At 47.2% G+C, this 112,789-nt stretch carries 115 protein-coding genes, 2 tRNA genes, 1 other RNA gene and 1 pseudogene (2 of these 119 cut by a window edge); 66 read left to right on the plus strand and 53 right to left on the minus strand.

Going from position 1 to position 112,789, the window contains the following annotated elements:
* Positions 1–485, plus strand: the 3' end of a protein-coding gene (locus tag ACMUEV_RS17800; RefSeq protein WP_190649963.1) for a glycosyl transferase. 598 nt of this gene lie to the left of the window's left edge; only the last 485 of its 1,083 coding nucleotides appear in the window; its start codon lies beyond the left edge, outside the window; the stop codon is at positions 483–485.
* A 161-nt stretch (positions 486–646) separates the two neighbouring features.
* Here the strand turns inward: ACMUEV_RS17800 and ACMUEV_RS17805 are convergent, their stop codons facing one another.
* Genes ACMUEV_RS17805 through ACMUEV_RS17820 form a run of 4 tightly spaced genes read right to left on the minus strand, consistent with a single transcriptional unit; the run spans position 647 to position 3,213 of the window.
* Complete coding sequence (locus ACMUEV_RS17805) at positions 647–1,540, minus strand: hypothetical protein (RefSeq protein WP_190649965.1); 894 nt, start codon at positions 1,538–1,540, stop codon at positions 647–649.
* Positions 1,537–2,019 (minus strand): hypothetical protein, encoded by a 483-nt coding sequence (locus ACMUEV_RS17810; RefSeq protein WP_026148575.1) that lies wholly within the window; start codon positions 2,017–2,019, stop codon positions 1,537–1,539. The genes ACMUEV_RS17805 and ACMUEV_RS17810 overlap by 4 nt, the downstream gene beginning before the upstream one ends.
* Complete coding sequence (locus ACMUEV_RS17815) at positions 1,976–2,371, minus strand: hypothetical protein (protein WP_017287743.1); 396 nt, start codon at positions 2,369–2,371, stop codon at positions 1,976–1,978. The genes ACMUEV_RS17810 and ACMUEV_RS17815 overlap by 44 nt, the downstream gene beginning before the upstream one ends.
* The gene (locus ACMUEV_RS17820) at positions 2,368–3,213 is read right to left on the minus strand and encodes a hypothetical protein (RefSeq protein ID WP_190649967.1); all 846 of its coding nucleotides are present in this window, start codon (positions 3,211–3,213) and stop codon (positions 2,368–2,370) included. The genes ACMUEV_RS17815 and ACMUEV_RS17820 overlap by 4 nt, the downstream gene beginning before the upstream one ends.
* 227 nt (positions 3,214–3,440) lie before the next feature.
* On the opposite strand from ACMUEV_RS17820, the gene ACMUEV_RS17825 reads away from it, so the two are divergent.
* Together ACMUEV_RS17825 and ACMUEV_RS17830 are read left to right on the plus strand one after the other, a co-directional pair.
* Positions 3,441–3,878 (plus strand): dTDP-4-dehydrorhamnose 3,5-epimerase, encoded by a 438-nt coding sequence (locus ACMUEV_RS17825; protein WP_190649969.1) that lies wholly within the window; start codon positions 3,441–3,443, stop codon positions 3,876–3,878.
* 66 nt (positions 3,879–3,944) lie between these two features.
* A complete protein-coding gene (locus ACMUEV_RS17830) occupies positions 3,945–4,592 on the plus strand; it encodes a response regulator transcription factor (RefSeq protein WP_190649970.1) in 648 nt (215 codons plus the stop codon).
* A gap of 253 nt (positions 4,593–4,845) precedes the next feature.
* On the opposite strand, the gene ACMUEV_RS17835 is transcribed toward ACMUEV_RS17830, so the two are convergent.
* Both ACMUEV_RS17835 and ctpA read right to left on the minus strand, forming a co-directional pair.
* Complete coding sequence (locus ACMUEV_RS17835) at positions 4,846–6,108, minus strand: HD domain-containing protein (protein WP_017287739.1); 1,263 nt, start codon at positions 6,106–6,108, stop codon at positions 4,846–4,848.
* Between the two features lie 24 nt (positions 6,109–6,132).
* Positions 6,133–7,371 carry a carboxyl-terminal processing protease CtpA gene (gene ctpA / locus ACMUEV_RS17840; protein WP_190649971.1) on the minus strand — a complete coding sequence of 413 codons (1,239 nt, stop codon included), beginning with the start codon at positions 7,369–7,371 and terminating at the stop codon, positions 6,133–6,135.
* 254 nt (positions 7,372–7,625) lie between these two features.
* Between ctpA and petB the strand changes: the two genes are divergently transcribed.
* The 4 genes from petB to ACMUEV_RS17860 all read left to right on the plus strand — a co-directional run bounded on the left by petB (position 7,626) and on the right by ACMUEV_RS17860 (position 10,598).
* Positions 7,626–8,273 (plus strand): cytochrome b6, encoded by a 648-nt coding sequence (gene petB, locus ACMUEV_RS17845; RefSeq protein ID WP_017287737.1) that lies wholly within the window; start codon positions 7,626–7,628, stop codon positions 8,271–8,273.
* 98 nt (positions 8,274–8,371) lie between these two features.
* The gene (gene petD / locus ACMUEV_RS17850) at positions 8,372–8,854 is read left to right on the plus strand and encodes a cytochrome b6-f complex subunit IV (RefSeq protein WP_017287736.1); all 483 of its coding nucleotides are present in this window, start codon (positions 8,372–8,374) and stop codon (positions 8,852–8,854) included.
* Between the two features lie 116 nt (positions 8,855–8,970).
* Complete coding sequence (locus tag ACMUEV_RS17855; protein WP_017287735.1) at positions 8,971–9,570, plus strand: Uma2 family endonuclease; 600 nt, start codon at positions 8,971–8,973, stop codon at positions 9,568–9,570.
* A gap of 35 nt (positions 9,571–9,605) precedes the next feature.
* Complete coding sequence (locus ACMUEV_RS17860; protein WP_190649972.1) at positions 9,606–10,598, plus strand: ABC transporter permease; 993 nt, start codon at positions 9,606–9,608, stop codon at positions 10,596–10,598.
* Positions 10,599–10,695: 97 nt separating this feature from the next.
* Here the strand turns inward: ACMUEV_RS17860 and ACMUEV_RS17865 are convergent, their stop codons facing one another.
* Positions 10,696–11,880, minus strand: a complete 1,185-nt coding sequence (locus tag ACMUEV_RS17865; protein WP_190649973.1) for a methyltransferase domain-containing protein — start codon at positions 11,878–11,880, stop codon at positions 10,696–10,698.
* 361 nt (positions 11,881–12,241) lie between these two features.
* Positions 12,242–12,658: a hypothetical protein gene (locus ACMUEV_RS17870; protein WP_190649974.1), complete on the minus strand. Its 417-nt coding sequence runs from the start codon at positions 12,656–12,658 to the stop codon at positions 12,242–12,244.
* Between the two features lie 119 nt (positions 12,659–12,777).
* Here ACMUEV_RS17870 and ACMUEV_RS17875 point away from each other — a divergent pair, with 119 nt between their 5' ends.
* Both ACMUEV_RS17875 and ACMUEV_RS17880 read left to right on the plus strand, forming a co-directional pair.
* On the plus strand, positions 12,778–14,610 hold the full coding sequence (locus tag ACMUEV_RS17875) for a DUF5942 domain-containing protein (RefSeq protein ID WP_190649975.1): 1,833 nt from the start codon (positions 12,778–12,780) through the stop codon (positions 14,608–14,610).
* The gene (locus ACMUEV_RS17880; protein WP_026148574.1) at positions 14,601–14,822 is read left to right on the plus strand and encodes a hypothetical protein; all 222 of its coding nucleotides are present in this window, start codon (positions 14,601–14,603) and stop codon (positions 14,820–14,822) included. The genes ACMUEV_RS17875 and ACMUEV_RS17880 overlap by 10 nt, the downstream gene beginning before the upstream one ends.
* Positions 14,823–15,136: 314 nt before the next feature.
* Here the strand turns inward: ACMUEV_RS17880 and ACMUEV_RS17885 are convergent, their stop codons facing one another.
* Complete coding sequence (locus tag ACMUEV_RS17885; RefSeq protein WP_026148573.1) at positions 15,137–15,451, minus strand: hypothetical protein; 315 nt, start codon at positions 15,449–15,451, stop codon at positions 15,137–15,139.
* Positions 15,452–15,618: 167 nt separating this feature from the next.
* On the opposite strand from ACMUEV_RS17885, the gene ACMUEV_RS17890 reads away from it, so the two are divergent.
* On the plus strand, positions 15,619–16,194 hold the full coding sequence (locus ACMUEV_RS17890; protein ID WP_017287728.1) for a DUF2854 domain-containing protein: 576 nt from the start codon (positions 15,619–15,621) through the stop codon (positions 16,192–16,194).
* 72 nt (positions 16,195–16,266) lie between these two features.
* Here the strand turns inward: ACMUEV_RS17890 and rpmA are convergent, their stop codons facing one another.
* Positions 16,267–16,527, minus strand: a complete 261-nt coding sequence (rpmA, locus tag ACMUEV_RS17895) for a 50S ribosomal protein L27 (RefSeq protein ID WP_017287727.1) — start codon at positions 16,525–16,527, stop codon at positions 16,267–16,269.
* 35 nt (positions 16,528–16,562) lie between these two features.
* Positions 16,563–16,973 carry a 50S ribosomal protein L21 gene (gene rplU / locus ACMUEV_RS17900; protein WP_017287726.1) on the minus strand — a complete coding sequence of 137 codons (411 nt, stop codon included), beginning with the start codon at positions 16,971–16,973 and terminating at the stop codon, positions 16,563–16,565.
* A 124-nt stretch (positions 16,974–17,097) separates the two neighbouring features.
* Here rplU and ACMUEV_RS17905 point away from each other — a divergent pair, with 124 nt between their 5' ends.
* Entirely contained in the window at positions 17,098–17,964 is an 867-nt protein-coding gene (locus tag ACMUEV_RS17905; protein WP_190649976.1) for a PRC-barrel domain-containing protein, read from the plus strand.
* A gap of 265 nt (positions 17,965–18,229) precedes the next feature.
* A complete protein-coding gene (gene coaBC, locus ACMUEV_RS17910; protein WP_190649977.1) occupies positions 18,230–19,483 on the plus strand; it encodes a bifunctional phosphopantothenoylcysteine decarboxylase/phosphopantothenate--cysteine ligase CoaBC in 1,254 nt (417 codons plus the stop codon).
* On the opposite strand, the gene ACMUEV_RS17915 is transcribed toward coaBC, so the two are convergent.
* Both ACMUEV_RS17915 and ACMUEV_RS17920 read right to left on the minus strand, forming a co-directional pair.
* Positions 19,432–19,713, minus strand: a complete 282-nt coding sequence (locus ACMUEV_RS17915) for a hypothetical protein (protein ID WP_197693272.1) — start codon at positions 19,711–19,713, stop codon at positions 19,432–19,434. The genes coaBC and ACMUEV_RS17915 overlap by 52 nt on opposite strands.
* Before the next feature lie 108 nt (positions 19,714–19,821).
* Positions 19,822–21,810, minus strand: a complete 1,989-nt coding sequence (locus tag ACMUEV_RS17920; RefSeq protein ID WP_190649978.1) for a serine/threonine-protein kinase — start codon at positions 21,808–21,810, stop codon at positions 19,822–19,824.
* A gap of 82 nt (positions 21,811–21,892) precedes the next feature.
* Here ACMUEV_RS17920 and ACMUEV_RS17925 point away from each other — a divergent pair, with 82 nt between their 5' ends.
* The 6 genes from ACMUEV_RS17925 to ACMUEV_RS17950 all read left to right on the plus strand — a co-directional run bounded on the left by ACMUEV_RS17925 (position 21,893) and on the right by ACMUEV_RS17950 (position 27,916).
* Positions 21,893–22,150: a MoaD/ThiS family protein gene (locus tag ACMUEV_RS17925; protein WP_190649979.1), complete on the plus strand. Its 258-nt coding sequence runs from the start codon at positions 21,893–21,895 to the stop codon at positions 22,148–22,150.
* A 115-nt stretch (positions 22,151–22,265) separates the two neighbouring features.
* The gene (gene thrC, locus ACMUEV_RS17930; RefSeq protein ID WP_017287721.1) at positions 22,266–23,567 is read left to right on the plus strand and encodes a threonine synthase; all 1,302 of its coding nucleotides are present in this window, start codon (positions 22,266–22,268) and stop codon (positions 23,565–23,567) included.
* A gap of 34 nt (positions 23,568–23,601) precedes the next feature.
* Positions 23,602–23,877, plus strand: a complete 276-nt coding sequence (locus ACMUEV_RS17935; protein WP_190649980.1) for a MoaD/ThiS family protein — start codon at positions 23,602–23,604, stop codon at positions 23,875–23,877.
* 157 nt (positions 23,878–24,034) lie between these two features.
* The gene (locus tag ACMUEV_RS17940; RefSeq protein WP_190649981.1) at positions 24,035–25,636 is read left to right on the plus strand and encodes an iron uptake porin; all 1,602 of its coding nucleotides are present in this window, start codon (positions 24,035–24,037) and stop codon (positions 25,634–25,636) included.
* A gap of 96 nt (positions 25,637–25,732) precedes the next feature.
* Positions 25,733–25,993, plus strand: a complete 261-nt coding sequence (locus ACMUEV_RS17945) for a hypothetical protein (protein ID WP_190649982.1) — start codon at positions 25,733–25,735, stop codon at positions 25,991–25,993.
* A 147-nt stretch (positions 25,994–26,140) separates the two neighbouring features.
* Positions 26,141–27,916 carry an ABC transporter ATP-binding protein gene (locus ACMUEV_RS17950; protein ID WP_190649983.1) on the plus strand — a complete coding sequence of 592 codons (1,776 nt, stop codon included), beginning with the start codon at positions 26,141–26,143 and terminating at the stop codon, positions 27,914–27,916.
* Here the strand turns inward: ACMUEV_RS17950 and ACMUEV_RS17955 are convergent.
* Positions 27,895–28,500, minus strand: a complete 606-nt coding sequence (locus ACMUEV_RS17955) for an NYN domain-containing protein (RefSeq protein WP_190649984.1) — start codon at positions 28,498–28,500, stop codon at positions 27,895–27,897. The genes ACMUEV_RS17950 and ACMUEV_RS17955 overlap by 22 nt on opposite strands.
* 282 nt (positions 28,501–28,782) lie before the next feature.
* On the opposite strand from ACMUEV_RS17955, the gene msrA reads away from it, so the two are divergent.
* Positions 28,783–29,427 carry a peptide-methionine (S)-S-oxide reductase MsrA gene (msrA, locus tag ACMUEV_RS17960; protein WP_017287715.1) on the plus strand — a complete coding sequence of 215 codons (645 nt, stop codon included), beginning with the start codon at positions 28,783–28,785 and terminating at the stop codon, positions 29,425–29,427.
* On the opposite strand, the gene ACMUEV_RS17965 is transcribed toward msrA, so the two are convergent.
* The 3 genes from ACMUEV_RS17965 to ACMUEV_RS17975 all read right to left on the minus strand — a co-directional run bounded on the left by ACMUEV_RS17965 (position 29,412) and on the right by ACMUEV_RS17975 (position 31,901).
* Positions 29,412–31,055 carry an MBL fold metallo-hydrolase gene (locus ACMUEV_RS17965; RefSeq protein WP_017287714.1) on the minus strand — a complete coding sequence of 548 codons (1,644 nt, stop codon included), beginning with the start codon at positions 31,053–31,055 and terminating at the stop codon, positions 29,412–29,414. The two genes, msrA and ACMUEV_RS17965, sit on opposite strands and share 16 nt — an antisense overlap.
* 90 nt (positions 31,056–31,145) lie before the next feature.
* Positions 31,146–31,268 carry a hypothetical protein gene (locus tag ACMUEV_RS17970; protein ID WP_036044547.1) on the minus strand — a complete coding sequence of 41 codons (123 nt, stop codon included), beginning with the start codon at positions 31,266–31,268 and terminating at the stop codon, positions 31,146–31,148.
* Between the two features lie 147 nt (positions 31,269–31,415).
* On the minus strand, positions 31,416–31,901 hold the full coding sequence (locus ACMUEV_RS17975; protein WP_190649985.1) for a GerMN domain-containing protein: 486 nt from the start codon (positions 31,899–31,901) through the stop codon (positions 31,416–31,418).
* Positions 31,902–32,203: 302 nt separating this feature from the next.
* On the opposite strand from ACMUEV_RS17975, the gene mgtE reads away from it, so the two are divergent.
* Entirely contained in the window at positions 32,204–33,556 is a 1,353-nt protein-coding gene (mgtE, locus tag ACMUEV_RS17980; protein WP_190649987.1) for a magnesium transporter, read from the plus strand.
* A gap of 42 nt (positions 33,557–33,598) precedes the next feature.
* Here the strand turns inward: mgtE and ACMUEV_RS17985 are convergent, their stop codons facing one another.
* Complete coding sequence (locus ACMUEV_RS17985; protein WP_415354614.1) at positions 33,599–34,390, minus strand: IS5 family transposase; 792 nt, start codon at positions 34,388–34,390, stop codon at positions 33,599–33,601.
* A gap of 342 nt (positions 34,391–34,732) precedes the next feature.
* Between ACMUEV_RS17985 and ACMUEV_RS17990 the strand changes: the two genes are divergently transcribed.
* Positions 34,733–35,728, plus strand: coding sequence for an aspartate carbamoyltransferase catalytic subunit (locus tag ACMUEV_RS17990; RefSeq protein WP_199329673.1), 996 nt, complete (start codon positions 34,733–34,735; stop codon positions 35,726–35,728).
* A gap of 122 nt (positions 35,729–35,850) precedes the next feature.
* A complete protein-coding gene (gene crtH / locus ACMUEV_RS17995) occupies positions 35,851–37,353 on the plus strand; it encodes a carotenoid isomerase (RefSeq protein ID WP_190652839.1) in 1,503 nt (500 codons plus the stop codon).
* Here the strand turns inward: crtH and ACMUEV_RS18000 are convergent.
* Positions 37,350–38,417, minus strand: a complete 1,068-nt coding sequence (locus ACMUEV_RS18000; RefSeq protein WP_017287707.1) for a potassium channel family protein — start codon at positions 38,415–38,417, stop codon at positions 37,350–37,352. The two genes, crtH and ACMUEV_RS18000, sit on opposite strands and share 4 nt — an antisense overlap.
* Before the next feature lie 62 nt (positions 38,418–38,479).
* Positions 38,480–41,344 (minus strand): methyl-accepting chemotaxis protein, encoded by a 2,865-nt coding sequence (locus ACMUEV_RS18005; protein WP_190652840.1) that lies wholly within the window; start codon positions 41,342–41,344, stop codon positions 38,480–38,482.
* Positions 41,345–41,497: 153 nt separating this feature from the next.
* On the opposite strand from ACMUEV_RS18005, the gene ACMUEV_RS18010 reads away from it, so the two are divergent.
* Together ACMUEV_RS18010 and ACMUEV_RS18015 are read left to right on the plus strand one after the other, a co-directional pair.
* Positions 41,498–42,067 (plus strand): hypothetical protein, encoded by a 570-nt coding sequence (locus ACMUEV_RS18010; protein WP_144056187.1) that lies wholly within the window; start codon positions 41,498–41,500, stop codon positions 42,065–42,067.
* 3 nt (positions 42,068–42,070) lie between these two features.
* Positions 42,071–43,027, plus strand: a complete 957-nt coding sequence (locus ACMUEV_RS18015; RefSeq protein ID WP_190652841.1) for an XdhC family protein — start codon at positions 42,071–42,073, stop codon at positions 43,025–43,027.
* Between the two features lie 66 nt (positions 43,028–43,093).
* On the opposite strand, the gene ACMUEV_RS18020 is transcribed toward ACMUEV_RS18015, so the two are convergent.
* Entirely contained in the window at positions 43,094–43,351 is a 258-nt protein-coding gene (locus ACMUEV_RS18020) for a BrnA antitoxin family protein (RefSeq protein WP_017287702.1), read from the minus strand.
* Between the two features lie 2 nt (positions 43,352–43,353).
* Positions 43,354–43,620, minus strand: coding sequence for a BrnT family toxin (locus ACMUEV_RS18025; protein WP_190652842.1), 267 nt, complete (start codon positions 43,618–43,620; stop codon positions 43,354–43,356).
* A gap of 170 nt (positions 43,621–43,790) precedes the next feature.
* Between ACMUEV_RS18025 and ACMUEV_RS18030 the strand changes: the two genes are divergently transcribed.
* From ACMUEV_RS18030 to cobT, 5 genes are all read left to right on the plus strand, one after another.
* The gene (locus tag ACMUEV_RS18030; protein ID WP_190652843.1) at positions 43,791–44,369 is read left to right on the plus strand and encodes an L-threonylcarbamoyladenylate synthase; all 579 of its coding nucleotides are present in this window, start codon (positions 43,791–43,793) and stop codon (positions 44,367–44,369) included.
* Between the two features lie 180 nt (positions 44,370–44,549).
* A complete protein-coding gene (locus ACMUEV_RS18035; RefSeq protein ID WP_017287699.1) occupies positions 44,550–44,903 on the plus strand; it encodes a hypothetical protein in 354 nt (117 codons plus the stop codon).
* Between the two features lie 51 nt (positions 44,904–44,954).
* Positions 44,955–45,368 carry a hypothetical protein gene (locus ACMUEV_RS18040; protein ID WP_017287698.1) on the plus strand — a complete coding sequence of 138 codons (414 nt, stop codon included), beginning with the start codon at positions 44,955–44,957 and terminating at the stop codon, positions 45,366–45,368.
* On the plus strand, positions 45,361–46,098 hold the full coding sequence (locus ACMUEV_RS18045) for a DUF2232 domain-containing protein (RefSeq protein ID WP_017287697.1): 738 nt from the start codon (positions 45,361–45,363) through the stop codon (positions 46,096–46,098). The genes ACMUEV_RS18040 and ACMUEV_RS18045 overlap by 8 nt, the downstream gene beginning before the upstream one ends.
* Complete coding sequence (gene cobT, locus ACMUEV_RS18050) at positions 46,091–47,194, plus strand: nicotinate mononucleotide-dependent phosphoribosyltransferase CobT (RefSeq protein WP_190652844.1); 1,104 nt, start codon at positions 46,091–46,093, stop codon at positions 47,192–47,194. Before ACMUEV_RS18045 ends, cobT begins: the two co-directional genes overlap by 8 nt.
* Before the next feature lie 61 nt (positions 47,195–47,255).
* Here the strand turns inward: cobT and ACMUEV_RS18055 are convergent, their stop codons facing one another.
* The 5 genes from ACMUEV_RS18055 to ACMUEV_RS18075 all read right to left on the minus strand — a co-directional run bounded on the left by ACMUEV_RS18055 (position 47,256) and on the right by ACMUEV_RS18075 (position 51,637).
* Positions 47,256–47,630 carry a hypothetical protein gene (locus ACMUEV_RS18055; RefSeq protein ID WP_017287695.1) on the minus strand — a complete coding sequence of 125 codons (375 nt, stop codon included), beginning with the start codon at positions 47,628–47,630 and terminating at the stop codon, positions 47,256–47,258.
* 311 nt (positions 47,631–47,941) lie between these two features.
* Positions 47,942–49,255: a guanitoxin biosynthesis MATE family efflux transporter GntT gene (gene gntT, locus ACMUEV_RS18060; protein WP_415354615.1), complete on the minus strand. Its 1,314-nt coding sequence runs from the start codon at positions 49,253–49,255 to the stop codon at positions 47,942–47,944.
* A gap of 181 nt (positions 49,256–49,436) precedes the next feature.
* Complete coding sequence (gene dcd / locus ACMUEV_RS18065; RefSeq protein ID WP_017287693.1) at positions 49,437–50,018, minus strand: dCTP deaminase; 582 nt, start codon at positions 50,016–50,018, stop codon at positions 49,437–49,439.
* A gap of 65 nt (positions 50,019–50,083) precedes the next feature.
* Complete coding sequence (locus ACMUEV_RS18070; RefSeq protein ID WP_017287692.1) at positions 50,084–50,620, minus strand: P-loop NTPase family protein; 537 nt, start codon at positions 50,618–50,620, stop codon at positions 50,084–50,086.
* A gap of 213 nt (positions 50,621–50,833) precedes the next feature.
* Positions 50,834–51,637, minus strand: coding sequence for an MlaE family lipid ABC transporter permease subunit (locus ACMUEV_RS18075; RefSeq protein ID WP_017287691.1), 804 nt, complete (start codon positions 51,635–51,637; stop codon positions 50,834–50,836).
* Between the two features lie 108 nt (positions 51,638–51,745).
* Between ACMUEV_RS18075 and corA the strand changes: the two genes are divergently transcribed.
* Complete coding sequence (gene corA / locus ACMUEV_RS18080; protein WP_017287690.1) at positions 51,746–52,906, plus strand: magnesium/cobalt transporter CorA; 1,161 nt, start codon at positions 51,746–51,748, stop codon at positions 52,904–52,906.
* 131 nt (positions 52,907–53,037) lie between these two features.
* On the opposite strand, the gene ACMUEV_RS18085 is transcribed toward corA, so the two are convergent.
* The 3 genes from ACMUEV_RS18085 to ACMUEV_RS18095 form a co-directional block, all read right to left on the minus strand.
* Entirely contained in the window at positions 53,038–53,409 is a 372-nt protein-coding gene (locus ACMUEV_RS18085; protein WP_017287689.1) for a phasin family protein, read from the minus strand.
* Positions 53,410–53,521: 112 nt separating this feature from the next.
* Positions 53,522–53,618: signal recognition particle sRNA small type (ffs, locus tag ACMUEV_RS18090), an RNA gene on the minus strand.
* Positions 53,619–53,667: 49 nt separating this feature from the next.
* A complete protein-coding gene (locus ACMUEV_RS18095; protein WP_017287688.1) occupies positions 53,668–53,934 on the minus strand; it encodes a YciI family protein in 267 nt (88 codons plus the stop codon).
* A gap of 130 nt (positions 53,935–54,064) precedes the next feature.
* Here ACMUEV_RS18095 and ACMUEV_RS18100 point away from each other — a divergent pair, with 130 nt between their 5' ends.
* From ACMUEV_RS18100 to ACMUEV_RS18110, 3 genes are read left to right on the plus strand one after another with little or no spacing between them, the layout of a single operon-like run.
* Positions 54,065–54,622, plus strand: a complete 558-nt coding sequence (locus ACMUEV_RS18100; RefSeq protein WP_190652846.1) for a 2'-5' RNA ligase family protein — start codon at positions 54,065–54,067, stop codon at positions 54,620–54,622.
* Positions 54,619–55,503: an alpha/beta fold hydrolase gene (locus ACMUEV_RS18105; protein WP_190652847.1), complete on the plus strand. Its 885-nt coding sequence runs from the start codon at positions 54,619–54,621 to the stop codon at positions 55,501–55,503. Before ACMUEV_RS18100 ends, ACMUEV_RS18105 begins: the two co-directional genes overlap by 4 nt.
* A 30-nt stretch (positions 55,504–55,533) precedes the next feature.
* The gene (locus ACMUEV_RS18110; protein ID WP_190652848.1) at positions 55,534–55,989 is read left to right on the plus strand and encodes a DUF29 domain-containing protein; all 456 of its coding nucleotides are present in this window, start codon (positions 55,534–55,536) and stop codon (positions 55,987–55,989) included.
* Between the two features lie 55 nt (positions 55,990–56,044).
* Here the strand turns inward: ACMUEV_RS18110 and ACMUEV_RS18115 are convergent, their stop codons facing one another.
* The 4 genes from ACMUEV_RS18115 to ACMUEV_RS18130 all read right to left on the minus strand — a co-directional run bounded on the left by ACMUEV_RS18115 (position 56,045) and on the right by ACMUEV_RS18130 (position 59,185).
* Positions 56,045–57,280: an AAA family ATPase gene (locus ACMUEV_RS18115; protein ID WP_190652849.1), complete on the minus strand. Its 1,236-nt coding sequence runs from the start codon at positions 57,278–57,280 to the stop codon at positions 56,045–56,047.
* An 80-nt stretch (positions 57,281–57,360) separates the two neighbouring features.
* Positions 57,361–57,681, minus strand: coding sequence for a hypothetical protein (locus ACMUEV_RS18120; protein WP_017287683.1), 321 nt, complete (start codon positions 57,679–57,681; stop codon positions 57,361–57,363).
* 139 nt (positions 57,682–57,820) lie between these two features.
* On the minus strand, positions 57,821–58,591 hold the full coding sequence (gene hisF / locus ACMUEV_RS18125; protein ID WP_017287682.1) for an imidazole glycerol phosphate synthase subunit HisF: 771 nt from the start codon (positions 58,589–58,591) through the stop codon (positions 57,821–57,823).
* A 108-nt stretch (positions 58,592–58,699) separates the two neighbouring features.
* Positions 58,700–59,185: a hypothetical protein gene (locus ACMUEV_RS18130; RefSeq protein ID WP_199329674.1), complete on the minus strand. Its 486-nt coding sequence runs from the start codon at positions 59,183–59,185 to the stop codon at positions 58,700–58,702.
* Between the two features lie 109 nt (positions 59,186–59,294).
* Here ACMUEV_RS18130 and ACMUEV_RS18135 point away from each other — a divergent pair, with 109 nt between their 5' ends.
* The 3 genes from ACMUEV_RS18135 (at position 59,295) to ACMUEV_RS18145 (ending at position 61,722) form a co-directional block, all read left to right on the plus strand.
* Positions 59,295–59,624: a hypothetical protein gene (locus ACMUEV_RS18135; protein ID WP_017287680.1), complete on the plus strand. Its 330-nt coding sequence runs from the start codon at positions 59,295–59,297 to the stop codon at positions 59,622–59,624.
* Positions 59,625–59,689: 65 nt separating this feature from the next.
* Positions 59,690–61,198 carry an AAA family ATPase gene (locus tag ACMUEV_RS18140; protein WP_017287679.1) on the plus strand — a complete coding sequence of 503 codons (1,509 nt, stop codon included), beginning with the start codon at positions 59,690–59,692 and terminating at the stop codon, positions 61,196–61,198.
* A 170-nt stretch (positions 61,199–61,368) separates the two neighbouring features.
* On the plus strand, positions 61,369–61,722 hold the full coding sequence (locus ACMUEV_RS18145) for a DUF1257 domain-containing protein (RefSeq protein ID WP_017287678.1): 354 nt from the start codon (positions 61,369–61,371) through the stop codon (positions 61,720–61,722).
* Between the two features lie 146 nt (positions 61,723–61,868).
* On the opposite strand, the gene ACMUEV_RS18150 is transcribed toward ACMUEV_RS18145, so the two are convergent.
* Positions 61,869–62,156: a YkvA family protein gene (locus ACMUEV_RS18150; RefSeq protein WP_017287677.1), complete on the minus strand. Its 288-nt coding sequence runs from the start codon at positions 62,154–62,156 to the stop codon at positions 61,869–61,871.
* Between the two features lie 100 nt (positions 62,157–62,256).
* On the opposite strand from ACMUEV_RS18150, the gene ACMUEV_RS18155 reads away from it, so the two are divergent.
* The 8 genes from ACMUEV_RS18155 to ACMUEV_RS18190 all read left to right on the plus strand — a co-directional run bounded on the left by ACMUEV_RS18155 (position 62,257) and on the right by ACMUEV_RS18190 (position 68,490).
* A complete protein-coding gene (locus tag ACMUEV_RS18155; protein ID WP_415354791.1) occupies positions 62,257–63,432 on the plus strand; it encodes an anion transporter in 1,176 nt (391 codons plus the stop codon).
* Positions 63,433–63,466: 34 nt separating this feature from the next.
* Positions 63,467–64,030 (plus strand): hypothetical protein, encoded by a 564-nt coding sequence (locus ACMUEV_RS18160; protein WP_190652850.1) that lies wholly within the window; start codon positions 63,467–63,469, stop codon positions 64,028–64,030.
* The gene (locus tag ACMUEV_RS18165; RefSeq protein WP_190652851.1) at positions 64,030–64,413 is read left to right on the plus strand and encodes a hypothetical protein; all 384 of its coding nucleotides are present in this window, start codon (positions 64,030–64,032) and stop codon (positions 64,411–64,413) included. The genes ACMUEV_RS18160 and ACMUEV_RS18165 overlap by 1 nt, the downstream gene beginning before the upstream one ends.
* Positions 64,410–64,862: an HNH endonuclease gene (locus ACMUEV_RS18170; protein WP_190652852.1), complete on the plus strand. Its 453-nt coding sequence runs from the start codon at positions 64,410–64,412 to the stop codon at positions 64,860–64,862. Before ACMUEV_RS18165 ends, ACMUEV_RS18170 begins: the two co-directional genes overlap by 4 nt.
* Positions 64,863–65,199: 337 nt before the next feature.
* Complete coding sequence (locus ACMUEV_RS18175) at positions 65,200–65,841, plus strand: CHRD domain-containing protein (protein ID WP_190652853.1); 642 nt, start codon at positions 65,200–65,202, stop codon at positions 65,839–65,841.
* 255 nt (positions 65,842–66,096) lie between these two features.
* A complete protein-coding gene (locus ACMUEV_RS18180; protein ID WP_190652854.1) occupies positions 66,097–66,684 on the plus strand; it encodes a sigma-70 family RNA polymerase sigma factor in 588 nt (195 codons plus the stop codon).
* Between the two features lie 19 nt (positions 66,685–66,703).
* Positions 66,704–67,450: an anti-sigma factor domain-containing protein gene (locus ACMUEV_RS18185; RefSeq protein WP_242044707.1), complete on the plus strand. Its 747-nt coding sequence runs from the start codon at positions 66,704–66,706 to the stop codon at positions 67,448–67,450.
* Between the two features lie 551 nt (positions 67,451–68,001).
* A complete protein-coding gene (locus ACMUEV_RS18190; protein WP_190652856.1) occupies positions 68,002–68,490 on the plus strand; it encodes an AAC(3)-I family aminoglycoside N-acetyltransferase in 489 nt (162 codons plus the stop codon).
* A gap of 169 nt (positions 68,491–68,659) precedes the next feature.
* On the opposite strand, the gene ACMUEV_RS18195 is transcribed toward ACMUEV_RS18190, so the two are convergent.
* Entirely contained in the window at positions 68,660–69,559 is a 900-nt protein-coding gene (locus ACMUEV_RS18195; protein WP_415354616.1) for a transposase, read from the minus strand.
* A 211-nt stretch (positions 69,560–69,770) separates the two neighbouring features.
* Entirely contained in the window at positions 69,771–70,922 is a 1,152-nt protein-coding gene (locus ACMUEV_RS18200) for an acyl-CoA dehydrogenase family protein (protein ID WP_051077790.1), read from the minus strand.
* Positions 70,923–71,003: 81 nt separating this feature from the next.
* On the opposite strand from ACMUEV_RS18200, the gene ACMUEV_RS18205 reads away from it, so the two are divergent.
* The 4 genes from ACMUEV_RS18205 (at position 71,004) to ACMUEV_RS18220 (ending at position 72,568) form a co-directional block, all read left to right on the plus strand.
* Positions 71,004–71,798: a winged helix-turn-helix transcriptional regulator gene (locus tag ACMUEV_RS18205; protein ID WP_199329602.1), complete on the plus strand. Its 795-nt coding sequence runs from the start codon at positions 71,004–71,006 to the stop codon at positions 71,796–71,798.
* Between the two features lie 205 nt (positions 71,799–72,003).
* Positions 72,004–72,234: a DUF433 domain-containing protein gene (locus ACMUEV_RS18210; protein ID WP_190652211.1), complete on the plus strand. Its 231-nt coding sequence runs from the start codon at positions 72,004–72,006 to the stop codon at positions 72,232–72,234.
* A complete protein-coding gene (locus ACMUEV_RS18215; protein ID WP_415354617.1) occupies positions 72,231–72,374 on the plus strand; it encodes a DUF5615 family PIN-like protein in 144 nt (47 codons plus the stop codon). Before ACMUEV_RS18210 ends, ACMUEV_RS18215 begins: the two co-directional genes overlap by 4 nt.
* 32 nt (positions 72,375–72,406) lie before the next feature.
* Complete coding sequence (locus ACMUEV_RS18220; RefSeq protein ID WP_277880411.1) at positions 72,407–72,568, plus strand: DUF5615 family PIN-like protein; 162 nt, start codon at positions 72,407–72,409, stop codon at positions 72,566–72,568.
* A gap of 23 nt (positions 72,569–72,591) precedes the next feature.
* Here the strand turns inward: ACMUEV_RS18220 and ACMUEV_RS18225 are convergent, their stop codons facing one another.
* Positions 72,592–73,791 (minus strand): glutathione S-transferase family protein, encoded by a 1,200-nt coding sequence (locus ACMUEV_RS18225; protein WP_190652210.1) that lies wholly within the window; start codon positions 73,789–73,791, stop codon positions 72,592–72,594.
* A gap of 2 nt (positions 73,792–73,793) precedes the next feature.
* Positions 73,794–74,831 carry an anthranilate phosphoribosyltransferase gene (trpD, locus tag ACMUEV_RS18230; protein WP_190652209.1) on the minus strand — a complete coding sequence of 346 codons (1,038 nt, stop codon included), beginning with the start codon at positions 74,829–74,831 and terminating at the stop codon, positions 73,794–73,796.
* Positions 74,832–75,090: 259 nt separating this feature from the next.
* Between trpD and ACMUEV_RS18235 the strand changes: the two genes are divergently transcribed.
* On the plus strand, positions 75,091–76,146 hold the full coding sequence (locus ACMUEV_RS18235) for an EAL domain-containing protein (protein WP_190652208.1): 1,056 nt from the start codon (positions 75,091–75,093) through the stop codon (positions 76,144–76,146).
* A 94-nt stretch (positions 76,147–76,240) separates the two neighbouring features.
* On the opposite strand, the gene ACMUEV_RS18240 is transcribed toward ACMUEV_RS18235, so the two are convergent.
* The 3 genes from ACMUEV_RS18240 to ACMUEV_RS18250 all read right to left on the minus strand — a co-directional run bounded on the left by ACMUEV_RS18240 (position 76,241) and on the right by ACMUEV_RS18250 (position 79,173).
* Positions 76,241–76,888: a Uma2 family endonuclease gene (locus ACMUEV_RS18240; protein ID WP_190652207.1), complete on the minus strand. Its 648-nt coding sequence runs from the start codon at positions 76,886–76,888 to the stop codon at positions 76,241–76,243.
* A gap of 383 nt (positions 76,889–77,271) precedes the next feature.
* Complete coding sequence (locus ACMUEV_RS18245; protein ID WP_190652206.1) at positions 77,272–78,147, minus strand: ABC transporter permease; 876 nt, start codon at positions 78,145–78,147, stop codon at positions 77,272–77,274.
* Positions 78,148–78,153: 6 nt separating this feature from the next.
* Positions 78,154–79,173: an ATP-binding cassette domain-containing protein gene (locus ACMUEV_RS18250; protein WP_190652205.1), complete on the minus strand. Its 1,020-nt coding sequence runs from the start codon at positions 79,171–79,173 to the stop codon at positions 78,154–78,156.
* Positions 79,174–79,429: 256 nt separating this feature from the next.
* On the opposite strand from ACMUEV_RS18250, the gene ACMUEV_RS18255 reads away from it, so the two are divergent.
* The 7 genes from ACMUEV_RS18255 (at position 79,430) to ACMUEV_RS18285 (ending at position 86,460) form a co-directional block, all read left to right on the plus strand.
* Positions 79,430–80,389, plus strand: a complete 960-nt coding sequence (locus ACMUEV_RS18255; protein ID WP_017287658.1) for an orange carotenoid-binding protein — start codon at positions 79,430–79,432, stop codon at positions 80,387–80,389.
* A 104-nt stretch (positions 80,390–80,493) separates the two neighbouring features.
* Positions 80,494–80,817, plus strand: coding sequence for a hypothetical protein (locus tag ACMUEV_RS18260; protein WP_017287657.1), 324 nt, complete (start codon positions 80,494–80,496; stop codon positions 80,815–80,817).
* A gap of 107 nt (positions 80,818–80,924) precedes the next feature.
* Positions 80,925–81,770, plus strand: coding sequence for an Npun_R2479 family HD domain-containing metalloprotein (locus ACMUEV_RS18265; protein WP_017287656.1), 846 nt, complete (start codon positions 80,925–80,927; stop codon positions 81,768–81,770).
* Between the two features lie 95 nt (positions 81,771–81,865).
* Positions 81,866–83,011: an AI-2E family transporter gene (locus tag ACMUEV_RS18270; protein ID WP_190652204.1), complete on the plus strand. Its 1,146-nt coding sequence runs from the start codon at positions 81,866–81,868 to the stop codon at positions 83,009–83,011.
* Between the two features lie 20 nt (positions 83,012–83,031).
* Entirely contained in the window at positions 83,032–84,198 is a 1,167-nt protein-coding gene (locus ACMUEV_RS18275) for an ABC transporter permease (protein ID WP_017287654.1), read from the plus strand.
* A gap of 63 nt (positions 84,199–84,261) precedes the next feature.
* Positions 84,262–84,690: an FKBP-type peptidyl-prolyl cis-trans isomerase gene (locus ACMUEV_RS18280; protein WP_017287653.1), complete on the plus strand. Its 429-nt coding sequence runs from the start codon at positions 84,262–84,264 to the stop codon at positions 84,688–84,690.
* 378 nt (positions 84,691–85,068) lie between these two features.
* The gene (locus tag ACMUEV_RS18285) at positions 85,069–86,460 is read left to right on the plus strand and encodes a glycosyltransferase (protein WP_190652203.1); all 1,392 of its coding nucleotides are present in this window, start codon (positions 85,069–85,071) and stop codon (positions 86,458–86,460) included.
* A 108-nt stretch (positions 86,461–86,568) separates the two neighbouring features.
* Here the strand turns inward: ACMUEV_RS18285 and ACMUEV_RS18290 are convergent, their stop codons facing one another.
* The gene (locus tag ACMUEV_RS18290) at positions 86,569–88,221 is read right to left on the minus strand and encodes an ABC transporter permease (RefSeq protein WP_017287650.1); all 1,653 of its coding nucleotides are present in this window, start codon (positions 88,219–88,221) and stop codon (positions 86,569–86,571) included.
* Positions 88,222–88,312: 91 nt separating this feature from the next.
* On the opposite strand from ACMUEV_RS18290, the gene ACMUEV_RS18295 reads away from it, so the two are divergent.
* Positions 88,313–89,407 (plus strand): ABC transporter ATP-binding protein, encoded by a 1,095-nt coding sequence (locus tag ACMUEV_RS18295; RefSeq protein ID WP_190652202.1) that lies wholly within the window; start codon positions 88,313–88,315, stop codon positions 89,405–89,407.
* Here ACMUEV_RS18295 and ACMUEV_RS18300 read toward each other — a convergent pair.
* The 3 genes from ACMUEV_RS18300 to ACMUEV_RS18310 form a co-directional block, all read right to left on the minus strand.
* Complete coding sequence (locus tag ACMUEV_RS18300) at positions 89,373–90,050, minus strand: hypothetical protein (protein ID WP_026148563.1); 678 nt, start codon at positions 90,048–90,050, stop codon at positions 89,373–89,375. The two genes, ACMUEV_RS18295 and ACMUEV_RS18300, sit on opposite strands and share 35 nt — an antisense overlap.
* Before the next feature lie 88 nt (positions 90,051–90,138).
* On the minus strand, positions 90,139–90,870 hold the full coding sequence (locus ACMUEV_RS18305) for an SDR family NAD(P)-dependent oxidoreductase (RefSeq protein WP_190652201.1): 732 nt from the start codon (positions 90,868–90,870) through the stop codon (positions 90,139–90,141).
* Between the two features lie 42 nt (positions 90,871–90,912).
* The gene (locus tag ACMUEV_RS18310; RefSeq protein WP_026148562.1) at positions 90,913–91,191 is read right to left on the minus strand and encodes an NIL domain-containing protein; all 279 of its coding nucleotides are present in this window, start codon (positions 91,189–91,191) and stop codon (positions 90,913–90,915) included.
* A 373-nt stretch (positions 91,192–91,564) separates the two neighbouring features.
* Here ACMUEV_RS18310 and gltB point away from each other — a divergent pair, with 373 nt between their 5' ends.
* Both gltB and gltD read left to right on the plus strand, forming a co-directional pair.
* A complete protein-coding gene (gltB, locus tag ACMUEV_RS18315) occupies positions 91,565–96,151 on the plus strand; it encodes a glutamate synthase large subunit (protein WP_190652200.1) in 4,587 nt (1,528 codons plus the stop codon).
* A gap of 54 nt (positions 96,152–96,205) precedes the next feature.
* Positions 96,206–97,684, plus strand: coding sequence for a glutamate synthase small subunit (gltD, locus tag ACMUEV_RS18320; RefSeq protein WP_190652199.1), 1,479 nt, complete (start codon positions 96,206–96,208; stop codon positions 97,682–97,684).
* A 55-nt stretch (positions 97,685–97,739) separates the two neighbouring features.
* Here gltD and ACMUEV_RS18325 read toward each other — a convergent pair whose 3' ends face one another.
* The 3 genes from ACMUEV_RS18325 to ACMUEV_RS18335 all read right to left on the minus strand — a co-directional run bounded on the left by ACMUEV_RS18325 (position 97,740) and on the right by ACMUEV_RS18335 (position 103,148).
* Positions 97,740–99,872, minus strand: coding sequence for a TonB-dependent receptor plug domain-containing protein (locus ACMUEV_RS18325; protein ID WP_190652198.1), 2,133 nt, complete (start codon positions 99,870–99,872; stop codon positions 97,740–97,742).
* 300 nt (positions 99,873–100,172) lie between these two features.
* On the minus strand, positions 100,173–101,513 hold the full coding sequence (locus ACMUEV_RS18330; RefSeq protein WP_017287641.1) for a TldD/PmbA family protein: 1,341 nt from the start codon (positions 101,511–101,513) through the stop codon (positions 100,173–100,175).
* Between the two features lie 162 nt (positions 101,514–101,675).
* Positions 101,676–103,148, minus strand: a complete 1,473-nt coding sequence (locus ACMUEV_RS18335; protein ID WP_017287640.1) for a TldD/PmbA family protein — start codon at positions 103,146–103,148, stop codon at positions 101,676–101,678.
* Positions 103,149–103,434: 286 nt separating this feature from the next.
* Between ACMUEV_RS18335 and ACMUEV_RS18340 the strand changes: the two genes are divergently transcribed.
* The 5 genes from ACMUEV_RS18340 to ACMUEV_RS18360 all read left to right on the plus strand — a co-directional run bounded on the left by ACMUEV_RS18340 (position 103,435) and on the right by ACMUEV_RS18360 (position 106,884).
* On the plus strand, positions 103,435–103,587 hold the full coding sequence (locus ACMUEV_RS18340; RefSeq protein ID WP_017287639.1) for a hypothetical protein: 153 nt from the start codon (positions 103,435–103,437) through the stop codon (positions 103,585–103,587).
* 33 nt (positions 103,588–103,620) lie between these two features.
* The gene (locus tag ACMUEV_RS18345; RefSeq protein WP_190652197.1) at positions 103,621–105,150 is read left to right on the plus strand and encodes an NAD(P)H-hydrate dehydratase; all 1,530 of its coding nucleotides are present in this window, start codon (positions 103,621–103,623) and stop codon (positions 105,148–105,150) included.
* A 57-nt stretch (positions 105,151–105,207) separates the two neighbouring features.
* A tRNA-Tyr gene (locus tag ACMUEV_RS18350) sits at positions 105,208–105,289 on the plus strand.
* A 10-nt stretch (positions 105,290–105,299) separates the two neighbouring features.
* Positions 105,300–105,371: transfer RNA gene (locus ACMUEV_RS18355), tRNA-Thr, on the plus strand.
* 13 nt (positions 105,372–105,384) lie between these two features.
* Entirely contained in the window at positions 105,385–106,884 is a 1,500-nt protein-coding gene (locus tag ACMUEV_RS18360) for a gluconokinase (RefSeq protein WP_190652196.1), read from the plus strand.
* Here the strand turns inward: ACMUEV_RS18360 and ACMUEV_RS18365 are convergent.
* The 4 genes and pseudogenes from ACMUEV_RS18365 to ACMUEV_RS18380 form a co-directional block, all read right to left on the minus strand.
* Positions 106,876–107,898 (minus strand): metallophosphoesterase family protein, encoded by a 1,023-nt coding sequence (locus tag ACMUEV_RS18365; RefSeq protein WP_190652195.1) that lies wholly within the window; start codon positions 107,896–107,898, stop codon positions 106,876–106,878. The two genes, ACMUEV_RS18360 and ACMUEV_RS18365, sit on opposite strands and share 9 nt — an antisense overlap.
* Before the next feature lie 95 nt (positions 107,899–107,993).
* A complete protein-coding gene (locus ACMUEV_RS18370; protein ID WP_017287627.1) occupies positions 107,994–108,524 on the minus strand; it encodes a DUF3124 domain-containing protein in 531 nt (176 codons plus the stop codon).
* A gap of 115 nt (positions 108,525–108,639) precedes the next feature.
* The gene (locus ACMUEV_RS18375) at positions 108,640–109,614 is read right to left on the minus strand and encodes an S-layer homology domain-containing protein (protein WP_190652194.1); all 975 of its coding nucleotides are present in this window, start codon (positions 109,612–109,614) and stop codon (positions 108,640–108,642) included.
* Positions 109,615–109,808: 194 nt separating this feature from the next.
* Positions 109,809–110,132: pseudogene (locus ACMUEV_RS18380) on the minus strand (YnfA family protein).
* A 605-nt stretch (positions 110,133–110,737) separates the two neighbouring features.
* Between ACMUEV_RS18380 and ppk2 the strand changes: the two are divergent.
* Together ppk2 and ACMUEV_RS18390 are read left to right on the plus strand one after the other, a co-directional pair.
* Positions 110,738–111,679: a polyphosphate kinase 2 gene (gene ppk2 / locus ACMUEV_RS18385; RefSeq protein WP_017287623.1), complete on the plus strand. Its 942-nt coding sequence runs from the start codon at positions 110,738–110,740 to the stop codon at positions 111,677–111,679.
* Between the two features lie 27 nt (positions 111,680–111,706).
* Positions 111,707–112,789, plus strand: the beginning of a protein-coding gene (locus ACMUEV_RS18390) for a glutamine synthetase III (RefSeq protein ID WP_190652193.1). It continues 1,089 nt past the right edge of the window; the window shows 1,083 of its 2,172 coding nt (coding positions 1–1,083); it begins with the start codon at positions 111,707–111,709; its stop codon lies beyond the right edge, outside the window.

Here is a 112,789-nt window from a genome sequence, read left to right on the forward strand (position 1 = left end):
AGTTCAACCTCACGGATACTCCAAAAGAAAAAATCATCCTAGTAACGTTTGGTGGATTAGGACTCGATCGAGTTCCGTATGAGAATCTCACTCACCTGTCTGACTATCAGTTTCTCTGTTTTGATAACAATGCTCCAGACTTGCCCAATTTGATTAAAGTAGACGATCGATTTTACCGTCCGATCGACTTAATGCCCATCTGCGGTCGCTTACTGTCAAAGCCTGGATATAGTACTTTCTCTGAAGCCTGCCGTTATGAAATTCCGGTGATGACTGTGACTCGTGAAGGCTTTGCAGAATCTCCGATTTTACTAGAAGGCATTCAAGACTACGCTGAACATCAAATCTGGTCACTCGATGAATTTTTTAACGGAGATTGGAGCAACATTCGTCAACCAATGAATCCGCCACGCAAATCTGAAAAATTGCCGAAAGATGGGAATCTTACGATCGCTCAAGCGGTTGTTGATTATTTGCGATCGTAGAATCGTTAAACTTCCGGTCGAGATGCGATGTATTTTGTCTCGACCTAGTAGTTCACTACAATTAATCTGATAGGGGGATAGGTAGAAGATCTAAAATCATGGTTGTTGCTCCCCACTCCCCACTCCCTACTCCACAAAATGCTCGACGACTAGACAAACTCTCACTTCGGAACCGCACTAACCCGCTCATCATCCGATGTCCGCGATCGCGCAACCTGGCTCTGCTGATGATAGCTCATTGCTTCTGCGATCGCTCCTTGCCGCCGCGCCTGATCTCGACTAATCCCTTCTAGCGTATTGCCCAATCCAGGAGCCTCCCATCGATTGGTGCGAGGATTGAGGTAAGAGTAAGTTCGAGCCTGCAACACTGCCTCAGAACCGCGAAAACCTCGCTCATAAGCTTGCCGTAATCGATCGACATAACCTCCTTCATCCAAAGCTGCAAGTGGTGCTTGGTTTGCTAAATCAATGCCATTGAGTTGTTCTTCTAACCCTAATCGCAATCCAGCCGCGATCGCAGATTCTTGAATCACCTGATACTGCCGCCATAAGCGATCAAGCTGTCGGCGATCGGCATCATCTGGAGAGCTAGCACCATGCTGATAAGAAAAGCTTCCCATATTCCAAGCCCCATTACCTGGATCAACATGTCCATAGTACGCCCAAGTCTTTCCTCCTTCTGGTGTGCGAGTTCCTTCAGCACTTCCGACTGCTCTTGCAACGAGCGAATCCGATCCTCCTGCAAAGAGTTCATCCGGTGCAACGGCAACTAAGCGAGTGTCATCGGTTGAAGTATCAATGTTTTGGGGTTTCGGTTGGGGTTTTGGTGGACTCGATGGTTTGAGAGGAGTGAGAATTGCAGGCGAACTTGCTTGAGTCTTAGAAGAGGGACTCTCTTGAATCTCAGAGGGGGGACTTTCTTGAATCTTTGGAGCTTTTTTTACTTCAGATTTGGGTAGGTTCGGGGTGAATTCCAGCACTTGAGCTTGCGTCGATCGTACTCCACTTAAGGTGAGAACAATCACGCTTATCATCAGGGAAACAATTTTCTTCATCGTGGCTTCAGGGTTCGTTCCAATAGGCTTTTATCAGGCTCGACGAGTGCCCAAGTTCCGTCGGATTGCTTGAGTAACGTTGCAAATTGCAAAATGTCTCCAGTCGCGATCGCGTCTCCAGCTTTCAATGCTCCGAGCTTCGGAGACTTTAATCCACAGAGCCGAAACAAATAGGCTGGAGTATCTGTCCCTGCAAAGTACACACAGCCTCGCTGACCTAAATAAACATTGCCTGTCGATGGAGCGTAGACAGACTTACCGTTTAATGCGATCGAAATATCTCCTAATCCTCCTATCACAGTTGATCCAGCAATTTGATCTCCGAGCTTCAGTTGCCAACTTTGGTACAACTTCGGTTCTGAAATGCTATGGTTTGGCTGTTGAGAAGAAGTACAACCCGAAATCAGCAGCAGCAACAAAAAAATAGTTCCGAGCTTAACGAATCCAGAACTTATACCCCAGATATTGATCACCTTCATAGGAAACCACAATAAACGTTTGAGAAGTTGATTTTTCTAGGGCATCGGATGCGACCCGATACGCTTCCCGCTCGGTCTGCATCCCGCTGCGAATGGCAATTTTCGGCAGAACACAGTACGGCTCTTTAAGCACCTTGCGAACTGAATCTTTTGTATCTCCTGTTTTGAATTGGATCAGATTCGCGATTTTGTCTTTTGCAAGTGCAGAGTCCGATCGCACTGTTCCCTGACACTCTAAAGTCGCCTCTTTACTTCCAAAAGACGGTAAGCCCATCGCTTGAATGAAAATCCCAATGGCGAGAACACCAGCGATGCTTGCTAAAAATTGATTCGAGTTGAGTTTATCAATCATAGCCGTCCTCCAACGAACAGTCCTAAGGCTAAAAGCAACAGTCGATAGACCCCGATTCGATTGACGTTCGGAATAAACAATGCAGCATAAGCAGCGAGCAATGCTGGCACAAACACAAGAATCATCACGGGAAGTTCCAACATTGGAAATGCCATGACGACGTATTTCAAGCCAACTCTCAGTCCGGCAGCCGCCATCACCCACAAGGCAGCATTGATCGCGATGCCAGAATTTTGTACCGGAAGTCGTAAGACACTCTGCATCAGCAGATCAAACGGCTTGCGGCGACGGACTCGCACCGAAGTCGGAAAACCAGAAGTCGGGCGAAAGGGTGGGATCGCAGACTGCGGCGCTGTCTCTGGTACACGTGCCCGTGTTCGCGGGACTGGAACAGATTGTGCAGGTTGGTGAGGCGCAACATCGCTCATCTGTGCCTTGGGTGGTTCTAAAGGCAGTTGGACGCTTGCGGGTCTTGCCGTTTGAATTTGCATCTGTTCGACGGTGGCTTTGAGTTCGTCGATCGCCATCCAAGTTGCATTCAATTGCTCATTGAACTGTTGCAAGCTTGCTTCGATCGAAGGAGACGGCTCCCAAGTTAATTTCACGCGGGTAGAAGCGGATTGATTGGTAGCCTTACTTGCCGCTTGACGGGTTTGAGTTGTTTTTTTAGTTTTCGTGGTGCGCGAAGTTTTTTTCGCAATATCTTCAGTGTTAGACTCAGCAGGCGCTTCAGACGGGGATTCTTTGCCAGCCGCGATCGCTGATTTCTTAGATTGTCGTCTTGCAGTCGGTTGGGTCTGAACGATCCGAGTAGACTGACTTTCTGTTTTAAGTTCTGTCATCGCGGCTCCTAAGGCATATGAATCTTTAGTACGCAAGTACTATAAATAGTATTAATGTACGATTCATCAGAAGTCAAGAGGCAAGTTCAAAAAACGTAAAAATGGGATGCTTTACCATAAAGTGTCACACTTTAGAAGTATTTATTATCTTTTGTAATAATAAGCACAGCCGCTTCCCAGAGCAGCGATTAGATTAGAAAAAATGCGATCGTCACTAGGAGATTCGTATGGGTATCACAACGCAAATTGAGATCATTCAATTGCAATCGATTAAAGGCGGAATGGCAGAATTCTACACGCCGCAATCGAGTCATGAAACCATGTTGGTGAATGTCCCCGCCAATACGATCGATGACCTTTTCGTTCACCGGACTCAAACCGACCAATTGCTGGTGGTACGGGGAAGTTTTATCTTGGTTGTGTTACAAAATCGTAAGTATGAATACATCCCATTAAGCGAGTCGCACCCGCAAGTGGTCAAGATTCCGCCAGGAGTGCCACATGGAGCCATTAACTTGAGTGATTCGCCCTGTGTTTTAGTGAATGCTGTGCTGCGTCACCGACCCGCGATCGAGCAAGATTATCGTCCAATGCGCCGACCAATCCCCTACGATATAGATATTGCTCACCAACTCCAAGAATTTTTGCGTCCTAGTGCCGCATAATAAATCGCTTTAATATCCGATATGCCGCAATTTCCGGCATCTGGAGTTCTTGCTAACCTGTGTTTCATGCCCCTGACGATCCTCGTTGCTGAGGATGATGTCGGAACCCGACTCTCGATCAGCGACTACCTTGAATGTTCTGGTTATTCCGTGGTCTCGGCTGAGAATGGGGCTGATGCGATCGCACTGCTTGACACGCATCAACCCCATCTCATCGTGACCGATGTTTCGATGCCTTTAATTGATGGCTATGAGTTAGTTCGCCACGTCCGTCGCCGTCCTGCTTTGCGGCTTTTGCCGATCGTGTTCCTCACAGGACGGACTGAGACAACGGAGCGAGTGAAAGGGTATCAGCTTGGCTGTGATGTTTATCTTGCCAAACCGTTTGAATTGTCTGAATTAGGTGCGGTCGTGCGAAATTTACTAGATCGCACTCAGATGATCGAAACAGAATGGCGATCGCGGCAGGGATTTGAAGCTTCGGGTGAGGTCGGAGAAAAACCGATCGCAGATATCGATATTGCTTTAACTGATCGTGAGAAACAGGTTTTAGCGCTCTTGAGTGATGGGCTATCGAATATTCAAATCGGCAATCATTTACATCTGAGTGCGCGAACTGTTGAGAAGCATGTCAGTAGTTTGCTGAGAAAAACTGAAACGAGTAATCGAGCCGAATTAGTTCGATTTGCGATGGAACATCATTTGGTCGTTTAGAGGATGTTTGAACAGTAATCGTTGAGACGCATTCACCCGCCCCGGAATAGAATTCCAGGGCTAACCGTGCGAAGTGGGTTGAAACCCACTGAAGAAGGCGTTTTCATTGGCTGTTAGTCCCAGAGCGGACTTCGCACCGCTAGCCCCGAATTCATTCCGGGGTGGGATGGAAACGTGAGCGAAGAGTCTTTTGCATCCTCTTAGAACATCTCTCAACAGTCGATCGCTCTATCCAAAGCGTTATCCTCAAATTTCACAGCAATTCGCCTGCTTTATCCACAAAGCTTTTAATCTTGTCATCAATCTCGCGCAAATAGATTAGCCACACTTTCTGAATTGGCTGTGTCAACGTTTGTACCAAAGCAGAAAGCTCTCCAATTTCTCGCAGTCCGGTTGTTGTTTGAATATGAATGCCACGATCGTACAACGTATACCCTCGACTCACTGCGATTCTCAATCCGCAGTAAGTCGATGAATCAAATCCCGCTTGCGTTGTCCAATATCGAGCCTTTTCTAGCAGTAAATCTCGATCGCTTTCTTCTAATTGGGAAATATCCAAAGATTTCAGCAAATCTCGATCGAGAAATCGCCGGGATAAATCCGCCAAAACAGGATCACTATGCGATCGCCACTGCTGAAAATGATAGAGAAAAGCTCCATCATCTCCGGCTAGATACTGGTCTAATTCGATTTGATTACCGTCTTGATTGAGCCAAGCTCGAACATTTTGATCGGCTTCTAGATTGCCAAGCTTCAACTGATATCGAGCTTGCTGAAATGTTTTGAGTAAAACCCAAGTCGCAGCAATATTTTTACGATGGTTATAAACCTGAGAATACATAAAATAGCGCACGATTAAATAATGCTCGATCGCTGCCATTCCCTTTTTCGCAACCACTAATTGCTGAGTCACCGGATCGTAGCGCATCGCCATCAAAATACGATCGAGATCAATATGTCCATAAGATGCGCCCGTAAAGTAACTATCTCGCATCAAATAATCTAAGCGATCGCAATCTAACTGACTTGAAACCAACTGCCAAACCAATGGCAATGGATATTTCTTCAAGAAAACGGCTTCAAGTTGATCAATCAAATCTGGCGAGAACCGATCGAGTAATTGCCGAATCGGTTCTGACTCCCGCAAAATCCGCCGCGTCCAAAGCTCATGATCACTGCCAAAAATCTCTTCTGCCGTATGGCTAAACGCCGCATGTCCAATATCATGCAGCAATGCCGCGCAGAGTACGATCGTGCGATGCGGAAGCAATTGCGGATAATCCCGTGCAATCCGATCAAATGCCCGTCTCGCGACCGCTAACACGCCCAAAGAATGCGTAAATCGCGATCCTTCCGCGCCATGAAACGTCAAACTCGCAGGACCCAACTGCCGAATCCGCCGCAAGCGTTGGAATGCAGGCGTATCGATCAATTGAATCAACAATGCCTCAGTCGGATCGCTTTGATCGAGCGCGATCGCTCCATGCAACGGATCGTGATAAACGCGCTCAACCATGACTATTGAAAACTAATTCACTCACTACTTCGCCCCAGCTACGAGCGAATCTGAAAACGCCGCGATCGCAGCTTGATATTGGCGATCTGCTTCTGTTCCAATCTGCTCCAGCGTAAACGTTTGGTCGATCGGCACAACTCGATCGGGCTGAATCCCCAACCGATTGATATCCGTATGATTCGGCGTTTCGTACTTGGCAACCGTAACAGCTAATCCCGATCCGTCTGACAAATCAAACAAGGATTGAATCAATCCTTTGCCAAACGTTTTCTCGCCAATAATCGTTGCCCGTGAGTTATCTTGCAGCGCTCCTGCCAAAATCTCGCTGGCGCTTGCCGTGCCTTGATTGACTAAAACAACGAGCGGGTCATGCGTCAAGGCTTTCCCGGTCGCTTCAAAACTTCCTAATGTCCCTTGGCGATTGACCGTGTAAACGATCGCGCCTTCATCGAGCCATAACCGCGCAATCTCAATTCCGGCATTCAACAATCCGCCCGGATTATTCCGCAAATCGAGAATATAGTGATCGGCTCCATTTTTCTCTAATGACGCGATCGCATGTCCCAGTTCCATCGCTGCGTTCGCATTAAACTGGCTCAACCGCAAATATCCAACCTTCAATCCATTCGGCTGCGATCGCAATTCAGCCACAACCGGATTCAACTCCACACGAGCGCGCACCAAATCAAATTCGCGTTCTTCGGTTTCTCTCTTGACTGTCAGCATCACATGACTTCCGATCGTCCCGCGCATTTTCTCTGCCGCTTCATCGAGGCTCAATCCTTCGGTGGTCACGCCATCAATTTCAAGAATGCTATCTCCCGCTAAAATCCCCGCTTTTGCCGCAGGCGATCCGACGATCGGCGAAATCACCTTCAATCGCTTCGTCTCCATATCCAGCGCGATCTGCAAACCCACGCCTGTCAATTCACCTGACGTACTCGTTTGCAAACTGCGATACTGATCGGGCTTGAGTAATCGAGTAAACGGATCGTCAAGCACTGCCAACATTTGGCTAATCACTCCATACGTCGCCTCTCGATTCGGCAAAGATTGCTTGAGATATTTTTCTCTCAGCGCCCACCAGTTTTTATGATTAAAAGTTGGATCGACATATCCGCGATCGATAATCCGCCAAACCTCGTTGATTAACTTTTGTTCTTCCGTCAGTGCCAGTGCTGGAGCCGCAAGAAACAGGAGCGCCGCCGCGATCGACAACCCAACAATCGTAAGAGAGCGAACCCAAATGAATCGTTTTTCCATAGCGATCGTGATAGTAGCGCCAAATATTGCGTCAATCGGTGTCCCAATTCAAGCATGATTCACTCTGCCAGAAATCGAACGTTCCGATAAAAAATTCTCAGAATGAAATTATTCTTCATGAAGACTTATAAAAGCCTAACATCCCAAAAAGCCGTAAAACCCCTGACGAATTGACTCTTTCCGCGATGAAATGAAGCGTTCTCATATGTTACATTTTTTATGAACAGCAATCATTTTTTAGGAACGCTTGCTTTATGGCAAATGTGTATGACTGGTTCGATGAGCGCCTAGAAGTCGGTGCGCTCGCCGAAGACGTAACCAGCAAGTACGTGCCTCCCCACGTCAACATCTTCTATTGCTTGGGCGGCATTACTCTGGTGTGCTTTTTGATCCAGTTCGCAACTGGATTTGCAATGACCTTTTACTACAAGCCCACCGTTGCCGAAGCATTCACTTCTGTTCAGTACATCATGAACGAAGTCAATTTCGGTTGGCTGATTCGCTCCATCCACCGTTGGTCTGCCAGCATGATGGTGCTGATGATGATTCTTCACGTGTTCCGCGTTTATTTGACCGGTGGCTTCAAAAAGCCCCGCGAATTGACCTGGGTAACGGGCGTTATCTTGGCTGTGATCACCGTTTCTTTCGGTGTGACGGGCTATTCCTTGCCTTGGGATCAAGTCGGCTACTGGGCGGTGAAAATCGTATCCGGTGTGCCTGAAGCGATTCCAGTTGTGGGAACCCTGATTGCAGACTTGCTGCGCGGTGGTGCAAGTGTTGGTCAATCGACCCTGACTCGCTACTACAGTGCTCATACCTTTGTCTTACCTTGGTTGATCGCCGTCTTTATGCTGGCGCACTTCCTGATGATTCGGAAGCAAGGAATTTCCGGTCCGTTGTAATGAATTTTAGATTTTGGATTTTGGATTCAACCGTAAGATGAAATCAAAGTCTAAATTCTGTCTCTGCTGATCTCTAGAACTAGGAGAGCCTCCGTTAAATGGCAACGATTAAGAAGCCGGATCTTAGCGATCCTCAATTGCGCGCTAAGTTGGCGAAAGGCATGGGTCACAACTATTATGGTGAACCTGCTTGGCCCAACGATTTGCTTTACATTTTCCCGGTCGTAATTTTAGGTACGATCGCGCTTTGTGTCGGTTTGGCAGTGCTTGACCCTTCAATGAATGGTGAACCTGCAAATCCCTTCGCAACTCCGCTGGAAATTCTGCCTGAGTGGTATCTGTATCCTGTTTTCAATATTCTGCGCCTCGTGCCGAACAAGCTCTTGGGTGTGGTCTTGATGGGATCTGTACCTTTAGGCTTGATTGCCGTTCCGTTCATCGAAAACGTCAACAAATTCCAAAATCCCTTCCGTCGTCCTGTGGCGATGGCAGTGTTCTTGTTTGGAACCTTTGTGACCATGTGGCTTGGAATTGGTGCAATTATGCCCGTCAGCCAAGGTTTGACGCTCGGTTTGTTCTAAATTGAATTTTGAACCAAAATTTAATGCCTGCTAGATCGCTTGGAGAAGTTCAAGCGATCTAGCAGGCATTCTCTTTGTGATTGATAGAATCAATTCATGGATTTGGAGCATTTCTGATGACTCAAGCGACCACTTCGTACAGCGGAGCTACCGCACAAGAACAGCGTCTTTACACACCAGAAGAGTATCTTGATCTAGAAACAAACGCTGAATTTAGAAGCGAATACGATAACGGAGTGATTACCCCAACGACAGGTGGAACTGCAAATCACAATCGCATCTGTCGGAATCTCTGTACTGCTTTAACAATCGGGTTAAGAGGACAGAGGTTTGAAGTATTTATTTCAGATTTGAAAGTTTGGGTTCCAACTTCCCAAAAGTTTCGATATCCAGACATTATGGTGACTGCTGGAGAACCAGAATACTATCAGAATCGCAAAACAACGGTTACAAATCCACAGATTATTATTGAAGTCTTATCGGAATCTACAGAAGAATTTGATCGAGAAGATAAGTTCAGACTTTATCAATCGATTCCGTCTTTTCAGGAATATCTCTTGATTGATCAAAGCCAGATCGCGATCGATCATTTCTACAAAACTCAACCAAAACACTGGCAAATTGATCAGTTTGACGATCAAGACACTGAAATTAAACTGAAATCAATCGATGTCACCTTGTCGATCGCTGAAATTTACGACAAAGTGACACTTTGAAAGGATGATACAGTGAGCAAAAAGGTTTGAAATCCATGGATGCAGCTCAACTGATTCCGATTTTTGCAACTGCGATCGCGACTTCTACTCCGCTTGTTTTTGCTTGCCTGGGCGAAACGATCGGAGAACGAGCGGGAGTGATCAATCTCTCGGCTGAAGGCACGATTTTAATGGGTGCAATGACCGGATTTGCGATGGCGAAAACGCTCGAAGACGCGGGTACAATTCCCAGTTTGATCGCAGGCTTTACAGGAGCGGCATGTGTTGGAGCCGCTATCGCATTCATTGTTGCGTTTGGAGCGTTGACGCTGAAACAGTCTCAAGTTGCGATCGGGTTTGTGTTGGCATTGTTGGGAGCGAGCTTATCGTCATTTCTAGGAAATCCGTTTGTCCGAATTCCAGGACCGACGGTTCCCAGTTTTAAAATTCCATTGCTGCAAGACATTCCCTTGATTGGGCAGCTTTTCTTTCAGAGTGATTTGCTCGTTTATTTGAGCTATTTCGCGATCGCGTTTGCCTGGATCTACTTCTATCGGACTCGTGCCGGATTGATGCTGAGAGCGATCGGAGAACAGCCGAATGCTGCCTTCGCTAGAGGTACAAATGTTGTTTTGATGCGCTACATCTATACTTTGGTGGGCGGTGCATTCATGGGCATTGCAGGAGCAGCATTCTCGCTGAATTTCAAAGCGGGTTGGAGCCAGTTACATACTGCCGGATATGGTTGGGTTGCTTTAGCGATCGTCATTTTTGGTGGTTGGAATCCTTTAAGAGTGGCGATTAGCTGCTACCTGTTTGGCATTTTGCAATCTCTAGCTGGGGTCGCTCAAAGTACAATTCCTGATGTTCCGACGCAAGTGTTCACTGTTGCGCCATTTTTGCTGATGATTGTGCTGTTGGTTTTGACTTCGAGCGAATGGGTGGAAAGAGTGTTGAAAGCTCTACCTTCACCTCTCGATCGCACAGCTTCGGAATTGATTCGGAGTACTCCACCTGCTGCATTGGGGAAAGTATTTGAGCAGGATTAAGCGATAGTTTAGCTCTGCTCACAACAGCCGTTGAGCAGAGCTAAACTGAGCAGAGCTAGCCAACTTGAACGATTAAGGTTGCTTAAGGTGATTTCATTCAACAACAGCTTTGTGGACTACAGCAATCACCGCTTTCGGTCGTCACGTTATAGTTCAATCCTTTCGTTTGCTTTGGATCACGAATCATGTCTTTCGTACAAGGAAAGGGCGGCGCTGAATCTAATGGGACTTCTTCATAAGGTGCGATCGCAATAATATCGGCATGATAAGCCCCTTTTGGATTGGTATAGATATGGAAAGTCTTATCACAGACTGCCATGCGTTCTCCACGCTGTAGCGTATGTCCATCGTCATCTTGTACCGCTTTCCAAGGGCCACGATAGATTACCGCTTGATTGCGGTCTAAACATTCACCTTCTTTCCCTTTGAAAGCTTGAACTGTCAGCGATCGAAATTCCACACCATCAATCACTTGCCAAGGCTCACTCTGCCTTGCCAAAATCTCAATGCCATAGAATCCAGTTTGCTCAAACATTTGGAGAAACTCATTCTCTCGAAAGGCTCCAGCAATACAGCCGCTCCACAATTCAGGATCATTTAGAATCTTGGCTGTCGGAGCTTCATCACAAACAATGTCAGAGATTACAGCTCGTCCCCCGCGTTTGAGAACTCGAAAGATCTCCTGAAACAATTGTTTTTTATCTTGAGGACGCACCAGATTTAAAACACAATTGGAAATGACAACATCAACGCTATCGGTTGAAATCAGGGGTTGAGATTGGCGTAAGCGATCGCATTCTGCTTCAAATGCTGCAATTTGCCCGACCGAAGTAATGGGGGTCTTTTCCAGCCAAGCTTGAACTAAGTCTAAGTTCAATGCTAGATCCTGAATTTTACCTTTCACGAATTCCACATTCTGATAGCCAAGCTTCTCGCTCATCGGTGCAAGATATTTGCGCGACAAGCCTAGCATTTCATCATTAAAATCAACGCCAATCACTCGCCCACTTTCACCGACTTTCTGCGCCAGAATGTAGCAATTTTTTCCAGCCCCAGATCCCAAGTCAACCACGACTTCGCCTGCATTCACGTATCGTGTCGGATCGCCACAGCCGTAGTCTTTCTCGATAATTTCTTGCGGCAAAATCTCTAAGTAGCGACTCTCATAGCCATCAGTCGGACAACAGAGTGCAGCCTGAGGCTGTCGCGCTCCTGCTTCGTAGCGCTCTAAAACTGCTTGCTCGACATCGTATGTGAGAGGATTAACTGTAGTGTCAGTCATACTGATTGTTGTTTCAAGATATCGCTCTAGTGTAATCAGTTCGCAAGCCAGTATGATCGTAGAAATTTGAGCACCCAGGTCTAGACTGCGTTTCTGTCCCGCACCGGGTTTTGAATCCGGTGCGAACGGTGCGAACTCCCTTAAGGGACTCCCGAACCTAGCCAATAGCTCAGAGAGGCAGTCTCTTCAGAGACTTTATCCGGCAAGCACGGGGTTTCAACCTCGTGCGGGAAAATGAGATCGCGCGTATAAGCAATGCGAGATGAGAAAGATTTGTCAGTCAATTAGGCACACAAACATTTCTATCAAAGCTCATGAGCAAGATGTGATTGCATTAAAATTTTCGGATACCTGCTGCATATTAAGAGTTCAATTCTTGCCAGTCTTTTGTCAAAACTTCGCCCCATTTTGCTGCGAGTTTGACATTGGTAAACGGTACTTTGATCGCTCGATCGCCCAATTGAAACTTCAATACAATCTGCTTGCCTTTCTCAGGAGGTGCTGCTATATCAACCGTTTGCCCGTTTACCTGTAATTGAATACTTTTGACTGCTTTGAGTGAGAACGTTTCGATTTCTTGAATCTCTTTCCGAGAAGCCTTACCGAAAATCAGCGTTTCGCCTTGCTGTCCTAAAACGGAATAGATATCATACTTCGCCCGTTGAAACGGGTCTGCCCAGCGTCGATACGTTTCTAGAGTTTGATATTCATTCCATCCGGCATACGCCAAGCCGATGAATACCGCAAGTAAAGGAAACCATAACAGTCCGTGAATCATAACGTAAACGCACGATCGACACCCTTCATCCTGCCACAGCTTTACTACTCTTTACGATTTTGTCTCCCCAAGGGCAGAGTTGATTCGCTATCGTTGGATCGCAAGCACGATTTCTAAGTATGAAAAAACTCCTGATCATCGCCCTATTTCTGGTTGGATTGGGGTGGACAATTGCACAGTTTCCCGGCTTGGCAACCCAAGGAACTTACGATCAGATTGTTCTCGATTTTCGCGAAGATATTGCAGAGACAGACATTCAGCAGCAGATTAACGCGATCGCACAAACTTATAAGGTTCGTCCTCAATTCAATAGCCAGTTCTCTAAACCAGAACATCTCTACATCGTTAAAGGTGATAAATCACTGCTAGATGCTTTGAGAAAATCTGATCTGAAACGCTATACCGAAGCGATCGAGCCAGATTATATCTATCGTATTCCAGACGGCGAATCTCGAAAATTCGTCGGTTCAACTTCAGAACCACGGGCGAGTCAGGCTCCAAACGATCCGATGTACAGCAAACAGTGGAATATGCATAACATCGGAATTGAGCAAGCTTGGATTGAGACAAAAGGGCGGGGTGTAACTGTTGCCGTGATTGATACCGGAGTATCAAAAGTTCCTGATTTAGAAAAAACGAATTTTGTCAAAGGCTTCGATTTCGTCAACGATCAAGAAAATGCCGCAGATGATAACGGGCATGGAACTCACGTAGCAGGCACGATCGCACAATCGACCAATAACAATTTTGGCGTGGCTGGAATTGCTTACGAAGCCAATATTATGCCGCTCAAAGTTCTCAGTTCTTTTGGAGGCGGAACGGTTGCAGACATTGCTGAAGCAATTCGATTTGCCGCAGATAACAAAGCAGATGTGATTAACCTCAGTTTAGGTGGAGGCGGTGAAAGCGTAGTGATGCGAGATGCGATCGACTATGCCCACAGTAAAGGGGTCGTCGTCATCGCTGCTGCCGGAAACTCGAATCGTAATGCAGCCGATTATCCAGCGCGATATCCCCATGCGATCGCAGTTGCCGCCCTTGATGCTTCGGGAGCCAAAGCCCCCTATTCTAACTTTGGTGCAGGCGTTGATATTGCGGCTCCAGGTGGCTCAACTGAGCAAGGAGAATCGGGTGGCATTCTGCAAAATACATTCAATCCAGAAACAGGAGAATCCGTCTTTGCAGCTTTCCAGGGCACAAGTATGGCCGCTCCTCATGCAGCAGGCGTAGCAGCCTTGATCAAAGCAGCAGGTGTAGACAATCCAGATGAAGTCTTAGCAGTTCTCAAGCAATCTGCACGCAAAGTAGAATCCGATGATCTCAATCATTACGGAGCTGGAAAATTAGATGCAGCGGCGGCTGTAAAGCTTGCACTACACGGCAAAATTACCTTTAACGATTTTTTCCGATGGTTGCGAGATAATGGCTATCTCAATCCGCGATTCTGGATTGATGGTGGCGTAGTTGCGCTGTTGCCTAAAATTGCGATGGTGCTTGGCTCTTACCTACTTGCCTGGTTCCTGCGGGTCTATTTCCCCTTCAACTGGAGTTGGGCAATGGGTTCTGGTTTAGTCGCGGGTAGCTCTGGTTTGTTCTTGCTCAAAGGCTTCTATTTATTTGACCTGCCGCAATTTCCGTTCCGGATTTTGGGAAGTTCGCTTCCAGAGTTAGGCAGTGCTGTTCAAGGTAGTGCAGCCCTAAACCCGATTTCTGCGAGTGTGCTGATTCCATTTCTGCTGCTTGCGCTATTGTTAGGTCATTCCTGGGGGAAACCGTTCGCGATCGGAGCAACGATCGGGGTTGCGGCTTGCTTAGGAATTAGCGCGATCGTCGATCCGCAAGTCATGTGGCTTGGTGACGGATGGATTGGACGTGCTTATTTGAGCATCAATGCACTGCTCTGTTTTAGCTTAGCTCGCTTAGCGTTGAAACCGAAGGATCGATGGGTATGACAGTAACAGGCGTGATTCAGCGAAAAGGATTTGGAACCGGAACTTGGGCGATCGATGCCGAAGACGGGAAAACCTACGAATTGCATAAACCGCCGAAAGACTTGCAAAAAGCGGGTCTGAAAGTCAAAGTTGACGGCGAGATTCGCGATGATGTGATGAGTTTTGCAATGGTCGGACAGATTCTCGAAGTGAAAACGTTTGAATTGCTCTAAAACACAGCTTGAAATACGTTTCAACGACGCGCAGCATCCAAAAAACTTGAGATGCTGCGCGATTTGAGAGGATGCTTTAAAGGTATAAAAAGCCTCTTCGCTCGCCTTGCTATCCCGCAATGTAATTCAGGGCTACCAAAACGAAGTCCCCTAAACTGGACTAACCAGAGGCTTGAGCAATGCAGTCCTTTTAAAGGACTTCGCACAGTTAGCCCTGGAATTCCATTCCGGGGCGGGCGAATGCGTCTCAACGACTACCTTTTAAACATCCTCTAAGCGTAACTAAACCATCCCTAAGCGTAGCCGAAACCTAACTAATTCGATTCCGCCAAAATCGCTTGCAATCGACTGCGGAACTCGCCTTTGGGATGTCCGCCTTTGACTTCACCCAAAATCTTAAATTCTGCTTCTGGCGAATCACAAATAATGTAAGTCGGCCATCCCATATCCGCCTTATCCGGATATTGCGCCAACAAAATCTTGCGATACATCCGATAAGTTGCGGTATCCTGCATTTTCACATCCACAAAGCTTAAGCCCAATTCTTCCACCACTTTCTGGTCATAGAACGACATTTTGTGGCAAATTCCGCAATCTTCAGACGAGAACTTAATTACAGCACGAGTCATATTGAAATCATCATTTTGAATACAGTTTCTAGGGTAAAAGATCCTGCGTTCCGAAGGGCAGAAACGTAAACCTGTGTAAATCTGCGATCGAGAATCAATCCGCTTTGCTGCACGTTCCCGAAAGCGGTGATAATAAAAGTTAACAAACTTTGCAAAAAACTCGTCTTATGTCATCGCTACTTCGTCGATTGCCTCCTTTGGCTGCGTTGTGCCTCGGTGGAGGAGCCATCATCACAATCATCGGATTTACCGCCTACGCGCTCAATTATGCAGCGCTCAACATGATTGGCTTCTTCTATGGAATTCCGTTACTCCTAGGCGGCGTAGCGCTCAAAATTACTGAACTTCGCCCCGTGCCTCTGACGATTCCCACAACTTCCGAAGTAGAAGCACTCAAAGCGACCCAAGCGACCGACACCCAAAAGCAAATCTTTGATGACCTGACTCGGTATCGCTATGGGCAAGAAGCACATTTAGACAGTGCTCTGAAATTTTTGGGTCTTGCTCCGACCGATGACGATCGACCCACAATCATTGGCATCCGCGAAGAGAATATCGACGGAGCCTACGCCATGATTCTCGAATTCGATTCGCCCTTTATTACCCTGGAAATGTGGCAGAAAAAGATTGAAAAAATGACTTCATTCTTCGGCCCAAATGTCCGCGTTGATGTGACTCAACCCGCAAACGAACGAGTAGATTTATCCATCATTGCTGTCCCCGCAGTCACAGCACCTGTTTAGAATCTAGCCAGCATCAACACCAAAAAAGCCGCCTAAATTTTAGGCGGCTTTTCAATATCCTCAGATTTCGATCTATGCCGAAACAGGGTAAACGCTCACTTTCGTGCGGCTCTTGCCCAAGCGCTCAAATTTCACTTCACCTTCGATCAATGCGAACAGGGTATCATCGCTACCGCGTCCGACATTGTTACCTGGATGCACTTTGGTTCCGCGCTGACGAACCAAGATGTTTCCAGCCAAAACCTTCTGACCACCGTAACGCTTCACGCCTAAGCGCTGAGCGTTAGAATCGCGTCCGTTTCTTGTACTTCCTGTACCTTTCTTATGAGCCATGATTTCCTCTGAAATTCGTGCTTGTATTGACTAGACTAACCGCGCGGCTGATCTTTGGTATCAATCGCGGTTCCACCGACCGTGATCGAATCGATCATGATGCGGGTGAGTTCTTGACGATGACCGCGTTTTTTGCGGGTTTTCTTTTTCGGTTTCATCTTGTAGACGAGAACTTTACGTCCGCGCATGTGACGCAAAATCGTTGCCTGAACGGTTGCCCCTTCTACAACGGGTGCACCGATGCTAACTTCGCCTGCGTTATTCACATACAAGACACGATCGATTTCGAGCTGCGAGTCTACATCTCCGACGAGACGGTTCACATCATAAAAACGACTCGGTTCAACCCGAATTTGCTGTCCTGCGATTTCGATAATTGCGTGAGCCATGAGTTTATCCTGATAAGCGCCGTACAGGTCGCGATCGTCGAGAATCGCAGTTGCCAATACCTGATCCGAGCATGAATTAATAGCCAGTTAACTAGTATGCAAAATGTAACATGCTTATGTCAAGCGACATTTTTGGCATTTGCGAGATAAACTCTAAGAAATAGCAGCGTTTTGGCAAGATATGGCGGAGATCGTTCGGCAAAGTGAGGTTCTGAATCAGACTGTCCTCGATCGCGGTTCGATGCAAGAGCTAGGACAGATCGAAGTGCTTTGGATGTATCCGAAAGTGCATCGGGTGCTTGGATTTATTTGCAAGTCGGGTTGGCTTGGCAGTAAGAAAACGGCGTTTAATCTCGATCAGTTGGACACGATCGGCAGTAACGGCGTTTTGGTCAATTCTGCGCCTGTTGAAACTGATGCCGAGAAAGTGAAAAAGCTCGAATCGCTTGTTGGCTCCGAGGTTTGGACAGATCGAGGCGATCAGGTCGGTCGAATTGTGGATTATTTATTCGATCTCGAAACGGGCGAGATTCAACATTATCTCTATGTATCGGATGGGTGGGGCGGCATTGTCGGCAGCGTTTATCTGTTGCCAGCAAACTATATTCTGCGATTTGGCAATCAGCGGGTGCTTGTGCCTCAAGAATCAGTCGAATCGTTTGCGGTGTACCGAGGTGGCGTTCAGGAGAAATTCTCGAAGGTAAAAGATCGCCTAAAAGAAGAGCGATCGCAAGTTACGCAACAAGTCAGCCAAGAAGTGAAATCGCTGGCTGAACTGGCTCGTGAAAAGGCGCGTCGATTAAAAGAAAAAGCGCTATCAGTTGCCGAACAGACCTATGAATTTGTCGAAGAAATTGCCTTGGAAGAAACCGAGCCGTACACGGCACCTTCTTCTGATCCTGATCCCTGGGACGATTGGGAAATGGAACCATCCAAGAAGCCAGAAATTAAAACAAAACCAGAAGTGAAAGCGCCTCAACCTCAACCTCAATCTCAGCGATCGCAGTCCTCCACTTCAGATGTTTGGGACGATGATGACTGGACATAAGTTAGGAAGATGAAATGGGAAGAGAGTCGCTCTCGTTTGCGCCCCGCCCCGGAATAGAATTCCAGGGCTAACCGTGCGAACTGGGTTGAAACCCACTGAAGAAAGCGTTTTCATTGGCTGTTAGTCCCGGAGCGGACTTCGCACCGCTAGCCCCGAATTCATTCCGGGGCGGGTGAGCAACGAAGCGAGAGAACTTGCCGAGCAGATGCCGAGCAGATGTTGAATTACGCCCATCTACTGAATCATCACAATTAGTCATCACAAAATGAGTGAGATACCAAAACGAGTTCTAATCGGTGTGGGCGGCGGAATCGCAGCTTACAAAGTCTGTCATGTGGTTTCAGCCCTAGCTAAAGAGCAAATTGAGGTGCGCGTGATTCTCACCGATTCGGCTCAAGCCTTTGTCACACCTCTGACGTTTGCAACGTTGAGCCGCAATCCTGCTTACACCGATCAAATGTTTTGGAATGCGTCAAATCCTCGTCCGTTGCATATCGAATTAGGCGAATGGGCAGATCTGTTTCTGATCGCACCTTTGACGGCAAATACACTAGCAAAGTTAACCTATGGACTTGCAGACAATTTACTCACGAATACAGTTCTCGCTTCAACCTGTCCGATATTGCTCGCTCCTGCGATGAATACCGACATGTGGGAACAGCGATCGACCCAACGCAATTGGCGCGAACTGTTGTCTGACACACGCTATCACTCTGCTGCTCCCGGAGAAGGAATTCTCGCGTGCGATCGTGTCGGCACGGGACGCATGGCAGAGCCAGAAGAATTACTGCTACAAATTCGATCGCTCTTACAGACTCACGATCGAGATTTAACGGGCAAACAGATTCTCGTTAGTGCAGGCGGAACGCGAGAACACTTTGATCCAGTGCGATTTATCGGCAATCCTTCAACTGGAAAAATGGGAATTGCGATCGCACAAGCAGCATTACACAGAGGCGCAGAAGTGACACTCGTCCACGCGCCAATCGACTCGCATTTACTCGCTCCCCTCCGCTCGATTCAGTGCATTCCGGTCACGACTTCACAAGACATGCAGCAAGCGATGAAACAGAACTTTAGCAGTGCAGATTATATTGTTATGTCTGCTGCGGTCGGGGATGTCAAACCTAATTTTTACAGCGATGCTAAGTTGCCGAAAAGTCAATTACCAGAGACGTTAGACCTCGTTCCCATTCCTGACATTCTGGCAGAGCTATCAACCTTGAAACGCCCGAATCAACACTTGATTGGATTTGCCGCGCAAACCGGAGATTTTGTCACCCCTGCACTCGAAAAACTGCACCGTAAAAACTTAGATGTCATCGTTGCAAATCCGATTGATCAGCCCAATAGTGGATTTGGAAGCGAGACGAATCAAGCGGTGTTCATCGATCGCACTGGACGACAAGTTGCGATTCCACCCTGTACAAAACTAGAACTTGCACACCAACTCTTCGACTTTATCCATCAGCGAATTTCCTGCCAATCTGGGCAATCTGAACTGTCTAGCCAGCCATAGGGATGAAATCCGCAGACTAATGCAGTGCGGCTCTCGCGGCTATAGCCGTAGGCAACCCCGTGATAATTTGCACAGCCTCGGCAAGCTCTTGGGCGAGACGGTTCTACATCACTAAATCCCTGTTGCGATCGCAGAATTTGGCGATTACTCTGCTGGCGATGCCAATTCACATAGTCAGCCTTACGCAACAAGTAGTCAATTCGTCGAAGCGGGCTTCTAGCTGCATCCATCGATTTAGAGTTCCGGGAAAGGATAAGAGGATCGGAATCGAAGCGAATAGTTTTAGCGTAATCGAAACCAAGGCGATCGGTGCTCATCCCTACGTCTCATTTTTGGCATCAGGGAAATGTTTGCCAGACTTTAATTGTATTGTCAGAACTGCCACTGGCAAACCATTGACCATCACTACTCATCGCGATCGCATTTACAGAATGAGAATGATCCGTCAGAGTGCAAATTAGATCACCAGTATTAAGATTCCACAATTTCACGGTTTTATCGTTGCTACCGCTAATGAGCGTCTTACTATCGGGCGTAATTGCGACCGAGTTAATGATGTCCGAATGCCCGGTTAAAGTTTGCACAACTTGCCCAGTATTGGGTTCCCAAATTTTAATCGTTCTATCTTTGCTGGCGCTGACTAAATGTTTACCATCTGAACTGATCACGATCGAGGTGATCGAATTTTGATGTCCTGCTAATTCTCTGACAGGTTGCCCTGTGATCAGATTCCATAGTTTGACGAGATTGTTCAATCCACCACTTGCCAAAATTTGCCCATTCGGACTAATTGCTACGGTTTTCACCATGCCAGACAAGCCTGTAAAACTGTGAATCATTTCACCTGTATTCATTCGCCAGATGCCAATCGAGCGATCTTCGCTACCACTGGCAAAAAAGCTCCCATCCGGGCTGACTGCGATCGAGTTCACATCGCGCAAATGACCTTGGAGCGATCGAATCATTTCCCCAGTGGGCAGTCGCCACATTTTAATCGAGTCGTCATCGCTCGCGCTAATTAACGTTCGCCCATCAGGACTAAAAGCCAGTGAATTAATCGAGTTTTTGTGCCCGGTTAGAGTTCCTAAGCGTTCGCCCGTGGTTAAATCCCAGAGCATAATGCGATCGTCTAAGCTGCCACTGACAAGCGTGCGACGATCGGGACTGATGGCAAGCGATACGACCCATGAGGTGTGACCTGTCAGCGTGTAGAAGCATTTTCTTGGCTGAGGTTTCGGAATCCCAGAGTGTCGCGTCGCGCTGAGAGGCAGAGACGGCGGGGGCGGGGGTGTTGAAACTCTTTGCGGTGCAGATAAGGGAGATGGGAGGTCAGCAGGCGGTTGAGTTGCAGGATACGCGATCGCCGAAAGATGAATGCTTTTGCCACGGCTGGGGATTGAAGTCTGAGGAGCCGCACCGACCGCAGGTTTTGAGAGTGCCATGCGTAAATCGTGCATAACTTCATCAGCAGTTTGATACCGTTCGCTGACTAAATCCTTCAACATGCGATCGAGAATCTGCCCAATATTTTCACTAATACCGCCGCCATGACTGGCTAAGCGTTCACGCCACAACCATTTACCAGAGAGCGGATCATGCAATTCTTCAGGACGCACCTGCGTTAATAAATAGAGACAGGTTGCACCTAAGCTATAGAGATCACTCGCTGGATAAGCTTTGCCATTACGAAGTTGTTCGATCGGCGCATACCCCTCTGTGCCAATTTTAGTTCCAGGCTTGCTGGCATTCTCTTCTGAGAGCACCTTCGCAATTCCAAAATCGATTAACACTAAGCGCCCGTCAATATTGCGACGAATGATATTGGCAGGGGTAATATCGCGGTGGATCACATTGCGATCGTGAACGAACTTCAACAGCGGTAACAGCCGCACCAGCACCTCGCGAATCTTCTGTTCGCTGAAAGGACCGTTTTTGTTCAATTCTTGAGAGAGCGTTGATCCTTCAATAAATTGCTGAACGAGATATAAGCGTTGGTCTTGCTCAAAATATGCCAGCAGCGTCGGAATATGCGGATGTTCGCCCAGTTCATGCAGGCGAACCGCTTCTTGCTCAAATAATTGAATCGCTTTCTCTAGTCCTTTTGTGCCCTTAAGTTGCGGAGAAAATTGTTTAATGACGCAGCGAGTTCCAAGACGATCGTCATCTGCTGCCAAAAATGTTTTCCCAAATCCCCCTTGCCCCAGGGGTTCGAGAATGCGATAGCGCCCTCTGAGGCGGTCGATTAATGTTGTACCGCAAGTTTGGCAGGAGTCTAGTCCATCTGGATTTTGAGGCTGGGGGCAATCCGGGTTAATACAGTACGTCATACTCAGAGAAGGGCGAGGATCGTCATCTTTAGATTGATCTTTTCTGCCTGATTTTGAACAAGCGTTTGTAAATTTTGCTGAAATGAATAATTCAATTACCGTAACCGTGAAACTTTTTGCGGCATATCAGGATGCGTATGGCGTACCCGAACTCTCATTGGAAATCCCGACTGGGCAAACGGTGGAGCAGATTTGCGATCGCTTAATCCTGGATCACCCGGAGCTTTCTGCATTCAAAGAAATTACTCGGTTCGGTGTAAACCTGCAATTTGTCGAACCGGACACCGTTGTGCAAAATGGTGACGAAATTGTCTTGATCCCGCCTGTGAGCGGCGGTTGAGCTATACCCGATAAAATTTGTCGGGTATGTTTGACTCCGTATTTTTGCCGTGCTACGATTTCAAACGAAATCACAGTCAAACGATAAAAAGCTTGCAGTTAGGGAGTTTCGAGAGATGACCGCAACGTATTCTAAAACCCGTTCCAGCCAATCTGCGTTTGAAGCACTGAAGTGTAAAGAGTGTGGCGCAGAATATGAACCGAAAGCGACTCACGTTTGTGAATTGTGCTTTGGCCCGTTGGAAGTGAAGTACGACTACGATTGGCTCCGCAAAACGGTCACTCGTGAAACGATCGAAGCAGGCCCGAACTCGATTTGGCGGTATCGTCAGTTCTTGCCTGTCGAAACTGACAATGTGATTGATGTCGGAACCGGAATGACTCCCCTGGTTCAAGCAAATCGTTTGGCACGTCGGTTAGGTCTGAAAAAGCTGTTTATCAAGAATGATGCGGTTAATATGCCGACGCTCAGCTTTAAGGATCGCGTCGTTTCAGTAGCATTGAGCCGCGCGCGCGAATTGGGCTTTACGACGGTTTCCTGTGCAAGTACTGGCAATTTGGCAAATTCAACAGCAGCGATCGCGGCTCACGCAGGTTTAGATTGCTGTGTATTCATTCCTTCTGACTTAGAAGCGGGTAAAGTTCTCGGAACGCTGATCTACAACCCAACCCTGATGGCAGTTCATGGCAACTACGACCAAGTGAATCGTCTCTGCTCTGAAGTGGCAAACACTCACGGCTGGGGCTTCGTCAATATCAACTTGCGTCCTTATTACTCAGAAGGGTCGAAGACCTTGGGCTACGAAGTGATCGAGCAACTCGGCTGGCAATTGCCGGATCATATTGTGGCTCCTCTCGCTTCTGGCTCGTTGTTCACCAAGATCTACAAAGGCTTCAACGAATTCGTCGAAGTGGGATTGGTCGAAGAAAAAGCAGTGCGGTTTAGTGGTGCACAAGCTGAAGGCTGTTCTCCGATCGCAAAAGCATTCCAAGAAGGCAGAGACTTCATTTCTCCGGTTAAGCCGAACACAATCGCAAAATCGATCGCAATTGGAAATCCGGCAGATGGCGTTTATGCCGTTGATATTGCTCGGAAGACCAATGGAAATATCGAATCGGTCACCGACGCGGAAATTGTAGATGGCATCAAACTCTTGGCTGAAACTGAAGGCATTTTCACAGAAACCGCAGGTGGAACCACGATCGCAGTTCTGAAGAAATTGGTTGAAGCCGGTAAGATCAATCCTGATGAAACAACTGTGGTTTACATCACGGGTAACGGCTTGAAGACGCAAGAAGCGGTTCAAGGTTACGTCGGTGAACCCTTAACGATCGAGCCGAAGCTGGAAAGCTTTGAGCGTGCTTTAGAAAGATCTCGCACCCTCGATCGCTTAGAGTGGCAACAAGTTTTGGTTTAATTAATTTCTGTTCTTTTTACGCATTTTCTGAACTATGGCTGTCAAAGTCCTCATTCCCACCCCTTTGCAAAAACTTACCAACGATCAAGCGACTGTTGAATGCAGTGCCGATACGATCAGTGGATTGTTAGAATCGCTCGAATCGAGCTGTCCGGGCATCAAGGCTCGTCTCGTAGACGAACAAGGCAAACTCCGCCGCTTCGTCAACTTCTATGTCAACAGCGAAGACATTCGCTTTCTCGATAACGAGAATACGACGCTGAAAGACGGCGATGAAGTCAGCATCATTCCGGCGATCGCTGGCGGCTAAATCAATTTCAATTCAACTCGCTCTCAATGAGGGCGAGTTTTTTTTTGCGTAAAATTTCTCGCGTTTTCTACGAACATAAAAATCCTGGGCAAGATTACGGATTGAAACCCTGAGGAAATCCGTAGATTGATGAGCATCATTGAGTTCTTCTCCAATCATGTCTCAACGTTTGCGCGATCGTCTGCTTGTCGGTTTATTGCTGAGCTTCATTTCGTTTCCTGCAATCGCAGGAGAGCCGGAAGCACCTGAAGCAACAGAATTAGATCAGGTCACTTCTGTTTCTCAGTTAACCGATGTTCAGCCGACCGATTGGGCATTTCAGGCATTGCAGTCTCTAGTCGAGCGCTATGGTTGTATTGCAGGCTATCCTGACAAAACCTTTCGCGGCAATCGCGCCCTGACTCGGTACGAATTTGCAGCAGGCTTGAATGCTTGTCTTGATCGTGTGAATGAACTGATTGCGGCTAGCACCGCTGATTTGGTCAAGCAGGAAGACTTAGAGAAACTGAAAACGCTGCAAACTCAATTCTCATCGGAGTTAACTGCACTTCGAGGTAAGGTTGACACTCTAGAAGCACGCACTGCAAAGCTCGAATCTCAACAGTTTTCGACCACGACCAAAATGAATGGATTTTCGGTCATTGGCGTACAGGGAAGGACACCCAATCGGGGCGATCGTAATCCCAGAGATGGGCAACGGGATACCGATGATCCAGGAACGAATTTTAATGTCATCACAAACAACTATCTGTCTTTCACCACGCAGTTCAGCCCGCGCGATTTTCTCTACTTCGCACTATGGCAGCAAAATGGAAACGGCGATCCTCGGCTCACCAATGATGGTCGAGTTGGCTATGACCTAGGTGGATTTCCGCTTTATATCAGTGACTTAAAATATCACTTCATGGTCACGGACAAATTGGTCGGGATGGTTGGAACAGAAGGCATTTACAGCAGTTTGGCATTTCGAGGACCTAATCGAGCTGAAGGAGCATTTACAGGCCCGGTTTCCTACTTTGCTCAGCGTAATCCGATTTTGAATATTGGCTTTGGTCGGGGTGGCGTTGCTTTTGATTGGCAATTTGCCAAGCGGGCAAGTTTGCAGGCTATTTACTCCACCAATATTCCTGGATTCTTCCCTAACTCAATTGGCGGCAAAGGACACAATACAGCAGGTGTCCAGCTTGCTGTAACTCCGACCGATCAAGTCGATGTTGCCCTGTACTACATCAACAACTATTCTCCGAATGGTCAGTTGCTTAATTTTGTGGGGGATGCTCAACTAACAGCGATCGATCCGGTACGCGGAAGTTCTGCCCCTACTCAAACTAATGCAGTTGGGGGAACGGTAAACTGGCAAATCAATCCACGGCTAAATCTGGGAGGATGGTTTGGCTATACCAACTCTTACATTCCGGGTGAATCGGGTCGAGTTGAGACAACGAATTATATGGTCTACTTGAATTTCCCGGATCTGTTTGGCAAAGGAAATCTGGGAGGTCTGTATGTAGGACAGCCACCGAAAATTACGCATAGCACTTTACCCATCGGCAGTAATATTCCAGATTCACTCAATACTGGATTGGGTCGCTCAGGTGGACAACCTGGAACGACGACGCATGTTGAAGCGTTCTACCGTTGGCAGTTGAATAACAATATCAGCGTGACTCCTGGACTGATCTGGATCATTCAACCTGGACATACACCGGATAGCGATTCGTTTGTGACAGGGGTCGTCCGGACAACTTTCGCCTTCTAGGTTTATCAGTTCTTCACAAGAAAATCAGTGGAAGTGCTCAACGCGATCGACTAGGGAGACGGGCTACGGTGTGAGCATCCATTTCCCACGCTGATTATGTCTTCTTCACTCTTGCGTTCAATTGTCTTTTTGGGTTTTGCAGGTGCGATGGTCAATCCGGTAGTGGCTGAGACGGCTCCTGAAGCCAAACAACCTGTTTCTGAGAATCAGCAGGTTGTCGTGCAGAAAGAGGCTCCAAAGCAGGAACAGCCAGTTCTCGTATCACAATCCGATGTGGTGAAACCCGTTGCTCAAAAGACGCAAGCCAGAGTGCCATTGAGCAGTCGGATTTTCTCGGCTCCTTCAATGCAGCAATAGCATTGTCAATCACAAGTTTTCTCCATGAAGAATCTTCGGAGAGATGTAGCGACTGCATCTCTCCATTTTTTTGTTTGTTGAAATTTCGTTTGTTGAAATGAATACCACAAGTTGTAGTATGGTGAGATTTCCTAAAATCACGTTGCTATGACTCAGAAGAAGCCTCACCCACTGCAACGGTTGTTTAACTACGATCGCATTTACCGTGCTTCAGCACTACAAGCTAGCATCAACTCTGTTCTCAATAAGACATTTGACCTTGCTCCTCCTTATCTGATTGGGATTGCAGTTGATATTGTCGTCAAGCGGGATCAATCTTGGATTGCTCAACTTGGGGTAAAAAGCATTCCAGGACAATTGACGGTCATTTCATTCCTGACTTTATTAATTTGGGGCTTAGAATCCCTGTTTGAATATTTCTACGATCGACAATGGCGAGATCTCGCCCAAACCATGCAGCATGATTTGCGGCTCGATGCCTATCAACATTTGCAAGAGTTAGAGCTAAGCTTTTTTGAAACTGAGACAACAGGCAATTTACTTGCCATTCTCAATGACGATATCAATCAGCTTGAGCGCTTTCTCGATAGTGGTGCAAATCAGATTCTGCAATTCTTCACGACAGTATTGCTCGTCGGTGGAACGTTCATTGCCTTTGCGCCTTCGGTTTCATGGCTGGCAATGTTGCCGATTCCATTCATTATTTGGGGCACGTTGGTGTTTCAGAAGATGCTTGCCCCTCGCTATGCTGATGTGCGGCAGAAATCAGGCTTGATCAACGCAAGATTGGCAAATAATTTGTCGGGCATTGCCACGATTAAAAGCTTTACGGCTGAGGATTATGAACTCGAACGCGTTGGCATTGAGAGTGAAGCCTATCGACGCAGTAACCGAAAAGCGATCGCGCTTTCTGCTGCATTTGTGCCGTTGATTCGATTTGTCATTCTGATTGGATTCACTGCCACCTTATTTCTCGGCGGACTTGAAGCGGCAAATGGTCGGCTATCGGTTGGAACGTATGGATTTATGGTGTTCATTATTCAACGGTTGCTGTGGCCGTTTACGCAGTTGGGACAGACTTTGGATCAATATCAGCGAGCTATGGCATCGATTAACCGCGTCATGAATTTGCTCGATACGCCGATCGCAATTCCCACCGGAAATCGACCTTTTCCGACCCATCAAGTTAAAGGTGAAGTTGAGATTCGCAACATCACGTTTGCATACCCAGATCGCACACCCGCGCTGACGAATCTTTCTTTGCATCTTCCGGCTGGACAGACCATTGGCATTGTCGGTGCAACGGGTTCAGGGAAAAGCACCTTAGTAAAATTGCTGCTGCGATTTTATGAAATTCAGCAAGGGCAAATTCTGATTGATGGAGTTGATATTCGAGAGCTGCAACTACGGGATCTTAGACGCTGTATCGGTTGGGTCAGTCAAGAGGTCTTTCTCTTTCATGGAACGGTGGCTGAAAACATTGCCTATGGCAGCTTTGATGCGAGTCGTGAAGAGATTATGCAAGCCGCGAAGCTCGCTGAAGCGCATGAATTCATTGCAGATTTGCCCCAGGGGTATGACACGATCGTTGGAGAACGCGGTCAGAAGTTATCGGGTGGGCAGAGACAGAGACTGGCGATCGCGCGTGCCATTCTGAAAGATCCACCGATCTTGATTTTGGATGAAGCAACCTCTGCAGTCGATAACGAGACTGAGGCAGCCATTCAGCGATCACTGGATACCATCACACAACACCGCACGACGATTGCGATCGCGCATCGTCTCTCTACGATTCGACAGGCACACTGCATTTATGTAATGGAGTATGGGCGCATTGTGGAGCAAGGAACGCATGAAGAATTACTGGCTCATGATGGCGTTTATGCTGCCTTGTGGCGAGTTCAGTCGGGTATTCGCTCTTGAGCGGGACGGAGCTTCTCAATATTGGGTTTGAGGTGGGTGAGATCGATAAAGTGATCCGACACATGAATCAAGCTGTCACTGGTCATCGTCGGTAGGCTAACGACCTCGATTTTGACTCCGCGATAGGACACATGGTCAACGGCATAGGTGAGGTCGCCTGTGCCGCTGAGCAAGATGATCGTGTCACAGTGCTGGGAAAGGGTGATCATATCGACCGCAATTTCAATGTTGAGATCCGCTTTTTTGGAGCCATCTGGGTGCTGAATTAGCTCTTTAGAGACAACCCGGAATCCGTTATGGCGCATCCATAAGAGAAATCGCTGTTGCTTTTCGTTAGCGCGATCGACTCCGGTGTAGAAATAGGCGCGAACCAGCGATCGATCTCCGGTTAGGCATTGTAAGAGGCGAGTATAGTCAATCTCCATGCCAAGCTGCATCGCTGCATAAAACAGGTTTGCACCATCAATCAGGATGACGACTCGTTCTTCTGGATCAGAGGGAATCAGTTGTTTGTATTGAGAAGTTTTGCCTAAAGAAGAATTTTCCGGAAAGGAGGAGTGAGACGGTCTGGGGACTAGCTGCATTGAAACCGCTCCTAAACGATAAGAACACTTTGATAACAGGGCAAAAACGACGAAATTTTAATAACTTAATACTTTCTTTAGATTTAACCTGATTTTTCTTGAAAATGCAGGTCTGGCTGAGGATATGAACACAAATCTTAGTATTCTGAAAATTCTGAATTTCAGGCTAGATTTTGCCGATGCGATTCAAAGCATGATACTGCATACATCGGCAATCCACACTGCAATCCCCATCAGCGATCGCGTTAGAATCCGAGGAAAATAACGTGAGTGTCAAAATCAATGGTGTTATTTGGATTTGGGAAAAAATCAGCGATGCCGTCGCAGAGTGAGGCTTTAAAAGGGCGATCGGAAAAGATGCCCGTTCCTGAGAAGCACTTTGTCAATGGTCATCCTTTGCAAGCGCCGTTTCCCGCAGGTCTGGAAACTGCTGTTTTCGGATTAGGATGCTTCTGGGGCGCAGAACGCAAGTTTTGGCAGCAAGAAGGCGTTTATACAACGGCAGTCGGATATGCAGCCGGATACACGCCGAATCCAACGTATCAAGAAGTGTGTTCTGGCATGACTGGACATAATGAAGTCGTTCTCGTCGTCTATGACCCGAAAAAAATCAGCTACGAGCAACTTCTGAAGGTCTTCTGGGAAAGCCATGATCCGACTCAGGGAATGCGCCAAGGCAATGATGCGGGAACGCAATATCGATCGGGCATTTATGTCTATTCGGATGAGCAGCGTCAGTTCGCCGAGGCTTCTCTGAAAACCTATCAGGCGGAACTGGCGAAAGCAGGCTACAAAGCCATCACGACCGAAATTCTGGACGCACCAGAGTTTTACTACGCAGAAGCTTATCATCAGCAATATTTGGCTAAAAATCCCAATGGCTACTGTGGCTTAGGCGGCACAAAAGTCTGCTATCCCGGTGCGTGATCTGCATCTTGTTGAGTCGGCTGTGGATCAAGCTCGGTTCGCGCCGACTCAAACGCGGGACAATATCCCTCCGGCGTGACTTTGAAATTAAACAAGGGCGATGCTGGATTCCAACAGCGTTGCCCTCGGAAATGCCGACAGCGAAAACAGCTATCTCTTTCAGCTTCTTCTAACCAAATCGACGATCGATCTTGATTCATCAATTCTCGCTGATTCAATCCCCGCAAGATTAAATCCTGTCCTTGCCAACGCGCTTCGATTAATCCAGTGTCAGACAGCGATCGCCAACGTGGATCAGCCGTAATCGCCTCGGGTAAAGAGACAATGACTTCTGTTGCCAGTTCTGTAATTTCTCCTTCGTAAGTTGTCTCCGGCAAGACAGGCTGTAAGAATGTTTCTCCGATCGGTAACTCAACGAGCGTGCCGGATGCAGGACAATGCAGATGGTAACGGTTGTGTAATTCATCAAGTCCTGTTAAATCTGTCAAATAGCTCGGATTTCCGTGGACGAAAATTACGTGTTGAGGGCGCAGATTGTGAATAAATTGCGTCGTGCTTGCGCCATCACAATGCTGCGCAAGCAGGTAGGTTTCGACAGCATAGTTCTGAGGAATGTTAAAGACAGATCCTTCAAGGTTCTGCGGTAGTAAAGTGAGCCAACGTTCTGGCTGATCGTCAAAGAACTCATCCCAATTGACTGAGAAATCGGTCAGCACAATGCACGGAGACGCGCTGACCGTCGATCGCTGTTCTGGATGCAATCGTCGCACTCTCGGACGCACGCGATCGTCCCAAAACAAAGACTGATGACGCGCAAAGTTTTGCACAGAAGCAGGCAGATGAGGCAGCAAATCTAAATACGCATCACAGCCCGCCGCGACCATGCCATCGACCCAAATATCAAGATCTCGCCCTGTAAACGAATGATGGCTTCTGAGCAACATCAGCAACTCTTGCCCCAATCCAATCATCGGAGTGGGGAGTAAAACAGAATGTCGATCGCTTAATGCTCGGCTGATTCTTTCTGCGAGTTGATTTTCCTGCTGTCGTCGATGGGGAAATCGAGCCGTGCCGTAAGTTCCTTCGATAATCACAACATCAGGATGCAATCCGCGTAATTCTTCCAGGCGCAGTCCTTCTACTAATCGAGAATTGGAAAGGAAAAAATCTCCGGTATAGAGAACACTGCAAGGACGTTCTCCCGTACTCGGCGCATAGGTTAATAAAATCGCTGCTGCTCCTGGCAGATGTCCCGCCGGAAACAATTCAGCCGTCAGACCATCTTGAAACTCAACTGGCGATCGCCAAGGCAAAGCCTGGACAAATTGCGGCACTTTGTCCGCCTCATCCATCCAGTTGAGCGGCAACAGTTGAGTGGTTGCTTCGCTGGCGTAAATTGGCAGTTTGGGAAACGATCGATATAAGGCAAGCAAGCCTTGAGCATGATCAGGATGGGCATGGCTGCAGAGAACCACGTCTGCCGGGAGCGGGGCTGCACTATCAGAGAGCGCGGAAATATCGGGGAGTCCGCAATCCAGCAAAATCCGATAGGGACCCATCCGAACTAAGAGTGCGACTCCCTCGTCGCCATGTCCCGCACCGTAGGGAAAACAGTCCAGTTGCGTCACGAATTCACCCTAAAACGATTCAGAATTCGGCGGAGAGAAGGCGGAATTCCGAGAACGGATTGGGCAACTCAGAATTCTGCTTTCTGGAGATTAGTGTGCGGAACCATTGCCGTGATAGTTATCGGTATCATAAAACCCATTGCGCGTGCCAAAGAACAGACAAGCGACGGTAAATACGACGCTGAGAACTAGTAAGACGAGTTTTACATCCATAATCGCTTACAACCTTTTGAATCTTTTATTTATGAGTGTACAGGAGCAACAATACAAAGTGATGCTACGAACTGTGAACGATTTTAGAGCCAGATTGCTGAAAGTTTATCAAATCACAGATTAATCACAGATTTACCCAAGGAGAGACTATTGCGGTTTAATCAATTGTCCGCGATCGGTAAATCGGACTGATTTAATTTTCAGGGCTGGATTTTGCGTGAGCGTGCGTCGCACACTGCCAAATAAAGCAAGTTGTTCGCAGTTCGCAAGCGTGGTTAAGGATTTTCGTGCATTTGGAACCGGACGGAAATCGACGGTCGCAACTCTAGATTTGACTTTAACGCGATATCCTGCAACATCCAAACTCTCACTGTTTGCTTTTTCTAAAGTTTGAGCGATCGCTTGAGTCACAGGCTGATTCGCGGGAACGCTTGCCTTGGTCGTCTTGAATTTGTTGCATTCGCTATCAATCTGATAGATGTTGATCGTCAGCGTCTTTCCTTTCGTTGTGGGTTTAGCAACCGGAGAAGCCGCAACTGGGGAAGGAGATATTTCGAGTTTGATCGGGTCAGGCGATCGACAGCTACTCAGTGTCAGCAATACGGCACCCAAGAGAAATAGATTGCGCATCATCGTCGTATGATTTTCCTGTTTTTGCTTCCGTACTTGGAAAGAGAAACTATACCAATCTCGGTAGAGCATCGTGCTGCGTCTCTTTCGACTAAAGATAGGATTTTCTATCTTATGCGCTTGTACAGATTGTGAAATTGCTGTTTCAGGGGTAGCATAAGCGTAGCAATGCCTGCAACTGGTATTGATGTTGATTTTTTTTAATTTCATGGACGACGTCCATTTAGGCAACACAACACGCATTTCCTAGCCTGGTTACCCTCTGAGGTCTTCCAGCGCGCGGAAGATTATGGAGGGAAAGTTAGATGCTGACTCAAGACAGTCGAGCAACGCTCGATCGTATCTCGGATCTCAATCGCTTAAAGTTAGAGCTAAACGAACTGCCTGCGATCGATGTAGGCGACTATATTTCTGACCTGGCTCCTGAACAACGAGCCATTACATTTCGCTTATTAAATAAAACTCAGGCAACGGATGTCTTCGAGTATTTGCCACCGGACGTGCGCGAATCGCTGATTGGTTCGCTGCACAATATCCAGGTTTGTCAAATTGTCGAATCGATGCGTCCTGACGATCGCGCAGAATTATTTGATGAATTGCCTGCGGGGATTGTCAAACGGCTTGTTCAACAACTGAGTCCAGAAGAACGGCAAGCGACGGCAACAATTTTGGGGTACGCCGAGGGGACAGCAGGTCGGGTGATGACGACCGAGTATGTCCGCTTGCGAGAAGGACTGACGGTGGGCGAGGCGTTGAGTAAGATTCGACTCGCTGACCGAGATAAGGAAACGATTTACTACGCTTACGTCACGGATAATAACCGCAAGCTGAAGCAGGTGGTTTCGCTGCGACAATTATTATTTTCGATCCCGGATGCCAGAATCGAAGACATTGGCAGCGATCGTGTGATCAAAGCCCGGACTGAAATGCAGCAAGAAGAAGTAGCGCAGTTGATGAAACGCTATGACTTGCTAGCAGTTCCAGTGGTCGATCGCGAAGATCGTCTAGTTGGAATTATCACGGTCGATGATGTCGTCGATATTCTCGAACAAGAAGCGACTGAGGATATTCAAAAACTTGGGGGTGGCGGTGGTGATGAGTCTTCGCTGTCGCTGCCGATCGACAAAATTCGCAATCGGTTGCCTTGGTTGTTGGGGATTATGGCGCTTTATATTGGAGCGTCGAGTGCGATCGCGCCGTTTCAAACGACGATCGCGGCTGTTCCAGTTTTGGCGGTAATTATGCCGTTGTTCTCGAATACGGGTGGAACGGTTGGAATTCAGGCGTTGACGGTGACGATTCGATCGCTCGGCGTTGGAGAAGTATCTTCAAAAGATACGATGAAAATTCTGCGAAAAGAATTGATTGCAGGAGTTGGAACGGCACTGGCATTGGGATTGACGATGTTATTGCTGTCGTTGATTTGGACAAAGCCGGAGGAACGGTGGGTTGGATTTGTAGCGGGCTTTGTGATGGCATCAAATAGCATTGTTGCTGTGACGTTGGGAACGCTGCTACCGATGGGCTTGAAGCGATTGAACCTTGATCCAGCGTTGGTGAGTGGCCCATTGGTGACGACATTGCTCGATACGATCGGCTTTATTACCTTCCTGACTCTGATTACATTCAGTTTGAATGTGTTGAAGCTTGGAGTTTAAAGGCTTTGAGAGGGTGTTTTAAAAGTCGGAGTCGGTCAAATTTTATGCCAATCTCCTAACCATGATCCGAATCATTGCTAAGTAAATCCAAGTCTCTGAAGTTTCTGGAAGTAACTCATAATCCCGAACTAAGCGACGACAGTGCATCAGCCAGCCCAGAGTTCGTTCCACCACCCATCGCTTTTTGAGCAGGACAAAGCCTTTGGTTTGTTCCGGGCGTAAGACCACTTGGACAATCCAACGACAGATGGTGACCACCCAGTGCATAAAGGGAAAGCCATCGAAGCCGCCATCCACCCAAATCGTGTGTAGACGAGACACGGCTTTCCCGCGTTGTCGCACCCGCTGGAGAACAGTTTTGCCGCCGGCGCGTTCTGGGGTGCTGGCAGCAGTGACAAAGACCCGTAAGATCAATCCCAGCGTATCGACCGTGATGAATCGCTTGCGCCCTTTGATCACCTTACCTGCATCAAATCCGATTGCTGCATGCACTCCTGCCGCACTTTTCACGCTTTGGCTATCGACAATTGCTTCAGATGGGCTCGGAGAGCGCCCGACTTCGATGCGGATGCAGCGATAGAGACGGTCGTGAATGCTCAACCAGGTTCCATCCTTACGCCAATTACGAAAGTAAGTGTAGACCGTTTGCCAAGCTGGAAAATCTCCAGGTAACGCTCGCCACCGCACTCCTTCGACTAAAACATAAAAAATTGCATTGAGAATGTCCCATAAGTCTACTTCTCGCGGTCGTCCCCCTGGTTTTGCATCAGGTAGCAGGTCGCTCAACAATTCATATTGGGCAGGAGTGAGGTTACTGGGATACGATTTACTCATGTAGCTCTCTCGGTGCTGTGCTTTTACGTATTTACAGCTTATGACCGGAGAGCTTTTTTACAGCCTCAATTGTCTTTTAAAACATCCTCTGAAAGCATTCAAGCAGTTGTTCTCGTGAAAATAAAAACTTCCCATGCGACGATCCGTTCTCTTTCAAGAAATTTTGAATGCAATTCATTCATCTGTACATGCCAGCTAAAAATCAACGCTTCCGTCTAAAGCAAATCATCGTTTTGCAAAAAACAGTGTTGCACATTTGGGCAAATTAATTTGTTCAAAAAAATCGGATGCTCTTCATGATGACGTATCATTAGGACGCTTTTTGATTGTCGAGTGTCAGTCATGTCTTGGAATCGTCGCCACGTTTTATCGCTTGCCGATTTTTCGGTTGAAGAATATAACACTGTTTTGCAGACTGCAAGTAGTTTTCGAGAAGTGTTGACTCGTCGTACTAAAAAGGTTCCGACGCTGCAAGGTCAAGTTGTGGCAAATTTGTTTTTTGAACCTTCGACTCGAACTCGCAGTAGTTTTGAACTTGCAGCGAAACGTTTGTCAGCTGATACATTGAACTTTGCTGCGAGTACTTCTTCGATCACTAAAGGAGAAACCATTCTCGATACAGCTAAAACATATTTAGCAATGGGAACGGACATGATGGTGATTCGGCATAAAGAAGCCGGAGTGCCCCAAGCGATCGCTGACGAAATGGATCGCCTGAATGTCAAAGTCGGAGTACTCAACGCAGGCGATGGGCAACATGAACATCCTTCTCAAGCCTTGCTCGATCTGTTTACGATTTGTTCATTGATGGATGTCGAAAAACCACGATCGACGTTACTCGAAGGTAAAAAAGTTGCGATCGTGGGCGATATCTTGCATTCGCGGGTGGCTCGATCCAACATTTGGAGCTTGACTGCTAGTGGAGCAGAAGTTCACTTAGCTGCGCCCCCGACATTGCTGCCAAAAGAGTTCGCGGATTTTGTTAAAACAAGCAATCCAGAAATTTCTCGAAAATTGTTCATTCATTGGACATTAGAGCCTGCGCTAATTGATGCAGATTTTGTCATGACATTGCGCTTGCAAAAAGAACGAATGACCAGCCATCTGTTGCCGAGTTTGCGTGAGTATCATCAACAATTCGGGATCACGCGCGATCGCTTAAAGCTGTGTAATCCAGACGTGAGAGTGCTGCATCCCGGCCCGGTGAATCGAGGCGTTGAGATCAGTTCGGATTTGATGGATGATCCGGTGCTGAGTTTGATTTCGCAGCAAGTGACAAGTGGGGTCGCGGTGCGGATGGCATTGTTGTATTTGATGGGAGGAGGCAAAGTTGGATAGAGAAGTGGGGAGTAGAGAGTCGTTGATCGCCTTATCTCCCCACTCCCTATCTCCCCACTCCCCACTTCGTCCCCAAATCCCTATACACTAAGAACTGTAAAGTTGAGCGATCGCTAAATTTCATGAGTTCTACCGACTACGACGTAATTGTGATTGGGTCTGGCATTGGCGGATTAGTCACCGCTTCCCAACTCGCGGCAAAAGGAGCAAATGTTTTAGTCTTAGAACGGTATTTGATTCCTGGTGGGAGTGCTGGCTATTTCGATCGCGACAGTGGCTATCGCTTTGATGTCGGTGCATCAATGATTTTTGGATTTGGCGATAAAGGCACAACCAATTTACTGACTCGGGCATTGGATGGGGTCGGAATGTCGATCGAAACAATTCCTGATCCGGTACAAGTTCACTATCATTTGCCCGATGGGTTAGATCTCAAAGTTCACAAAGACTATGAGAAGTTTCTCCAAGAATTGATCGCTTACTTTCCCCATGAAGAGAAAGGCATTCGGCAGTTTTATGATGAATGCTGGAAAGTGTTTAACTGTCTCAATGTGATGGAGCTACTCTCGCTTGAGGAATTGGGATACTTGACGCGAGTGTTTTTCCAGCATCCTTTTGCTTGTTTAGGATTAGTCAAATATTTGCCGCAAAATGCTGGAGATATTGCACGTCGATACATTCACGATCCGCAATTGCTGAAGTTCATCGATGCAGAGTGCTATATCTGGTCAGTTGTGCCCGCCGATCGTACGCCGATGATCAATGCGGGCATGGTGTTTAGCGATCGCCATTACGGCGGAATTAACTATCCCAAAGGTGGCGTTGGACAAATCGCGCAGAAGCTAGTTGAAGGGTTAGAAAAGGCGGGTAGTCAGATTAAATATAAGGCTCGCGTCACAGAAATTTTAATTGAGAACAATCGTGCCGTTGGTGTGAAACTCGCATCGGGTGAAACATTTCGAGCCAAGAGAGTGGTTTCAAATGCAACACGATGGGATACGTTTGACAAATTACTTCCTGCATCGCAAAAGCCCAACTCAGAAACAAAATGGCAACAACGCTATCAACAATCTCCTAGTTTCTTAAGTTTGCATTTAGGAGTCAAAGCTGAAGCATTGCCTGCGGATGTAGAATGTCATCACATTTTGCTGGAAACTTGGGATGAAATGGAAGCCGAACAAGGCACAATCTTTGTTTCGATTCCAACCTTGCTTGATCCGAGCTTAGCGCCTGAAGGACATCATATTGTGCATACCTTTACGCCCAGTTGGATGCAGGAATGGGAGAATCTTTCACCCAGTGAATATAAGGCGAAAAAAGAGGCAGCAGCGAATCGATTAATCGATCGCTTAACTCAAATTTTTCCGAACTTAATTCAGGGCTTAGATTACCAAGAAGTCGGAACCCCAAGAACGCATCGACGATTTTTAGGACGGGAGAATGGCACCTATGGTCCGATTCCTGCACGGAAATTGCCTGGATTGCTTGGAATGCCGTTTAATCGAACCGCGATCGCGAATCTTTACTGTGTAGGAGATAGCACATTTCCGGGACAAGGTTTAAATGCAGTGGCCTTCTCGGGGTTTGCCTGCGCGCATCGAGTTGCTGTTGATTTGGGGCTTTAGCCTTTCCAGACTCGCGATGAGCCGCGATACCGCATTTTTCGACGCGCACCTAAGTTCCGCATCACATGCGGCATATCCACTTGATGACCTAAGATAATCACGGCATCGCCTTCATGCAAGAAAGTAGACTGAGACGGATGCGTCACCGTTGTCCCGTCCGCTCGTCGCAGCGCCACAATAATCATCGTGCCTTTGCCCCGAAGTTCAATATCCCCGATCGTTGCTCCAATTAGTCCAGACGCTGAATCAATCAGCAATTCATCGACTTGAATATCGAGTTGTCCTAGTAACTCATTCAACGTCGCGCGCTCATCGCCTTGGCTGAAGAAATCGAGTGTCGCTGGATGAGTGATCATATGTGCCATACGGAACGCACTAATTGAAGCCGGAAGCACCACTTGATCCGCGCCTGCTAAACGTAATTTCTTTTCAGTTGAAGGCAATTCACCCCGCGACACAATCATTAATTTGGGATTCAGTTCACGGGCTGTCAACGTAATGAAAACGTTTGCCGCATCATCTGGGAGAACGGTTGTTAGAGCTCTTGCTCGATCGATACCCACTTGATACAGCACAGTGTCATCGGTTGCATTGCCGGTGTAGACCAAATACCCTAACGTTTCGGCTTGCTCAATCCGCTCAGCATTGTTATCAATCACCACAAACGGAACGAGCGAGTCTGTCAGTCTTTTTGCCAGAATTTGACCCATACGCCCAAAGCCGCAAATAATCACATGGTCTTTCAAACCTTCGATCGTGCGCGTCATACGTCGTTTTCCTAAAAGCTGGTTGATTTCGCCTTCTGTAATCATCTGCACAAATCCTCCAACCGCATATACGGCTGAAGATGTGCCACTAATGATCACCAAAATGGTAAAGACCTTCAGAGCGGGTGTATTAATCGGTTGCACTTCCCCGAAGCCCACCCCAAACACCGTAATCACAACCATATAGATCGCATCGAGCGGCGACCAGCCCGCTAAAATATAGCCGCCTGTTGCCGCCAAAACTGTGATGAGAAAGAAGATGACTCCCGTGAGAATTCGCCTGAGTGGGGATTGCATGATGACGATTCAACAAGATTGGATGCTTATCTTCGCAGATCGATCGCGCTTTTGAATGTTCGCTATATATCTGCTCGATCGCCTGCCTGGATTTTAAACATTTCCACTGAGGATTGCAGTTCTTCAGCTACACCAACCGTTTGCCGCAATGCATCTGAAACTCGCAGCGAAGAATCAGATGTGCGATTTGACACTTCGGCAACTTCTTGAATCAAGCTCGTGACTGAGCGAGAAGTCATCGCTTGAGCTGCCATCGTTTCCGAAATCGATTTCACGAGCTGATCCATCTGTTGAGAGACTTGAACCACATGCAGCAAGCTCTGCTTCGCATTGCGGGCAGAATGAGCGCTTTCGACGGCTTGAGTTGCACCATGCGTCATCGTGCTTACAACTTCACCCGTTTGCTGCTGGATCGTTTCAATAATGGCAGCAATTTCGCGAGTTGCATTTGCTGATCGAGAGGCTAATTCTGCAATTTCATTTGCCACAATGCTGAATCCTCGTCCGTGTTCGCCAGCGCGAGTTGCTTCAATACTGGCATTAATGGCGAGTAAATCCGTTTGAGTTGCTAAATCATTAATCAGCGATACGACTCGTCCAATGTGTTGAGACGATTCGCCGAGTTGTTTGACTTTGCGCGTCGCATCTTCAACGGTTGCTCTGAGGCTGTAAATGCTGGTCACGGTTGAATCCATGATCGTTTCGCCAGATTCAGCCGCGATCGCAGCTTGTTCGGCAGAGATCGCAGCTTTTTGCGCCCGTTCTGCCACCGCTTGCATGGCTTGCGTCATTTGCTCAACCGAATCTAACGTCCGAATTGTTTCCTGAGCTTGCTGTCTCGCTTGCACGGCAAGCTGTTCGACTTCGCCTTCGTTTTGGCTGAGCAGGTCATTCACTTGTGCAGACGATTGTTTGACTTTGACAACGATCGTGCGGAGATTTTCGACGATCGCATTAAAGAAGTCTGCGACGATACCTAAATCACCAGCATTCGTATTGGCATGCACGGTCAAATCTCCGGCGGAAACGTTTTGCACTTCGCCTAAGAGTTGAATGATTTGCCGCTGTAAGGAATCTTTGCGAGTTTCGGCATCTTGTAGCGCGCGTTGGTGCTCTTGAAGCAGATTTGCTTGATCGAGCGCGTAACCGATTTGTGTCACCAGTTGAGACAGGAAATTGACCTCAGATTGTTGCCACTTGTGCGGGGAATTACACATCTGAGCACACACTAATCCTGTAACTTGCTCATTCTGCTTGAGCGGGACGATCAGTTCAGCTTTTGTATTCAGGGTTGCGGCTTGCTGTCGGTACGTATCGTTGGGTTCTGCAGCTGAGTTCTGAATCACCCAAGGTGACTGGAACTGATATTGCTCAATGCGTTGCAGTCCTAGGGGATCTTGAATGGATTGATGGATGACACTAAAGCTTTCATTGCCGATCGATTCATTCGAGATCAGCGCATCAAGCGTTTCCGGATTTTGGAATTGATACACAATCACGCGATCGAGCTTGAGAAAATTCCGAGTTTCAGTGATTGCCGTTTGCAAAATCTGAGCAGCATTCAACGATCGCCGCATTCGCACCGTAATCTCGCTCAAGGCTCTTGCTTCTCGGGTCTGTTCTTCTTGACGCGAAACTTCCGTTTCGAGCGCACTTTCCGAAGACCGAATGCTATCCGCCATGTGATTAAACGCCATCGCCAGTTTCCCGACTTCATCTTTCGCATAGATTTCGGCTCGGACTGTGCGATCCCCGTCCGCAAATGCTTCTGTCGTTTGCTGAAGGTTCTGAATCGGTTTGACGACCATGCGACGGAACAGAGCCGTCCAAGCCACGATCGTCACGAATGCCAGCGCAAACGCCATGCCTTGTTGCTGCATACTCTCCCAGAGCAATTGATTCAAAGCGCCTTCAGGAGTTCCCCGGACAATCAGCGCAGTGGGTTGATCCGCATTGATGCGAACGGCTCGCTCTGGGGTTTCGATAATTCGATTTGGCAAAGCTTTGACCGCGACGGTATGCATTTGTCCATTAATCTCAAGTCGTTGAGTCACAGTTTCTCCGTTGGCCGCGATCGCGGATTGGAGAATCGCAGGATCAGCCAGTGCGACATCAATTTGAGACTGTTGGGAATCGTCTTTTGTGAGTGAGGTAGCTAAGCTAAAGTTGCCATCTGCGCGGCGTAGATAAATCGCACTATAGCCGCCACCAAATGAATTGAGGGTATTTTCAACGATCGGGAGTTTGCGATTGGCAATGTCTCCAAAAATCAGCACGCCGAGAACGTTCTCGTTGTCCGGATCACGAACAGGCGTGACGACATAGCGAATTAAAGCATCTTGAGGTTTGAATCCGTCTGGAAGCGGTGGAGCTTCTTTGCTAAGTTCGTCTCCACTGACGATTTCGTTGGCTTTGATTTGGTTGCCGTCTTTGAGAACTTGCTGAATCAGGGCGACGAGTTTGGGTGAAGTGATCGTCTCCTTCGATCGCGAATTATTGGCACTGGCAATGATGCGTAAATCCTTGCCGACGAGCGTGGCATATTCCATGCGGCGGGCTTTGACTTCGTTTTGCAAAATCTTTTGCAAGTCCGCAGGTGGAGCTTGATTGTTTTGATGATTTTTAGTCGCTGCGATCACGGCGGAATTGTCAGATTGCCCCCGAGAACCGAATCCCATCTGATTGACTTTGATGTTGTAATTCGTTTCAGTGACCGCGAGTTCGGATTTGGCTTGAGACAGCAGTTGAGTTCTCAAACTGTTGGTGAGCACGAAGGTCGAGCCAATCCCAAATCCCACCATGGGAATGAATTCACACAGCGTTAAGGCGAGGAGTTGTTTGCGCCCGATCGGTAAGTTGTAGAACCAGTTGATCCAAGCAGGACGAGATTTTGGAGATTGAGAACTAGGACGGCGACTGTCTAACATAGGTGCGAGTATTTCGGCAATTGAATATTAAAGGAGATCTGGGTATTTTGAGTGTGTTTTTTGCACTGAGTTTTTCCGTATGGAAAACTTTGAATGCATCAGGATTCGCTGAATTTTATGCTGTAGCATTCGGTGTTGTCTTGCTTGCCATCTATGAAACGCAATCTGATTATTCTGAGTGTCGGATTTTCTCTACTGTGTAATTTCAATACTTCTGCACACGCAGTTCCGGGTAATTCTGTGCAAACCGTGAAAAATTGGGCGAAACAACATTCGCTTTTATCGCCGTTAGGTCGAGGGATTGCTGAGTTAAGTGGGTTGCCCTTCTATACGAGTCAAGCCACGCTATCTAATGGTACGGTTGTGTTTTCGATGAGTCCGGATCGTCAAGATAAAATTTCGCAGAGAGAAACAATCGCATTCGCTACGGCTGAGCCGTTTGCTGGATTTACTCGGCAAAATTTGGATTTGATTCGCCGGATTTATAGCAGTGCGATCGCCAATGATTTTCGAGCCTCGCAATATATCGCGAAGGTTGACTATCATTCAGTAGAAAATCGATATTTTCGCGGCAAGCAGTTTGGATATCGCACGACTGCCTTCAAAGAAGCAAATGACGGGCGAAAGTTTTATCATTTCACGATACTGCCTCTAGAAAGCTTGAATGGTACGATTCAAGGCGATCGCCAATGCCGTCAACAAAGTCAGTTTGGATGTGAATAGTCCATGTTCGATCGCCAATTTGCGCAAGTTCTAGAAACCATGCCTGCGGTACTCGCAACCGTGATTCAAACCCAAGGTTCTGTTCCGCGTGAAGTGGGTGCAAAGATGCTGATTTGTGCAGATGGTCGCATTTTGGGAACGATTGGGGGCGGTGCAGGGGAAGCGAAAGTGATTCAGCAAGCTCACGCCATTCTCGAAACGGGTCGTAAACAATGGGTTGATATCGATCTGACAGGTGCGCTACACCGAGAAACCCAAGGAATTTGCGGCGGCACAATGCGAGTTTGGTTAGAACGCTGGCAAGGTGAGCGATCGCTTTCTCTAGTTCGTCAAATGATGACGATGCTGGAATCGGGACAGGCAGTATCGATCGTGACTCCTTTTGACGATCGCTTTCCTTATTTGTCGCAAGACTGCCCGGAGCAAGCCTTTATCGAAACGCTGCACCCTGCACCAACGCTGCTGATTGTCGGAGCGGGTCACTGCGGTATTCAGTTGGCAAAGGTTGCAGATTTGGTTGGATTTCAGGTAATCGTGCAAGACGATCGAGCAGAGTGGGCAAATGCAGAGTTGTATCCGCAGGCAAGAGTTGCTCATTGTGCGATCGACGAAGTTGTCGATGAACTTGCGAATCACACGGAACTCTATGCAGCTTTAGTAACACGCGGTTATCAGTACGACCTTGCTGCATTAAAAGCTTTATTGAATCGAAAATTGCCTTGCCGCTATTTGGGCATGATCGGCAGCGAGAAGCGAGTGAGAAAGGTTTATCAGACGTTAGAGATTGACGCGGAGAAATTACGATCGATTTACGCACCGATTGGATTAGAGATTGGAGCCTTAACGCCAGAAGAAATTGCAGTGAGTATCTGTGCAGAGTTGATTATGGTGCGACGTGGGGGAACAGGTCGATCGCTGTCAGAAAGATTGAGAACGGCAAACAGCAGCGGCGGCAGATAGCCTTAAACTCAGTATCTGTATCTTTCGTCTGTCCGCCACCGCGAACGATTAACCCTCAGTAAAACCTCACTGCTCAATACGCTCTAATTCTTCACGAACAACTCTACGTAGGGTTTCTTCTAAAGGCTCATGGCTCTGTTGAATGTGCTGGCGTAAAGCTTCGTTAATCATCGTTTGATAATTCCCTCCGCCTGCACTGTGAGCTTGTTCACGAAACCATGTTAAAACCTCGTCATCTAATCGAATGGTGATCCGAGTTTTTCCTGCTGGTGTTGGGTCGATCGCCCCTCGTTTCCCCTGGCTAAAATCGTATTCAGCTTCCATAATTATCCTTCCTCATACTGCTGCCGTTCTTGCCGAGTCGCTCTGCGAGCCGAGATAACCCGGATTTCATCGTCCCGCAAGGTGTAGACAACCACCAAAACTCTTCCAAATGCATCGACACCGATCGTGACAAATCGCTCTTCGTCAAACCGCTCATCTGGAATAGTGATTGCCAGATCATCCGAGAAAACGAATACTGCATCAGCGAAGTCAATACCATGCTTGCGAAGATTGGCTGCTGCCTTGTCTCTATTCCATTGGTAAACCATCTCAATTATAGTATGCACACTTGTACATACTACTAGGGGCTTAGCTCTATTACCTCTGCTGACTTGGGAAATTAAGCATCCCAAGTTGTATTAAATTGATTTTTCAGCACTTGGGATCTTCCCAAACATGCAACTCTATCCAAGAGCCACATTCATTCCAACTTTCTTTTATGCCTCAAGTCTCCCTAGCGACCCTAGTTACCTCCGTTCGGGCTGGAACTCATCTTGCTAGCTTCCCGACCGATACCGTCCCTGCACTCGCTGCCAAACCCGATCGAGCCGATCTCATCTTCACCGCTAAACAACGCAGTCTCGACAAACCGCTGATTCTGATGGCAAGTGAGATCGACGAACTCTGGCAATACGTCAAAGGCAGCGATCGCGAACTTGAAATCTGGAACGAAACTGCCCAAAAATATTTACCCGGAGCCTTAACGCTCGTTTTACCATCGAGCGATCGCGTTCCAGCCATTATGAATCCCACTGATCCCACGACGATCGGCGTAAGGGTTCCAAATCATACGCTGGCGCGACAGATTTTGGCACAAACTGGGGCATTAGCGACAACAAGCGCTAATCGTTCTGGGCAGCCCGCTTTATTGTCAATGGATGCGATCTCAACCGAATTTCCAGACGTGCTCATGTTGCCGATTGAATCAGCAGAACCCTTATCCGGCACACCTTCAACTGTGGTGAAATGGACAGGAGAAGACTGGGCAGTCTTGAGACAAGGGGCAGTCAAACTGTGACGATCGCACAATGATGCGGCTGAGATTCGACTGAACTGCACATGACAAAAGACCGATTGAGGTTCTACCTATTTCTCGATACAGTAGATCCACGCATTCTGCTTATTTCTCAACTCAGACTTGACTTCAGGGCGTTTGATCTCAGGGTTTACTCTCACAGCCTTTCAGCCTGATTGTCTTATGTTAAACGTGTCACCCGCGGATCATGACTCGATCGACGAGACTCCGCTTCATGAAAGTCCCTCTCTGCCGCCGATTCGATCTCTGGAGCGTCTCAGCCTTGATCCGCCTCCTGTCAATCCGTGGCGCTATGTTAAGACGGTCAATCGGCGGCGCTATCGAGCAGAGCCGTTTGATCATGCTGCCCCGATTTCGCCTTTGCGCGATCAAGATCTCGCCATTATGTCAAGTTGGTTCGATCGCATTGACATGAACGAAGTTGAACGGGATATCGACTATCATTTGGCACTGCTCTACCCAGAGCCACCGTGGGAAGATAGCCTCGATCTCAACTTCTTGCAAGACCACCTTTGACACAGAATTTCATAAAGTTTAGTTGAAAAATGCGGCATTCTTTAAAGTCCGATGCGACTATTGAGAGGCTTGCAACCCTTTAAGAAAATGCTGGATTTAAACTTACTATTTGAACTCTCTAGAGCAAATTGTGTCGGGATTTGCGCGGTGCTGGTTCCCACCAATTTGTTGCTCACTGGTTTGACCTTGACGCTGACAGGTCTAGGTCGCCCCACTCGCCAAGTTTTAATTGCTGCTGGTTTTGCATCGCTATTTTCAGGGGTCATGGTGTTGCATGTGCTCACCTGGTTTTTAGTGGGTGTCGTGATGATGCCGACTTATATTTTGTTGAGTCTTGGCAGTCTCTGTCTGATCACGAATTTGGTTGCGGTTTTCCAACGAAAACAGGTTGAAAGCTTCCTGCGATCGCTGGTGAGAATTTGCACTAAAGTAGATCAGCCCGCCAGTATCAAATTCAATGACTGATTTGCCAAACGATCGAATTGATCCGACTGAACTCGACGAAGAATGGATACCGGACAGCGATCCAACCCCTCACGATATTGAGGATCGCCGTCCGGTTCGTCGTCAAGTCGATCCGGATAGTCCGATCATTATGGTCGAGACTGCATTTATGGCGAGTGCTGCCAGTTTGGTCTGGCTAGTAAATACCTATTTCCCAATGGGTCCGATTTTGCAGATCTTTTTCCCCATTCCGATCGCGTTAATTTATCTACGTTGGGGAAGTCGGGCAGCTTGGATGGGATGCGCGATCGCAGCTTTATTACTCTCAGTTTTATTGGCTCCGGTCAGAAGTATTCAATATGTAATGCCCTATGGATTTTTGGGCGTTTTACTGGGTGCGCTGTGGTATCGCCGGGTGACTTGGTATGTCTCGATTCCGCTCGGCACGCTGCTCGGCGTATTGGGATCGTTTTTCCGAATTTGGTTAGTTTCGCTGCTGCTCGGTGATGATCTGTGGCTTTACAGTACGGCTCAGATTACGAACTTTCTCGATTGGATTTTTACGCTGGTAGGCTTGATGGTTCAGCCTTCCTTAGCGTTGGTTCAAGCGTTTGTCTTTGTATCTATTCTGTTAGTCAATACGATATATCTCTCGGTCGTTCATCTCGTAGCATGGTTGTTATTGGATCGCTTAGACTCTCCGATTCCCCGTCCGCCGAACTGGGTACAAGTGCTATTTGACAATGATTGATGCACTCGCGATTTATACAGAAGTCGATCGAGCAAAGGCTTGGATCGCTCGGCATCAGGGGAAAAAGCCTCATTTTGCTTGCATTTTAGGATTTACGGACACGGGATTAATTCCAGGAATTTCTGCTGCGGGTGCAACGCCACACGATCGTCAATTTACTGCGATCGCAGATGCCGAATTTCTGGTGAATGGCATTCAACCGAATCCTGAATTTCCGCTGCCACCTTTACATGTGGGAATTTCTCCCGTTTTTATTTCTCGCGCAGTGATTGAGGCTTTGAAGATTCCGGTGACTGTTTTGAATGCGGGATTACCGCGATCGCCTGCAATTCTAGCCGTAGATTTAGGCGGTGCTCCTGCTCGATGTGTGAGTACTGGAAACGCGATCGATCTGCAAATAGTGCATCACTTATTCAACCAAGGCTTGAAATGGGGCGAAAAGCTAGCACAAAGTGCAGACTATGTAGTTTTAGGAGAATGTGTCGTCGGTGGCACAACGACGGCTCTCGCTGTGCTGACGGGCTTAGGAATCGATGCGATCGGAAAAATCAACAGCAGTCACCCAGTTTGCAATCACACGCAGAAATGGGAACTCGTGCAGCAAGGACTGAGACAATCACACTGTGATTCAGTGGGTGATCCGTTTGCAGTCGTTGCTGCAGTTGGTGATCCGATGCAAATTGTCGTAGCAGGAATGACGATCGCAGCCAGCCGAATCTGTGGCGTATTGCTGGCAGGGGGAACGCAGATGTTAGCCGTTTATGCGTTAGCAGAGGCAATTGTGCAGACTAAAGCGATCGCGTGGAATCCAGAGCAAATTCTCATCGGCACAACGCGCTGGGTTGCAGAAGATCCAACCGGGGATACCGTTGGGCTGGCGAAAACTTTGCAAAATGTCTCTCTAATTGCGACTCGATTAAGCTTTGCAGAGTCGCGATGGAAAGCCCTGCAAATGTATGAACAAGGCTTTGTCAAAGAAGGTGTAGGAGCGGGTGGATGCGCGATCGCAGCAACGGTCTTCCAGAGCTGGGGACAGGCTGAATTATTAGCCGCGATCGAACACCTTATTGAACAGAGAAACCAACAGATTGAATAGAGCCAATCTATTCGATTGAGTTATGAACACATCGATACATTCATCAACTCACTTCTTTGGGCTAGTGAATGCGCTGTGCCAAAAGTTGTTCTTCTAACGCTGCAATGCGATTGTAAGCAGCCGTCAACTGAGCCGTCAGGCGTTGAATTTGGATCTCTGGCGAGAGAGATTTTTCGCCAGTTTGAGAAGTAGATTCAACCGTGTGATCATCCGATAAAACATCCTTGTGTTCGAGCGAAGCATTGCCAGAACGCGCATAGGAATAGCTAAACCGACTATTCGAGGTTCCAAAGCTCGATCGACTGATTCCCTGATTGTTGTCAGATCGAATTTCAGTCAGCGCTTGTGTGACGTTTGACCCTAAATTTTCGATGATCTGATGCAGGGAATCAACCTTGCTATTGAGAGCGTTAATTTGAATTTGGATAGTATCCATTGTTAACCTGTTACCCCTACTTTTCTACGACCTATAGTAGTCATGAATTTCAATTGAACTTGGTTATTCCTGAATCATTTAACGTTTCGTGGCGATTCAAAATGTAGCGAAATATTCACATGAGCAGGTACTTTAATCCGAGTCTCTAAGTGTAAAGTAAATCTAAAGCAAAGCTAAAATCTAAAGCAAAAATAAACCCCGAAATCCTAGACTTCATGAGGCTTTCGTGAAATCCTAACCACATGAAAAACGGTGAAATTTCTTTCGCGAATTTGAAGTTAAAATTCGGGCTATTCTCGACAGAAATCCTTTCAATTCTTGGCAGCTTTCAATTGGAAGGTCAATGGAACTTGTATCGCTAAGGTCACAGCTCTAACTAACATAAAAGTCGTCAATCCAAGCCAGAGTAAATGGCTCGATCGTAGAACTGTAGCGAATACTGCAATTGGCAAAAATCCAACGAATGTCGCCCAAAGTGAGGAGATTCTTAAACTTCGTCCGGCAGTTAATCCTAAGAAATATCCATCTAATAAATAAGCAATTGCTCCAAATCCTAAGACAGGTAAGAGCCAGCCTGTAAAGTGCTGAATTTCGCCCAGAATGGATTGATGATTGGTGAGTAACTGAAATAAAGCGGTTGGAAATGTAATGAAGACGATCGCGAACAAAATGCCAACGCTGACACAATGAATGCCGGCGATTTTCAGCAAGCGGATTAAGTGCGATCGCGATTGATAATACGTTCCGGCAAGTGTTTCTGTCGCAAAAGCAAATCCATCAATGAAATAAGCCGAAAACGTGACAACCTGAAGCAGCAACGTATTGACAGTTAAAACGGTGGTTCCTAAGGTCGAGCTAACATTCGTGAAGACAGCAAACGTCGAAATCAGCACCAATGTCCGAATTAGCAAATCGCGATTCAGGGTAAAGAGCGCTTTGAGTTCAGCGCGATCGAAGAATTGAGCGATCTCAACCTGCACAAAGATGTCTCGACTCATAAACAAACCGACGAAGAGCATCAAGTACTGAGCCAATGCGGTTGATGCGCCTGCTCCAGTGCTTGCCCAGCCCCATTTGACGACAAACAAATAGTCCAAAGTGACATTTGCAATGTTGCTCACCGCAGACAAGAGGAGAACTTTCCCGCTTTGCGATCGCCCTAAAAACCATCCGATCAAAACAAAGTTCACCAAGGTCGCAGGCGCACCCCAAATCAATGCATTGTAGAAAGCCTGCCCCGATGCTTTGACTTCTGGAGTCGCGCTGAGAAGGGCAAACCCGAGCGTTTGCAGAGGAGTTTGAAAGATCAGAATCAAGATGCCAATTGCGATCGCAATCCCACCATTGCGCAGCGAAATCATTCTGACCGCTTCTGGATCATTGCGCCCGATCGCCTGTGCGGTCATCCCGGTCGTTCCCATGCGGAGAAATCCGAACGTCCAGTACAAATAGTTAAAAATTACAGTCGCGATCGCGACTCCTGCCAAGTGACGAATTTCAGTCAAATGTCCAAGAAATGCCACATCGAGCAGGCCCGCGATCGGAACGAGCAGATTCGAGATGATATTGACGATCGCGAGTTGTAAGAAACGGTGTAATAGATTCGACGGATAAGAAGACATCATTCAGCAATGACGAGATGAATCGAAAATCCTCTCTGAATGAAATTTGCTAAGGCATTCATGCAGCGGTCTATCCATCATAAGCACCAAGAGCCATGAACCTAAAAGCTGCGGCGCTACCTCAAGCAGGATATCCCGCCTGTAAAACGCCACAGCTTTAATTGGCAAATCCGTGAACCAGAATTTAGACTCGCGCTAAGGTCACTCGTTCAACTTGATCTTGATATTTACCGCGTCGATCGTCATAACTCACCGCACAGGGCAACCCTTCTAAGAACAGCAATTGCACAATGCCTTCATTGGCATAAATCCGACAATCCGCACTCGACGAATTCGAGAACTCAAGCGTCAAATGCCCTCTCCAGCCTGCCTCTGCCGGAGTCAAATTCGCAATCAATCCAATCCGCGCATAAGTCGATTTGCCGATACAAATCACCGTCACATTATCGGGCACTTCCAACCGCTCCAGCGCCACACCCAACCCATAAGAATGAGCTGGCAAAATAAAGAAACTGCCATTCTCATCGTGATGCAAGGGGGCAGGTTCCAGATTTGCATCGCTAAAATTCTTCGGATCAACCACCGTTCCTGGAATGTGCTTAAAGATCCGAAACTCAGAAGCCGACAAGCGCAAATCATATCCGTAACTGCTCAACCCGTACGAAATCACAGGCAGCCCTTCAGCACGGCGTACAAGCTGAGGCTCAAAAGGTGTAATCATGCCCTCTTGTGCCATCTGCGAAATCCAGGTGTCGTTCTTGATCATGACGCTGTTTGTTTTAGATTGGGGAGTTTGAATTCGGGATTTTGGATTCAGGTGCCAAAATCATCCTACGGTTGGTGAGTGCGGCGCAGTTCTGTGATTTGATCGGCTACATCTAAAATCGCTTCAGGCATATCAGGTCCCGTCAAAATCACATCCACATGACGCGGGCGATTTTGCAAAAAGTCAAGCACTTCAACCTCAGGAATAAACCCAAAATGAATCGCTAAACTTAGCTCGTCTAAAACCACTAAGTCGTAACGATTTTGCTCAACGACTCGGCGGGTATGCTGCCAAAGCTCTAACAGCGATCGCGCTTCTTGTGGATCAATCTGAGGGGTGTCAATGCACCGCACCACATTGCACCGAATCCAATCGAGATTCTGGCTCAACTGCATCGGTCGATCGTATCCCTGCCCGATGCCCCCTTTGAGAAACTGCACTACCAAAACAGGTGTGCCCTGCCCTGCAATCCGCATCGCCTGCGCCATCACCCCAGTAAAAAAACTGCGATGAAACGAGGTAAACACCTGCACCAATCCTTCCACGCTCAGATTGCGCGATCGTGGTGCATCAAACGTCGGTGTCTCAACTTGCGAAACCATAGGGGTTATCTCTCTAAATTAGGGCGAATGAATTTAGATATAGCGTCTCTTTCCAAGCCGCTTCACTATAAAACACTACATATAGTCAAGCGTCAAGATCTTTCTGACTAGATTTTCCCTGATGCCCATAAAGATACAGAAAAATCTGCAAGAAGTACAGACGTTCTGAGTAGAAAAACTGTCAAGCAATCGTATGAATTTTGCAGAAAACAACTACAATCCTCGCCCAAGCGCCTGTCCTGGGCCTTGAAACATTAACCAAGACAAGAAGAAATTCACGACAAAAATGGCTAGCAGCGACGTGACAACGGCAGTTGTTGTGGATTGTCCCACTCCTTTCGCGCCTCCGGTTGTCGTTAGTCCCCAACTCGAACCAATGACCGCAATCAACGCTCCAAAAACAAATCCCTTAATCGGCGAACTGCATAAATCCCACACACTTAAGAAATTTTTTGCCGAATTCAGAAAAACATTATGCGAGATGCCATACAGCCATTCCGCAATAAACATTCCCCCTGTCATCCCCGTTACGAGAGAGAGCAAGGTCAAAATCGGCAACATCAAACAGCACGCAATCACACGGGGGATGACCAGATAATCGATCGGATCAGTTCTCAACATATACAAAGCATCAATCTGCTCTGTCACTCGCATTGTCCCGATTTCTGCTGCAAATGCCGACCCCACCCGTCCCGCTAAAATCACCGCAGTCAGAACCGGAGCCAACTCGCGGGACAGCGAAATTGCCAAAACTCCGCCAACTGCCGTTCCAGCACCCAAATTAATAAACTCGCGAGCGACTTGAATCGTAAATACAGCGCCGACAAACATCGCCGTCAACAATGCAATCAACAGCGATTCTGGGCCTACGGCTGCCATCTGCTCCACTGTATTTCGACGATTCAGTTTACGGGACAACAAATGGACGATCACTTGTCCCCCCAGTAAAATGGCGGCAATCAAGCGTCGGCTCCATCGTCCTAATGCAGAAGAAGAGTTGTCGGGCGATTCAGTCAAAGGGCACTCCCTTGTTCAAAGTCGATCGAAGCATATCAGGTATTAGTTATAGCTGAGTTTGATTCGATTACAGTAGAAAGACTTCTGTTGATTGTAAGGGGATTGAGCATGGTAGGAAAGCGAATTCAACTGACGAGTCTGGTCGTCGATCCGGACGATGACGATCAATCGATCGAATATCACTACGATGCTCCCGGAACGGTTCCTGGAACGCTAACAATTCCCAAAGACGCAGAACCTCCAGTGATTGATCTGATCGATTACAACGAGGAAAATGCTGTGCGTTTGCCCATTGATCAACCTGAAAAATGCCAACCTTACCTTGATACAGAATCGGTTTCTTGGGTCGATGTGCGTGGCTTAGGAAGTGAAGATATCTTGCTGCGACTGGGACGAGTCTTTAGTCTGCATCCGCTGTTGTTGGAAGACGTGGTGAATGTGCCGCAGCGTCCAAAAATGGAGGAATACGACGACCAGGTGGTCATTATTACGCGAATGGTCGTTTTGAAAGAGTCAGGCAAAGGATTTTATTCAGAACAGGTGAGTTTGATTCTGGGCAAACATTACGTTTTATCGGTTCAGGAAGAATCGAAACATGACTGCTTTGGTATCGTGCGCGATCGCATTCGTTCTGGAAAAGGTTCGATTCGCAAACGCAATGCAGATTACCTTGCCTATGCCTTACTAGACGCGATCGTAGATGGCTTTTTCCCGATTCTCGAAGTCTATGGAGAGGAAATTGAAGAACTCGAAGAAGAAGTCGTTGAGAGTCCAAGTCGGCAGACATTAGAAAAAATCCATCACGTCAAGCGAGAACTTTTAACGCTACGTCGATCGATCTGGCCGCTCCGAGATGCCATCAATTCTCTGATCCGAGATAGCAGCAATGATCTCGTCAGTGAAGAGGCGAAGATCTATCTGCGGGATTGCTACGATCACACGGTTCAGGTACTAGACATGGTTGAAACCTATCGCGAACTGGCTGCAAGTTTGATGGATGTGTATCTTTCCTCAGTCAGCAATCGAATGAATGAAATCATGAAAGTGCTCACTGTAATTTCAACCATTTTCATTCCCTTGACGTTTGTAGCTGGCGTTTATGGAATGAATTTCAATCCGGAGAAGTCGCCGTTAAATATGCCCGAATTGAATTGGTATTGGGGATATCCGGTCTGCTGGGCAGTCATGTTGTCGATCGCGATCGCGCTAGTCTTCTATTTCAAACGCAAAGGCTGGTTTGAAGATTTTGCCACCACTGTCAAAAAATAAGGCTTTCAAAAAGTAGAGTGTTCAGAAATCTCTACTAATTCACCACGATTGGTAGGGAGAGGGGGAGCCATCTAAGTTTGCATCCTCTCCCCCTCCCCAATCCAAAATTGCTGATGACTAGGAACCCTACTCTAATTCTTCTTCAATCGCCGCAATTCTTCCTGTAGATCTGCAACCTGTTGACGCATCTCATCGACTGTTGTTGTCGTCTGCGTGGGTGCAGGCTCATCATCATCTAAAATCTCGATTTTGCGCGGCTCAGTCGGCTTTTCACTCTCTGAAGTTGGAGCAGACACACTAGGTTGTTGCGCTCGCTGCACCATCTCATCGACAAAACGGCGCGCCTCTTCTGAACTCATCTCGCCGCGTGCCACCATCTCGTCTGCCAACTTTTGCACCTGCGATCGCAGTTCGGTCAACTTCTCGCCAGCTTTCTCACCCGCGTAGGAAGCAACTCCAATCCCTAAATACATCGCTTTCTGTACAATATCTCCCAAACCCATAACAATCGTGCTCCTGGTACTCGTTACCTCCAAGATACGCAGAATTCTACCGATTGCCCAGAGTGAAAAATCCGACGAGTCGAGGTGAAGAGAACCGACCCTTTAAAACGAAGGTGACCCGGAGACTACGCCTACCATAAGCATCCCGTATTGCTGCTACCTTCCGGTCCTGACAAAGTTTGGGCGTTACGATCGCATAGATCCGAGTCATTTACTAGCATAGCACTCTCTGTGACAGACCGATGACAAATTCTGAAGTTATTCCACGACCACCTTCCATTCATACAGCTTGTAATGGACACAGTGATTGCGAATCAGCGGATCTTCAAGAATGATTTTTTCGGCTTCATCCATCGATTTTGCCTTAAACATCAACATTCCACCGCCAAAACAACCCCAATACCCGGTCTTTGCCTCATAGCCCTTCGCAATCAAATCTTTTACAAATGCTTTATGGGCTGGCACGTACCGATCAAATGTCGCTTTATCGACAATTCCTTCTTCAATTTTGACGAACCAAGGCATTGACCGCTTTCCTCTATCATTTTTGTCAAAGGGAACCTATGCTGTAGCTTAAGATCGCGACAGCAGTGGAGTAAAGTTTTTACGTGACTTTAAGGGGCGTGAGTCAGTTTTTTCCTAAGTAGAGCAGCTTATGAACGCAGAGCACTTATTTTTCATTGCGTTGCTACCCCCACAAGCAATTCAAAACTATGCTACCGAAGTTAAATGCCATTTTGATCAGTACTATGACAGTCGTCATGCTTTCAACTCACCTCCGCATATCACGCTATTTCCCCCATTTAAATGGAGACATCAGCGCTTAGATATACTGACTGAATCTCTTGCTACTTTTACGACGAAACACCCTGCTATTTCTATTACACTAGATGGCTTCGGGGCTTTTCCACCGCGCGTGATTTTTATTCATGTCGATCGCTCTGATGCGCTCTTAAATCTCCATCAAAAGTTGATTGAGCACCTAGAAACCTCGATCGAACTCAGTGATCCCAGAGAGAACTCCCGTCCCTATGCACCCCATATGACGGTCGCATTTCGCGATCTAACCCCAGAGAATTTTAAACTTGCCTGGAAAGAATTTAAAGCGCACCCGTTACATTTTGAATTTGACGCGACTCATCTGACACTACTTAAACACGATGGGCAACGCTGGCAAATTCATGCTGAATTTCCCTTTAAAGTGGAGAGATGAAGCAACTTAACAAAACCCAGTTTTATCAATGGAATCAGTATCGATGCGCCTATGACTTTCACGAAGGTCAGGGTGTTCCGCTGCTGTTAATTCATCCAATCGGGGTTGGTCTTTCGCGTCAGTTCTGGCAACGATTCATCAATTCCTGGCGACCGAATCCGATTTACAACCCTGATTTACTCGGCTGTGGTGACTCTGATATGCCGCGAATTGCTTATGCGCCGATCGATTGGGCACGTCAACTGCAATTCTTTTTGCAAACCGTGATCAAAACCCCTGCGATCGTGGTTGCTCAAGGAGCGCTATCTCCAGTCGCGATCGAGCTTGCCAATATCGAACCGGATCTCGTTAAAGCGATCGTGCTGAGCGGTTCTCCTGCAATGTCGCTGTTGAGTCGAGACACTTCAGAAACCTCCCATCGAATCGCCTGGAATCTGTTCGATTCTCCGTTTGGAAATGCCTTTTATCGCTATGCTCGTCGCACTAAGTTCCTAAGACGATTTTCGATTCGCCAACTGTTTGCGGATGAAACTCAAGTTGATTCTGAATGGCTATCGACGTTGAAACAAGGATCAGACGATTTAGAAAGTCGTCATGCGGTGTTTGCGTTTTTATCGAGCTTTTGGCGACAGGATTACACAGAAAAAATATCAAAGATTCAGCAACCTGTTCTGGCAGTTTTTGGAGATAAAGCTTCGAGTATTAGCCGCGAAGGGAAAGGGGAGAAAGTGGAAGATCGCTTAAACGATTACCTCGAACATTTTCCGAATTCTGAAGGTGTCATCATTCCCGGTCGAAATGTATTGCCCTATGAATCGACTCAGGAATTTGTAGATAGTATTGCGGGGTTTGTGCGATCGCACTCCGAACGATCTGAGTGACAATAAACCAAAAAATCATGAGGCATAGCGATGTCAACTGAACTGAAAGCCAGTCAAAAAACTCTTTATGAAACCGATTTTGTTCAATGGATTGAGACGACAGTGGAGCAATTGCGATCTCAAAACTACAGTTGTGTGGATTGGCAAAACCTGATCGAAGAAATCGAAGATATGTCAAGACGGGAGCGGAAAAGTCTCAAAAGCAATCTCGTGGTGATTCTGCTTCACCTGCTGAAATGGCAACATCAACCAGAGTTGCGAAGTGGAAGTTGGCGGGGCAGTATTCGAGAACATCGTCGGCGAGTCAACGATGACTTGAAAGATTCACCAAGCTTAATTCCCTATTTTCAAGAGGTTTTTGCGGAATGCTATGCGAATGCTCGTGAGCAGGCAGCAGACGAAACGGGTTTGCCGTTAGAAACTTTTCCCGTGAATTGCCCTTATTTTCCTGAGCAAGTACTGAATTCTGAGTATCTGCCAGATTGAGAATGATTGAATGGCTGCTTAGCCAGAGCATGAAACTCCTTTAGCATTGAGATTCCTAGCCTGCATGATTGTAAGCAGGACGATGCACGATCGTTTCAGTCACTCTTTGACGATCGCGAATTCCAACTAATCGAATGTAATCTTTCTGATGCTCATTCAAGCAAGTCTCTAACGCTGCAATTGCTGCTGCTCCATCTCCTTCAAACATGCCATAACAGCTCCAGGAATTCATTTTGAATCGGCGATCGTCTACGACTTCAATGCCGAGTCGCTGTCCTTGTCCCAAAATACGATTCACCTCTCCAACAATTTCAGAAGTAAGCCGCGTACTCGAAGGCTTGCCGCTATAGCTACGAGCGGGTTCAGGTTCAGGGTCGGGAGTCATTTTAATTTCGCCCAATCCTCGATTCTTAATCGTTTGATTGTATTCCTCAACCAAACGCAATTCTTGTAATCGTTTCTGTTCGCGCACCATTGCCGCTCCCACTTCTAGTAAGTGAGGCAGACTGAAATCTGGTCGGCGGAACTCTGGCGGTTTTTCTGTACTATTGACTACTCGCTGAGAAATACGATCGAGGCCGACATCATCGATCAATCTGCGAATTTGCTCATCATAAAGCCGCGATCGTAATGCACCAAAGAAATCGATCGATTGTTCTGGAAAGTGATCAACGAGGTGTGCAATATCGCGGTGTGCAACTTGATCGATTTCAAAAATTCCGCTGACAATTCCAACGCGATCGTCACGATCGGGTTCCCAGAAAAACTTATCCATCCGTCCGTCACGGGTCAGCGGCGCATACAACGTCGAGAAATCATTTCCGGTCAAAATAATCGGAATCCGCTGCGTCGGCTCGGCATCATAACTGCCTGGAAGCTGAACATTAGTCGGATTATCCGCGATGTTCATCAATGTTCCATGCACCAGTTGCGTATTGACGGTGTACTGCGTGAACTGATCAACCCGTCCCGCACCCGCATCAAAATCATTAATTAGCAGAACCGCCATTTTGCCGCGAACTTTCACCAATTCGCCTGCTTCTCGGTATCTCAGCCGAATCAACCGTCCTGGATCGCCCGCATCAGGACTTTCTAATTCCCCGGCTGACATATAAACTGCCTCAAGTCCCATGCGCTCAAACACCAGATCGCACTGGAACGATTTTCCTTCACCTTTGCGCCCGTGAATGCCCAAAATTAGAGGTGCTTTCACATTCGGCAGCGCCAGATAGTTCTTTGTAATATGAACCGCAAGCTTATCGAGGAAACGGGGAGCGATGTAATAACTCATAAAAATCCCACTAAAAAATGGCGTAAGACGACTTACCCCATTTGTCAAAATTTCATAACACTTGTTTATCGTAATCGAATTTATGGCGAAATGTTTCGCACAGCCTGAGAAATTGAGCGAGATGCCGAAGCACTCATATACATCTGATCTTGTTCTTCTAAATAGCGGGCAACCGACTCGTAGGCTTCTTGATTCAAGGCAGTCTCACGGGGAGAGAGATGACTCACATATCCCATGTAATTGCCCATGACAAAATAGACACCAACCAGTGCTGATGCTGCCACTGCGACCAATGTGCCAGCCAGCATCAGGGAAAACTCTTTTTGCTCGATCGCTTCTTGCATTAGGTGCAATGCCCAAGCTACAAGAGCAATGACAATAAATAAGATTGTTATCACCATAGTTTACACATTGTAACAGATGCTCAGAAAAGAGCATCCCTGTAGAAACACGATTTGAATCGCATTTTTCTAATCTTGGTGGTAGCAGATTCTTATCAGTCGATTTTGAAAATGCTCGTCCGCTCTGAGTCTCGTCATTCTATGTCGCTCGAACGGTGATTGCACGATCGCTTAAGTATGTCTTTATTTGTTGAACGCTTAACTGACCGTAATGTAACAAAGACGCTAATAAAGCCGCCTCAGCTTTACCTTCTGTTACAGCTTGATAAATATGTTCACAATTTCCTGCACCTCCTGAGGCAATCACAGGAATTTCGACTTGAGACGCGATCGTTGAAGTCAAATCCAAATCGTATCCGGCTTGCGTTCCATCCGCATCCATGCTGGTGATCAGCAATTCTCCTGCACCTCGCTGCGCCATTTCCTTTGCCCAAGAAACCGCATCAATTCCGGTATTTTCCCGTCCACCTCGAACGTAAACATCCCAACCTGGATTTTCAGGATCTTGGCGACGACGCGCATCGATCGCGACGACAATGCACTGGACTCCAAAGCGATCGCTGGCTCGATTAATCAAATCCGGATCTCGAACGGCTGCCGAATTAATACTGACTTTATCGGCTCCGGCTCTCAATAATTTTTTAATCGTGTCGAGATTCTGAATTCCACCGCCAACCGTCAGTGGAATAAAAACTTGTTCTGCTGTGCGATACACCACATCATAAATAATGTCGCGATCTTCATGAGTCGCGGTGATATCAAGAAACACCAATTCATCCGCACCCGCTTCGTTATAAGCCTGTGCAAGTTCCACCGGATCGCCTGCATCTCTCAGATCAACAAAATTGACTCCTTTGACTACACGCCCTGCTTTCACGTCCAAGCAAGGCAAAATTCGCTTCGCCAGCATTCCCGATTTCCTCTTGAATTGATTCTGTACAAAAGTGTCGATCGTCGTTTCTCTACATCTCAGTGGAGATCCATCTACCTGCACAGAAATTTGTAAAACAGAATCCTATCACTGCGAGACACGATATCGCTTCGCAATAAAGTCGAAGAATCGATAGTAGTTGCCAAACTGTACGGTCGGAGCCGTCGCTCGCCAGCGATATTCCACATCCTTCTGAACAATCGTCAACGTCATCACGCTCGACTGGTTCTCAACCGCGATATCTAAGCGCGCAGGGACTCCCTGATCAGTCGTAAAGTTCGGCTTCGGATTCTGAGATTTTTTATCGGTCGATCGCTTCAATTCCGCCCAGCCCCGAATCTCTACACCGGGATTTCTCGGATCACTAAACGCAATCCCATCTTGAGCCTCTGGCGGTATCGAATCAATCCATCCCTCTGGATGCAAAAACTCAAAGCCAAACCGCTCATTTCGGTAAGTCTGCCAGCGATCGGGAAGCCGCTCCTGCTGAGACTGCGAACCGCTCCACGGCAAGTCATTGCACCCTGTCAAACCTATCAAACTTATCAAAATCCAACTCAAACCTTGCTTCATAATGTAAATGATTGTAACAATAATGCTGTCATGCGGGCATACTGTCTTGACAGCCTGAGATTAGGCAGATATCGTAATCACATACCCGGGTAAAACGACTGAAAGTTCTATGCAAGACAAGCAGAAAGTTACGTTGTATCTTCCGCCCGAACTTCACCGCAAGCTAAAAATCCAAGCTGCAATGAGTTCAGAGGCAATGTCCGTCCTCGCAGAGAGGGCACTCAGCTTTTACCTCACATACCCGGAGGTAGTTGAGCAAGAGGAAGCTCATGGACAAACTCACCGGATTTATGACTGTCCCAGTTGTACCACTCCGGTTGTTTTAAAGAATGGTGAACTGACCGCTTTAGGGCAAAACTCAGACATCATTCTCGAAGATGAGCTATCGACCGTTTCGATCGGATCTTCCAGTGAGGAAAAGGTGGTCGTTCCCTGCTAAGGATTTATCCTCAGTAGCGTTCGCAGCCTGAACAGGTTCGCTTTACACTCTAGTGGGTCGCGGTTATGCAAGAAGAGTTAAACATCCTATTACAGGCTCAATATCCTCTAATTTATCTTGTAACCTCAGAAGAGGAACGGGCAGAGCAAGCACTTGCCCTGCTTGCCCAAACCAAGCCCCCCAAGCGATTGTATTTGTGGACGGTGACTCACGGGATTGTCGAGTATGGTCAGCCCCGCAGTGTGACCCAGCACAATACGGTTTCTCCCGAAGCCGCGATCGAGTGGGTGATGCGCCAGCGAGAGCCTGGACTCTTTGTTTTCAAAGACTTGCATCCGTTTATTGATTCGCCCGCTGTGAATCGATGGCTGCGCGATGCGATCGCATCTTTCAAAGGCACGCAAAAAGCGATCGTCTTAATGTCTCCGGTTCAAACGGTTCCGATTGAGCTAGAGAAAGAGGTTATCGTTCTGGACTTCCCACTTCCAACGATGACTGAGTTGAATCAGGTTCTCACTACTCAATTAGATCAGATCCGAAATCGCCGCATTACGACTGAAACCCGCGAGAAGTTGTTAAAAGCAGCATTAGGGTTGACGCGAGATGAGGCAGAAAAAGTTTACCGTAAGGCTCAGGTTACGAACGGGCGTTTGACCGAAGAAGAAGTTGATATTGTTCTTTCTGAGAAGAAGCAGCTGATTCGTCGGAACGGCATCCTAGAGTTCATGGAAGAAGATGAGACGCTTGAGGCAGTTGGTGGCTTAGACGAATTGAAGCACTGGCTAAAACAGCGATCGAACGCCTTCACTGAGCGAGCAAGAGAGTATGGATTACCCCAGCCAAAAGGGATGTTAATTCTTGGCGTTCCGGGGTGTGGAAAATCTCTCATTGCCAAGACAACTTCCCGATTGTGGGGATTGCCTTTGCTGAGATTAGATATGGGTCGTGTCTATGATGGCTCGATGGTGGGTCGATCAGAAGCGAACCTGCGAAATGCTTTGAAGACTGCTGAATCGATTTCTCCGGCGATCTTGTTTATTGATGAAATGGACAAAGCGTTTGCTGGAACGTCCGGATCAGCCGATTCAGATGGTGGAACTTCAAGTCGGATCTTCGGTTCATTCCTGACCTGGATGCAAGAGAAGACTTCTCCAGTGTTTGTGATGGCAACTGCAAACCGGGTTGAACGTTTACCTGGCGAGTTTTTAAGGAAAGGACGATTCGACGAGATCTTCTTTGTTGATCTCCCGAATGCAGAAGAGCGGAAAGAAATTTTCAGAATCCACCTTGCAAAACGCCGACGAGAAATTGAACGCTTCGATCTCGACCAGTTAGCAAGCGTCTGTGATGGATTTTCTGGAGCTGAAATTGAGCAAGCATTAGTTGCAGCGATGTATGAAGCTTTTGCTCAAGATCGAGAGTTTACTCAATTGGACATCATTGCGGCATCAAGAGCCACAATGCCGTTGTCCAAGACTATGACTGAGCAGGTAACAGCCCTTCGGGATTGGGCTAGGCAGCGCGCGCGACCTGCGGCAGCATCAGTTGCTGAATATCAGCGACTGGAGTTCTAAAAGGCTTTCTCCTGTCTTCCCAACAGGATGAAGGGCTGGGCTAGTACCAGCAGTTTGAACACCGTTTTGAAAGCTTGAATGCGCAAACCATTTTTTGAGCATGTAAGCCTCAAAACATCTAAACCTAAACGTTGTCGTTGTTTTCAACTTTCCACGGAGGAAACCCTAAAATGTCTCACTTTAGCACTCTTCGCACCAAGATCACCGACGCAGAAATCCTCAAGTCTTCTCTGCGCGATTTGGGCATCTCGGTTAAGACCGAAGCTGATGTTCGCGGCTACAACGGTCAGCGGGTTCGTTCTGACATCGTTGCAGTTCTCGATGGCGAGTATGATTTGGGCTGGTCGCGGAACGCTGATGGTTCCTTCGATTTGATCGCTGACCTTTGGGGTGTGGCGAAGAAGCACAATCAAACCGAATTGATCAACTCGATCAACCAGAAGTATGCGGTTAACAAGACCTTGGCTGAAGTCAAGCGCCCTGGCTTGAACAACGCTAACGTGAAGTTGGTCGTTCAAAATTAGTTTCTCTGCGCGTTCCCAAGCTGGCGGGTTAGCTTTTGTAGTTAGCCCGTTTTTTTGTGCTTGAGTTTGTGCTTAGGGGAGTGGGGAATTAGGGGAATGGGGGATAAGAAATCACTTCTCCCAACTCCCCCATTCTCCCAATTTTTTTAGCTGATCGTTTTTGCTTCAACATCGACTGCTTCAGCAGGTGTGCCATCAACCGTTGCGGTCGTTGTACCCTTCTGGGCTTTGAGGCGATCCATTAGCATTGAAGAGACTTCAGCAACCAGTAAGCCGAGAACGACGGTATCGTCAATCTGACCGATCAGAGGAATCATGTCAGGGAGTAAGTCGATCGGGCTAAACAAGTAAACCAAGGTTCCTGCAATAATCAACCAACGGTATTTCGAGTTGCGAACGAGATTGCGATACCAATCGTAAAATGGAAGCTTCATAATTTGGGTTGCTCTCACTTGATGCTTTTATCATGTCAAATCCTAGAGGAGCTGTCTTGGGGGGAAAACTGTCTAAAGAAGGGGGAGAAACCGTCTATTGGTGAAGTATTTCGTGATTGCGATCGCATATCTCGGCTTAGCGATTGGTTCTTTCCCTGGACTGCGCATGAATCGCGCCACAATTGCACTTGCAAGCTCAGGATTTCTCATTGCTTTAGGCGTATTGAATCTGCAAGACGCTTGGCGCGCAATCGATGTAACCACGATTGTATTCTTGCTCAGCACGATGATTGTGAATGCAGGGTTGTCTCAAGCGGGATTTTTTCAACTGGCGATCGCTCATCTTCTCAACATTACCCATAGTCCATTCGGGTTACTCACCGTTCTTACTTTTGGAGTCGCTGCATTATCGGCTTTCTTTCTGAATGATGCAATGGCACTGATTTTCACGCCGCTGATTTTGGATTTGGCGCGAACTTTGCGAATCAATCCGATTCCTTATTTACTAGCCATGGCAGGGGCAACGAATCTTGGCTCTGTTGCCACAATTAGTGGAAATCCACAAAATATTTTGATTGGATCATTTTCTAAAATCGGCTATTTGGACTTTGCTAAGGCACTAACTCCGATCGCGATTTTTGGCTTATGCGTTCAACTTGTGTTGCTGTATTGGATGTATCCCGAAGTGCAATCGACGACTCCACAAGAATTTTCGCTGCCTCAACCTCGCGTCTATCGACCTTTGTTGTTCAAAACTGTGAGCGTGACGGCAGCAATGTTGATTGCATTTGTTGTGGGATTGCCTTTAGCGGAATCTGCTTTGGTCGCTGCTAGTATTTTGTTGGTTACTCGGAGGTTAAAGCCTGATCGCTTACTGCAACCTGTCGATTGGAATTTGTTAGTTCTATTTTCGGGATTGTTTATTCTCACCAAAGCGACCCAAGATTTGAATGTATTTGCACCACTGACTCAAGCGATTGATCATCCAGCTAAATTTCTCAGCGTGACTGCAATTTTGTCGAATCTCGTTTCTAATGTTCCAGCCGTTTTGTTATTGCACCCTTTGATTGCACAGAATGATACTCAATCTTGGTTACGACTTGCAGCAGGTTCGACATTGGCAGGCAATTTGACCATTTTTGGATCGGTTGCGAATTTGATCATGATTGAAGCAGCGGGGAGATTAGGATATCGATTATCGTTTTTGGAGCATTTGAAATTTGGGTTGCCATTGACACTGATAACTTTATGTATGACTTATTTCTGGATTCGTTGAATTCGTATAATAAGTGAAGCTTACGAGGTCGAGTATGGCATCAAAGGATCAGCTTCAAAGTGTTTTGAAAGCAAAATACGGAATCAATAAAAATATTAGTCAAGCGTTGAGCAAAGAGGAGTGTGAACGCTTGTTAGATGTGTTAAGTCTTGAGCCGAGCGCTGCAAAATTAGTCGAGTCCTTTGCAGTCAAGAATTCTAGCTTAGGAAGCAATAATGCTTACTATGGCAGACTCAAAAGCAAGGCAGAGACTGAACTCAAATCATTGCAGGCTGAGTATCAAGAATTAGAGGCATCCATCTCTTTAATCGAAGCTGATAAATTGAAATTACTCAATCGTAAACAACAATTAGAACAAGAGTACGCAAAGCTCTCTACTGAAGTTCAACAACTTTCGACAAAGGTTGAGACGCTCTCTTCGGAGAATCTTGAACTGGTTGGAGCAAATGAGCAATTGAAAAAAGATAACAAAGCGTTGAAAACGTTTGTCGATGCGATCAAGCTGCGATTAGCAAGAGATACCAAAGAACTGTTGCAGTACGAAGATAGTCAGCTTCGGAAAGCGATTATTCGGTTGTTTCGTTGGACGCTCGGATAATGGCGAAACGAACTTTTCAAGGCATGAACTATCGTAAGCTGCAACAAGCAAACTCACAGACTCGATCGCAGCTTAGTAAAGAAAGCCAAACGCTGTTAAAAGCAAGCGGACTCAAGAATACTGGATGGGACAATGTGATTGCGTTGTATCAGCGCATCCAGGAATTACTCGACAGCGATCGCGCTTCTGAAGATCTCTCACTCGAAGAACTCTTTCTCGAAGTCGATCGGATTGGCAAAAAATATCAAACCCAAGAAGAGATTGAAGAATTTAATCAAAAGCTCGCCAAAGAAGTTGCCGAAATCGGAGAATTAGTCGATCGACAATTTCCTGATACTGAACCTGAAATCATTGACTTCTCTAAACCCAAGCCCAGACGATGAATCTTGACGATAAAAGCTTAGAAGAACTCTTCAAACTTGCCGCTGTAGTTGGAAACAAACGATATCACAAGCTGACGGCTCAGGATTTTGAGGACTATCGAAAATATGACTATTGGCGATATGTCAATGGGGATAGTGAATGTGGAACGACGTTAGAGAGCCAAACCTGGGTCAAAGAACATTCCGATCGAGACTGTCCGATTTGTGATCAGAAATATTCGTTCAAAAGTGGCAGAACGATCGATCACAAATTGCCCCGCGCACAATATCCTTGGCTCTCAATGGATTTCCGAAACTTCTGGGTGATTTGCCAGCAGTGTAATCGCGAAAAAGCTGAAATGAATTGGTATGAGTACGAGCATTATATTTATGTCAATTACCTCGATCGATATCCTGTGATTCGAGATGCAAGACCAAGGGAATTACTACGATCGCTGAAACAGAGCTAACGGAAGATCACACAATTCAGTAGCTTTCAGTCCAAATAATCGTCATGCCGCATATGCCAACTCCGCACAACTCAAATGAGGGCGACATTTTATCAGACCTGTTGATATACTCAACTGTGCAATAGGGAATTCGTAATGCCAGAAATCTTAGTCGAACTGTTTTAAAGAGAGCACAGAATCACCATCGAACGCTTAGCCACGCTGTTTTCCCAACCGATTCTGTTTGCAAGCCGACGAATGCTCTTCTCTAAAAACTAAAAAATTAGAATCCCCATACATCCAAATCATCGCCTGCTTCGTACTATTGCCAGAAATCTACTAACTAAGGCTAGTCCTGATGAATAAGACAAAGCGAGTACTCTCCAATTTTCTGCTTGGCACGATCGCCTGTGTATTGATAATCGGTCTCTCAACAGCAGCTTCTTTGAGTAAAATTGCACCATCCTTCAACACATTCCAATCGGCTCAACCAACCCAGATTCAGAATCCAATCAATCAGCATTTGATGGCAGATTTACAAGAAGCTGAGTCCGTTCTTATGGCTCAAGGAATGTCTAGCAGTTCTTTGCAACGCTATGCAGCCATCTTGACGAACAATAATGTAGTACCGAACGCACCCTCAACTTCTGCAACGGGTGTAGCTGGCGCAGCATTGGCAGGAGAGCGTCTCATTGTTCGGGGAGACTTTGGGGGGCTATCTAGTGGTTTACGTGACTATGCAGCAGACCCCGTTAATCCTCCGAATCCTAACATCACCTCTGCGGTTCACATCCATCGGGGCGAACCTAACCAGAACGGACCCTTCCAATATGCGCTAACTGTAACATTGAACGATACTGCAATGGGCGGTAGATTTGCCGGAGAGTATACTCTGACGGCTGAACAGCTTCAGGCACTCTCTGAAGGCAACTTCTATGTCGATATTCACACCAAGCAGAATCGGGCTGGAGAATTGCGCGGTATTTTTCGAGCACTCTAATCCAGATGCTTTGATTGAGAACCGTGCCGAAATGAGGGCTAAAGTAGCAATGACGATATCTAGCAAGCGTAGCCTTCTGCGAACAGCGTAGTATACTTGCAAGGATAATTTAACCAACTCACGGGCAACCTCTTGGACGGATTCGGTAGCTTCTGCCGCGCCAGAGCTTGAGATTGCCTGTGTTTTTCATCTTTATTCGTTTTCTGCAAACTTCCGACTCTATGCCCTCGTCCCCAAAAACAAATTGTTTTGTGTATGCCGTCTGAGCCGTCTGCTAACCAAGCCTCCCCCGAGTCGAACCAGACAGATGCAGAATTAATTCTGGCATTGAGCAATGGTCAGACTGTTGCGCTCGGTGGGATCTATGATCGCCACGCCGGGTTAGTCTACGGAATCGCACTCAGTACCCTTAGCAATGCTCAAGAGGCTGAAGACTTAACCCAAGATATCTTTCTGACACTGGCAAAAGGGACAACCTACGACCCAAAGCGCGGATCTCTCCGTACTTTTCTGGCAATTTTGACGCGATCGCGGGCACGGGATCGATTGAGATCGCGCAACAGTGCGCGTCAAACGCTCGATCGTTGGAAACTGGGTAGACAGGCTGAGAGCGCCCCGAATGTTCCGCTTGAGCGTGCCTTTCAACACGAGCAATCCCAGGAAGTCCGTAACGCCTTAGCTCAGTTGTCAGACGATCAACAGCAAATTTTGAAAATGGCTTACTATGATGGGCTTAGCCAATCAGAAATTGCTAAACAACTGGAGATTCCACTGGGTACGGTAAAAGGGAGAGCGAGAACAGGACTGCTCAAATTACGCAAAGCGCTGACAAGTTTAAACTAAAGAGTTGATGGGGATGGCGATGTCGATGCCTTCAGAAGAGTTACAGCTACTCATTGCAGGTTATGTCCTAAGTGACCTCAGCCCAGAGGAGGCAGCAGAATTTGAGCGTTTATTGGAGCGAGAGCCAGCGATCGCAGAAGAAATTATCCAAATGCAAAATGCCCTGGAAGCGTCTCACATCTCACCCGAAGTAGCACCTCCAATTCCTCTACGTTCAATGATTTTAGAGAATGCCCAGATAGCTAATTCTAAAACCAGCATACGGACTGTCTCCAGACCGGGTCGATCTCTTTCTTGGCGAAGTGGAATGGAGGTTGCGGCAGCAGTCCTGATTGTTGCGTTAGGAATTAACAATTACGGGTTGCGGCAAGCTCTACAAACTAGCCAAACTGAAACACAGCGCTATGCGGCACTGACTTATATTCTAGATGCAACGAGTGGTAACCAGGGTTCTGCAACAATGGTGGTCAATCCAAACACACTAGAAGCAACGCTTGTCGTCAAGAACTTACCGCCTCTACCCCCGGGCAAAGTTTATGCGTTATGGACTGTTTTGAAACCAGATGCCCCCTTCACTACAGACCAGAAACAGGCAATCTTGACAGAAGCTTTCCAGGTTAATGATCGCAGCGAATTTTCCCAAACGCTCTCAGTTCCCAAAGCCTACCGTTCTAAAAAACTGGTGACGAAAGTTGCAGTCACAATTGAAGATAGCGATGCTCCTCAAAAACATACGGGTGCGCCCATTCTGATCGCAAATCTGTGAGGAGGCTAATTTCACAATGTAGCGTTTCTGCCAACGCATCGTTTTGCTCCCCTCATCGTGTGATTTATGGCAATGTTTTGAGGGCGATCGCGTGCGTCAGGTGCCAACTTGGTTATATCTCAAGGGTGAATGGCGATATGGTGTGGGAATTGATCATTCCGGTACTGCTCTTGTCTACCCATAACTCCCTCTGCACACCGACCGTACAAAAACTGCTGCATCTAGTTGCTGGAGTGAATACGAGTCATGAGACAGCCTATACCAGGATGCTTGCTCAACGTTTTCTACAATGAACCTGTAGATGTCGTTATGCAGAGACCAAACGAGCCTGGTTACAATCGAGTAGACGTTTTTGTATTAGACAATTGGCGCTAATAAGATAGGTTTAAGAAAGATAAAGGTTTGAGAAGGATATAGTAGCTATGTCCAACAACCCACACCCGGCCGTTTAGAACCGAGATTATTGAAGTCCGAAAGCTCCTTGCAGCAAGTAAAGCGAGGCATTATACATTTTCACCGATCATTTTTCTGCGTTGCCCCAATCAATAGATATGAAAACGCCATCTTCTGAGCCAATTAGCATTCGTCAGCTTACCTCCAACGACTTGACACTGATGGAAGACTTATTAGCTACCTTCGGTGAGGCTTTCGACGAAGTTGATACCTATAACTCATTTCGCCCAAGTCATACCTATCTCAAGCGGTTGCTCAGCAGCGATTATTTCATCGCGCTTGCAGCGTTAAAGAATGGTTCAGTCGTTGGAGGTCTTGCTGCTTATGAACTTCAGAAGTTTGAGCAGGAGCGTAGTGAAATTTATATTTACGATCTCGCTGTTGCAGCAGCGCATCGACGCGAAGGCATTGCCACCGCACTAATTCAGGAACTGAAGAAGATTGCTGTCGCGCGATCAGCTTATGTTATTTTCGTGCAGGCAGACCTTGTGGATGATCCTGCGATCGCACTTTATACCAAGCTTGGAACACGCGAAGATGTCCTTCATTTCGATATTGCTGTTGTGGACAACGATGACGACGCATAACATTAGACCTTTCCAGAAATTTACAAGCGTTACTGCTCCTGAATTTGAGGGCGATCTTACCAGGATAGTTACTGAACGCAATCCTGCGGGTTTGCGGCAGTTTCTATTAGAAATGAACTCTCAAGATTGAAGACTTACATTGGCATCACCTCCAGTTTTTCCTACTTGTTTAAACAGGCAGTTCAATCGCCCCTAATCGCAGTGGCACTAATCCACAAATGGCTAGGATTACCTCTGCATAATGGTCTTTTCTCAACCGCATCACCTCTTTGGCAGCGCGGAAGATTTTCAGATGACGCATCAGATGTTCAATCACAATCCGTTCGCCTGCAAAAATGCGATTGGCTTCGGTTTGAGCTTCACTGAGTTCACGTCCTTTGGGCTTCTTGTGCGGGGTGCGAGTACGGTCTGCCCCTTGATACGCTTTATCCCCCGCAAAGGTCTGCTGGGTGCGAAACCGCGATTGTTGTTGCCGAAATAAGGTGACATCCGCACTCGGACCGGGATGAGCAACGATGGCATCAACAATATCGCTGCCATCGGGCAAGCCAATCACCGATTGTTTATAGGTCGTCTGCTTCTTTTTGCCAGAGTAGTGTTGCTTCTGGAGGTCTGAGTCACCCGGACGTTGACGCACCTGCTCAGTGCTATCGACAATCAACTCCCACTCCACCAGCATCTCGGTGATCACTGACCAAGCTGCCTCGCAATCCTCAAATTCCTCACACAGACTCGCAGGCAGCGCTTGACGCAAAAACTCCACCCAATAGTGCGTCACGGCATGAGCTTGACTCGAACTCACCTCAAACGTTAAACCTAAAATTTCAAAGGTCGGATAGTGTCGCAAGTAGTACAAGCACAGCAGGATCTCGGTTTCAGTCCTCAACATGGTGGGACGACCTGCGCCAGCAGCATTGACTCGAATCTTGCGAGCATCCTGTTGGGCAATGGATTCCGCTTCTAACTGTTGCAGATAGCTGATTAACGAGGACAATTGCTCATATTCAATTCCCAAAAGGGAGCGACTGCGATGCGGAGAAGTCTGGATATAATGAAATAGATTTTTCATGGGATGGTGAGCGGTAAAAATTCCGTTTTACCATCTTTTTTCTGCCTAATTTAATTTTTGAATACGTCTATTGATCCAAATGCAGGGAGCATTTGAAAGATATTGAATTGCCAAAGTTACTCGCCGCCGCTCACTTAGAAAGTTGGCAGGGAAAGAGCGATCGCTTTTTTACTCTCTAAACAATAGATCGCTCTACACAAAAGACACTGCTCTACAAAGAAGACGTATCCCACCCGAGTGCCAGTTGTCCCGACAGCTTGCGCTGAGCCTCTTCCCGCAAAGGATGATAGCGCGCTCCCTGCACATCACGGAACAATTTTTCTAGCCCCAGTTTGCGATAGAACGCACTTCCCCCCGCAGCTTCCATTGCTAGATCAGCGACATTGAGAACGGCTTTCGCAACCAGTGTCCGTCCCGTCATGATCTGATTTGTAGTTTCAAAGCTAGGTTGACTGACGACAGCAGTAGAAATCATATGCTGAAGCGCTAACTTTGCCGCCATCAATTCATTGTCTAAACCTCCCACCATATAGCAGCAATGTTCATCGGTATGACGTTTCATTGCGAGTTGAACTGCGCGATCGCGCGCCGCTTCTGCAACCCCAACATAAACGGAGTAAATCAATGGAATCGCGATCATCGAGATCAGATGAAAAATAAAATGCCACTTTCCTTGTTCCCGCCGTAGAGCAACTGCCGCATCCGGGACAAACACATCAGACAACACCACATCATGGGAACCCGTTCCCCGCATCCCCATTGCTTGCCAAGTCGGTTCAATCGAAACGCCTTGGGCAGTCATCGGCACGCCAAAATGTAGGACTGTAGATCCTAGTTCTGGGTCTTGATAAACCGCGCTCGTCATTAATAAATTCGCCACAGGCGCACCACTCGCAAATACTTTACGAGCGCTAATTAGAAATCCACCCTCTACTTTGACAGCCGTACCAGCACTCTGTAACCAATCTGAACCACCACTACTCAGCAGCACAAGTTGCTCAGCCGCGACTCGTTTGAGCAATCCATCCACTGGAGCATTTTGATGTTGCCATCGCCAAGTCGGTATCATCACCTGATGGGTATGCATTGAAAAGGCAAGCGCAGTTGAACTGCAATAGCGTCCTAAGATACGCAGTACAGTACAGAGATCAGCATAACTAGCACCCCCTCCACCCAGTTCACTTGGAACGCCCGCAGCAGTCAGCCCAACTGATTTCAATCTGGCAATATTATCAGCAACAAATAAGTCTGCTTCATCTGCTTCAGTCTCTCGTGCTGCAAACTGTTTGCCTAAAGATTCTGCTAGGGATGCCCAATCCACAACTTGCTGCTGCACCATCGATATAGTTTGTAGTTCCGGCATAAATCATGGCTCCTTTAAGTCTTGTGATGCTCCCATTCTGATTGAGCGAATAAAGTGCTACAAGTTCAATATCTGAACCTGATGGCAATTCTCTCCCAAAGCATTATGAGAAAGGGGTATGGGCAATTCTGTCCGGTAGCAAAGGCAGCGGAAGTCGTTGGCGATCGCTGGGCGCTCCTTGTGCTGCGAGAAATGCTGTATGGCAATCGCTACTTTAATGACATCAGTCGAGGCGTGCCCTTAATGTCTCGTGCCCTCTTATCTCAACGACTCAAAGAACTTGAGAAGATGGGTGTTGTCATGAGCCATGAAAAAGAAACAGGGCAAGGGTATGAGTATCTGCTAACGCCAGCCGGAGAAGCGCTACGCCCGATTGTTGAAGCAATGGGTGTTTGGGCACAACAATGGGGAAGTGAACAAATTGCCCCAGAAGATTTAGATGATGCCTTATTGATGTGGGGAATGAGACGACGGGTGAATCTTGAGGCTGTACCCTCGCAAAAGCTAGTCCTACAGTTTGACTTTCAAGGATTAACCAAAACGCGCAAAACTCATCGCAGTTGGTGGCTGGTGATCGAGAATGGAGAGGTCGATGTGTGTCAAAAAAATCCAGGCTTTGAAGTCAATGTCTTAATATCGGCTGATTTGAGTGTGTTCACCCATGTCTGGATGGGATATACGCCTCTGAAGCTTGCCCTTCAGCAAGAGACAATCTGTTTTGAGGGCGATCGCAATCTCGTGCGTCAGGTACCAGCTTGGTTATATCTCAACGGTGAATGGCGTTATGGTATGGGAATTGATCACTCTGCAATGCAGCTAATACAGGCTAATAACAAGCATATTGCTGCGGAATGCAATGAAATTTCTGGCTCTTAACGAAGTTAGGATTATTTTCTAGCTCGACTGAATCAGCGATCCCTTTATAATAATTTTGCTGTCACAAAACGATGCTGAGTGATCGGTGAAAGACAAAGGTTATCTGGGGCAAGAGATTAAAGCTATTACACGCAAGACATTCAATGGTTTTTAAGCTTGCTACAAAATTATTCCAAAATGCCGATAATGATGAATGACTAAAACTATGAATTACCGAGACTTCATCACAATTGAACCCAATAAACGTGGTGGAAAGCCCTGCGTACGTGGCTTAAGAATTACAGTTTATGAAGTACTTGAGTATCTAGCCTCCGAGATGACCGAAGCAGAAATTCTCGAGGACTTTCCAGATTTGACGCGAGAAGACTTAAAAGCTTGCATTGCTTATGCCGCCGATCGTGAGCGTCGAGTTATGATCGCTCCCTTATCCGCATGAAGTTACTTTTTGATGAAAACTTGTCCCCCAAGTTGCCGAATCGTTTGATTGATCTTTTTCCAAACTCGCTTCATGTTCGAGAGGTGGGCATAATCCCAAACAATCGATCTGATTGTTTGGGATTATGCAAAAGACAATGATTTGATGATTGATTGTCTCAAAAGATGCAGACATGCATGACCTGAGCTTATTATTTGGGAATCCCCCAAAAGTGATTTGGCTTCGTCTAGGCAACTGTTCAACATCGCAAGTTGAACAGTTACTACGTCGAGACTTTAACGCAATCAAATCATTCTATGAAGATCAGAACTTATCGCTGCTTGCTCTATCGTAATGCTTCATTGAGAAAGCAGCACGTTACAAGCTGACAAAATTCGCTGGATCTTGATCGCGTCGATGTCTACTAGGAATGGGCGTACCCTGTTGATTGCCGACTAATGTCGCCGTTTTTTCTAATGCAGTTCTCAATCGTTTTGCAGCATAAATCGACATATCGCGCGGAACACTAATGCGATCGCGCAAATATCTCAAAGCCACATCTGACCCAGCAGGCGGCGTACAAATTTCACCCGTCATCATGAAGGTCAACGCACAACGCAGCGCTTCATCCATTAAGCGATCGTCTGCCGGATTGACGCGAATAATGTTCTGATGATGCTTCACCACCCGATGTAATGCCTCCGCACGAGACGTTTCAGGCTCTGGGTAAGTCACATCCGGTAAACCGTCCCATGCTCCGCGATCGACGCGGGACTGATTGATCTGAGTCTGAGGATCTTGATTCTCATAGCACCCACCCATTTGCGGCGGTAGATCATGCGCATGCGTATGGAAATCGCTTTGAGTCCCGCGATACGTCGATCGAGTTTCCATCGCATCAAACCAAGCCGACATGCGCGGATTCTCTTCTCGCATCGAATAGCCTTTGTAGTAATAAAGACTGGCATTCATCCGCTCTACATAAGGTGTGAAGACCACATCGACAATGCCGAAGTCTTCTAAGAAATACGCCCCAGGCGTTTGACTCAATGCTGCTTCAACTTGAGCCATAATCCGCACAAACTGCTCCCGATTGCGCTGGTCTTCCCGGGCTGAATTCGCCGGATAACAGAGCCACGCACACCAGGCGCGAAACAACAACCGCTCCAAACGCCGCAGAGGAACAACCTTAGGATCATTCATACTCCAACCCAAGGCACCGAATTCTCGCTCTAGCGCCATGAGAATATCATCGCTTTCAGTAATGATCCGCCCGTCTAGCTCGATCGCAGGTAGCATACCCGAAGGCACTTTCCGCTTATACCAACTCTCCTTTTCCCCATAGCAAAACATCGTCACTTTCTCGATTCGATAGGGGATTTGCTTCTCTTCGAGCCAGAGCCAGACTTTCTGACAATAGGGACACCACGCATGATGATCGCGATATAGCGTCACTCTAACATCTGATTCGGACTTGCCAAACAGACGCAATCGAGACTGAGCATTGGTATTGCCATTGACTCGATCGATCTGAAAATCTGTCAGAGCTTCCAGTTCTTCCCAACTCAGAGCAGCCATAGTTATTTTAGAAATTCCACCAGTTGATTCAGTTTGTCCCAAGCCGCACCAGAAGCAATGACGTCTTTTGCGCGATCGACGCCTTGCTGATAGGAATCCACGGCTTGCCCGACGCGCAACGCCAATGCAGCATTTAATGCCACAGCTTCTTGTTGGGCTTGCGTCCCTTTTCCTTGTAGCACTGATTTGAGAATTTCGGAGTTCTCATCCACATCTCCGCCGCGCAATGACTCGATCGCAGCTTTCTGTAAACCAAATTCCTGCGGGTCAATGCTCGTAAGTTCAACCTGTCCCTGATTAAGAACTGCCATATCGGTTAAGTCTCCGAGTCCTGCTTCGTCGAGTTTTTCTCGACCGTGAAGCACGATCGCAGATTCTTTCCCTAACATTTTCAAAGCTTCCGCGATCGGTTCGAGTAACGTCGCATTAAACACACCAATGACCTGTCCTGTCGGCTGCATCGGATTAACTAAAGGTCCTAGCAGGTTGAACACCGTTCGGACTTTCAGCATTCGTCGCATCGGAGCGACCACTTTCAGCGCAGGATGCCAACCGGGAGCAAAAAGAAACGTAATACCGACTTCAGAAATTGCTGCTTGAATCTGATCCGGCGATGCTGCCAAATTGACACCTAACGCTTCTAGAACATCTGCCGAGCCGACTCGACTTGATGCCGATCGATTGCCATGTTTTGCCACACGCAGCCCTGCTGCCGCCGCCACAAACGCAACTGCCGTCGAAATATTAAACGTTGAAGCCCCATCTCCCCCCGTTCCGCAAGTATCAATCACAGGGAAAGCCAGGCGATCGCTCACGTGTGCCTGAGACTGCAAAACCGTTGCCATCCCCGCCAATTCTGCGGCTGAGACCCCCTTCGACTGTAATGCAGCTAAAATCGCACCCGATAGAACGGGCGGAATCTGATCATTGAGCCAGCCCTGCATGAGGGTTGAAGCTTGTTCGATCGATAAAGAATCTCGATCGAGAATTTGCTGAAGCAGTTCTGACCATTGATTAGTCTCTATTGTCGGGGAAATCATAGAAAATATAGGGCGAAATAGCGCTTTAAAATAATCTCATGCATCGGATTTCTTGCGGATTTTTCACCCAAATTGTGGAAATTACATGAAGTAATGGGCAAATGGAGCAAGATTCGATCAATCCTTGATACCGTGGAGATGCGGATTATTTATCCGCCAAATCAAGTAGCAAATTTTTCGCGACTTGTGCTGAGAAGGGTATCAGGTCATCTCCATTGCATTATTAGCATTCAGCTTGCAAAGGAAAGGGTGTTTGTTTGTGCAGATTCAGAATCAATTCAATCCCTCGCTGAATTTAGTCGTCCAGCCGGGAGATCGAGAAACGCATTTAGCATTGTATCAATTGGGGTTTCAGAAAGTTGCAGCTTTGCCGCAACTGCTCTATCGTGCAGTCAGCGAATTTGAACTCTCTGCGCTCTTTGTTGGGCTTTGCCAGCGAGTTTCTGAGATTGGTCAAGCGATGTCACGCTATGTTCTGACGCGATCGCCGTTAGATGCTCAACATTTGCTACATGAATTTCTGAAAGCCCAGCCGCTGCAACAAATGACAAAGCTGGTCAAACACGCCTGGTTTTTCCAAGTTTTGGCAAAGCAACAATTATTTTTTAATTACCAGCCGATTTTTGATCTCGATTCGCGTCGGGTGGTCGCACATGAATGTTTAGCCAGAGCGCGCAATGCTCAAGGGCAACAGTTCAATGGACAGCAATTGATCGATGCAGCACTGTCGATGAATTTGACGCGCGAATTTGATAATTTGGCACGATCGATTTGCTTAACAGCCCTAGCGGAATGGAATCAGTCTGATCGTCCCATCTTTTTTATTAACGTCTTACCGAATGCGATCGCACATAATCCCGAATCGTTAGAACAGAATTTTCAGCAGATTCTCGATTTAGGGCTGCATCCAGGGCAAATCGTATTTGAACTGACAGAAGTTGAAGCGTTGACCCATCATCCCAATCTGCATAAAGTCATTCACCAAATTCGGGCGAATGGGTTCGGATTAGCACTCGATGATTTAGGAAGTAATGTTGCGCTCGATCATTACTGTACCGAGTTGCGACCAGATGTGATTAAGCTCGATCGTCGAATTGTCCACGGCTGTAGCCGATACGAAATGAAGCAAGTCATGGTCAAGAGCTTTGTTCAAGCTGCCCAAGAGCTTGAAATTACGGTCTTGGCGGAAGGGTTAGAAACCCTAGAAGACATCGAATTTTGTCGATCGATTGGAGTCAACCTCGGTCAAGGCTTCGGCTTGGGTATGCCCGGTCAAACTCCGATCGGCGCAACGCCTGAAAAAGTTGTCTGCTAAAACTTGCTTTCCTGAGATGAGACTTTTCTCTAAGTTTGATTTCTCATCGAGTTAGAGAAGTAAGGTGCAGAGCCATCTTGAACGTGGAAGTTACTCATGGTTCATTAGATTGACGGAATTGAGTTCTAAGGTTCCGTAGCATTTGGCTCGTCCCTTGATCGATCACACTTTGTACCAGTTGAGGAATCAAAGTTGTGATAGGCAAATCGGGGAAGGTTGAACTGCTTGAAGCGTCAACGTAGTGATCACCATCAAGGACGCTAATTTTTAGAGCCTGGTTACGGTACACCCAGATTTCAGGAACTTTCATGGCTTGATAGGCGCTGACTGTTGTCAGTGAGATGACATCGGATTCGATCGCAAGATCGGGCGGGGGATAAATGTCTAGATCGAGGTCAGTACAGCCTTGAACTCGGTGAGCATTTTGAATGTAAAAACAAGTATCAGGCTCAATGCCAGCGACTTCAGGACGTTTAAGGGTTGTGGAACCAAAATCTTCCCAGTCACGCCCCTGTAATTCAAGAATGGCAGTCAGAATATGCGCAATAATTCGGTGAGGACGTTCGTGGCGGGCCAGTGGAGACGTGATTTCTAGTGTGCCTTGATAGTATGCGATGCGCGTGTTTCGCTTTTCACCTAATTCAGCGAGAAGCGTTTCAAAGTCTTGCCATGAAACGTTATGAATGCTGACGGTGCTGCCAGGAGCAAGTTGAAGCGCCTTGATTGGAATAGTAAGCGTCATGATGTCAACCCGTTTTCTAGAGTGAGAAATGCTATTTGTAAGGAGCAGTTAACAGAGTGGCTTGGTTGAGTCAGCGAGAAAAGAAGCGATTACCGGAATTAAGCCGAATGCCGAAGTTTTGGTACAGATTGATGAGTGTCAGAGTACAGGCGCTCGTAGGCATAATTTTTGCACAGTTAAAGAGGGATGATCGTGATCATCTAGAAGCACTATTTTCTGGATATCTATGAAAGGAACGAAAATCCCCGCGCATTTTAGACAAAGCGAAATACGCGGGGATTTTCTCTAATTTTCTAACCTGGTGTGAGATGGGGTGTAATATCCAGAGCTGAGCGAAGTCGAATCCTAAATCTAACGAAGAATCTGTTTTGAGAAATACCCACTTAAGCTAAGCGGCGTTTCATCAATGGCTGAACACTGATCAGCGCGATCGCACAAAGCCCAACCAAAATCAGCAAGGCTCCACCCAAAGTCACATTGCCAAACGGAGCGTGCATGATCACACTGCCGAGATTCCAGTCTGGATGCAAATAGAGATAGCGAATTGGCTCGATCGCATAACTCAATGGATTCAAAGTTGCGACAACTTGCAACCAAGTCGGCATAAACGACAACGGAACTAACGCAGTACTTGCAAACAGTAACGGTAAATTCGTGACAAAAATCACCGCAAGTAATTCAATATGTCCCGGCAACGCAAACGCCAATCCTAAACTCAATGCTGTGACTGCAACAACTAACAGCAACACGATCAAAGCGACTAACGCAAGCCCGAGCGCACTCGGCAATCCTGAGCCTAAAAATGCGCTCATCGCAATAATCGCCGCAGTCTGAATCAAACTCAAAGTCGTGATGAAAATTGCAGAAGCCATCACAATCGAGAACCGAGAAGCCAATGGTGCGACGAGTAACCGATTGAGAAATCCAAATTCTCGATCGAACATCACTGGAAGTCCGGCATTCAGCGCTCCTCCAAATGCTGTAAATACAATCACGCCCGCGCCGAGGAACTGTCCATAATTCACCTGATTGCCAAACAATCCTTGCGGCGCATTCTGAAACAGTGCTCCAAACAAAATCAACCACATCAACGGTTGAACAATACCCGCAACCAAAGTAGAAGGGCGGCGTTGCAGTTGAATAAACAAGCGGCGCGTCATCGCCAATGTTTCTTGGAGAAACTCGCCCAACAAATTCGGTTGAGTGATCGCGATTTGCTGCTCTGACGCAGGTTTTGAAGGAGTAATCGTTGTGCTCATAATTGACTACCTCATGCTTTGTTTACGTTCTGCTTTCGGATCTCGGCTTGCGGCGGCGGCAAGTTCTGCATCCATTAAAGTTCGACCCGTTGCTGCAAGATAGACATCATCCAAACTCGGACGAGCCTGAGCAATGCCAAAGGTCGGTAACCCCGCTTGCTGAAGCGCTTGCTGCACCGTCATCAGCGCATCACTATTGGGCGCAACAACGAGATTTAACGAATTCCCCTGTGCCTCATTAATAATCACTTCTTGAACGACCGGAATTGATTCTAATAAAGACTTTGCCTTTTCTGCTTCCTCGATCGGAGAGAACTCTCGAATGCGTAGCGTAATGCGATCGCCTCCCACTTGATCTTTCAACTCCGAAGGCGTTCCCGATGCAATCACCACTCCGCGATCGATAATCGCTACGCGATCGGCAAGTGCATCAATCTCTTCTAAATAATGGCTCGTAATTAAAACGGTCGTGCCTTGCTCGCGTAACTGGCGCAGGAAATTCCAAACGACCACTCGGCTTTCAATATCTAATCCAACCGTGGGTTCATCCAGAACCAGTACGTCTGGTTGATGAAGCAATCCCGCCGCTAGATCGAGCCGTTTTTTCAAGCCTCCAGAATAAGTGCCGCTCTTTTTATCCGCCCATTCGTTGAGTCCTAATAAATTGAGAACCTCGGCAATTCGTTCCTGAATCGATTGCTTTGGCAAATGGTAAAGGGCGGCTTGCAGTTCGAGCAGTTCGCGACCCGTGAGAACTTTATCGATCGCGACTTCTTGCGCCACGTAGCCCAGTTTTTGACGCGCAGCCCGGGGATTGTCGATCGCGCTAATTCCCGACACTTCGATTTTTCCCGCATCCGGTTCCGTCAACGTACACAAACACCGCAACGTCGTTGTTTTCCCGGCTCCATTTGGCCCTAAAAGACCAAAAATCTCACCAGATTGAATCTCTAGCGAAACCTCTTTCACGGCTTCAACTGAGCCGTAGCGCTTCTGTAATTTCTCAATTCGTACCGCAGAAGTCATACCACCGCTCCTAGATTTGTATCAAAACATGAAGACTTCTCCTCCCTATTCTAAGAACTGTATGCCTTGATTTCTGATGAATTGGCGATATTTATGAAAAATGCAGCATTGATTTCGCCAGATTAGAAAAATGTAAATAAATATAAAGAGAATTGTTAACTTTGATGTAGACTAATGGTTAGTGAGGAAACAGAGCGACCCAAGTGTTCTGAGTGACACTTCCCACTGAATTCACTCCAATATTGCAGGTATTCTTATGGCGATTACGATTGACTCAGCGCGTAGTATTTTCCCCAACACTCTCGCAGCCGATGCTGTACCTGCCCTCACTGCTCGATTCAATCAATTGAGTGCAGAAGACCAGCTCGCCTGGACATGGTTTGCCTTCCTCGAAATGGGCAAGACGATCACGATCGCGGCTCCCGGCGCTGCAAGCATGCAATTTGCAGAATCGACCCTAGCGCAAATCAAGAGAATGCCGTTTTCTGAGCAAACTCAGGTCATGTGTGACTTAGCAAACAATGCCGACACGCCGATTTGCCGTACCTACTCCACCTGGTCGGCAAACATCAAACTTGGTTTCTGGTATCAGCTTGGACAATGGATGGAGCAAGGCATCGTCGCCCCCATTCCAACCGGATACACCTTATCTGCCAACGCTTCTGCGGTGCTGCAATCCTTGAGAGGTCTAGATCAAGGTCAGCAAATTACTGTGTTGCGTAATTCAGTCGTCAACATGGGCTACGACGTCAATAAACTGGGCAGCTACAACCGAGTTTCTGAACCCGTCGTCGCTCCAAAAGCAGAAGCTCAGCGTACTCAAGTCAAGATTGAAGGTATCGACAATCAGACCGTGACGCAGTACATGAACAACATGAACGCCAACGATTTCGATGCGCTGATCCAACTCTTTAGTGAAGATGGCGCACTGCAAGCTCCTTTCCAAAAACCGATCGTTGGAAAAGAAGGAGTGATGCGCTTCTTTCGTGAAGAATGCCAGAACCTCAACTTGATGCCCGAACGCGGCGTTTCTGAACCCGCAGAAGATGGCTATACCCAAATCAAAGTCACTGGAAAAGTTCAAACACCTTGGTTTGGTGCAGCAGTTGGGATGAATATGGCGTGGAGATTCCTGCTCAATCCTGAAGGTAAAATTTTCTTTGTTGCGATCGACCTGCTCGCTTCGCCGAAAGAACTTTTAAATCTAATGCGATAAGCATAAATTTGCGATCGTAAATTCTCAAAGAATGGATGTTCTGAATCTTAGGAGCGTCCATTCATTTGTATATTGGCAGACTGTGATGTGAGTAAACGAAGCAAGTGAGCGAAATTCATTGGACTCAGACCGAACAAGAGATTTCTCGATCCGCATTCGATCGAGCGTATCAACGAGAGATTCAGGCGCTCATGCAAGACGTTGCTGAACGAGCCAATCAGGTCTCAGAAGTCAGCGATCTGTGGCAATTCCACGATTTTTTGAGCGCCAGACGGCACGAAATCGACGGGAAATATGACTATCGTGACTCGGTTTTGATTTTTGTGTTTGCCCAACTCGTCCGCGAAAAGTGGTTGGATCTCAATGAACTCAAAGGATTGGCAGCCGATAAACTTGCCAAAATTTCAGCCTTGGTCAGAATGGGCTGATTTTTTAGGGCTTATCTTGAATTGAAAGATTAGATTAAGCCCTATCTTTACTTTATAAAGTTGGGCGGGAAACCTAAGAGGGTTCCTCTATCTAAATTCGCCCCAACATGTTTAACGCCACAGAACTTCTCATTGATGACTTTGTTCGCCAACTGAAAGAAGGCTATCACCGAACCTATGGCGGCTGGAAATCAGATTACGAAGACATTATTGGTTGGGTTGGGTCGATGGCGATGGAAAATATTGCCAACAGTGACGCGCTCTATCACAACGTTGAACATTCGATTTTAGTCACCCTGGTGGGTCAAGAGATCTTACGAGGACGGCATATTCGAGACGGCGGGGTGTCGTGTGAGGACTGGCTGCACTTTATTGTTTCGCTCGTTTGCCACGATATCGGGTATGTCCGAGGCGTTTGCCGCCAAGATAAGACCGGGCTATATGCCACAGGTCGTGATGGCGCGATGGTTTCAGTACCGCCTGGCTCATCTGATGCCGCCATGACTCCGTATCATGTCGATCGCGCTAAACTCTTCATTGACGAACGATTTGGTGGTCATAAACTCATCGATGTCGAAGTGGTCAAACGTAATATTGAACTGACCCGCTTCCCCGTTCCTGCGGCTGAAGACCATCAAGACACGAGCAATTATCCAGGACTGGTGCGCGCTTCTGATCTGATTGGACAACTCAGCGATCCGCGTTATCTGAAGAAAATCAGCGCACTCTATTACGAATTCGAGGAAACTGGGGTGAACAAAGCTTTAGGCTATCGCCATCCAGGAGATCTGCGAAAAAATTATCCAAAATTCTATTGGCAGGGTGTTTATCCCTATGTCAAACAGGCGCTCTACTATCTCTCCTTAACTCAACAAGGCAAGCAAATCGTTGCCAATCTCTACTCAAACGTGTTTGTCGTCGAGCATGAACCGTCCGACGAATATTGCACATAAAATCGTTGAGGAAAAAGGCTGTCTCGTTGAATTGAACAGCGGAATGACTCGATTAACGGCAAAATTGAGGAGTACTCGATCGCGCTGTTTGCCGTATGGATCGTTTTTTCTCTCCGATTCAACAATTTCTCATCACCTGGCTGTTAATTCTCGTCTCGGGGTGGCTGACGCTCAATGCACTCACTTACTTTGGAGAGTTAATTAGTGTACTCGTCACAGCAGGATTAATCGCCTTCTTGCTCAATTATCCGGTGGCAAGATTGAGAAAATTCATGCCCAAGGCGTTAGCAGCTGGAGTGGTTTATCTATTTGCAGGGTTGATTTTAACGGTAGTTGCTGTAACGATCGCGCCGCCTATTATTCAACAGACCCAGCAACTAACCGCAAATCTGCCAAATCTGATTGCATCGGGACAGCAGCAACTCGAAGACTTTCAAACTTGGGGAGAGTCTCGGCATTTGGGATTTGATCTCTCGTTTTTAGAACAACAACTCTCGGTTCAATTACAAGGGCAAGCAAAAACGATCGCATCAACCGGAATCGGATTGGTTCTGAACACCTTTAATTGGGTTTTGGATCTGATCCTAATTTTGGTGATCTCGTTCTATTTAGTCCTAGACGGAGCGAAGATTTGGGGCGGGATCACAGGCATTTTTTCTCAGCCGATTCAGGAGAGTTTAACGAATTCGATGCGGGATAGTTTGCAGCGATTTGCCTCAGGACAATTGCTGTTAGGGCTGTTTATGGCGATCGCGCTTTCATTGGCGTTCTGGTGGTTAAAAGTTCCATTCTTTCTCGTGTTTGCGGTGTTTATTGGGGTGATGGAAGTGATCCCATTTATTGGGGCATCGCTAGGAATTGCCACGGTTGGGATTTTAGTGGCATTTATTGATTGGTGGATGGCGATCGAAGTATTAGGAACCGCGATCGCGATTCAGCAGGTCAAAGATAATGCGATCGCGCCTCGGATTTTGGGCGGGCTGACAGGATTGAGTCCCGTGATTATTCTCACGTCTTTGCTAGTGGGTGCTAGAGTAGCAGGACTATTAGGCGTGATTCTGGCAATTCCCTTGACCAGTGTCGTGAAAACGATCGTCGAAATCCTGATGAATCCTGACCTCCCGCCGCAAGCTGGATCAATTTTCTCGGAAGCTGTGGAAAATAGTATTCTGGAACCCATGCTTTCGGTTGATCCCGATATCGAACCGAATGTTACTGTGATCGTCAAAGATTCGCATTAATCCTTTATTTCTTCTGACCTATGGACTGGTGGCAAAAGCTCAAACGCAATCCGTTAGCTAAGTTTGGAGCAATCTTACTAGCGTTATTCTATGTTGCCGTGATTGCGGCAGAATTCGTTGCTCCTTATAGCCCCTGTGATACGGCTTCCATTACCAGTGGAGCCTGTAAACCACAAACGGATGGCGCATTGTTACCGCCCACTCAGATTTATTGGACGGATCAAAATAATCAATTCATTGGACCCCATGTTTACCCAACCACTCAAGGTCCCATTGATGTGAATACGGGCGATCGCGAATTGCAAGTTGATCGATCAAAGCCTTCACCACTCAGACTCTTCGTACAAGGCGAACCGTATCGATTGTTCCAAATTCGCTTACCGTTACCAACGAACTTCTCACTCAGCGATCCCAAGTTTGAAGAAATCGAACTTTTTTCTGGAATTCCAGGCAATCTGCATCTGTTTGGCACGGCAGGGGAGGGCAAATTTAATCTTCTGGGAACTGATGAGCAAGCGCGCGACCTGTTTAGTCGGCTCCTTTACGGTGGTCGGATTAGTCTCAGTATTGGACTCGTCGGGATCGCGTTGTCTTTCCCGATCGGGATGCTCGTTGGTGGCATTTCAGGCTATGTCGGAGGTTGGGTCGATGCGGTGCTGATGCGGATTGTAGAAGTGTTGATGACGATCCCAAGCATCTACTTACTTGTTGCATTAGCCGCAGTCCTTCCACCGGGCTTAAGTAGCGCGCAGCGATTTCTACTGATCGTCTTTATTACCTCGTTTATCAGTTGGGCAGGATTAGCACGGGTGATTCGGGGGCAAGTGTTATCGATCAAAGAACGAGAGTTTGTTCAAGCCTCACGCGCCATGGGTGGAAAGTCACTCTACATCATCACTCGACACGTTTTACCTCAGACCGCAACCTATGTGATTATTTCAGCGACGTTGCAAGTCCCCAGTTTTATCATTGCAGAATCGGTTCTGAGCTTGATTGGGCTTGGCATTCAGCAGCCCGATCCCTCTTGGGGAAATATGTTGTCGCTCGCCACGAATGCCTCGATTCTGGTCCTGCAACCCTGGTTAGTGTGGCCTCCCGCTATTTTGATCGTGTTGACGGTTTTGGCGTTTAACCTACTCGGCGATGGCTTGCGGGATGCGCTCGATCCGCGCAGTTTGCAGCGGTAGAAAAAGGGGTGATCAAAATTGGAAAACCCTTTAGACTGAGGAAACGCTAATAGAAACTTTCAAATGGCACAAGCAAAATTAGGCGATACAGTTCGAGTTCACTACACGGGAAAACTCGACGATGGAACAGTGTTTGACTCTTCTGTCAACGCTGATCCGCTAGAATTCACGTTGGGCGCAGGGAATGTTATTCCTGGATTTGAGAATGCAGTGATGGGGATGAGTCCAGGCGATTCCAAAACGGAAATCATTCCGGCAGATCAAGCGTACGGCGCTTATCAAGAAGCCATGGTTTTAGTCGTTGAGCGTGCTCAAATGCCGCCAGACCTACAGCCAGAGGTCGGACAACAGTTGGAAATTCGACAGCCAACTGGACAATCGATTCCAGTCGTAATTACGGACGTATCTGATGCTGATGTCACCCTGGATGCAAATCATCCGCTCGCTGGAGAAGATTTAACATTTGATATACAACTAGTCGAAATTGGTTAATAAAACTAATCAGTTGTCGAAAAAAGGTCTTGTGGGCAAAAGTTTATGTTCACAAGACCTTTTTATTTGTCAAAATTCCGTAATCCAAGCGAAAACATGTGAAGTTTTCTTGTGATCCGGATTAGTCCGTGTCTGAGAGAAATCTAAACCAGGATCGTTTGAATCCTGAGCCATATTACCTAATTTGCCGAAGGGTGCAAGCAGTAAGGCTTTCCGCGACTTCTTCTCAGAATTGGCGGTTTCAGGATTTGACAACTTCTTGTAACACATGGTTTCTATCTATGAAGAACCCTTTTAGGTTGTTAAAAAACTGTTATGCGTAAGGGACTGCTGCACAAACCGGTTAACCTCTTCGGTCCGATTCTGGACAAAATTCTTTTGACCCATTTTGTGGTAATTGGGCTACCAACGGTGCTCTACTACTACATTCTGGAGAATGGTTGGAATTTGTCGTTTCTCCATGTTTTGATTCCGATTTTGTATTTTGTTACGTCGATCGTTGTGATCGGTGAGGCAGTTTCGACGGCAATTACATATCGTCGCGGTCGCCCCGCCAAGATGCCGAAGTTCGGGATGGTGCAGCGCTTTATGCGATCGCCGAGAACTCAACCGCTCTATCCGCTGTTGAGATCGCCGGGCGCGGTTCCCAAGTGTTCGCTGATTGTTGCAGCCTATTTGCCCAATGAGCAGCATATTATTACCAATACGCTAGATCACATTCTCAGCACGATGGAACGCCCGGAAGGGGGATTAGAAGTGATTCTGGCGTACAACCGCCCAGAACGCTTACCTGTCGAAGATCGATTAGAACGGATGGCAGAAGAACATCCGGAGTTGAAATTGCTCTGTGTTGAAGGCAGTCGATCGAAAGCGCAAAACATTAATGCAGCCTTAGAAATCGTCACGGGCGAAGTGACTGGAATCTTGGACGCAGACCATCACCCGAATCCAGACAGCTTTACTCGCGCTTGGCGTTGGTTATCGAATTATCGCTACAGCGCGGTACAAGGGCGAAATGTGATTCGCAACCAGGATGTGAACTTCATGACGCGCATGATTGCGGTGGAGTTTGAGTGTATTTATGGGGTGAGTCATCCGGCGAAGTCACTTTTAGTTGATACAGGCGTGTTCTGTGGGGCAAACGGATATTGGCGGACTGAGGTACTAAAGAAGATTGGCTTCTCGTCGAAGATGTTGACTGAAGACATCGATGCGAGTTTTAGAACCCTGTTGAGCGGACATAATATCGTCCATGATCCGACGATCGTAGTGACCGAACTTGCGCCTGTGGATGTGCGATCGTTCTGGTTCCAGCGCAAGCGGTGGGCACAAGGTTGGCTAGAAGTGACGTTGAAATATCAAGGCACGATTGCGCGATCGCTAAGACTCGATAACTGGCAAAAGTTTTATTGGACGTTGCTTTTGGTCTACAGTGCGGGATTCCATTTTGTCGCCCTGCAAGCGTTTCCAATTACATTGAGTCTGACCTTAGCGGGAGAGAATGCACCGGATATTGCACCGGAATATATCTGGACAATGACAGCATTGACTTTGGCAAGTGGTCCGTTACAAGCTTTGGCAGCTTGGCTTGTACGAACTGATGCCATCAAGCAGTCTGGACGAGATTTCTTGATCTATTGCTTTTTTATTCCGTTCTACTGTGTGTTTAAGAGTGTGATTGCGATTACGGCAATTTATGACCACATTGTTGGTAATACCGAATGGATTGTGACTCGTCGATCGACGGATGCTTTGCCGGAAGCGAAGTAGCAAGATTTCGACTTAGAAAAGCTCCAAGTCTTTAGAAAGCTTGGAGCTTTTTTAGTTTGAAAGTCATAGTGGGAGAGATGAGGAACAATACGGCTCTCACTCATCTTCTTAGCGCTTCTGCTCCATTTGCCAACTGAGAAGAATGACGGGAATTAAGCCAACCAGTACGATCGCTAAAGCTGATCCAGAAGCTTCCGTGAGTCGCTCATCAGACGCAAGGTTAAACACATGCACTGCTAACGTGTCAAAGTTAAACGGACGAATGATCAGCGTTGCAGACAATTCTTTCATTACATCGACAAAAACGAGAATTGCTGCTGCCAAAACTCCCTTCCATAACAGCGGCACATGGACTCGGAATAAAGTATTCGTCGCTCCAAATCCGAGACTACGAGACGCATCATCCAAACTCGGTTTAATGTTTGCCAAACTCGCATCGATACTGTTAAACGACAAGGCAAGAAATCGAACTAAATAAGCAAACACCAGCGCAAACATCGTTCCACTCAGCAATAAGCCCGTTGAATAATTGAACGTCGATCGCATCCAGCCATCGATCGCATTATCAAACAATCCCAACGGAACTAAAATCCCAACAGCAATCACAGAACCGGGGATAGCGTAACCCATTGAAGCAATGTAAGTCGCCCCTCGCATCATCAGGGAGCGATCTAAACGCAACCCATACGCCAAGATAATTCCCACTACGATCGCAACCAAGGCTGCAATCCCGGACACAGTTAAACTATTCGTTGCAAAGCCCCAAAATCTCTGATCAAAAGCATCTTCCCAATTTTCTAACGTCATATTGAGCAGCACACCTGCCGGAATCAAAAAGCCGAGGAATAGAGGAATGATACAAAATACAATCGCGACGATCGCACGTATGCCCCGAAGCTGATATTTCTGAACAGGCGATGAATTGGAAGATTGATAGTACTGGACTCGTCCTCTTGAAAGTTGTTCTAACCAGATCAAGACAAAAATAAATATCAATAAAAATGCAGCTAATTGAGTTGCTGCAAGCCGTTCGCCCATACCAAACCAAGTGCGATAGATTCCAGTCGTGAATGTGCTGACCTCAAAAAACTGAACGGTTGCATAGTCATTTAAAGTTTCCATCAGTGCTAAAGATAACCCTGCTACGATCGCGGGACGTGCCAAGGGTAAAGCCACTTTTCTAAAACTCTGCCACGGGCTACAGCCTAAGCTACGACTGGCTTCTAAAGTACAGACAGACTGAGATAAAAACGCCGATCGCGCTAACAAATAGACATAGGGATACAGCACCAAAATCAGCATCACTGCTGCACCCCAAAGCGATCGCACATTCGGAAACCAATACTCTTGTGCCGTTTTCCAGCCAAACCACGATCGCAACGTCGTTTGCACAATCCCGAAGTATTCGAGCAAATCCGTATAGGTATACGCCAAAATATAAGCTGGAGCAGCCAGCGGCAACAGCAATGCCCAAGTTAAAATTCTACTTCCTGGAAATCGGCACATCGTCACCAGCCAAGCTGTGCCCGTTCCAATGATCGTGACACCTAGCGCCACCGCAAGCATTAAATAGAGCGAATTCGTGATGTAAGTGGTCAGAACTGTGCTTGCGAGATGTTGCCAAACTGATCTGGCATCTGCAAATAATCCGCTCAATACAGCAAAGATTGGGAATGCAATTAAAACTGCGATCGCAATTACAACGATCGTCCATGCACTCAATCTAGAACGTCGAGTCTCTCTCGCCCGCGAAATTTGCATATGCTCTCAAGAAATCTTGTAAAACTACTTTACTAGGGCTTCAAAATTGTTGATGATTAGTCTCAATAAGTTTGCCGCTATAAGAACTCTAATGCTTGACTCGATCATTTTGCAATTAGACCAGGTTTCAAAGCGATTTTCCGCTACGCCTGTTGTAGATGCCGTTTCGCTAAAGCTGCGAAGAGGTGAGTTATTAAGCCTACTGGGGGCATCGGGCTGTGGAAAGACTACATTATTGAGACTGATTGCAGGATTTGAGCGACCTGAATCTGGAACCATCGAATTGTCAGGTCAGCAAGTTGCAGGTGGGAAATACTGGCAAGCTCCTGAACAGCGAGATATTGGCATGGTCTTTCAGGACTATGCGCTGTTTCCGCATTTGAATGTGGCAGAAAATGTGGGATTTGGCTTAAAAAAATCTCGACGCAAGCGATCGGGTTATCCCGCTCAGCAGGCAAAAGAAATGGTCTCGGCTGCGATCGCGCAAGTCGGCTTATCGGGGTTAGAAAAACGCTATCCGCACGAACTCTCCGGTGGACAACAGCAAAGAGTTGCATTAGCGCGAGCATTAGCGCCTCAGCCTGCTTTGATTCTGCTCGATGAGCCGTTGAGTAACTTGGATGTGCAAGTGCGATCGCATCTCCGACAAGAAATTCGCACCATTCTCAAAACCACTGGAACAACTGCAATTTTTGTCACGCACGATCAAGAAGAAGCGTTGTCCATTTCGGATCGAGTTGCCGTGATGAATCAAGGCAAATTAGAACAGTTAGCAACTCCTGAGACGCTTTACGACGAGCCTGCAACCCGGTTCGTTGCAGAATTTGTGACTCAAGGAAATTTCTTACCTGCGACTTATAGTGGTACAGGTTGGAAAACTGCGATCGGAACATTAATGGTGGAAGATTCTGGAGAATTTGCCCATCAAGCTGATGTGATGATTCGACAGCAAGACATTAAGTTAGAACCTGCTCCAGCGGGATCGATTGTGATTGTCGATCGTCAATTTTTAGGGCGTGAGCATCGATACTGTATTCAAACTAGCTCAGGGACTCGCCTGAAAGTCCTGAGCGCTATGAAGCCTGCGTTAGACATTGGCACACGAGTGCGCGTCAAAGTGAATTTATCTGGGGTGCGATTGTTTGAACCGACTAGGGATTCACAGCTTGAGAGTGCAGCGCATTGAAATTCTTGCGCCATTGTGCTCGCTGTTGCGGAGTTAAAACAGTGGTCACAACCTGGCTATAGTCTTTCAACGGCTGCGATAAAGTTTGATCGACTTTGCCCGTTTGGATCTGTTTCAGCAATTCTGGATTGGCTTGCAGTTCTTTGACGATTTCCGCCTGCATTTCACGTCGAGCTTGCTGGATTTGAGCCGACTGATCTGGGGTGAGTTGAACGCCTTTGAATTCAGCTTTGAGCGATTCAGTCTGTTTTTTGACTTCACCTGAAACCGTTTCTTCTAAAGCATCGATCACGATTTGCTTCACGTACTGCCGCTGCTCGTCAGTTTTCTGCTTGATAAAATTCCCGATCGCGCTTTTGGATGCTTCTACTTTCGCATCCGCTTGACCCGACAGTTGCTTCAAAAATTGTCCGGCCATCGATTGATCAAGCTGAGTGGCAATTTCTTGCGATCGACTTTGCTGCGGAGCTTGCTGAATCGGTTTTTGAGCAACTTTTTGCACAACCACGGGTTCAGGTTGTGCAGGCGGAGTCTGAAAAGATGATATGTCAGACGGCGATTGATTCAGTGCGACTAAAGCGCCCACACCTCCTGCGACCATCAATGCCAACGAGATTAACACCCTAGCTTTATTCGGATTCATTGCTTTTCCTCAACCTCTTAATAGACAAGTAGGTCTAATTTAGGATTCACCTAAATCACACCACTCTCCAGGTTGAGGCTGAAAAACTTTACCAAGGGATCTGTGTCCCATCCCAGGAGAAAAACTCGCCACCCTGATGATTTTCCAGTTGATCAATCACGTCGAGCAGTTGCCGAACGGTACGATCGACCGAAAATAATTTCTCTGGCGGCACAGACTTCTGAAACGGCTTAGATAGTCTTGTATCCGTTGTCCCTGGATGCAGGTTCACCACAATTGCATTCGGACAAGTCCGCTTATATTCAAGGGCAGTCGTTCGCATGAACATATTCAACGCTGCTTTAGAAGCCCGGTAACCATACCAGCCCCCAAGCTGATTGTCTCCAATGCTGCCAACTTTTGCCGAAATCGTCGCCAAAACGGAGCGATCGCGATGCTTCAACAACGGCTGCACATGCTTGGCTAACAAGACCGCGCCAATACTATTAATTTGAAAATACTTGAGAAGCTGATCCCCATTGAGATGTCGCAGGCTTTTCTCTGGTTGCATCGCTCCATCGTGCAATACACCCACACAGTTGATGATGTAGTGCAATTCAGACGTTTCCGACTTAATTTTGGTGATCGTACGTTCGATTTGAGCCTCATCAGTGAGATCAAGTTGCAGCCGCTCTAGAGAAGGCGAATCAAGCTGAAAAAGATCGCAATCAGGACTGCGATAAGTCGCATAAACCCGATCCACTCGATCGAGCAATTGTCGGGCAAATTCCAGCCCAATTCCTTGACTCGCCCCTACAACTAGCGCTGCCTTACTCATCATCAGTTGTTTTTACAAAACTTTACATTGAGTATAACGCGGCGCTTACCACCCGTCTGACTCCTCGCCCTGCCAAACCTCCAAATCCAACTCATCCAAGTAACTCAAAGCCGCTTGAATATTGGTGTGATGTCCCTTTAGAACGAGATCAAACCAGCCGTCTCCACTCGCATTCGCGCCCAAAATCGCCGCAGCAATATTGATTGTTAACTGATACTGCGAGACGAGTTGCGAAATCACAGGCTCTTGATGGTAGTGCCGGGGAATGCGGATGCGGATGCGCTGCTCAGTCGTCCGGTCAATGTTCGTACTCGTAGACATCATTTTTCTCCTAAATTATTAAAGTACGGTAAGCCTATCGACTTATTGTATATTATTTTTATATGGAAGCGAAAGAGTTTGATGCCAGCGAATTAGCACTTTCTCGACAGAAAATTCGCTGCAAGATGTTGAATCATGTTACAAAGCCGCAAGATTTGCCGGAAAATTGTTGATTTTTATCAACTTTAAACCCTAGAAATTCAACCTGCCGCAAGATAGAAGATCCTGAATTGAAAGCTCTGGAGATACAGATCTGAGATCTTTATTAAGACCTGAAGGGGATCTCGGAAGTGTATTAGAGAATTTCAAAAGTACTAGAGATATCTTCATTGAAGCTCTAGTGAACACTCTCTCTGCCACTGTTAGGGTAATGATAATGACTAGATACGGACTGCCCGCGAAGCAAGGTTTGTATGATCCGCAGTTCGAGCATGATGCCTGTGGAGTTGGGTTCATTGTGCAGATGAAAGGACAACCATCTCACTCGATCGTGCAGCAAGCCTTAACGATTTTGGCGAATTTGGAGCACCGGGGAGCATGTGGAGCTGAGACGAACACGGGAGACGGGGCAGGCATTTTAATGCAGGTTCCGCATGGCTTTTTTCAGAAAGTGACTGCGACATTGAACATTACTTTGCCCGATGCTGGACAGTACGGGGTCGGGATGGTTTATTCATCTCCCGATCGTGCTCAGCGCGAAGCAGGGCGGCGGATATTTGAGCAAGTCGTGGCAGAGGAAGGACAAAAAGTTCTCGGCTGGCGAGACGTTCCAACTGACAATTCGACCTTAGGGGAAACGGCAAAAGCCAGTGAACCCTTTATGCAGCAAGTCTTTATTCAACGCTCGGCGGATTTAGCAGATGATTTAGCATTTGAGCGGAAGCTGTATGTGATTCGGAAGCGATCGCATAGTGCCATTCGCCAAACTGGGATTGATCCGTTCTGGTATCCGGCTAGTCTTTCTTGCCGCACCTTGGTTTATAAAGGCATGTTGATGCCTTTGCAGGTGAAAGAGTACTATCCTGACTTGAGCGATCCCGATTTGCAAAGTGCTTTGGGATTAGTGCATTCTCGCTTTAGTACCAATACCTTCCCGAGTTGGGAGCGATCGCATCCTTACCGCTATATCGCTCACAATGGCGAAATTAATACCCTGCGCGGCAACATCAACTGGATGCACGCTCGGCAATCTTTGTTTGAATCTGATTTATTTGGCGACGATTTAAGAAAAGCACAGCCTGTTATTAACATTGACGGAAGTGATTCCACGATTTTTGATAATGCTTTGGAATTGCTGACACTATCCGGTCGATCGCTGCCTCATGCCGTGATGATGATGATCCCGGAACCTTGGACAGCCCATGAGTCGATGAGTCCTGAGCGCAAGGCATTTTATAAGTACCATTCTTGCTTGATGGAACCTTGGGATGGGCCAGCTTCGATCGCATTTACGGACGGTCGAATGATGGGAGCTGTTCTCGATCGCAATGGCTTGCGTCCGTCTCGGTACTATGTCACCAAAGATGATTTGGTGATCATGGCATCTGAAGCCGGAGTTTTACCGATCGAGCCTGAGCGGATTGCTCAAAAAGGTCGGTTGCAGCCGGGAAGAATGTTCCTCGTCGATATGGAACAAGGTCGGATTGTAGCGGATGAAGAAATCAAGCACCAAATTGCCAGTGCTGAGCCATATCAAGACTGGATTGATCAACATATGGTCAGCCTTGCTGATCTCAAAGATGCACCTCCGTCTTCGTCTGATCTCAATACTGTGCTTCAGCGTCAGTTAGCATTTGGCTATACGTTTGAAGAGTTGCGCTTGCTAATCACTCCGATGGCGCGAGATGGCGTTGAAGCTGTGGGAGCAATGGGTGCAGATACACCTTTAGCTGTTCTCTCTGATCGACCCAAGCTACTCTATGACTACTTCAAACAGCTATTCGCTCAGGTGACCAATCCGCCGATCGATTCCATTCGAGAAGAGATTATCACCTCAGCCGAAACCACGATTGGTGCTGAGAAAAACCTGCTCAAACCTGTGCCAGAAAGCTGTCATTTGATTGAGCTAAAAAGTCCAATTCTCAGCAATGAGGAATTAGCAAAACTCAAACAGGTCGATGAGCAAGGTTTCAAATCGACGACAATTGCGATCGTATTTGATCCCAAATCCGGTGTAACAGGCTTAGAAAGCGCGATCGACAATCTCTGTACTCAAGCCGACCAAGCAATTGAAGCTGGAATCAATCTCATCATTCTGAGCGATCGCAGTGTAGATGCCGAAAATGCTCCCATTCCTGCCTTACTTGCTGTCGCTGGCGTGCATCATCATTTGATCCGCACGGGTGCGAGAACCAGAGTTGGCTTAGTACTCGAATCGGGCGAACCGCGTGAAGTACATCACTTTGCCATGCTGATTGGATATGGTTGCGGCGCAATCAATCCTTACTTAGCGTTTGAGACAATCGAATCGATGATTGCTCAAGGCTTACTCCCGAATCTAGAGTATGCAACAGCTTGCAAGAACTACATCAAATCAGCAACCAAAGGCGTGATCAAAGTTGCGTCGAAGATTGGTATTTCAACCATTCAGAGCTATCGCGGCGCACAGATCTTTGAAGCAGTTGGCTTAAACCGTTCGGTCGTCGATCGTTACTTTACCTGGACTGCTTCTCGGATTGAAGGCGTGGATCTCGAAGTCATTACCCAAGAGGCAGTGCTTCGTCATCATCAAGCGTTCTCAGAGCGTCAACCCAGTGGACAAACTTTGGGAGTCGGCGGTGAATATCAATGGCGTAAAGAAGGGGAAGCTCACCTTTTCAGCCCGCAAACGATTCACACGCTGCAAAGAGCAGTTCGAGAAGGAAATTACGAGCTATTCAAGCAATATGCTGCGTTAGTCAACGAGCAAAATCAGCAGCATTTTACACTGCGCGGCATGTTGCAATTTAAGCCTCGTCAACCGATTCCACTCGAAGAAGTTGAACCGATTGAAGCCATTATGAAACGCTTCAAAACTGGGGCAATGAGCTATGGATCGATCTCGAAAGAAGCTCATGAGGCGTTAGCGATCGCCATGAACCGCATCGGCGGTAAATCCAATACGGGTGAGGGCGGCGAAGATCCAGATCGTTACACTTGGAGCAATGAACAAGGCGATTCTAAGAATAGCGCCATCAAGCAAGTTGCTTCCGGTCGGTTTGGAGTAACCAGTCTCTACCTGTCTCAGGCGAGAGAAATTCAAATCAAAATGGCTCAAGGTGCAAAGCCTGGAGAAGGCGGACAGCTTCCAGGACGCAAAGTGTATCCTTGGATTGCGAAAGTTCGACATTCGACTCCGGGAGTCGGCTTGATTTCGCCACCACCGCACCATGACATTTACTCGATCGAGGATTTAGCTGAACTAATCCACGACTTGAAAAACGCCAACCGAGACGCACGCATCAGTGTCAAACTCGTTTCGGAAGTGGGAGTCGGAACGATTGCAGCAGGTGTTTCCAAAGCTCATGCTGATGTCGTTTTGATCTCTGGTTACGATGGCGGAACGGGCGCATCTCCCCAAACTTCGATCAAACATGCAGGTTTACCTTGGGAATTGGGACTCGCTGAAACTCATCAAACGTTAGTGTTAAACAATTTGCGATCGCGCATTGTTGTCGAAGCTGACGGACAAATGAAAACTGGACGTGATGTGGTGATGGCAGCGTTGCTGGGTGCTGAAGAATTCGGCTTTGCAACTGCTCCGCTCGTCACATTGGGCTGCATTATGATGCGCGTTTGCCATCTCAACACTTGTCCAGTTGGGATTGCGACTCAAGATCCTCAATTGCGCGCGAGCTTTATCGGCGATCCGGACAACACAGTGAACTTTATGAAGTTCATTGCTCAAGAAGTTCGAGAAATTATGGCACAGCTTGGTTTCCGTACTTTAAATGAGATGGTCGGTCGGACAGATATCTTAGAAGCAAAACAAGCCGTCGAACATTGGAAAGCAAAAGGTCTAGATTTCTCGAAGATCCTGTATCAGCCTGATGTTGATCCGTCTGTTGGCTTACATTGCCAGATTCCACAGGATCATGGTTTAGACAAGTCGCTGGATTTAACTGTGCTAGTCGATCTCTGTAAAGATGCGATCGAAGAAGGCAAACCCGTTAAAGCAACACTACCAATTCGGAATGTCAATCGCGTGGTCGGAACAATTCTTGGCAACGAGATTACCAAACGACATTGGAATGGCTTGCCGGAAGATACCGTTCACCTCCATTTCCAAGGAAGTGCGGGGCAGAGCTTTGGAGCATTTGTGCCGAAAGGAGTGACGCTCGAACTAGAAGGCGATGCCAATGACTATCTCGGAAAGGGATTGAGTGGCGGGAAGTTGATTGTTTATCCTCCGTCGGTTTCTTCGTTTGATCCATCTGAGAACATCATCATCGGCAACGTTGCGATGTATGGAGCAACTAAAGGCGAAGTCTATATCAATGGCATTGCCGGAGAAAGATTCTGTGTTCGCAACTCTGGAGTAAATACCGTTGTTGAAGGAGTGGGCGATCATGGTTGTGAGTACATGACTGGTGGATCAGTTGTCGTCCTCGGAGCAACCGGACGAAACTTTGCCGCAGGGATGAGTGGCGGTGCGGCTTATATCTACGATGAAGCTGGCGATTTTGCGACCCGTTGCAATATGCAGATGGTTGCGATCGAGCCGTTTGAAGACCCCGAAGACATTGCGATCGTGCGTCAGATGATCCAGAATCACGCCAATTACACGCATAGTCACAAGGCAAAAGACATCCTGGAAAACTGGGAGCAAGCACGATCGAAGTTTGTGAAGGTCATGCCAAAAGATTACAAGCGGGTACTGCAAGCACTAAGACGAGCTGAAGAGTCAGGTCTGAGTGGTGACGATGCATTGACAGCAGCATTTGAGGAAAATGCTCGTGATGTTGCCCGCGTAGGAGGGAGCTAGATCTCCCCACCCCCTACCTTCTCAAACCCTTTACCTAAAAAACATTCTTGATCTATGGGAAAACCAACTGGATTCATCGAATATCTGCGCGAACTTCCTTCTGAACTTGCTCCGCTCGATCGCATTCGCAATTGGGATGAATTCCATCTCTCAATGCCTGAGGAAAATCTTCGCACCCAAGGCGCGCGCTGCATGGATTGTGGCATTCCGTTTTGCCATACTGGGACTTTAATCAGCGGCATGGCGAGTGGCTGCCCGATTAATAATCTCATTCCTGAATGGAATGATTTGATCTATCGAGGACTATGGAAAGAAGCGCTCGATCGCTTACATAAAACCAACAATTTTCCCGAATTCACCGGGCGGGTCTGTCCTGCTCCCTGCGAAGGGTCATGTGTGCTCGGCATTCACAATCCACCCGTCACGATCAAGAACATTGAATACTCGATCGCAGAAAAAGGTTGGAACGAAGGCTGGATCAAGCCCGAACCTCCTGCCAAAAGAACAGGTAAGAAAATTGCGATCGTGGGATCTGGGCCTGCTGGACTCTCTGCTGCAGCTCAACTAAACAAAGTCGGACATTGGGTAACTGTGTTTGAACGTGCCGATCGTCCCGGTGGCTTGCTGATGTATGGCATCCCCAACATGAAGCTCGACAAACAAGAAGTCGTGATGCGGCGATTAAACATCCTTGAAGCCGAAGGTGTGAAATTCGTTTGCAATACTGAAATTGGAAAAGACCTGCCTGCTGAAGACTTGCTGAGAGATTTTGATGCAGTTGTGCTCTGTACAGGTGCAACGAAACCACGTGATTTACCGATCGAAGGTCGCCAACTCAAAGGCATTCACTTCGCAATGGACTTTCTCACCGCGAACACTCAAGCTGTTTTAGACCAGACAGAGCCAGCGATTACAGCTCAAGGCAAAGATGTTGTGATCATTGGTGGAGGGGACACCGGAACAGACTGTGTTGGCACTTCGATTCGGCATGGCTGTAATGGTCTTGTGCAACTCGAAATCCTGCCGCAACCGCCCGAAGAACGCGCTCCCAACAATCCTTGGCCTGAATATCCAAAAGTCTACAAAATGGACTACGGACAAGAAGAAGCTGCCGCAAAATTCGGAGGTGATCCTCGGGCTTATCTAAGAACGGCAACGCACTTTGAAGGTGATGAGCAGGGCAATGTCAAAGCGGTTCACACCGTCGAGGTGCAATGGGAACGCAATGAACAAGGACAGTTCATTCCCAAGCAAATTCCTGGCACTGAGAAAATCATTCCAGCTCAGTTAGTCTTGCTAGCAATGGGATTCTTAGGCCCTGAGCAACCTTTACTCGATGCAATGGGACTCGATCGCGATGCCCGTAGTAACATCAAATCCGAATATGGTAAATACACAACCAGTATTCCTAAAGTGTTTGCAGCCGGAGATTGTCGTCGGGGACAAAGTTTAGTTGTCTGGGCATTCAATGAAGGTCGCGGTGCGGCGAGAGAATGCGATCGCTATCTCATGGGCGAAACCAATCTACCCTAATTGCTTGATCGTCTTGCCCGTGATTAGAAACCACGGGCAGCACAGCAACTAAGAGCTAGAAATCTGAAACCAGGCCAACTCGATAAGTCAACCCAGGTTGATAGATGCGATTGGCTTTTTCGTAGCTGCGATCAGCAAGATTTTCGAGAAATACAGTTAGCCCAAGCCCACGAGTAACTGGAATTCGCAAGCCTAGATCAAAGCTGAACCAGGAGGGTGAAAAGTCGCGGGGACTATCGCTTGCTAGCGTAAATAAAGCACGACGTGCACCGCTGAAATAGTTCGCATATAGATTCACCTCCCATCCGTTTGAGGCATAACCAATGCCAAATCGCGCGACTGAGAATGGAACTGTACTTAATTGCAATCCTCGTTCTACACCGCTACCAATCTTTGCATCGGTGTAGGTATAGTTTGCGAAGGTAGACCACTGCGAAGAAACCTGCCAGCGCAAAGCTGCCTCAATACCATTCGTATTGACTACCCCAATATTCGCCCATTGCCCGGACTGAACTGAGATACGATCGCTTAATCGACTTCCAAAATAGGTCACCTGTGCTGTAAAACTTTTAGCCAGTTGTACATCAAAACCAGTTGTCCAAGATGATCCAGTTTCAGGCTTGAGATCTGGATTAGGCAACCAATTATGCACCGTATCAAACGCATACAGTTGATCCAGTCCTGGATTGCGATGCACAGAAATCCAACTTCCCCGCACTGAAAGATTGGGCGATAGTGCCCAACGTGCTCCAACACTCGGATTAAGATAACTTCCAAATTCACTCGTAAAGTTTTGGCGCAGACCAAATTCTGCTTGGAAATTATTGGTAATCTGCCAAGTATTCAAGGCAAACAAAGCAGCTTGAAAGCGATCGCGATCGAACTCCCCATTGAATTGAGCCAGCCGAGGCAGTGTACTAAAAGCTTCTCCATTGAGTTGTGAATTTTGTAGATCCAAGCCCCAACGTAGGTTGTTAGTCTTGCTCGTTTGCCAATCGTGTTCAACTCTGGCATTTAAACTGCGAGAGTTCAGGATGCCGCGTCGAAAGAAAACCGCTTGTGTCGGCCCGTAAGTACCAAAGTAATCTTGATTAAACGACAAGGTTGTGTTGAGCGTGGAGCCTTCTCCATTCCCTACAAGTGCTTTCCAGGTCAACCCGAGATTTACAGTATCGTGGTCTAAGCGATCGCGCTGCAATGGAAATCCGAAGTACAACAAACCGCGCCGACTCGTAACAGTTGAGACATCTAAACTGAGCGAATTACGATCGTTGAGATCTAAACTCAAATTGCCATAGTAATTATCTTGAGTTGAATCCCCGTTGAACAATCGCCCATCTGCTCCCCGATTTGCGGCTCCAACCGGAACGCGATAATCATTCTCTGCTTTGAAACGCTGATAGCTGAATAGATAGTCAACAGCTCCAAGTGAACCAGAATAGCTACCTCGGTAGTTTGAGGAACTAAACGATCCCAACTGAGCAAAGCCATTGAATTGCGGAATGCCAGTTCCTTTCTTGGTAACGACATTCACGACACCACCTACTGCTTCAGAACCGTAAAGGGTTGCAGCCGTTCCACTCGATAGCTCAACTCGCTCGATCGCACCTGTGGGAATTGAGTTTAAGTCGGTACCACCATGATAGGTATTGACGTTTGTGCCGATCGGTCTACCGTTGAGCAAGAATACAGATTGATTGATCGAAGCCCCACGATAAAAGGTTCCAGTGTGAATATCTGCACCAAAGCCGACATCATTAACTGCGAATCCAGGCAATCCCCGCAGGATCTCAGCTAAACTATCTGCACTCTCACGACGAATTTCATCCGCTTCGATCGTATATACCGGAGTTGAAGTTGGCTTTCGTAGCTTCTCAACCCCAACAATTTCTTCTTCTGGTAACGAGTCTAGAGGTTCTTCTTGTTGTGCAATGTCTGTTGCCTTGCGCTCTAAGCTCACCGTTGCAGAGTTTGATTGAAGTAAACGAGCCTCTGTAAGCGGCTTTTGGAAGTCTTGAAGATGAGCAGGGGTTAAACTTGCTGTATCAGGTAAAGACTGATCAGGAGGTATAGCAGACGGAATCAGATTCGGTTTAGCTGATGCTTCTGCACCATAGCTTGATTGCGTAAACACACAAATCCATGCCGCGCTAGAGAGAAACGCGATGCCAAATAAAGAGAGTTTCATTAGAATTATGAGACTAAGCCATAGTTAAGCAGCCTTTCAGGCTTTGAACTTAAGCGGCACTGACAATCATCTGTATAGAGGTTTTTCCAGTCTGCTGTCAAAAGACAGAGCGTCTTAGTCTTAAAAATTGATCACAACAATTGCTTGCTGATTAGCTTGGACTGATTGGCCTAGACTACAAAGGGAACGAGCCAGTCATTGCTGGCTCGTTCCCTTTGTATAGCTATTCCTGCACGACGACATGCTTTGTCCTATTGCTGCGAAATCTATTCGCCAAGGCTCCGTTCGCGAGACTTCACTTTACTCTCCTGTAATCGAGAGTTCGTCTACCCAAACTCTAGGCGCAACCCCTGAGCCAGTGAATTCCGTTTCTTTCTCCACATAGATAATCGACTTCAACACTTCTCGAATGTCACCTGCAACGGTTGCCGATTCAATACTTGTGCGCTTGCCATTCTCAATCAACCACCCATCAAAAGGCAGCGAGAATGAGCCTTGCAGCGCCTGCACACCTGCATGAAGCGCGCTCAAATCATCGATCAAAATAACGTTGTCTGCATCGTCCAAACTGTATTCCTGTGCCGCAGGTTCTCCTGCATACACATGGAAAAAGTGAGGACTCACCGTGACCTTCGCACCCATGTTGGCATGTCCAGTCGGTTGTACATTCATGCGTTTCGCCGTTCCAGCACTATGCAAGAAGCTAGAAAGCACACCGTTTTTGATCAAAGAAACTGGACGAGTGGGAGTCCCTTCTCCATCAAATGCTTCCGCACCAATGTTGTCTGGATGCAGCACGTTGTCATCTAAACACAACAACGGAGATGCGATCGTGCTTCCCAAAGATTCCTCAGTCGAAAGGCTCTGCTTATCCAAAATGCTTTGAGCATTGAACATATTAGAAAACGCACCAATCAGACCTAGAAACGCTTCCGGCGAAAAGACAACCCGGTATTTTCCCGTCTTGACTTTGTCGTAGTTCAGATGACTGATGGTTTTCTCGGCTGCTTCCTTCAAACAGCCTTCAATGTCGAGCTTTTCAACACCAGGACTGACCCGAAATGCGCCTGCACTGCGAGGCTTTCTTCCTTCTTCTTCCGTCTTGGTGTACAAGTAAACTGACGCATAAGAATGTGCCTCATGCCGTAAAGCACCCTGACTGTTGAGATAAAAACGATCGATATCTCGCTGAGCTAATCCGTTGTAAGGAACACCAACAATCGCAGGATGTGCTGCTAAGAGTTGTTTTTCTGCCTGAATCAGAGTCTCTAGTAACTGTGAAACCGCAGCTTGCGGAAGATGTTCTTGCTTGACTTCAGCGATCGCTGAAGTTGCTTCTGGGCTAAAATCTGGCGCATTCTCTTTCACGCCAAAGTAACTCGCTTCTTTCGCCGTTTTGAGTGCGAGTTCTAATCCAATCGGATCAACATCGGTGGTTGAAGTTACGCCAACGCTATTGTCTTCATTCCACACTCGTACCGTTACACCTGAGCGCTGAGACGCCTTCATTTGTTGGGGTTCACCCTGATCGACTTGCACACTCGTTTCGTCGATCGCAGATCCAAAAATATCAAACTTCTCAATCCCAAGTTTCTGAGCAGCATTCTGTGCTGCTGCCGCAATTTCCTGAACTTTCGCCATATTCTCTTTGCTCCAAGATGTCTCACTTTACGAGAATTCGATGGTTTCCGCTTCGTTGTCAGCAGTTTCACCCCTGAACATCCCTGAAGGTCTTCAACGTCCCCAAACCTAAAGGATTGAACAAACAGCGATCCTACTGCAACGAAACCAACAAACCTCGAACTATCGTCCGCCAACCGTAATCGAATCCACCTTCAAATGCGGCTGTCCAACCGTGACATAAACGCTGCCACTGACCGATCCACAGAATCCTGCTGCCAGCCCCAAATCCTTGGAACACATCGAGATCTTATCCATAATCTCAGTTGCTTCCCCGATTAAGGTCGCGCCCTTCAATGGCTTCGTCACTTTCCCGTTTTCAATCAGATAAGCTTCATCTACGGCAAAGTTAAATTGTCCGGTCGCACCGACACTGCCGCCGCCCATTTTTTTGCAATAGATCCCTTTCTCGATCGACGCGAACAAGTCATCGATCTCATACTCACCGGGAGCAATATACGTATTCCGCATCCGGCTTGCTGCTGCAAAGGTATACCCTTGACGACGACCACTTCCCGTTCTCGGATGTCCGGTTCTCATAAAGCCCGCGCGATCAGAGATGAAATTCTTCAAAATGCCATTTTCAATCAGCAAAGTGCGTTGAGCAGGCATTCCCTCGTCATCCATATCGATCGTGCCAAAAGCATCCGAGGTAATCCCTTCATCCCATGCCGTGAGATTTTCGTGCGCGATTTTCTCGCCTTTCTTCTCGGCAAACGGAGTCGTCTTACGCTCAATCTGCGTTGTTTCGAGCAAGTGACCACAAGCTTCGTGGAAAATTACCCCACCAAACTCGTTTGCCATGACGATCGGGTAAGTTCCCGATTCGACATAATCGGCATACAGCATTTTCGCCGCCGATTCTGCCACTTCTTCTGCGTCATGCGCGTAATTCCACGTTCTGAGAAAATCCGGTGCGCTCGTTCCGCCAACCCGCTTACTGATCGACGATCGATTCGTGCCGTCTGCACAGAGCAAGCTATATCCGACGGATTGCGTCAAGCGAATATCGCGCGCAAAAGTTCCATCACTTGCCGCTACTAACACTTCTTGCCAGTCGCGGAAATACACGGCGCGGCGCGACTGAATGTGACTCGCCTTCTGAGAAAGCGCTCCATTCGCTGCCAATAAGACATCGCCCATTTCCCGCATCGAACTAGACTGCCCGAGCCAAGCTTCTTTGCCTTTCTTGGTGGCGTAATCGCGCAGAATTTCTAAGTGAATTTCAGGCACAAACGAATTGGGTGCGGGCAAATGCAAGCCCATAATCGATAAACCTTTTTCCAAGGCAGCCTTCAGCCCGTTAAACGACAAATCATTCGTCGAAACGTAACAGTCTGCCTTGCCTCGAAACACCCGCACGCCTGCCCCTGTTGCCAATCGAGGCGCAATGCTCGTAATCGCATCATCTTCTGCCATGCAGCTAATGTAGTTGACGCGCTCTAAGAAAAATTCAATAAAATCTGCCCCCGCTGCCCGTCCGAGTCCAAGCAGAATCGACAACGGAGCTTCCCATGATTCATCAAATCGATCGGGAGCATAAGTATAAGTCAAGCTAGGTAGCTCTTTAGAAATTAAAAGAGTCGGTGATTGCATCAAGCAAGCCTCGCGCAGGGTTCGTTTTCGTTTATTGTAGCGAAGCGATTCTGCTTTAGAGACATGTGTGATTTGGGGGAGTCCGTACCTATAAGATCTTTCTTCTGTTAGATGTGCGTTTCTACGGAGTTCAGTAGTCTCGACTCAAAGCCGTAGAGGGCAATGAATGCGAGATTTTGCCCATCTTCACGGAATCTTAATCAACTTCTTCTGCTGATCTGCCTGAAGTTTCGGTGAGACTGCTGAAATATGTAAAACAATCCCCTGGAAATCACCGAGGTATTCTATGCGTGAGCTTCTCGCCATTACGAGCTTGATTTGCTGGCTTATCCTGATGATTTGGGTGTACCGCAATTCTCCAGAATGGTTTTTTGTGCCGTTCTTCTTTTTTGCAACATTTCTGTATCTGCGGCTGATGGAACCCGGGAAGAGTTCTTGATAGGCTGTAGGTGCGGTTATTGGCAGGGCGATCGTGAATTCCAGATTAGAACACCTTTCCCGGATTCTGGTAACGGCTGATCAGATGAGATCGATCGAGCATCGCATTTTTGAGGCTGGAATGCCCGTTGCGGCACTGATGGAGAAAGTCGCAGGAAAGTTGAGCGATCGTATTGCTCAACTGTATCCAGCATGTAAGGTGGGTATTCTTGTTGGCCCAGGGCACAACGGTGGAGACGCGCTCGTCGTGGCGCGGGAACTCCATTTTCGCGGCTATGACGTTCAGGTTTTCAGTCCCTTCTCCCGCTTCAAGGATTTGACTGCAACCCATCTTCAGTATGCAAAGTCCTTGGGTATTCCTTGTGACGTTGAGGATTTACGATCGTGCGATTTGATCATTGATGGCTTGTTTGGATTCGGATTAACGCGAGCGATCGAAGATCCAATTCTTTCTCTCATTCATCAAGTGAATAGCTGGCAGATCCCCGTGATCAGTATTGATCTGCCGTCTGGATTAGATACCGATACAGGTCGAGCCTTAGGAGCCGCCATTCGAGCGACGCACACGCTTTGTCTTGGCTTATGGAAACTCGGCATATTGCAAGAACCTGCCCTTGAATTTGTTGGCAAAGCCGAATTAATTGATTTCGATATTCCGCTTGCGGATATTTTTGCGATTTTGGGCGAATCTCCCCAAACCCATCGCGTGACTTCAGCTTGGGCGATGTCTACTTTGCCACTTCAGCGTCCCGCTTCGACTCATAAATATAAGATGGGTCATCTCTTACTGATTTGCGGTTCAGAGCGATATGCAGGAGGGGCGTTATTGACTGGATTGGGAGGACGAGCCAGCGGGGTTGGAATGCTGTCGATCTCAGTTCCAAATTCTCTCAAGCCAATGCTGTCTTCTCACCTGCCAGAGGCGCTGATTATTGGTTGTCCTGAAACTGAGTCAGGTGCGATCGCTCAGCTTGATCTCGATCTCACTGCCTTTGATGCGATCGCCTGTGGGCCGGGTCTAACGTTAGAAGCGGCTGACATTGTGCGACAAGTTTTAGACAGCGATCGACCTTTAGTTTTAGATGCAGATGGACTGAATGCGCTGGCAAAACTGGGTGCAGAAACGCTCAAAACCCGTCAAGCTGCGACGATTTTGACCCCGCACCTAGGAGAATTCAAGCGATTATTTCCGAATGCTGATTTAACCTGTCGGGCTACAGCAGTTCGAGCAGCGGCAGCAGCAACGACAGCGATCGTGTTGTTGAAAGGAGCAAGAATTGCGATCGCCAATCCTGAAGGAGAACTAAGAATTAATCCAGAAAGTACTCCGGCGCTTGCACGCGGCGGCAGTGGGGATGTGCTCACGGGCTTATTGGGTGGATTATTGGCTCAACAGATCGCCGCCCAGAGCCAAATTTCGCTTCTCGATATGACTCAAACTGCTGCGTGGTGGCATGCTCAAGCGGGAATTCTTGCCGCTGAAACCCGGACGGAGCTTGGTGTTGATGCCCATACCTTGACCCAGTTTTTAATCCCGTCGATCGCTGCTCACCAAAAAAACTAAGTTTTTATGTAGCTTTCCTCAAGAACCTGTGCTAAGATAAATTCTTGTGAATGACAAGGGTCGATGCCCGAGTGGTTAATGGGGGCGGACTGTAAATCCGCTGGCTACGCCTACGCTGGTTCAAATCCAGCTCGGCCCATTCACATTTTGCCCGTGTGGCTCAGTGGTAGAGCACACCCTTGGTAAGGGTGAGGTCACGAGTTCAATCCTCGTCACGGGCTTTAAAATCGAGTCATGAATCATTTTATTGGAATTGATATCGGTACGACGAGCACAAAAGCGATCGTCGTTACCTCGATCGGCGAGATGAAAGGCATTGCCAGTCGAGAGTACCCGTTGCTTTCCCCTCAACCGCGATTTGCTGAACAAGATCCCAACCTGATTTTTTCCGCAGTTCTAGAATCAGTTCAAGAAGCAATTCAGCGCGCCAATTTATCTAGCCGCGACATTGCGGCGATTGGGTGCGGGTCTGCCATGCATAGTCTGATTGTCATGGGTGCAGATCATTTTCCCCTGAGTCAGAGCATCACTTGGGCAGACAATCGCAGTGTGGCACAAGCCGCAGCATTAAAGCAAAGCCCACATGGAATTCAGATCTACAGAAAGACAGGCACACCGCTGCATCCGATGTCGCCTTTAACCAAGTTGCTATGGATGCGAGAATGTGACCCCGATCGCTTTAATAAAGCAGTGAAGTTTATCTCGATTAAAGAATACGTCCTGTATCAGTTGTTTGAACAATATGTGGTTGATTACTCGATCGCAGCGGCAACCGGATTGCTCAATCTCAAAGCTTTGAACTGGGATCAAGAAGTGCTTAACCTCGCTCAAGTGCGGGTCGATCAACTGAGCCAGTTAGTTCCAACCACTCATATTCTGCAAGGCATGAAGCCTGAATATGCAGCAGCAATGGGACTCGATCCGAACGTTCCGGTTGTCGTTGGATCAAGCGATGGTGTACTTGCAAATTTAGGAGTCGGCGCGATCGCATCGGATCAGTTAGCGATCACCGTTGGAACCAGTAGCGCCGTCCGAAAAGTTGTCTCTCAGCCAATTACCGACGAGCAAGGTCGCACCTTCTGCTATCCCTTAACCGAGAAATACTGGGTGATTGGTGGAGCTTCTAACAATGGTGGGATTGTTCTGCGATGGTTCCGCGATACCTTTGGACAGCTTGAAATCGAACCCGAGCAAGACGCTTATGCACACTTAATTCAGCTTGCCGAATCTATTCCAGTCGGAGCAGAGGGATTACTGTTTTTGCCGTTTCTGTCTGGAGAACGCGCGCCCTACTGGAATGCAGATGCACGGGGGGTATTTTTTGGTATGTCTTTGCAACATAAGCGATCGCACTTTGTTCGAGCCGTTTTAGAAGGGATTTTGTTTGCAGCGTATAGTATTACAACTGTGTTGAGTGACTTGACTGACGCGAGTCAGACTATTTTGGCATCCGGTGGAATGACACGATCGCGCATTTGGCGGCAGATGATGGCGGATTTATTTGGGATAGAAGTTCTTGCACCTGAAGTCTATGAGGCAAGCGGATTCGGCGGAGCAGTACTTGCAATGTATGCAGTTGGGGAAATCGCCCAACTCGAAGCTGTACAGTCGATGATTCGGATTCACGATCGACATCTGCCCAATTTAGAGCGATCGCAGCAATATCACAAGTTATTTGATCGTTACCAACGGCTTTACTATCTGCTAGAACCAGAATTTTCTACTCTAGATTGAGGTATCTATATCAATGCCGAGATCAGCCATCACCTGAAGCCATCGCTCAGGGGTCGGAAGAGTTTGTTTGAGAAATTCAAGCGTGAGTTGGCTGGAATTTGCCTTATACAACAGAGGAGCATAGCTGAAATGGCAGGCTTGCTTCTTGAAATCATCTACCCCATACTGTGCAATTAAAGTTGCCAGTTGCTGTTCGATTTTCGGAATTGCGATCGTCGATAAAGCCAGTAAGTTGCTCATCCATCGCTCCTTCTGAATCGTAAATGCAGCTAGGTCTGGAATCGAAGAATTGCGATTCTCCTCACACATTGCCTTAATCTTTTCCCACTTATACGTTTTCCAAGGCTTGGCTTTCAGCACAGGTAATTGCCATTTGACAATTTCCTCACGCCAATAATCTTTTGCAGCTTGAACCTGGACAACCTCAAAGCTCGGTAAAATCAGTGCTGTTAATCGCCCCCCATGGCACGCTCCGGTATCAATCCCATAGGCTTTCTGCTCAACGACCAAAGGACGATTTTCGACCACGTGGTGACCAAAAATCACAGGCTTTACGCCCCGATAAAACTGAGTCCAATAGGCTTGACCGTACTGCCTTTCTAGATACCTCTCACCTGCTGTGCAGCCACACAGTACCTCTTCTCGTTGCTGTGCAATGTCGATACCATTTTCGACCGCAGCATGAACTAGAATCGCTTCAGGCGTTTCGTAATAGTAGGGAAGCAGGCGAATCCAGTCTAGAAACTCCGTATAGCGATCGCCGAACTGCAATTTGACAATCTCTTGAGAATAGGACAACGTTTGTTTCAGATGCTTACGCTCATGATTACCCATCAAGACGATCGTATTCGGGCGATTTCTGAGAAAATCATACACTTTGACAGAATCAGGACCGCGATCGACGATATCTCCTAGTGAAATGAGACAGTCCTCATCCGCCAGTTGCACTTTCTCAAGCAACCGCAAAAGTTCTCGATAACAACCATGAATATCGCCGACTACGATTGTTCGCATAGCGCACAGTTTAAACCTGCCCTTAATCTGCTTAGACACCAATCTTAACCTTGAATGGCTAGATTCGGCTAACGCTATCAATCTTCAAGTCAGATTTACTTCGACGAGGTACTTGCCTCTCGACGTTTAATCACTCGTCCCTCGCTCACAAATGAAATTCCCTGGTTGCCCATCGTGTTGATCATCACCGTTTCAATGACTGGATCAGTTACTTTCTGCTGGGCGACCCACTCGACTAAAAAGCTCGCTCCTGCACCCCCACCTGTATCTGCTTGATCGACAAAAAAATAGGTTGAGGCAAGCGGTCTCAGTTCTACAGGCTGCTCTAAATATTTCCGAATTAACTTGCCATTTGTATCGTGGTAGAACACAGAAGTAATGATCATCGGGTGGGATTGGTCTGTATTTCGCACACTCAGAGTCACTGATAAGTCCATCTTCTGACTACGACTTATCGAATAGATATGAGAGTAGACAGGGACATAGACCGTTTGACCTCTAGCAATTTTAATGCTGTTTGTGAGTGTCACAGTTTTCAACTGAGGAGTAGGGGGCAGTTCAGCCTCTGGTTTACATCCTAGTAAAATCAGACCTACAATAGCAAGACAGAAATATCGCTTGATCATAATCGCGTTGGCTGGGGATGAATCCGACTAGACCAACAATAAGTGCGATCGCAATGCCCTGTCAAAAGTTCAGCATTGCGTCAGTATCCTCGCCACTAACGCAATGCAAATCGAGCTATGGATTAGAGCGATTCGGTTCCCGTCCCACAATATAGCGAGAAGCAGCAACCTCACTGTTCAGAGGCGGCACTTGTCCCTTATTGACGAGGGCTTGATGGATAAAAGCTGCCATATCGCCACGAGTTGCAGGCTGATTCGGATTGAGAAGACGCTGCTGCGGATGATTCACCACAATCCCAGCACGAGTCACAGATGCGATCGCATCTCTCGCAAACTGTGGAATTTGATCTGCATCATCATAGTAACTGTTGAGGGTCTGGCTAGCAGGAACTGAAGTAGAATTTGCACTGGCAACCGTTTGGGATTGAGCAGGCTGAGCAGGTGGAGTTGCAGCCTTAGCAGGCGGAGTTGCAGTCTTAGCAGCACTCATCAGAGGCTGCATCAAGGTTAGAGCCGCGAACGGCAGTACGATCGGTCGCCGAGTTTGCTGTCTGGGAGTTTGTTGGGCAGAAGCTTGTTGGGCGGGAGCCTTCGCATTTTGAGCTTGCTGTGCCGTTGTAGCAGTACTCGGAACCCGCTGACTGAGTTCTAGATTTCGAGCAAGTGACGTGAGAACTTCAGCCCGTGTAACGGATTGTCTCGGGCGAAACGTCTTATCAGGATAGCCATTCATAAAGCCCATCTCATAAGCTTCTTCGATCGCAAGAGACGCCCAGTACCCACTCGGAACATCTCGATACGCACTGCCACTGGAAATCTGTCTTTCTCGGTTTTGGTTAAATGCTTCCCGGATAATTGCTGCAAATTCATCTCTTTCTACAGGACGAGTGGGACGAAATGTTCCATCTGGATAGCCCTGGAGAATATTACGCTGAGCAAGTGCATTAATAAAAGGTTGTGCCCAGTGCTTTTGAGTGTCAGGAAAGCTGCCTTGAGAATTCTGCTGAGCATTAGAAGTGGCATTTAGCGAAATCGTGATTCCTGCCGCTAAACATCCTGCTAATGGTAGATAGTAGAGTCTTCTAGACATAATTATTTTTGCCTGCAAAGTATGCCTTTCTTTGTAGCTCTTTTCGGATCAAATATTTTTCAATCTAAAGACTGAGTATTACGGCAAAATCTGAACTGGAAGGGTCTGTCGAAATTGCTACAGTCGATAGATCACCCGTTCTTTAGCTCTATTCCGATTACAGTATTCTGTATCCCACTCTATGAAGAATCAGCTTAGCTTCGAGGCGCATACATCATGACTAGAACGCCCAGAAGTGCGAGCCAGCCTCCGAGCCAATCGTATCGATCAGGAGCAACTCGATCGACAAACCAGCCCCACAAGATAGATGAAACGATGAAAATCCCACCCTATGCTGCGTAGGCGCGACCGAAATTGGCAGGCTGTAACGTTGGAACCACACCATAAATCGCCAAAATGATCACGCCAATCACTGCTAGCCACGCACTTTTGCCTTCTCGGAGCCAAAGCCAAAAGAGATAACCGCCACCAATCTCACACAGTGCTGCGAGAACAAAGAAGAGTAAGGATTGAATCATGATTTGCAAGAATCGCTCATCAGTCTAGATGCCTCAATGAGTACAGCGCAAATGAAATGGCTAGCAAGCATACGATCGCAATTCGGTTTTTAGATAAGCTCAAGCTATATAATAATTAATGATACATCATCCTGTTAAATATTAAATTGTGTAAAGTTTTTTACTTTCCCTGCAGATTGTATTTTCTGATACAAATTTCTAAGGGGACTGTTCCTACCATGTGACGGAGGTTAAACCTTTGCAAGTATCCAAATGCTGATTTCAAGCAATTTGATGGATGGATCTTGATGACATCTATCAGATTTATCTTGGAAACGTTTGAACATATTGCAGATTCGCGATAGGCATGTTTAACGATCGCGAATTGGGGCATCTAGCTGTGTCTGAAAGGTGCTTTCTGCTGATTTGTAAGGAACTGTGCGATCAAGGCTCTCCCGCAAGGGGTTGCCGGAGTCTTGGCCATTGCGCTGATACAATTCAGATTCACAGTTCGCGTCCCCTTCTCAGACCTTTCCTCACTGGAAAGCATTAGGGAGGGAGAGACGCTCACAATGTTCTAGAGGTTTCTCCCTTTCTGAGTCCTAGCTTCTCGGAGGTTTAGTGTCATGGAATTCCAAAATCTAAATGGTTTAGCTGGACAACAGGAAAACAATCAGTCATCGAGTAAGGAAAAGAAACACAAGAAACATAAAAAGAATAAACATCAGACCCATCCGCCTTCTGCCGAAAATCCATCAGAGCCTTTTGAAAGTGACCTTCCTGAGCAAAAAAAGCTCGGCAAGCAAGCTTACGAGCTAGAACTTGCACGTTTGCAGTGTGAGTTGGTCAAAATGCAGTACTGGATCAAGCACACAGGCTATCGTCTCGTGATCTTATTTGAAGGGCGCGATGCTGCTGGAAAAGGAGGAACCATTAAGCGCATTGTAGAACCGCTTAATCCTCGCGGTTGTGGCATTGTTGCACTGGGGACTCCCTCCGATCGTGAAAAAACACAGTGGTATTTTCAGCGCTATGTCGCACACTTGCCCGCAGCCGGAGAGATTATTTTGTTCGATCGCAGTTGGTACAACCGAGCAGGCGTTGAGCATGTGATGGGCTTTTGTACCGACGCTCAGTACACCGAATTTATGCAATCCTGCCCAGAGTTTGAGCGGATGATTGTACGATCGGGGATCATGCTGCTGAAGTATTGGTTTTCCGTCAGTGACGAAGAACAAGAACGGCGATTTCAATCGCGAACGGTCGATCCGGCTCGTCGTTGGAAGCTCAGTCCAATGGATCTCGAATCGCGCGATCGCTGGGTGGAATATTCCAAAGCAAAAGATACGATGTTTGCTCATACGAATATTCCTGAAGCTCCTTGGTTCACGGTCGAGGCAGATGACAAGAAACGGGCACGTCTCAACTGTCTCAGCCATATTTTGAGCAAGGTTCCTTACACCGATATGACCCCCGAAGCGCTGGAACTTCCTCCACGCCGCGCTGCCCCAGACGACTATGTGCGTCCCCCTCGCAACGAACAGTTCTTTGTTCCCCACGTTTACTAAGTTTTCCACTTTCTCAGGACAATCCCTATGAGCCACGAATTGCGTGTTAAAGCGATCTCTCAAGTTACCGATCGAGTTCCCCTTCCTCCGAAAGTTCCTGCTCGTCTAGAAGCAATCTGGGCAAGCGATGTGTTTACCTTGAGCAAGATGCAAGCTTGCTTACCCAAGGATGTCTTCAAATCACTCCAAAGCACAGTTAAAACCGGTGGGAAACTCGATGTTTCTGTCGCAGGTGTCGTTGCGGCAGCCATGAAAGATTGGGCAATCTCGAAGGGCGCACTGTATTATGCTCACGTCTTTTACCCACTCACGAATGCAACGGCTGAAAAGCACGATGGATTCATTTCCGTACAAAGTGATGGGTCTGTGATCTCAGAATTTACGGGCAAAGTGCTGGTTCAAGGTGAACCGGATGGCTCATCATTTCCGAATGGCGGACTGCGAGCCACCAATGCAGCACGCGGATACACGGCTTGGGATGTGACGAGTCCTGCCTATGTGATGGAAACCGATAACGGCGTGACCTTGTGCATTCCGACGGTGTTTGTCTCTTGGACAGGCGAAGCACTCGATAAAAAAACGCCGTTACTGCGCTCGATCGCTGCAATGAATAAAGCTGCGACTCGTGCCTTGAAACTGCTTGGCTACACGGATGTTGCTCCTGTCAACTCAAGCTGTGGTGCAGAGCAAGAGTATTTCTTAGTGGATGCTCACTTTGCTCACAATCGTCCAGATTTGCTCTTAACAGGTCGGACTTTGTTCGGCAAGCCTGCGGCAAAAGGTCAACAATTTGATGATCACTACTTCGGTGCAATTCCAGAGCGGGTTCAGGTCTTCATGCAGGATGTAGAAGAGAAACTATACCGACTGGGAATTCCCGCCAAAACTCGACACAACGAAGTCGCTCCTGGGCAGTTTGAAATTGCACCATTTTTTGAAGCAGCCAACGTTGCGAGTGATCACCAGCAGTTGATCATGACCATTCTCAAGACGACTGCTAAAAAGCATGGTTTTATGTGCTTACTGCATGAGAAGCCATTTGCAGGCGTGAATGGTTCAGGAAAGCACGTAAACTGGTCGGTCGGCAATCCCACTCAAGGGAATTTGCTA

This window comes from Leptolyngbya sp. FACHB-1624, assembly GCF_047649235.1.
GTDB classification, from domain to species: Bacteria; Cyanobacteriota; Cyanobacteriia; order Leptolyngbyales; family Leptolyngbyaceae; genus Leptolyngbya; species Leptolyngbya boryana.

Bases quoted from the DNA above. Each gene is read 5' to 3' on its own strand.
- ACMUEV_RS17820 (WP_190649967.1), bottom strand. From the start codon at position 3,213: ATGACAGAACTTAAAACAGAAAGTCAGTCTACTCGGATCGTTCAGACC.
- ACMUEV_RS18070 (WP_017287692.1), bottom strand. From the start codon at position 50,620: ATGGTTTCGCAAGTTGAGACACCGACGTTTGATGCACCACGATCGCGC.
- ACMUEV_RS18055 (WP_017287695.1), bottom strand. From the start codon at position 47,630: ATGGATACTATCCAAATTCAAATTAACGCTCTCAATAGCAAGGTTGAT.
- ACMUEV_RS17875 (WP_190649975.1), top strand. From the start codon at position 12,778: ATGAAAAAACTCCTGATCATCGCCCTATTTCTGGTTGGATTGGGGTGG.
- ACMUEV_RS18115 (WP_190652849.1), bottom strand. From the start codon at position 57,280: ATGAGTTATTACATCGCTCCCCGTTTCCTCGATAAGCTTGCGGTTCAT.
- ACMUEV_RS18310 (WP_026148562.1), bottom strand. From the start codon at position 91,191: ATGATGTCTACGAGTACGAACATTGACCGGACGACTGAGCAGCGCATC.
- ACMUEV_RS18015 (WP_190652841.1), top strand. From the start codon at position 42,071: ATGTTCGATCGCCAATTTGCGCAAGTTCTAGAAACCATGCCTGCGGTA.
- ACMUEV_RS18185 (WP_242044707.1), top strand. From the start codon at position 66,704: ATGTCGATGCCTTCAGAAGAGTTACAGCTACTCATTGCAGGTTATGTC.
- ACMUEV_RS18270 (WP_190652204.1), top strand. From the start codon at position 81,866: ATGGATCGTTTTTTCTCTCCGATTCAACAATTTCTCATCACCTGGCTG.
- mgtE (WP_190649987.1), top strand. From the start codon at position 32,204: ATGCTGACTCAAGACAGTCGAGCAACGCTCGATCGTATCTCGGATCTC.
- ACMUEV_RS17890 (WP_017287728.1), top strand. From the start codon at position 15,619: ATGTCATCGCTACTTCGTCGATTGCCTCCTTTGGCTGCGTTGTGCCTC.
- ACMUEV_RS18160 (WP_190652850.1), top strand. From the start codon at position 63,467: ATGGCATCAAAGGATCAGCTTCAAAGTGTTTTGAAAGCAAAATACGGA.
- ctpA (WP_190649971.1), bottom strand. From the start codon at position 7,371: ATGGAAAAACGATTCATTTGGGTTCGCTCTCTTACGATTGTTGGGTTG.
- ACMUEV_RS18215 (WP_415354617.1), top strand. From the start codon at position 72,231: ATGAAGTTACTTTTTGATGAAAACTTGTCCCCCAAGTTGCCGAATCGT.
- ACMUEV_RS18120 (WP_017287683.1), bottom strand. From the start codon at position 57,681: ATGGTGATAACAATCTTATTTATTGTCATTGCTCTTGTAGCTTGGGCA.
- hisF (WP_017287682.1), bottom strand. From the start codon at position 58,591: ATGCTGGCGAAGCGAATTTTGCCTTGCTTGGACGTGAAAGCAGGGCGT.
- ACMUEV_RS17815 (WP_017287743.1), bottom strand. From the start codon at position 2,371: ATGATTGATAAACTCAACTCGAATCAATTTTTAGCAAGCATCGCTGGT.
- ACMUEV_RS17825 (WP_190649969.1), top strand. From the start codon at position 3,441: ATGGGTATCACAACGCAAATTGAGATCATTCAATTGCAATCGATTAAA.
- ACMUEV_RS18330 (WP_017287641.1), bottom strand. From the start codon at position 101,513: ATGGCGAAAGTTCAGGAAATTGCGGCAGCAGCACAGAATGCTGCTCAG.
- cobT (WP_190652844.1), top strand. From the start codon at position 46,091: ATGATTGATGCACTCGCGATTTATACAGAAGTCGATCGAGCAAAGGCT.
- ACMUEV_RS17865 (WP_190649973.1), bottom strand. From the start codon at position 11,880: ATGACTGACACTACAGTTAATCCTCTCACATACGATGTCGAGCAAGCA.
- ACMUEV_RS17920 (WP_190649978.1), bottom strand. From the start codon at position 21,810: ATGACGTACTGTATTAACCCGGATTGCCCCCAGCCTCAAAATCCAGAT.
- ACMUEV_RS17975 (WP_190649985.1), bottom strand. From the start codon at position 31,901: ATGATGCGCAATCTATTTCTCTTGGGTGCCGTATTGCTGACACTGAGT.
- ACMUEV_RS18340 (WP_017287639.1), top strand. From the start codon at position 103,435: ATGCGTGAGCTTCTCGCCATTACGAGCTTGATTTGCTGGCTTATCCTG.
- crtH (WP_190652839.1), top strand. From the start codon at position 35,851: ATGAGTTCTACCGACTACGACGTAATTGTGATTGGGTCTGGCATTGGC.
- ACMUEV_RS18020 (WP_017287702.1), bottom strand. From the start codon at position 43,351: ATGGAAGCTGAATACGATTTTAGCCAGGGGAAACGAGGGGCGATCGAC.
- msrA (WP_017287715.1), top strand. From the start codon at position 28,783: ATGGTGTTATTTGGATTTGGGAAAAAATCAGCGATGCCGTCGCAGAGT.
- ACMUEV_RS18130 (WP_199329674.1), bottom strand. From the start codon at position 59,185: ATGAAGCAAGGTTTGAGTTGGATTTTGATAAGTTTGATAGGTTTGACA.
- ACMUEV_RS17985 (WP_415354614.1), bottom strand. From the start codon at position 34,390: ATGAGTAAATCGTATCCCAGTAACCTCACTCCTGCCCAATATGAATTG.
- ACMUEV_RS17810 (WP_026148575.1), bottom strand. From the start codon at position 2,019: ATGAAGGTGATCAATATCTGGGGTATAAGTTCTGGATTCGTTAAGCTC.
- ACMUEV_RS18375 (WP_190652194.1), bottom strand. From the start codon at position 109,614: ATGTCTAGAAGACTCTACTATCTACCATTAGCAGGATGTTTAGCGGCA.
- coaBC (WP_190649977.1), top strand. From the start codon at position 18,230: ATGAGTGAGATACCAAAACGAGTTCTAATCGGTGTGGGCGGCGGAATC.
- ACMUEV_RS18300 (WP_026148563.1), bottom strand. From the start codon at position 90,050: ATGAATCCGAATAAAGCTAGGGTGTTAATCTCGTTGGCATTGATGGTC.
- ACMUEV_RS18105 (WP_190652847.1), top strand. From the start codon at position 54,619: ATGAAGCAACTTAACAAAACCCAGTTTTATCAATGGAATCAGTATCGA.
- ACMUEV_RS17935 (WP_190649980.1), top strand. From the start codon at position 23,602: ATGGCTGTCAAAGTCCTCATTCCCACCCCTTTGCAAAAACTTACCAAC.
- ACMUEV_RS17970 (WP_036044547.1), bottom strand. From the start codon at position 31,268: ATGGATGTAAAACTCGTCTTACTAGTTCTCAGCGTCGTATTTACCGTC.
- ACMUEV_RS17805 (WP_190649965.1), bottom strand. From the start codon at position 1,540: ATGAAGAAAATTGTTTCCCTGATGATAAGCGTGATTGTTCTCACCTTA.
- ACMUEV_RS17915 (WP_197693272.1), bottom strand. From the start codon at position 19,713: ATGGATGCAGCTAGAAGCCCGCTTCGACGAATTGACTACTTGTTGCGT.
- ACMUEV_RS18205 (WP_199329602.1), top strand. From the start codon at position 71,004: ATGGCAATTCTCTCCCAAAGCATTATGAGAAAGGGGTATGGGCAATTC.
- ACMUEV_RS18190 (WP_190652856.1), top strand. From the start codon at position 68,002: ATGAAAACGCCATCTTCTGAGCCAATTAGCATTCGTCAGCTTACCTCC.
- petD (WP_017287736.1), top strand. From the start codon at position 8,372: ATGGCAACGATTAAGAAGCCGGATCTTAGCGATCCTCAATTGCGCGCT.
- ACMUEV_RS18240 (WP_190652207.1), bottom strand. From the start codon at position 76,888: ATGACGCTTACTATTCCAATCAAGGCGCTTCAACTTGCTCCTGGCAGC.
- ACMUEV_RS18005 (WP_190652840.1), bottom strand. From the start codon at position 41,344: ATGTTAGACAGTCGCCGTCCTAGTTCTCAATCTCCAAAATCTCGTCCT.
- ACMUEV_RS17835 (WP_017287739.1), bottom strand. From the start codon at position 6,108: ATGGTTGAGCGCGTTTATCACGATCCGTTGCATGGAGCGATCGCGCTC.
- ACMUEV_RS17830 (WP_190649970.1), top strand. From the start codon at position 3,945: ATGCCCCTGACGATCCTCGTTGCTGAGGATGATGTCGGAACCCGACTC.
- ACMUEV_RS17880 (WP_026148574.1), top strand. From the start codon at position 14,601: ATGGGTATGACAGTAACAGGCGTGATTCAGCGAAAAGGATTTGGAACC.
- ACMUEV_RS18250 (WP_190652205.1), bottom strand. From the start codon at position 79,173: ATGACTTCTGCGGTACGAATTGAGAAATTACAGAAGCGCTACGGCTCA.
- ACMUEV_RS17925 (WP_190649979.1), top strand. From the start codon at position 21,893: ATGAATAATTCAATTACCGTAACCGTGAAACTTTTTGCGGCATATCAG.
- ACMUEV_RS18305 (WP_190652201.1), bottom strand. From the start codon at position 90,870: ATGATGAGTAAGGCAGCGCTAGTTGTAGGGGCGAGTCAAGGAATTGGG.
- ACMUEV_RS18140 (WP_017287679.1), top strand. From the start codon at position 59,690: ATGCAAGAAGAGTTAAACATCCTATTACAGGCTCAATATCCTCTAATT.
- ACMUEV_RS17950 (WP_190649983.1), top strand. From the start codon at position 26,141: ATGACTCAGAAGAAGCCTCACCCACTGCAACGGTTGTTTAACTACGAT.
- ACMUEV_RS18145 (WP_017287678.1), top strand. From the start codon at position 61,369: ATGTCTCACTTTAGCACTCTTCGCACCAAGATCACCGACGCAGAAATC.
- ACMUEV_RS18135 (WP_017287680.1), top strand. From the start codon at position 59,295: ATGCAAGACAAGCAGAAAGTTACGTTGTATCTTCCGCCCGAACTTCAC.
- ACMUEV_RS17990 (WP_199329673.1), top strand. From the start codon at position 34,733: ATGTCTTGGAATCGTCGCCACGTTTTATCGCTTGCCGATTTTTCGGTT.
- ACMUEV_RS17905 (WP_190649976.1), top strand. From the start codon at position 17,098: ATGGCGGAGATCGTTCGGCAAAGTGAGGTTCTGAATCAGACTGTCCTC.
- ACMUEV_RS18265 (WP_017287656.1), top strand. From the start codon at position 80,925: ATGTTTAACGCCACAGAACTTCTCATTGATGACTTTGTTCGCCAACTG.
- ACMUEV_RS18200 (WP_051077790.1), bottom strand. From the start codon at position 70,922: ATGCCGGAACTACAAACTATATCGATGGTGCAGCAGCAAGTTGTGGAT.
- ACMUEV_RS18000 (WP_017287707.1), bottom strand. From the start codon at position 38,417: ATGCAATCCCCACTCAGGCGAATTCTCACGGGAGTCATCTTCTTTCTC.
- ACMUEV_RS18255 (WP_017287658.1), top strand. From the start codon at position 79,430: ATGGCGATTACGATTGACTCAGCGCGTAGTATTTTCCCCAACACTCTC.
- ACMUEV_RS18210 (WP_190652211.1), top strand. From the start codon at position 72,004: ATGAATTACCGAGACTTCATCACAATTGAACCCAATAAACGTGGTGGA.
- ACMUEV_RS18085 (WP_017287689.1), bottom strand. From the start codon at position 53,409: ATGGGTTTGGGAGATATTGTACAGAAAGCGATGTATTTAGGGATTGGA.
- ACMUEV_RS18360 (WP_190652196.1), top strand. From the start codon at position 105,385: ATGAATCATTTTATTGGAATTGATATCGGTACGACGAGCACAAAAGCG.
- ACMUEV_RS17955 (WP_190649984.1), bottom strand. From the start codon at position 28,500: ATGCAGCTAGTCCCCAGACCGTCTCACTCCTCCTTTCCGGAAAATTCT.
- ppk2 (WP_017287623.1), top strand. From the start codon at position 110,738: ATGGAATTCCAAAATCTAAATGGTTTAGCTGGACAACAGGAAAACAAT.
- ACMUEV_RS18170 (WP_190652852.1), top strand. From the start codon at position 64,410: ATGAATCTTGACGATAAAAGCTTAGAAGAACTCTTCAAACTTGCCGCT.
- ACMUEV_RS18365 (WP_190652195.1), bottom strand. From the start codon at position 107,898: ATGCGAACAATCGTAGTCGGCGATATTCATGGTTGTTATCGAGAACTT.
- ACMUEV_RS18165 (WP_190652851.1), top strand. From the start codon at position 64,030: ATGGCGAAACGAACTTTTCAAGGCATGAACTATCGTAAGCTGCAACAA.
- gntT (WP_415354615.1), bottom strand. From the start codon at position 49,255: ATGATGTCTTCTTATCCGTCGAATCTATTACACCGTTTCTTACAACTC.
- ACMUEV_RS18225 (WP_190652210.1), bottom strand. From the start codon at position 73,791: ATGGCTGCTCTGAGTTGGGAAGAACTGGAAGCTCTGACAGATTTTCAG.
- ACMUEV_RS17860 (WP_190649972.1), top strand. From the start codon at position 9,606: ATGGATGCAGCTCAACTGATTCCGATTTTTGCAACTGCGATCGCGACT.
- ACMUEV_RS18150 (WP_017287677.1), bottom strand. From the start codon at position 62,156: ATGAAGCTTCCATTTTACGATTGGTATCGCAATCTCGTTCGCAACTCG.
- ACMUEV_RS18195 (WP_415354616.1), bottom strand. From the start codon at position 69,559: ATGAAAAATCTATTTCATTATATCCAGACTTCTCCGCATCGCAGTCGC.
- ACMUEV_RS18100 (WP_190652846.1), top strand. From the start codon at position 54,065: ATGAACGCAGAGCACTTATTTTTCATTGCGTTGCTACCCCCACAAGCA.
- ACMUEV_RS18035 (WP_017287699.1), top strand. From the start codon at position 44,550: ATGTTAAACGTGTCACCCGCGGATCATGACTCGATCGACGAGACTCCG.
- ACMUEV_RS18180 (WP_190652854.1), top strand. From the start codon at position 66,097: ATGCCGTCTGAGCCGTCTGCTAACCAAGCCTCCCCCGAGTCGAACCAG.
- dcd (WP_017287693.1), bottom strand. From the start codon at position 50,018: ATGATCAAGAACGACACCTGGATTTCGCAGATGGCACAAGAGGGCATG.
- ACMUEV_RS17940 (WP_190649981.1), top strand. From the start codon at position 24,035: ATGTCTCAACGTTTGCGCGATCGTCTGCTTGTCGGTTTATTGCTGAGC.
- ACMUEV_RS18245 (WP_190652206.1), bottom strand. From the start codon at position 78,147: ATGAGCACAACGATTACTCCTTCAAAACCTGCGTCAGAGCAGCAAATC.
- ACMUEV_RS18335 (WP_017287640.1), bottom strand. From the start codon at position 103,148: ATGCAATCACCGACTCTTTTAATTTCTAAAGAGCTACCTAGCTTGACT.
- corA (WP_017287690.1), top strand. From the start codon at position 51,746: ATGGTAGGAAAGCGAATTCAACTGACGAGTCTGGTCGTCGATCCGGAC.
- gltB (WP_190652200.1), top strand. From the start codon at position 91,565: ATGACTAGATACGGACTGCCCGCGAAGCAAGGTTTGTATGATCCGCAG.
- ACMUEV_RS18110 (WP_190652848.1), top strand. From the start codon at position 55,534: ATGTCAACTGAACTGAAAGCCAGTCAAAAAACTCTTTATGAAACCGAT.
- ACMUEV_RS18175 (WP_190652853.1), top strand. From the start codon at position 65,200: ATGAATAAGACAAAGCGAGTACTCTCCAATTTTCTGCTTGGCACGATC.
- ACMUEV_RS18275 (WP_017287654.1), top strand. From the start codon at position 83,032: ATGGACTGGTGGCAAAAGCTCAAACGCAATCCGTTAGCTAAGTTTGGA.
- petB (WP_017287737.1), top strand. From the start codon at position 7,626: ATGGCAAATGTGTATGACTGGTTCGATGAGCGCCTAGAAGTCGGTGCG.
- ACMUEV_RS18095 (WP_017287688.1), bottom strand. From the start codon at position 53,934: ATGCCTTGGTTCGTCAAAATTGAAGAAGGAATTGTCGATAAAGCGACA.
- ACMUEV_RS17885 (WP_026148573.1), bottom strand. From the start codon at position 15,451: ATGACTCGTGCTGTAATTAAGTTCTCGTCTGAAGATTGCGGAATTTGC.
- trpD (WP_190652209.1), bottom strand. From the start codon at position 74,831: ATGATTTCCCCGACAATAGAGACTAATCAATGGTCAGAACTGCTTCAG.
- ACMUEV_RS18325 (WP_190652198.1), bottom strand. From the start codon at position 99,872: ATGAAACTCTCTTTATTTGGCATCGCGTTTCTCTCTAGCGCGGCATGG.
- ACMUEV_RS18040 (WP_017287698.1), top strand. From the start codon at position 44,955: ATGCGACTATTGAGAGGCTTGCAACCCTTTAAGAAAATGCTGGATTTA.
- ACMUEV_RS18290 (WP_017287650.1), bottom strand. From the start codon at position 88,221: ATGCAAATTTCGCGGGCGAGAGAGACTCGACGTTCTAGATTGAGTGCA.
- ACMUEV_RS18045 (WP_017287697.1), top strand. From the start codon at position 45,361: ATGACTGATTTGCCAAACGATCGAATTGATCCGACTGAACTCGACGAA.
- ACMUEV_RS17870 (WP_190649974.1), bottom strand. From the start codon at position 12,658: ATGATTCACGGACTGTTATGGTTTCCTTTACTTGCGGTATTCATCGGC.
- ACMUEV_RS18220 (WP_277880411.1), top strand. From the start codon at position 72,407: ATGCATGACCTGAGCTTATTATTTGGGAATCCCCCAAAAGTGATTTGG.
- thrC (WP_017287721.1), top strand. From the start codon at position 22,266: ATGACCGCAACGTATTCTAAAACCCGTTCCAGCCAATCTGCGTTTGAA.
- ACMUEV_RS18370 (WP_017287627.1), bottom strand. From the start codon at position 108,524: ATGATCAAGCGATATTTCTGTCTTGCTATTGTAGGTCTGATTTTACTA.
- ACMUEV_RS18295 (WP_190652202.1), top strand. From the start codon at position 88,313: ATGCTTGACTCGATCATTTTGCAATTAGACCAGGTTTCAAAGCGATTT.
- ACMUEV_RS18280 (WP_017287653.1), top strand. From the start codon at position 84,262: ATGGCACAAGCAAAATTAGGCGATACAGTTCGAGTTCACTACACGGGA.
- ACMUEV_RS18010 (WP_144056187.1), top strand. From the start codon at position 41,498: ATGAAACGCAATCTGATTATTCTGAGTGTCGGATTTTCTCTACTGTGT.
- ACMUEV_RS18030 (WP_190652843.1), top strand. From the start codon at position 43,791: ATGCCTCAAGTCTCCCTAGCGACCCTAGTTACCTCCGTTCGGGCTGGA.
- ACMUEV_RS17945 (WP_190649982.1), top strand. From the start codon at position 25,733: ATGTCTTCTTCACTCTTGCGTTCAATTGTCTTTTTGGGTTTTGCAGGT.
- rpmA (WP_017287727.1), bottom strand. From the start codon at position 16,527: ATGGCTCATAAGAAAGGTACAGGAAGTACAAGAAACGGACGCGATTCT.
- ACMUEV_RS17855 (WP_017287735.1), top strand. From the start codon at position 8,971: ATGACTCAAGCGACCACTTCGTACAGCGGAGCTACCGCACAAGAACAG.
- gltD (WP_190652199.1), top strand. From the start codon at position 96,206: ATGGGAAAACCAACTGGATTCATCGAATATCTGCGCGAACTTCCTTCT.
- ACMUEV_RS18025 (WP_190652842.1), bottom strand. From the start codon at position 43,620: ATGGTTTACCAATGGAATAGAGACAAGGCAGCAGCCAATCTTCGCAAG.